At 39.4% G+C, this 115,343-nt stretch carries 107 protein-coding genes, 2 tRNA genes, 1 other RNA gene and 2 pseudogenes (1 of these 112 running past the window's edge); 47 read left to right on the top strand and 65 right to left on the bottom strand.

Annotated features, from left to right (window positions below; translation table 11 throughout):
• Positions 1–1,872: the 3' portion of a M23 family metallopeptidase gene (locus Bho11B_RS00100; protein ID WP_078673964.1), read on the top strand. It extends 117 nt beyond the left edge of the window; only the last 1,872 of its 1,989 coding nucleotides appear in the window; its start codon lies off the left edge, out of view; it ends in the stop codon at positions 1,870–1,872.
• 585 nt (positions 1,873–2,457) lie between these two features.
• On the opposite strand, the gene Bho11B_RS00105 is transcribed toward Bho11B_RS00100, so the two are convergent.
• From Bho11B_RS00105 to Bho11B_RS00115, 3 genes are all read right to left on the bottom strand, one after another.
• On the bottom strand, positions 2,458–3,876 hold the full coding sequence (locus Bho11B_RS00105; RefSeq protein WP_035006622.1) for a sensor histidine kinase: 1,419 nt from the start codon (positions 3,874–3,876) through the stop codon (positions 2,458–2,460).
• Between the two features lie 216 nt (positions 3,877–4,092).
• Entirely contained in the window at positions 4,093–4,647 is a 555-nt protein-coding gene (locus Bho11B_RS00110) for an RNA polymerase sigma factor (protein WP_078673965.1), read from the bottom strand.
• Complete coding sequence (locus Bho11B_RS00115; protein ID WP_035006619.1) at positions 4,644–4,859, bottom strand: NepR family anti-sigma factor; 216 nt, start codon at positions 4,857–4,859, stop codon at positions 4,644–4,646. Before Bho11B_RS00115 ends, Bho11B_RS00110 begins: the two co-directional genes overlap by 4 nt.
• A 162-nt stretch (positions 4,860–5,021) precedes the next feature.
• Here Bho11B_RS00115 and Bho11B_RS00120 point away from each other — a divergent pair, with 162 nt between their 5' ends.
• The 4 genes from Bho11B_RS00120 to Bho11B_RS00135 all read left to right on the top strand — a co-directional run bounded on the left by Bho11B_RS00120 (position 5,022) and on the right by Bho11B_RS00135 (position 8,085).
• Entirely contained in the window at positions 5,022–5,816 is a 795-nt protein-coding gene (locus tag Bho11B_RS00120) for a response regulator (RefSeq protein ID WP_078673966.1), read from the top strand.
• A 15-nt stretch (positions 5,817–5,831) separates the two neighbouring features.
• Positions 5,832–6,845 (top strand): PAS domain-containing sensor histidine kinase, encoded by a 1,014-nt coding sequence (locus Bho11B_RS00125; RefSeq protein WP_078673967.1) that lies wholly within the window; start codon positions 5,832–5,834, stop codon positions 6,843–6,845.
• A gap of 400 nt (positions 6,846–7,245) precedes the next feature.
• Positions 7,246–7,539, top strand: a complete 294-nt coding sequence (locus tag Bho11B_RS00130) for a hypothetical protein (RefSeq protein WP_078673968.1) — start codon at positions 7,246–7,248, stop codon at positions 7,537–7,539.
• A gap of 126 nt (positions 7,540–7,665) precedes the next feature.
• Positions 7,666–8,085 carry a hypothetical protein gene (locus Bho11B_RS00135; RefSeq protein WP_078673969.1) on the top strand — a complete coding sequence of 140 codons (420 nt, stop codon included), beginning with the start codon at positions 7,666–7,668 and terminating at the stop codon, positions 8,083–8,085.
• Positions 8,086–8,147: 62 nt separating this feature from the next.
• On the opposite strand, the gene Bho11B_RS00140 is transcribed toward Bho11B_RS00135, so the two are convergent.
• Complete coding sequence (locus Bho11B_RS00140; RefSeq protein WP_078673970.1) at positions 8,148–8,864, bottom strand: DUF4167 domain-containing protein; 717 nt, start codon at positions 8,862–8,864, stop codon at positions 8,148–8,150.
• A 763-nt stretch (positions 8,865–9,627) separates the two neighbouring features.
• Between Bho11B_RS00140 and Bho11B_RS00150 the strand changes: the two genes are divergently transcribed.
• Complete coding sequence (locus Bho11B_RS00150; protein WP_078673972.1) at positions 9,628–10,545, top strand: formate dehydrogenase accessory protein FdhE; 918 nt, start codon at positions 9,628–9,630, stop codon at positions 10,543–10,545.
• Positions 10,546–10,788: 243 nt separating this feature from the next.
• On the opposite strand, the gene Bho11B_RS00155 is transcribed toward Bho11B_RS00150, so the two are convergent.
• The 18 genes and pseudogenes from Bho11B_RS00155 to infA all read right to left on the bottom strand — a co-directional run bounded on the left by Bho11B_RS00155 (position 10,789) and on the right by infA (position 30,363).
• Positions 10,789–11,238: a hypothetical protein gene (locus Bho11B_RS00155; RefSeq protein WP_078673973.1), complete on the bottom strand. Its 450-nt coding sequence runs from the start codon at positions 11,236–11,238 to the stop codon at positions 10,789–10,791.
• A gap of 469 nt (positions 11,239–11,707) precedes the next feature.
• The gene (locus Bho11B_RS00160; protein ID WP_035006609.1) at positions 11,708–11,959 is read right to left on the bottom strand and encodes a hypothetical protein; all 252 of its coding nucleotides are present in this window, start codon (positions 11,957–11,959) and stop codon (positions 11,708–11,710) included.
• Positions 11,956–12,618, bottom strand: a complete 663-nt coding sequence (locus Bho11B_RS00165) for a lysozyme (RefSeq protein WP_078673974.1) — start codon at positions 12,616–12,618, stop codon at positions 11,956–11,958. Before Bho11B_RS00165 ends, Bho11B_RS00160 begins: the two co-directional genes overlap by 4 nt.
• 101 nt (positions 12,619–12,719) lie before the next feature.
• Positions 12,720–12,983, bottom strand: a complete 264-nt coding sequence (locus Bho11B_RS00170) for a hypothetical protein (RefSeq protein WP_035006607.1) — start codon at positions 12,981–12,983, stop codon at positions 12,720–12,722.
• A gap of 533 nt (positions 12,984–13,516) precedes the next feature.
• The gene (locus tag Bho11B_RS00175; RefSeq protein ID WP_078673975.1) at positions 13,517–14,506 is read right to left on the bottom strand and encodes a phage tail protein; all 990 of its coding nucleotides are present in this window, start codon (positions 14,504–14,506) and stop codon (positions 13,517–13,519) included.
• A gap of 5 nt (positions 14,507–14,511) precedes the next feature.
• The gene (locus Bho11B_RS00180; RefSeq protein ID WP_078673976.1) at positions 14,512–15,627 is read right to left on the bottom strand and encodes a tail fiber domain-containing protein; all 1,116 of its coding nucleotides are present in this window, start codon (positions 15,625–15,627) and stop codon (positions 14,512–14,514) included.
• Between the two features lie 4 nt (positions 15,628–15,631).
• Positions 15,632–16,108, bottom strand: a pseudogene (locus Bho11B_RS00185) (hypothetical protein); the annotation flags it as partial.
• Positions 16,109–16,504: 396 nt separating this feature from the next.
• Positions 16,505–17,968, bottom strand: a complete 1,464-nt coding sequence (locus Bho11B_RS00190) for a hypothetical protein (protein ID WP_035006604.1) — start codon at positions 17,966–17,968, stop codon at positions 16,505–16,507.
• Complete coding sequence (locus Bho11B_RS00195) at positions 17,969–18,685, bottom strand: hypothetical protein (protein ID WP_236829043.1); 717 nt, start codon at positions 18,683–18,685, stop codon at positions 17,969–17,971. It abuts the gene before it with no gap.
• 68 nt (positions 18,686–18,753) lie between these two features.
• The gene (locus Bho11B_RS00200; RefSeq protein WP_035006602.1) at positions 18,754–19,884 is read right to left on the bottom strand and encodes a N4-gp56 family major capsid protein; all 1,131 of its coding nucleotides are present in this window, start codon (positions 19,882–19,884) and stop codon (positions 18,754–18,756) included.
• A gap of 126 nt (positions 19,885–20,010) precedes the next feature.
• A complete protein-coding gene (locus Bho11B_RS00205) occupies positions 20,011–20,880 on the bottom strand; it encodes a hypothetical protein (protein WP_035006601.1) in 870 nt (289 codons plus the stop codon).
• A gap of 205 nt (positions 20,881–21,085) precedes the next feature.
• Positions 21,086–22,906, bottom strand: a complete 1,821-nt coding sequence (locus tag Bho11B_RS00210; RefSeq protein ID WP_078673977.1) for a portal protein — start codon at positions 22,904–22,906, stop codon at positions 21,086–21,088.
• Positions 22,906–24,234 carry a PBSX family phage terminase large subunit gene (locus tag Bho11B_RS00215; protein ID WP_078673978.1) on the bottom strand — a complete coding sequence of 443 codons (1,329 nt, stop codon included), beginning with the start codon at positions 24,232–24,234 and terminating at the stop codon, positions 22,906–22,908. Before Bho11B_RS00215 ends, Bho11B_RS00210 begins: the two co-directional genes overlap by 1 nt.
• Before the next feature lie 692 nt (positions 24,235–24,926).
• Entirely contained in the window at positions 24,927–25,244 is a 318-nt protein-coding gene (locus Bho11B_RS00220) for a hypothetical protein (protein ID WP_035006598.1), read from the bottom strand.
• A gap of 542 nt (positions 25,245–25,786) precedes the next feature.
• Positions 25,787–28,387, bottom strand: coding sequence for an ATP-dependent chaperone ClpB (gene clpB, locus Bho11B_RS00225; protein ID WP_078673979.1), 2,601 nt, complete (start codon positions 28,385–28,387; stop codon positions 25,787–25,789).
• Between the two features lie 606 nt (positions 28,388–28,993).
• Positions 28,994–29,215 (bottom strand): DNA gyrase inhibitor YacG, encoded by a 222-nt coding sequence (yacG, locus tag Bho11B_RS00235; RefSeq protein ID WP_035006595.1) that lies wholly within the window; start codon positions 29,213–29,215, stop codon positions 28,994–28,996.
• 73 nt (positions 29,216–29,288) lie between these two features.
• The gene (locus Bho11B_RS00240) at positions 29,289–29,939 is read right to left on the bottom strand and encodes a Maf family nucleotide pyrophosphatase (RefSeq protein ID WP_051668864.1); all 651 of its coding nucleotides are present in this window, start codon (positions 29,937–29,939) and stop codon (positions 29,289–29,291) included.
• A 205-nt stretch (positions 29,940–30,144) separates the two neighbouring features.
• On the bottom strand, positions 30,145–30,363 hold the full coding sequence (gene infA / locus Bho11B_RS00245; protein ID WP_013545481.1) for a translation initiation factor IF-1: 219 nt from the start codon (positions 30,361–30,363) through the stop codon (positions 30,145–30,147).
• Positions 30,364–30,845: 482 nt separating this feature from the next.
• Between infA and purE the strand changes: the two genes are divergently transcribed.
• The 7 genes from purE to Bho11B_RS00280 all read left to right on the top strand — a co-directional run bounded on the left by purE (position 30,846) and on the right by Bho11B_RS00280 (position 35,730).
• Positions 30,846–31,355 carry a 5-(carboxyamino)imidazole ribonucleotide mutase gene (gene purE, locus Bho11B_RS00250; RefSeq protein ID WP_078673981.1) on the top strand — a complete coding sequence of 170 codons (510 nt, stop codon included), beginning with the start codon at positions 30,846–30,848 and terminating at the stop codon, positions 31,353–31,355.
• 92 nt (positions 31,356–31,447) lie between these two features.
• Entirely contained in the window at positions 31,448–32,563 is a 1,116-nt protein-coding gene (locus Bho11B_RS00255; RefSeq protein ID WP_035006592.1) for a 5-(carboxyamino)imidazole ribonucleotide synthase, read from the top strand.
• A gap of 399 nt (positions 32,564–32,962) precedes the next feature.
• Positions 32,963–33,088: a type B 50S ribosomal protein L36 gene (gene ykgO, locus Bho11B_RS00260; RefSeq protein WP_004863016.1), complete on the top strand. Its 126-nt coding sequence runs from the start codon at positions 32,963–32,965 to the stop codon at positions 33,086–33,088.
• Between the two features lie 290 nt (positions 33,089–33,378).
• Positions 33,379–33,945 carry a hypothetical protein gene (locus Bho11B_RS00265; RefSeq protein WP_245289102.1) on the top strand — a complete coding sequence of 189 codons (567 nt, stop codon included), beginning with the start codon at positions 33,379–33,381 and terminating at the stop codon, positions 33,943–33,945.
• Between the two features lie 62 nt (positions 33,946–34,007).
• Positions 34,008–34,168: non-coding RNA, 6S RNA (ssrS, locus tag Bho11B_RS00270), on the top strand.
• A 71-nt stretch (positions 34,169–34,239) separates the two neighbouring features.
• Positions 34,240–34,848 carry a 5-formyltetrahydrofolate cyclo-ligase gene (locus tag Bho11B_RS00275; protein ID WP_035006591.1) on the top strand — a complete coding sequence of 203 codons (609 nt, stop codon included), beginning with the start codon at positions 34,240–34,242 and terminating at the stop codon, positions 34,846–34,848.
• 18 nt (positions 34,849–34,866) lie between these two features.
• Entirely contained in the window at positions 34,867–35,730 is an 864-nt protein-coding gene (locus Bho11B_RS00280) for a TIGR00282 family metallophosphoesterase (RefSeq protein WP_078674118.1), read from the top strand.
• Positions 35,731–36,592: 862 nt separating this feature from the next.
• Here Bho11B_RS00280 and murA read toward each other — a convergent pair.
• Both murA and Bho11B_RS06925 read right to left on the bottom strand, forming a co-directional pair.
• A complete protein-coding gene (murA, locus tag Bho11B_RS00285; RefSeq protein WP_078673982.1) occupies positions 36,593–37,885 on the bottom strand; it encodes a UDP-N-acetylglucosamine 1-carboxyvinyltransferase in 1,293 nt (430 codons plus the stop codon).
• Positions 37,886–38,056: 171 nt separating this feature from the next.
• Positions 38,057–38,200: a hypothetical protein gene (locus Bho11B_RS06925; protein WP_194284744.1), complete on the bottom strand. Its 144-nt coding sequence runs from the start codon at positions 38,198–38,200 to the stop codon at positions 38,057–38,059.
• A gap of 207 nt (positions 38,201–38,407) precedes the next feature.
• On the opposite strand from Bho11B_RS06925, the gene Bho11B_RS00290 reads away from it, so the two are divergent.
• Positions 38,408–38,482, top strand: a tRNA-Thr gene (locus Bho11B_RS00290).
• 208 nt (positions 38,483–38,690) lie between these two features.
• Here the strand turns inward: Bho11B_RS00290 and Bho11B_RS00295 are convergent.
• The 4 genes from Bho11B_RS00295 to Bho11B_RS00310 form a co-directional block, all read right to left on the bottom strand.
• Positions 38,691–39,308, bottom strand: a complete 618-nt coding sequence (locus tag Bho11B_RS00295) for a lambda exonuclease family protein (RefSeq protein WP_078673983.1) — start codon at positions 39,306–39,308, stop codon at positions 38,691–38,693.
• A 215-nt stretch (positions 39,309–39,523) separates the two neighbouring features.
• A complete protein-coding gene (locus Bho11B_RS00300; RefSeq protein ID WP_035006588.1) occupies positions 39,524–39,715 on the bottom strand; it encodes a hypothetical protein in 192 nt (63 codons plus the stop codon).
• A gap of 10 nt (positions 39,716–39,725) precedes the next feature.
• Positions 39,726–40,115, bottom strand: a complete 390-nt coding sequence (locus Bho11B_RS00305) for a hypothetical protein (RefSeq protein ID WP_078673984.1) — start codon at positions 40,113–40,115, stop codon at positions 39,726–39,728.
• A 305-nt stretch (positions 40,116–40,420) separates the two neighbouring features.
• Positions 40,421–40,741 carry a helix-turn-helix transcriptional regulator gene (locus Bho11B_RS00310; RefSeq protein WP_078673985.1) on the bottom strand — a complete coding sequence of 107 codons (321 nt, stop codon included), beginning with the start codon at positions 40,739–40,741 and terminating at the stop codon, positions 40,421–40,423.
• 458 nt (positions 40,742–41,199) lie between these two features.
• Between Bho11B_RS00310 and Bho11B_RS00315 the strand changes: the two genes are divergently transcribed.
• Together Bho11B_RS00315 and Bho11B_RS00320 are read left to right on the top strand one after the other, a co-directional pair.
• A complete protein-coding gene (locus Bho11B_RS00315) occupies positions 41,200–42,063 on the top strand; it encodes a DUF1376 domain-containing protein (protein WP_078674123.1) in 864 nt (287 codons plus the stop codon).
• 22 nt (positions 42,064–42,085) lie between these two features.
• Positions 42,086–44,125 (top strand): toprim domain-containing protein, encoded by a 2,040-nt coding sequence (locus tag Bho11B_RS00320; protein WP_078673987.1) that lies wholly within the window; start codon positions 42,086–42,088, stop codon positions 44,123–44,125.
• 82 nt (positions 44,126–44,207) lie between these two features.
• On the opposite strand, the gene Bho11B_RS07085 is transcribed toward Bho11B_RS00320, so the two are convergent.
• On the bottom strand, positions 44,208–44,348 hold the full coding sequence (locus Bho11B_RS07085; protein WP_245289121.1) for a hypothetical protein: 141 nt from the start codon (positions 44,346–44,348) through the stop codon (positions 44,208–44,210).
• On the opposite strand from Bho11B_RS07085, the gene Bho11B_RS00325 reads away from it, so the two are divergent.
• Positions 44,347–44,850 carry a hypothetical protein gene (locus Bho11B_RS00325; protein WP_236823979.1) on the top strand — a complete coding sequence of 168 codons (504 nt, stop codon included), beginning with the start codon at positions 44,347–44,349 and terminating at the stop codon, positions 44,848–44,850. The two genes, Bho11B_RS07085 and Bho11B_RS00325, sit on opposite strands and share 2 nt — an antisense overlap.
• Before the next feature lie 699 nt (positions 44,851–45,549).
• Here the strand turns inward: Bho11B_RS00325 and Bho11B_RS00330 are convergent.
• A tRNA-Leu gene (locus Bho11B_RS00330) sits at positions 45,550–45,634 on the bottom strand.
• A gap of 171 nt (positions 45,635–45,805) precedes the next feature.
• Here Bho11B_RS00330 and Bho11B_RS00335 point away from each other — a divergent pair.
• The 4 genes from Bho11B_RS00335 to dut all read left to right on the top strand — a co-directional run bounded on the left by Bho11B_RS00335 (position 45,806) and on the right by dut (position 49,292).
• On the top strand, positions 45,806–46,414 hold the full coding sequence (locus tag Bho11B_RS00335) for a YqaA family protein (protein ID WP_078673989.1): 609 nt from the start codon (positions 45,806–45,808) through the stop codon (positions 46,412–46,414).
• Positions 46,415–46,417: 3 nt separating this feature from the next.
• On the top strand, positions 46,418–46,981 hold the full coding sequence (locus tag Bho11B_RS00340) for a disulfide bond formation protein B (RefSeq protein WP_035006580.1): 564 nt from the start codon (positions 46,418–46,420) through the stop codon (positions 46,979–46,981).
• A gap of 726 nt (positions 46,982–47,707) precedes the next feature.
• Positions 47,708–48,505: a hypothetical protein gene (locus tag Bho11B_RS00345; protein WP_078673990.1), complete on the top strand. Its 798-nt coding sequence runs from the start codon at positions 47,708–47,710 to the stop codon at positions 48,503–48,505.
• 235 nt (positions 48,506–48,740) lie between these two features.
• On the top strand, positions 48,741–49,292 hold the full coding sequence (dut, locus tag Bho11B_RS00350; protein ID WP_078673991.1) for a dUTP diphosphatase: 552 nt from the start codon (positions 48,741–48,743) through the stop codon (positions 49,290–49,292).
• A gap of 315 nt (positions 49,293–49,607) precedes the next feature.
• Here dut and Bho11B_RS00355 read toward each other — a convergent pair whose 3' ends face one another.
• Together Bho11B_RS00355 and Bho11B_RS00360 are read right to left on the bottom strand one after the other, a co-directional pair.
• Positions 49,608–50,084 (bottom strand): biopolymer transporter ExbD, encoded by a 477-nt coding sequence (locus Bho11B_RS00355; protein ID WP_078673992.1) that lies wholly within the window; start codon positions 50,082–50,084, stop codon positions 49,608–49,610.
• On the bottom strand, positions 50,065–50,889 hold the full coding sequence (locus Bho11B_RS00360) for a MotA/TolQ/ExbB proton channel family protein (protein ID WP_078673993.1): 825 nt from the start codon (positions 50,887–50,889) through the stop codon (positions 50,065–50,067). The genes Bho11B_RS00355 and Bho11B_RS00360 overlap by 20 nt, the downstream gene beginning before the upstream one ends.
• 459 nt (positions 50,890–51,348) lie before the next feature.
• Here Bho11B_RS00360 and Bho11B_RS00365 point away from each other — a divergent pair, with 459 nt between their 5' ends.
• Both Bho11B_RS00365 and Bho11B_RS00370 read left to right on the top strand, forming a co-directional pair.
• The gene (locus tag Bho11B_RS00365) at positions 51,349–51,669 is read left to right on the top strand and encodes a YqjD family protein (protein ID WP_078673994.1); all 321 of its coding nucleotides are present in this window, start codon (positions 51,349–51,351) and stop codon (positions 51,667–51,669) included.
• Between the two features lie 3 nt (positions 51,670–51,672).
• The gene (locus tag Bho11B_RS00370; RefSeq protein ID WP_035006573.1) at positions 51,673–52,110 is read left to right on the top strand and encodes a phage holin family protein; all 438 of its coding nucleotides are present in this window, start codon (positions 51,673–51,675) and stop codon (positions 52,108–52,110) included.
• Between the two features lie 613 nt (positions 52,111–52,723).
• On the opposite strand, the gene glmM is transcribed toward Bho11B_RS00370, so the two are convergent.
• The 6 genes from glmM to Bho11B_RS00405 form a co-directional block, all read right to left on the bottom strand.
• The gene (glmM, locus tag Bho11B_RS00375) at positions 52,724–54,079 is read right to left on the bottom strand and encodes a phosphoglucosamine mutase (RefSeq protein ID WP_078673995.1); all 1,356 of its coding nucleotides are present in this window, start codon (positions 54,077–54,079) and stop codon (positions 52,724–52,726) included.
• Between the two features lie 523 nt (positions 54,080–54,602).
• On the bottom strand, positions 54,603–56,693 hold the full coding sequence (ftsH, locus tag Bho11B_RS00380) for an ATP-dependent zinc metalloprotease FtsH (protein ID WP_078673996.1): 2,091 nt from the start codon (positions 56,691–56,693) through the stop codon (positions 54,603–54,605).
• A 151-nt stretch (positions 56,694–56,844) separates the two neighbouring features.
• Positions 56,845–58,308, bottom strand: a complete 1,464-nt coding sequence (tilS, locus tag Bho11B_RS00385) for a tRNA lysidine(34) synthetase TilS (protein ID WP_078673997.1) — start codon at positions 58,306–58,308, stop codon at positions 56,845–56,847.
• Positions 58,309–59,664: 1,356 nt separating this feature from the next.
• Positions 59,665–60,171: a peptidoglycan-associated lipoprotein Pal gene (gene pal / locus Bho11B_RS00400; RefSeq protein ID WP_035006564.1), complete on the bottom strand. Its 507-nt coding sequence runs from the start codon at positions 60,169–60,171 to the stop codon at positions 59,665–59,667.
• A 187-nt stretch (positions 60,172–60,358) separates the two neighbouring features.
• Entirely contained in the window at positions 60,359–60,508 is a 150-nt protein-coding gene (locus tag Bho11B_RS06825) for a hypothetical protein (protein ID WP_153300836.1), read from the bottom strand.
• 208 nt (positions 60,509–60,716) lie between these two features.
• Positions 60,717–61,412 (bottom strand): DUF1013 domain-containing protein, encoded by a 696-nt coding sequence (locus Bho11B_RS00405; protein WP_035006563.1) that lies wholly within the window; start codon positions 61,410–61,412, stop codon positions 60,717–60,719.
• A 317-nt stretch (positions 61,413–61,729) separates the two neighbouring features.
• Between Bho11B_RS00405 and Bho11B_RS00410 the strand changes: the two genes are divergently transcribed.
• Positions 61,730–62,479, top strand: coding sequence for a YebC/PmpR family DNA-binding transcriptional regulator (locus Bho11B_RS00410; protein WP_078673999.1), 750 nt, complete (start codon positions 61,730–61,732; stop codon positions 62,477–62,479).
• A 415-nt stretch (positions 62,480–62,894) separates the two neighbouring features.
• Here the strand turns inward: Bho11B_RS00410 and rpmE are convergent, their stop codons facing one another.
• On the bottom strand, positions 62,895–63,116 hold the full coding sequence (gene rpmE / locus Bho11B_RS00415; RefSeq protein WP_035006561.1) for a 50S ribosomal protein L31: 222 nt from the start codon (positions 63,114–63,116) through the stop codon (positions 62,895–62,897).
• A gap of 188 nt (positions 63,117–63,304) precedes the next feature.
• Between rpmE and Bho11B_RS00420 the strand changes: the two genes are divergently transcribed.
• A complete protein-coding gene (locus Bho11B_RS00420) occupies positions 63,305–65,161 on the top strand; it encodes an ABC transporter transmembrane domain-containing protein (RefSeq protein ID WP_078674000.1) in 1,857 nt (618 codons plus the stop codon).
• Between the two features lie 186 nt (positions 65,162–65,347).
• Here Bho11B_RS00420 and Bho11B_RS00425 read toward each other — a convergent pair whose 3' ends face one another.
• The 4 genes from Bho11B_RS00425 to Bho11B_RS00440 all read right to left on the bottom strand — a co-directional run bounded on the left by Bho11B_RS00425 (position 65,348) and on the right by Bho11B_RS00440 (position 68,567).
• Positions 65,348–66,139: an inositol monophosphatase family protein gene (locus Bho11B_RS00425; RefSeq protein ID WP_078674001.1), complete on the bottom strand. Its 792-nt coding sequence runs from the start codon at positions 66,137–66,139 to the stop codon at positions 65,348–65,350.
• A gap of 3 nt (positions 66,140–66,142) precedes the next feature.
• Positions 66,143–66,715, bottom strand: a complete 573-nt coding sequence (efp, locus tag Bho11B_RS00430) for an elongation factor P (protein WP_035006559.1) — start codon at positions 66,713–66,715, stop codon at positions 66,143–66,145.
• A 137-nt stretch (positions 66,716–66,852) separates the two neighbouring features.
• Positions 66,853–67,926, bottom strand: a complete 1,074-nt coding sequence (locus Bho11B_RS00435; RefSeq protein ID WP_078674002.1) for a tetratricopeptide repeat protein — start codon at positions 67,924–67,926, stop codon at positions 66,853–66,855.
• Positions 67,884–68,567: a thiamine phosphate synthase gene (locus tag Bho11B_RS00440; RefSeq protein ID WP_035006557.1), complete on the bottom strand. Its 684-nt coding sequence runs from the start codon at positions 68,565–68,567 to the stop codon at positions 67,884–67,886. The genes Bho11B_RS00435 and Bho11B_RS00440 overlap by 43 nt, the downstream gene beginning before the upstream one ends.
• A 105-nt stretch (positions 68,568–68,672) precedes the next feature.
• Here Bho11B_RS00440 and Bho11B_RS00445 point away from each other — a divergent pair, with 105 nt between their 5' ends.
• The 11 genes from Bho11B_RS00445 to tolB all read left to right on the top strand — a co-directional run bounded on the left by Bho11B_RS00445 (position 68,673) and on the right by tolB (position 77,467).
• Positions 68,673–69,794, top strand: coding sequence for an OpgC family protein (locus Bho11B_RS00445; protein WP_078674003.1), 1,122 nt, complete (start codon positions 68,673–68,675; stop codon positions 69,792–69,794).
• Positions 69,795–69,973: 179 nt separating this feature from the next.
• A complete protein-coding gene (locus Bho11B_RS00450) occupies positions 69,974–70,492 on the top strand; it encodes a DUF1465 family protein (protein ID WP_035006785.1) in 519 nt (172 codons plus the stop codon).
• Positions 70,493–70,677: 185 nt separating this feature from the next.
• Complete coding sequence (gene ruvC / locus Bho11B_RS00455; RefSeq protein WP_078674124.1) at positions 70,678–71,187, top strand: crossover junction endodeoxyribonuclease RuvC; 510 nt, start codon at positions 70,678–70,680, stop codon at positions 71,185–71,187.
• Positions 71,184–71,366: a hypothetical protein gene (locus tag Bho11B_RS00460; RefSeq protein ID WP_078674004.1), complete on the top strand. Its 183-nt coding sequence runs from the start codon at positions 71,184–71,186 to the stop codon at positions 71,364–71,366. The genes ruvC and Bho11B_RS00460 overlap by 4 nt, the downstream gene beginning before the upstream one ends.
• Positions 71,363–72,010 carry a Holliday junction branch migration protein RuvA gene (gene ruvA, locus Bho11B_RS00465; protein ID WP_035006553.1) on the top strand — a complete coding sequence of 216 codons (648 nt, stop codon included), beginning with the start codon at positions 71,363–71,365 and terminating at the stop codon, positions 72,008–72,010. Before Bho11B_RS00460 ends, ruvA begins: the two co-directional genes overlap by 4 nt.
• Positions 72,010–73,092 (top strand): Holliday junction branch migration DNA helicase RuvB, encoded by a 1,083-nt coding sequence (gene ruvB / locus Bho11B_RS00470; protein WP_035006552.1) that lies wholly within the window; start codon positions 72,010–72,012, stop codon positions 73,090–73,092. Before ruvA ends, ruvB begins: the two co-directional genes overlap by 1 nt.
• The gene (gene ybgC, locus Bho11B_RS00475) at positions 73,085–73,555 is read left to right on the top strand and encodes a tol-pal system-associated acyl-CoA thioesterase (RefSeq protein ID WP_051668860.1); all 471 of its coding nucleotides are present in this window, start codon (positions 73,085–73,087) and stop codon (positions 73,553–73,555) included. Before ruvB ends, ybgC begins: the two co-directional genes overlap by 8 nt.
• Positions 73,556–73,701: 146 nt before the next feature.
• On the top strand, positions 73,702–74,415 hold the full coding sequence (gene tolQ / locus Bho11B_RS00480) for a protein TolQ (RefSeq protein WP_035006551.1): 714 nt from the start codon (positions 73,702–73,704) through the stop codon (positions 74,413–74,415).
• An 11-nt stretch (positions 74,416–74,426) separates the two neighbouring features.
• The gene (gene tolR, locus Bho11B_RS00485; RefSeq protein WP_078674005.1) at positions 74,427–74,879 is read left to right on the top strand and encodes a protein TolR; all 453 of its coding nucleotides are present in this window, start codon (positions 74,427–74,429) and stop codon (positions 74,877–74,879) included.
• A 76-nt stretch (positions 74,880–74,955) separates the two neighbouring features.
• Positions 74,956–76,107 (top strand): cell envelope biogenesis protein TolA, encoded by a 1,152-nt coding sequence (locus tag Bho11B_RS00490; protein ID WP_078674006.1) that lies wholly within the window; start codon positions 74,956–74,958, stop codon positions 76,105–76,107.
• A 37-nt stretch (positions 76,108–76,144) separates the two neighbouring features.
• Positions 76,145–77,467, top strand: coding sequence for a Tol-Pal system beta propeller repeat protein TolB (tolB, locus tag Bho11B_RS00495; RefSeq protein WP_035006548.1), 1,323 nt, complete (start codon positions 76,145–76,147; stop codon positions 77,465–77,467).
• Between the two features lie 291 nt (positions 77,468–77,758).
• Here the strand turns inward: tolB and Bho11B_RS00500 are convergent, their stop codons facing one another.
• From Bho11B_RS00500 to tkt, 4 genes are all read right to left on the bottom strand, one after another.
• Complete coding sequence (locus Bho11B_RS00500; RefSeq protein ID WP_035006547.1) at positions 77,759–78,790, bottom strand: class I fructose-bisphosphate aldolase; 1,032 nt, start codon at positions 78,788–78,790, stop codon at positions 77,759–77,761.
• 79 nt (positions 78,791–78,869) lie between these two features.
• Positions 78,870–80,063, bottom strand: coding sequence for a phosphoglycerate kinase (gene pgk / locus Bho11B_RS00505; RefSeq protein ID WP_035006782.1), 1,194 nt, complete (start codon positions 80,061–80,063; stop codon positions 78,870–78,872).
• 220 nt (positions 80,064–80,283) lie between these two features.
• Positions 80,284–81,291 carry a type I glyceraldehyde-3-phosphate dehydrogenase gene (gene gap / locus Bho11B_RS00510; protein WP_078674007.1) on the bottom strand — a complete coding sequence of 336 codons (1,008 nt, stop codon included), beginning with the start codon at positions 81,289–81,291 and terminating at the stop codon, positions 80,284–80,286.
• Positions 81,288–83,294 (bottom strand): transketolase, encoded by a 2,007-nt coding sequence (gene tkt, locus Bho11B_RS00515; RefSeq protein ID WP_035006544.1) that lies wholly within the window; start codon positions 83,292–83,294, stop codon positions 81,288–81,290. Before tkt ends, gap begins: the two co-directional genes overlap by 4 nt.
• Before the next feature lie 312 nt (positions 83,295–83,606).
• On the opposite strand from tkt, the gene Bho11B_RS00520 reads away from it, so the two are divergent.
• Positions 83,607–83,882 (top strand): DUF4164 domain-containing protein, encoded by a 276-nt coding sequence (locus tag Bho11B_RS00520; protein ID WP_035006542.1) that lies wholly within the window; start codon positions 83,607–83,609, stop codon positions 83,880–83,882.
• Between the two features lie 11 nt (positions 83,883–83,893).
• The gene (locus tag Bho11B_RS00525; RefSeq protein WP_078674008.1) at positions 83,894–84,259 is read left to right on the top strand and encodes a cell division protein ZapA; all 366 of its coding nucleotides are present in this window, start codon (positions 83,894–83,896) and stop codon (positions 84,257–84,259) included.
• Positions 84,260–84,599: 340 nt separating this feature from the next.
• Here Bho11B_RS00525 and Bho11B_RS00530 read toward each other — a convergent pair.
• Positions 84,600–85,064: pseudogene (locus Bho11B_RS00530) on the bottom strand (DUF1036 domain-containing protein); the annotation flags it as partial.
• 299 nt (positions 85,065–85,363) lie between these two features.
• Between Bho11B_RS00530 and Bho11B_RS00535 the strand changes: the two are divergent.
• Complete coding sequence (locus Bho11B_RS00535) at positions 85,364–85,621, top strand: DUF2312 domain-containing protein (RefSeq protein WP_035006538.1); 258 nt, start codon at positions 85,364–85,366, stop codon at positions 85,619–85,621.
• On the opposite strand, the gene Bho11B_RS00540 is transcribed toward Bho11B_RS00535, so the two are convergent.
• The gene (locus tag Bho11B_RS00540; RefSeq protein ID WP_078674010.1) at positions 85,618–87,441 is read right to left on the bottom strand and encodes an ABC-F family ATP-binding cassette domain-containing protein; all 1,824 of its coding nucleotides are present in this window, start codon (positions 87,439–87,441) and stop codon (positions 85,618–85,620) included. The genes Bho11B_RS00535 and Bho11B_RS00540 overlap by 4 nt on opposite strands.
• 4 nt (positions 87,442–87,445) lie before the next feature.
• On the opposite strand from Bho11B_RS00540, the gene Bho11B_RS07350 reads away from it, so the two are divergent.
• Positions 87,446–87,670: a GvpL/GvpF family gas vesicle protein gene (locus Bho11B_RS07350; RefSeq protein ID WP_153300835.1), complete on the top strand. Its 225-nt coding sequence runs from the start codon at positions 87,446–87,448 to the stop codon at positions 87,668–87,670.
• A gap of 334 nt (positions 87,671–88,004) precedes the next feature.
• Here the strand turns inward: Bho11B_RS07350 and Bho11B_RS00550 are convergent, their stop codons facing one another.
• Complete coding sequence (locus Bho11B_RS00550) at positions 88,005–88,640, bottom strand: thiamine diphosphokinase (protein ID WP_035006532.1); 636 nt, start codon at positions 88,638–88,640, stop codon at positions 88,005–88,007.
• A 156-nt stretch (positions 88,641–88,796) separates the two neighbouring features.
• Here Bho11B_RS00550 and Bho11B_RS00555 point away from each other — a divergent pair, with 156 nt between their 5' ends.
• Entirely contained in the window at positions 88,797–90,299 is a 1,503-nt protein-coding gene (locus Bho11B_RS00555; protein WP_078674125.1) for a M48 family metalloprotease, read from the top strand.
• A gap of 77 nt (positions 90,300–90,376) precedes the next feature.
• Here the strand turns inward: Bho11B_RS00555 and Bho11B_RS00560 are convergent, their stop codons facing one another.
• Positions 90,377–91,288 carry an RNA polymerase factor sigma-32 gene (locus Bho11B_RS00560; protein WP_078674011.1) on the bottom strand — a complete coding sequence of 304 codons (912 nt, stop codon included), beginning with the start codon at positions 91,286–91,288 and terminating at the stop codon, positions 90,377–90,379.
• 503 nt (positions 91,289–91,791) lie between these two features.
• On the opposite strand from Bho11B_RS00560, the gene Bho11B_RS00565 reads away from it, so the two are divergent.
• The 3 genes from Bho11B_RS00565 to Bho11B_RS00575 all read left to right on the top strand — a co-directional run bounded on the left by Bho11B_RS00565 (position 91,792) and on the right by Bho11B_RS00575 (position 94,534).
• Positions 91,792–93,327 carry a hypothetical protein gene (locus Bho11B_RS00565; protein ID WP_172802085.1) on the top strand — a complete coding sequence of 512 codons (1,536 nt, stop codon included), beginning with the start codon at positions 91,792–91,794 and terminating at the stop codon, positions 93,325–93,327.
• 42 nt (positions 93,328–93,369) lie between these two features.
• Positions 93,370–93,708, top strand: a complete 339-nt coding sequence (gene fdxA / locus Bho11B_RS00570) for a ferredoxin FdxA (protein WP_035006529.1) — start codon at positions 93,370–93,372, stop codon at positions 93,706–93,708.
• Positions 93,709–93,958: 250 nt separating this feature from the next.
• The gene (locus Bho11B_RS00575) at positions 93,959–94,534 is read left to right on the top strand and encodes a CarD family transcriptional regulator (RefSeq protein ID WP_035006527.1); all 576 of its coding nucleotides are present in this window, start codon (positions 93,959–93,961) and stop codon (positions 94,532–94,534) included.
• A gap of 551 nt (positions 94,535–95,085) precedes the next feature.
• On the opposite strand, the gene rpmF is transcribed toward Bho11B_RS00575, so the two are convergent.
• On the bottom strand, positions 95,086–95,265 hold the full coding sequence (gene rpmF, locus Bho11B_RS00580) for a 50S ribosomal protein L32 (protein WP_035006774.1): 180 nt from the start codon (positions 95,263–95,265) through the stop codon (positions 95,086–95,088).
• 165 nt (positions 95,266–95,430) lie between these two features.
• Positions 95,431–96,099 (bottom strand): monofunctional biosynthetic peptidoglycan transglycosylase, encoded by a 669-nt coding sequence (mtgA, locus tag Bho11B_RS00585; RefSeq protein WP_035006525.1) that lies wholly within the window; start codon positions 96,097–96,099, stop codon positions 95,431–95,433.
• A gap of 118 nt (positions 96,100–96,217) precedes the next feature.
• Between mtgA and Bho11B_RS00590 the strand changes: the two genes are divergently transcribed.
• Entirely contained in the window at positions 96,218–97,120 is a 903-nt protein-coding gene (locus tag Bho11B_RS00590) for a polyprenyl synthetase family protein (protein ID WP_035006523.1), read from the top strand.
• A 170-nt stretch (positions 97,121–97,290) separates the two neighbouring features.
• On the opposite strand, the gene ispG is transcribed toward Bho11B_RS00590, so the two are convergent.
• The 10 genes from ispG to Bho11B_RS00645 all read right to left on the bottom strand — a co-directional run bounded on the left by ispG (position 97,291) and on the right by Bho11B_RS00645 (position 110,084).
• Entirely contained in the window at positions 97,291–98,529 is a 1,239-nt protein-coding gene (gene ispG / locus Bho11B_RS00595) for a flavodoxin-dependent (E)-4-hydroxy-3-methylbut-2-enyl-diphosphate synthase (protein ID WP_078674012.1), read from the bottom strand.
• Positions 98,530–99,210: 681 nt separating this feature from the next.
• Complete coding sequence (locus Bho11B_RS00605; RefSeq protein WP_078674013.1) at positions 99,211–100,182, bottom strand: HlyD family secretion protein; 972 nt, start codon at positions 100,180–100,182, stop codon at positions 99,211–99,213.
• Between the two features lie 23 nt (positions 100,183–100,205).
• Positions 100,206–101,846: an MFS transporter gene (locus tag Bho11B_RS00610; protein WP_078674014.1), complete on the bottom strand. Its 1,641-nt coding sequence runs from the start codon at positions 101,844–101,846 to the stop codon at positions 100,206–100,208.
• A gap of 20 nt (positions 101,847–101,866) precedes the next feature.
• Positions 101,867–102,313, bottom strand: a complete 447-nt coding sequence (gene atpC / locus Bho11B_RS00615; RefSeq protein WP_371441543.1) for an ATP synthase F1 subunit epsilon — start codon at positions 102,311–102,313, stop codon at positions 101,867–101,869.
• 17 nt (positions 102,314–102,330) lie between these two features.
• Positions 102,331–103,923 (bottom strand): F0F1 ATP synthase subunit beta, encoded by a 1,593-nt coding sequence (gene atpD, locus Bho11B_RS00620; protein ID WP_078674016.1) that lies wholly within the window; start codon positions 103,921–103,923, stop codon positions 102,331–102,333.
• A gap of 18 nt (positions 103,924–103,941) precedes the next feature.
• On the bottom strand, positions 103,942–104,853 hold the full coding sequence (locus tag Bho11B_RS00625; protein WP_078674017.1) for a F0F1 ATP synthase subunit gamma: 912 nt from the start codon (positions 104,851–104,853) through the stop codon (positions 103,942–103,944).
• Positions 104,854–104,873: 20 nt separating this feature from the next.
• Positions 104,874–106,409: a F0F1 ATP synthase subunit alpha gene (atpA, locus tag Bho11B_RS00630; RefSeq protein WP_078674018.1), complete on the bottom strand. Its 1,536-nt coding sequence runs from the start codon at positions 106,407–106,409 to the stop codon at positions 104,874–104,876.
• Positions 106,409–106,993: an ATP synthase F1 subunit delta gene (atpH, locus tag Bho11B_RS00635; protein WP_078674019.1), complete on the bottom strand. Its 585-nt coding sequence runs from the start codon at positions 106,991–106,993 to the stop codon at positions 106,409–106,411. Before atpH ends, atpA begins: the two co-directional genes overlap by 1 nt.
• A 186-nt stretch (positions 106,994–107,179) precedes the next feature.
• A complete protein-coding gene (locus tag Bho11B_RS00640; protein ID WP_235692221.1) occupies positions 107,180–107,794 on the bottom strand; it encodes a hypothetical protein in 615 nt (204 codons plus the stop codon).
• Between the two features lie 61 nt (positions 107,795–107,855).
• On the bottom strand, positions 107,856–110,084 hold the full coding sequence (locus Bho11B_RS00645; RefSeq protein WP_078674020.1) for a primosomal protein N': 2,229 nt from the start codon (positions 110,082–110,084) through the stop codon (positions 107,856–107,858).
• 292 nt (positions 110,085–110,376) lie between these two features.
• On the opposite strand from Bho11B_RS00645, the gene fsa reads away from it, so the two are divergent.
• Positions 110,377–111,030 (top strand): fructose-6-phosphate aldolase, encoded by a 654-nt coding sequence (fsa, locus tag Bho11B_RS00650; RefSeq protein ID WP_078674021.1) that lies wholly within the window; start codon positions 110,377–110,379, stop codon positions 111,028–111,030.
• Between the two features lie 165 nt (positions 111,031–111,195).
• Here fsa and Bho11B_RS00655 read toward each other — a convergent pair whose 3' ends face one another.
• Entirely contained in the window at positions 111,196–111,792 is a 597-nt protein-coding gene (locus Bho11B_RS00655) for a hypothetical protein (protein ID WP_035006509.1), read from the bottom strand.
• A complete protein-coding gene (gene leuS / locus Bho11B_RS00660; RefSeq protein ID WP_078674022.1) occupies positions 111,779–114,403 on the bottom strand; it encodes a leucine--tRNA ligase in 2,625 nt (874 codons plus the stop codon). The genes Bho11B_RS00655 and leuS overlap by 14 nt, the downstream gene beginning before the upstream one ends.
• Positions 114,404–114,550: 147 nt before the next feature.
• On the opposite strand from leuS, the gene Bho11B_RS00665 reads away from it, so the two are divergent.
• Complete coding sequence (locus Bho11B_RS00665) at positions 114,551–115,231, top strand: YggS family pyridoxal phosphate-dependent enzyme (RefSeq protein ID WP_035006506.1); 681 nt, start codon at positions 114,551–114,553, stop codon at positions 115,229–115,231.
• Positions 115,232–115,343: the final 112 nt, after the last annotated feature.

Raw genomic sequence — 115,343 nt, forward strand, 5'->3', positions numbered from 1 at the left:
CTCACTGGAGTAACCTCTTGTATTCTTATGGGAATCGCGCTTTTTGCTGCTTTAGAAGGAAAACACACTTTAATTACTCCTGCACAATGGTTTTTATTAGAAGATCATTCTCTTGAAGACTATGACAAAAAGGGAGATCGTATTGCTCCCACACATGCCCGTCAAAGCTTTGATAGAAAAAGACAATTTGAATTATCTACGCTTCAAAAAAAGGGAAATGAAAAAGTCGTTGAGACTCAGAACTTTGAATGGATCCGGATGGCCTTAGCCGAAGAACGCCGTCATAAATACACCTACCCACCCTTTGATGCCTTAAGTATTTTTTCTAATGATTCGAACAATCAAATTTCTCAAACTCTTGAAGGAGGGCAAATTTATGGAGCAAAAGTTGAAACAAAAATGACTCTACGCAGCCATGATTTTATTATTGAACAGGCGCACTTTGATGAAACGGATATACTTACGGCTGAAGAAGCACAAAAAGAAATACAAAAATCCGGATTTGCTTTGGATAAAAATAATGAGAAACTTTCACTTCTTCCTTTTTTAGACCCCGCACAACTCGATATTTCAACACCTTCTCTTAAAGTACCAAAGATTCCTAATGTGCGTCTTACCCAAGAAAATGTCACTATTACAGCAAGCAATCATCGAATTGATCTCACCAAAAATTATGCTGAAGACATTATTCCCATTCGTAAAAAGAAGACAATTTTAGAAGCGCTTCAAAAATCCGACTATCCACAAGAACAGATGGAGAAAATTGCACAAACATTAGCGAAATTGAACCGTTCAGATACACTCAAAGCAGGAAATCTTTTACGCATTGGAATTGTCACACAACACGGTGAAGAAGATCATCTTGTTCGGGCAAGTATTTACCAAGGAATGAATCATATTCTGACAATTGCCCTCAATGATAACAACGAATTTGTTGCAAGTACAGAACCAGAAATGTCACATGCCCTTAAAACTGCATTTCAAAATGGTCAGCCTCATTCTTATGTTAGTGTGGCACAATTACCAACAGTTTATGATGCAATCTATCAAGCTGTTCTCAGCCATAATATGTCACAATCTCTTTCACAGCATCTTATTCGTTTACTTGCAATGAATATTGATATGAAAAGCCGCATCACACCAACTGATCAGCTCGAAATATTTTACGCTCTTCCTAAACAACAGGCTGAAAAAAACAGTAAAAATACAAAAAATGGTACACAACTGCAAACGGCCTCCTCTTCCGCCAATGGAGATCCTGAAATCCGTTATATAAGTGCAACCTTTGGGAGTGTTACGTACAAATATTACCATTACCAATCCACGAATGGGAGTGCCGATTATTATGATTCAGAGGGAAAAAGTTCAAAGCCTTTTTTGCTTAGAAAGCCGATCCCTAATGGCATTTTCGGCTCACCTTATGGTCCACGGAAGCACCCTATTTTAGGTTATGTGCGCATGCACACAGGTGTCGATTGGATAGCACCAAAGGGATCACCCATTATTGCTGTTGGAGATGGTGTGGTGACAAGAGTTGGAGTCGTAAGCGGTTATGGCAACCATACAGAAATTAAACATGCTAACGGCTATGTCAGTAGTTATTCACATCAAAATAATTATGCTCCTAATATTAGTCCAGGCGTCAAAATAAAACAAGGACAAATTATTGGATATGTTGGATCGACTGGTCTTGCAACTGGACCTCACTGTCATTTTGAAATCATTGTGAATGGTAAAAAAGTTGATCCTATGCGTATTCGTTTGCCTGATAGTAAATCTTTAAAAGACAAAGATCTACAAGCATTTCTGAAAGAAAAGAAAAATATTGATTCCTTAATATACAGCGTAACACAGCCAGAAAATGCATCTTAATTGATTCATATATCAGGAAAACTACTGTTTTTCTACGAGAGGACATCACTGATATTGTTGTATCGATTAATCGTTTAAGTCAAAGATAAAGTTTTAAAAGATTAAATAAAGAAAATAGTATAGAAATATTCCTTTAAAGAATCTCAGTTCATTTTTTACGATAGAGATCCAACAGTTCATCATACCCCTATAGATCATAGTGAATTCTCCTGTATCATTGCGATTCAGTAGAAACATTTTTCACTTGCTCTCATGAGAAAAAAGAGAAGAAAGTAAAAACTGTATTTTGAAAAACGCTTTTCAAGATTTCTTTTCTCTTTTCCCCTTCTCTTTGATCAAAGACAAATTCTGTAAAAGAGAGGACTAAAGAAATTTTTTGGGAGCAATTCAGTAAAACTCTTTTTGTACTCCTAACCTGTATATGAGAGCTTTGACGAATTGTTATGATTGCATACTGTCGATGGTTTGAGAACTTTTTTCGCCAAATTTTATCATGTTTTTTACAGAGAGTTTTATTGAGAAATTTCAATGCTTGTATCAATGAAAATTTTGATCAAAGAATATAATCTCTTTTAAAAGAGAGCATTAAAAACGCTCCGAACAGTTTCCTATGATCTTTGGCAAAGGAATGATCACCTTTGTTCCTCCTAAAGCAGATGTTTCAAACAGTGCTTTCTCACCAAATTGCATACAAAGCTGTTCTATAACCAAACGACCAAGTCCCGTTTTTAGCTCTGCATTTTGACTGCACATCCCCACGCCATCATCTTCAACGATCAGAGCCATTTTTCCATTCTTCTGAGGTCCACAAAAAATATAAATATTCCCATGGCGTTTATCAGGAAAAGCATGTTTTAAAGAATTTGTAAGCAATTCACCCAGAATAATTCCGAGCGTCGTAGCATCTCTTGAAGATAATCGGCAGTCTTTGAAATCCTTATGAAGAGTTATATTTTCACGTAATTCAAATGGTATAGCCAATTCAACATCATGCACAACCAAATTAAGAAAATCTGCCAATAATGTTGTCTCCATATCATCGCTCAAACGCAAACGACGATGCGCTGCTGATATTGTTTGGATGCGATCTCGTGCTGCTCCCAAAACAGAACGAACCTCTTCATTCTTGCTTCGATTTAATTGCAAACCAAGCAAAGAAGAAACCGTACCCAGGGAATTGCCAATGCGGTGGCTCGCGTCCTGTAACAACATTTCAACACGACAACGTTCTTTTTCCGCATAATTACGAGCCTTTTCCAACTCCTGTGTTCGTTCCTTGACACGAGCTTCAAGAGCTGCATTCTCACTATGAAGAAGTAACTGATAGGTTTTTAAAGACTGAATATCGGATCGAAAACGGTTAATCACAAAATAGGCAGAAATAAAAGTGCTCACAACAGACACAATAGCAGCCAGAGTCAAAGCAGCACGCATGAGCGCTATATCTTCACGTTTTTTTTGTCGTTCAATATCATCGCCATCGATAAAATTGGCCATTAATTGAACCAAACTTGTGACTTGAGTTGTCTTAACTTCAGGAAACGCCGAAGAATGAACGGATTGACCAGAAGATGCATCAAGAGCAATCATATGGTCCTTCATAATTGCTGTACGTGCTTTGATCTCTTTTTTAAAAGCTGTAAACCAGGTATACCATTGTGAATGAGAATGAACAAGAAGGGCAATATAATTGAGAATATCATCAAGATGAAGAACCGCTGTTTCAAAGCGCACTTTATCTTCCACCCGACGATTTTTTTCATAGCTTCGATTTGCTGCAGCCATATCGATTAAACTAATAAGGGCTAAATCTGCTTGTTCACGCAATTCTGAGCTTGTATCCAACTGTGAAATTTCCTGATCAACGGCATTGGATAATAGAATAATAAAGGTCGAAGCCAAAAAAGCCATGAAAAGAGAAACAATAATTGCTCCCCACCGCCAACGTGATGTTGTTGAACCAGAAATGGGTATTTTAGAAGACAAATTCGCCTTTGTTATCATATACTTTCCATCAATGAATCCAAAAATCAGCACTCTTCAGTTTAGAAAAAAATTATTTTATTTCTTTAAGAGTTGAAGAAAGAGAGTTATTTTCCATATCCTCGTTTTTGCTCTTGTTCCTAGAAGGCGAGATAAAAGGCTCTGCGCATTCTCACAATTTTGATTTCTCTGTAGCGATAACAATAATAAACCATGTTCTCACCCATCATTATTTTCCTAATCACTAAAAGAACATAAGATGCTTCCAGCCGAACAAAGATCGGGACCATAATCAGTATCACCATCAACTTCGAGAAGCTTTTGCAAACGATTGCGTGCACGACTTACACGGCTTTTAACTGTTCCAATAGCACAATTGCAAATAGCTGCAGCATCTTCATAAGAAAAACCAGAGGCCCCAATTAAAATGATTGCCTCTCTTTGTTCAGCTGATAATGTGTTTAAGGCTTTTTTAAAGTCATGCAAATCGAGCGTCCCATATTGGGAAGGATGAACAGCTATATTTTGAGTGAAAACGCCATCGCTATCTTGCACTTCTCTTCCTCTTTTCCGCATTTGACTATAAAATTCATTGCGCAAAATCGTAAAAAGCCATGCTTTTATATTAGTACCAATTTCAAAACTTTCTTGCTTAGCCCACGCCTTCATAAGGGTATCCTGTACCAAATCTTCAGCTCTATCATGCGTGCCACTTAAAGAAACAGCAAAAGCCCGTAAAGCTGGTAAAACAAAAAGCAATTCTTGTTTAAAATCTTTTGAGCTCTGCGTCATAAGGGATCAAACCTTTTTTCTTCAGAACGAAGACTATCTTGTTCTGCTTGTTCTAATTTGTCCAAAAGCTCCAGCAAACGTAGGGGAAGTGGCTCTTCTTGAATTTGCATATAAAATTGACGCAATTTTAGTGCTATTTCACTGTTTGCGCCGAGAAGATCATCTTCAAATGTAAAATAATCGGTGAGATTTTTTTCACCAAAGTTGTTCATTTTTTAGCCCCTTAACCCATATAGTAGTGAAAGAAGATTTTTCTCTTTAAAGTTGTAAATATAGTCCCTCCTAAAAAGTTCCAGACCGAAAGCAGGAACTTTTTTATCCATAAGGGATTGAAAAAATAAAAGTGCTTTCGCAAGCTGAAGGAGTTTTAAATCATGTCCCTATCACAACGCATCGCCCCTCATCTTCCTTATCTGAGACGATTTGCTCGATCCATCACAGGCAACCAAACTTCTGGTGATGCCTATGTCGCAGCCATGTTAGAAGCACTCATTGTTGATTTTTCTATTTTCCCCCAAACGTCCAGTGATCGCATTGGAACGTATCAACTCTTTTGTCACCTTTTTGATCAAACGACGCCCAATATTGCTGAGCCATTGCCGCAATTCGGTTTTGAACAAAAAGCCAGCGCTCAATTATCTTATCTCACTCCCCGTGCACGACAAGCTTTCTTGCTCATTGCTGTTGAAGGATTTAATGAAAGTGAAGCAGGAGAAATCATGAAAATTGATAAACAAAAGTTTCATGAACTCCTCAGCCAAGCCTCTTTTGATATTTCTCAACAAATTGCGACACAAGTCATGATTATTGAGGATGAACCTCTCATTGCCATGGATATTGAACAAATGGTGGAAAGCCTTGGACATCAAGTGATAGGAATCGCAAGAACCCATAATGAAGCTGTTGTCATGTATCATCAGAAAAAACCACGCCTCATTTTAGCTGATATTCAATTAGCCGATAACAGTTCTGGAATTGATGCAGTCAACGATATTTTAAAAAATGATTGTATCCCAGTGATCTTTATTACGGCTTTTCCTGAAAGATTGCTCACTGGAGAACGGCCAGAACCAACCTTTTTGGTCACCAAACCCTTTAATCCTGATATGGTAAAGGCCCTTATCTCACAAGCTTTATTTTTCCAAGAGAATGCGTCTAAAGCAGCCTAACAGAAGGGAATGATTATGTTCGTGCCCCCTGTTTCCACCACATCTATAGATAGATCACACCTCAGCGCTTTACTGCAAGCAATCCGTGGCGCTGATATTTGTGTTTTATATCAAACAACAAATCTGATCTATTTATGGGCAGAAAACCTGCCGCAACCTTTGAAAGAAAAATGGCGAGTTGGATGTCGTGACAGTGATTTTTTCTCAGTCGATCTTGCGGACAATATGGAGACCATCAAACTGCAAGTTTTATCAACAGGGAAAACACAGGCTATTGAAGCACGATTTGAAGATATGTCCAAACAAACCATTTGGTATAAATTTTCTATTGATTGCCACCGGAATGAAAATGGAAAAATCATTGGTATCATCACTACAGGCGTTGATATTTCAGGTCTACGCCGTCGCGAACAAGTGCTTAAAATATTACTACGGGAAGTCAGTCATCGTTCTAAAAATCTTTTAGCAATTATCCAAAGTATTGCAACCCAAACTGCCCGTTATACAGAATCGCTGCAAACCTTCTTACGAAAATTTCAGGGACGTCTTCATTCTCTTTCTCATTCTCAAGATCTGATTACCGACTCTGACTGGCGTGGTGCTCAATTTCATGAATTGGTAAAAACACAAATTTTAAACTATTTAGTAAAAGAAAAGGCGCGTTTTTCCATCAAGGGTATTGATCCTTATCTTTTTCCAAATGCAGTTTTGCATATTGGATTAGCTTTTCATGAATTAATTATTAATTCGCTCTCTTTTGGTGCTTTATCACAAGACGAAGGAACTGTTTCTATTACTTGCACAGTCAGCACAACAGCCCAAGGAAAAACGCAACTCTTTATCACATGGAGTGAAGAATTTAAAAAGAAAATCTTTCTTCCTGCACATAAGAAAGCCTGTTTTGGAAATACCGTTTTAGACAAAATCGTTCCCATTGCAGTAGATGGTTCAGCTTTTTTAAAATTAACGGACGAAGGATTGATCTATTGTTTATCTGTTTCTAACAATTATTTTGATATTTTGTCTTAGGTAAAGCAATCCGAGCATTGCAACTAAAAAATCAAGCAGTCGCGCATTGCGAATAAGAATAAAGTGATCCAAGCATCACGACTAAGAACAAAGCCATCCGAGCATTGCGACTGAAAAATCAAGCGATCGAGCATTGCGGATAAGAATAAAGTGATCCAAGCATCACGACTAAGAACAAAGCCATCCGAGCATTACGGATAAGAATAAAGCCATTCAAGCAACAGGGAATTTATACCCCGAATTATCAAAGCTTGGCGCTTTTTAGCTTTTCTTTTCCTCCTACAGCAGCAAGATAGAGTATTTCTTTGGAACGAAAACCCTTTGAAATTATTTAGAATCCAGAGGATCTACCTCTCACACAATTTCTCAATACTCTATATTTTATTCGGATAAGTACATTATGAATCCTGTTCTTGCTGTTCTTCTACTGGTTTCATGTACAGATGATTTTAACAGTTGTTATTCCAATAAAACTATGGTTAAAATTTATCTCACAGCACAAGCATGTGAGCAAAAAATTATACCCTCAATTAAAGAATTTACCTCTTATGGAGAACAAATCTTCGCTCAATGCACAAATATCTCTGCCAGCGTACCACAACAAGAAATAACCCTTATCTGGTCTGTAACAAACAAAGGCAATTTTTTCCTAAAAGAACAAAATACTGATGAGACCGTAAGCTCAGCATTGTAACGCAAATGGGCAAAACTATTCTCCTCCACCAGCATCTTCCCATTGAACGAAAACAATTAAAAGTATACATTTGGTTTAACGAGCAAAAATCAATATCAGCACTCAATAACAGTAAGGCATAAACCAATGTATGATTCCAAAGCTCAAAACAGTGAGCCCTGTGTTCTTTCACAAAACACACCATTAGATCCTGCCGTGGAACAGGTGAGAAAGAAACTGATGCGTTTGATGATCATCTCCATCTCTATCACACTTTTGTTAATTCTTGCTGTCTTTGCTGGAGTCATTTATAAAATTATAAAACCTGAGACAACGCTAAAATCGGCACAGCCTTTATTTTCTTCAGTGCCTCATCATACTTTATCTTTACCTGCAAAAACGCAAATTTTATCGCAAAGTCTTTCCCAACAAAATATGATCTTGAGACTCTTAACACCAGAAGGACAAACGAAACTTATGATTTATAATTACCACACCGGTGAGCTTCTTTCGGTTTTTTCGGTCAACATCACAGAAAAAACAATGGATTCTGACTCTTCTTTATAATGAATCGAAGAAGAATAAATAAAAATATCACCTTCTAAAATGAATAAAACATCTTAAAATGTTTAAGTATTTTCTTCCACTGAAGAAGAAGATGTTGCCCGGCGCCGACGTGGTTTTTTCTGCTCCTTTTCGCTTAATAAAGGAAGAGGAACAATTTTTTCTGCCGATGTGATAACTTTTTCAGCACTGTCTGAAACAACCGTTGATTGCTTAGAGGATAAAGTTTCTGAAACACGAACCCTACGAGAACGTGAAAGACGCCGTGATGATTTGGAAGCTTCAGCTCCTTCTTCAGCAGTTTGTTGCTCTTGCTGCTCAGCTTTATCAGCTCGAAAATTCTCATCTAATGTATCAGATGTATACTTCCCTTTTCTTTGATTTTTTCGCCCATCACCATTCCTTGATGAATGCTCTTGCAAGGACGGTCTTTCGTTATTATTATCCTCTCTTGTACTTTCTTCAACGCTTGTGTCTTCGCATTCCTGCTCGTTATTTTCATCACGCTTATGAGAGTGAGACATTTGGTCATTAGCTGCTAAAATAATACGCAAATAGTGTTCAGCATGCTGCAAATAATTCTCAGACATAACACTATCACCCGCTCCTTGCGCATCACGTGCAAGACTTATGTATTTATCAGCGATCTGCTGAGCATTTCCACGAATTTTAACATCTGGCCCGTTGCTTTCATAATTACGAGATAACGGATTAGGACCGCGACGATTATTATTGCCATTGTTATTGCGACCGCGTACGCGTCTATTCTGCTGTGGCCTCATATTTATCCCTTTTGGATTTTATTGCTCTTTAAATTTTCTCTTATTGCATTATTTTTTATAATGCTTATCACTTTCAAAATTTAGTTATTGAACCATCCCCGTTTCACTTAACCTAAACGATATTCCTTGGCTTCTTAATAAAGATATATATTTTGAAATATCACACAAAAACAGTACGGAATACTTAACCCAAAATTCCCTATCTCTCCGCTCTCTCCGCTGACAAGCAGAAACCTAGAGATGTTCACAGAAAATGCCAAGTGTTTTTTTCAAATAAATCACAATTTCATTAAAAAAAATCATTTTATTGTCGAAAAACAACACAAAAACGCAAATATACACACATCTGTTGTGGATTTAAAAGAATATGTCTCCTTTTAAAATCCATTTTTCCGAATATAGACACTCCTTTATTTTTTAACATCATAAAAAGGCTTCCCCCCTCTATGAATTTAATTATAAAGGAAATTCGCAATGCTATTGCCGAGTTCCTGCTCAAGATCTCGTTCGTTTGAATCCTAATGCCGTTTAATAGACGAATGTGAAGCAAAATATCCTTTTCACAAGACACTTCACTCTTCATATTTTCGCACTCATTAATTTTCGTTCAAAAAATTCATACTGACAATCCCTAAAAGCGGAAAAAAGTTCCATACTACGCAGATCCGCACAGCAAAATAAATTAAAGTAATCTTAAAAATGAAAATTGTAAGCTTTTTATAAGAAAAAAGGTTATAAGCAAAATACAAAAGAGGGATATCACATGCTACACCAAAAAGATTCAGAAGGATTAGACACTCCTTCTACAACACACACCCCATTTATGATAAAATTTCCTGAGAGTGAAGCTTTGTTTGCAAAACGAGCTCAGTGCTTTACATCTTTAGCCACCACTCACTCCGCTAAAGATACCCTTCTCTTTCTAGCTCATTTTTGCACAATCCAACAACAATCAGTCAAACGATTTAAAGATTTTTCTCGTGCACTTGCTCGTTTTAGCACCATGTCTACTCCTTTTATTGATCGATCAAAGATATTAGAATTGGGTTTTTATGAAAGCGTTGTGCATGATTTTTTAAACAATATGTCAATTTATGCACTCCCTGTAAAACAAAAAGAAGCTTTAAGCAGAATGCATCTTCGACAAGATCAATGGCGCCTTTGGGGAAGCAATATACTCAATTGTGAAATTCCACTACAACAAGAAGGAGAGCACCTTTTTATTACTGGCGTTTTACAAATTATTTACTCTCTGGCAGCTTCACAGCTTAATACTGAAATCATAAAGATACACCAACAGAATCTTTGCCCTTCCTGTAGGGGAACCCATTCAGCCAGCATTGTTGTTGAGACAGGATTAGAAGAAGGCACACGACTTTGCTCTTGTCTTTATTGCGGCACCTTATGGCATTATCCACTTCTTCAATGCACCTTTTGCGAATCAATCCAAAACGTTTCTTCTTCTAATCTAGACAAGAGTTCAGGTGCTATTGTTGTTGAAACATGCCAGACATGTCAGCGTTCCTGCAACCGACTTGATCTACACAAAGATCCATCTTTGGATGTGTTTGCAGATGATATTGCCTATATACTAGATCACCTCTCACAATCCTCTCTGCCTTTAAAACTAGGAGCTTTTAATCCTTTTCTAGCAGTATATATAAATACGCAGAACAAATAGCACATACTATAAACGAGGCAGAAAGATTATAGAGAAAAAAGAGTCTGAGAGAGAACATGAATATAAATTGAGAAGCAATAAAATTAAGCAATTTGAGTAAGAATCTTATTCTCGACAATTCTTTTTTCTCTGAAAAGAAGAGTCACATCATTGAAAGAAACCTTCTGGTATCGGGCAACACTCGACACTCTTAAGGGCAATTTTTGCTTTACATAAACGTCAAGAAATTTAAAAGTGGAAACCTTAAAAGTGATGATGCTCTTGGCTATTTCCTTCACCTTTTTCCTGCTCACCTAGAAGACAGTCACGCAGCAAAAAATAATTTCCATCTCCTGGACGAATAATTTTTATACATTTTTTCTTAGCATCATCGGAAACCTCTTCCCACATTTTGCGAATCGCAAAAAAAGCCTCACTTTCTAGATGAAAACAACGATGATAGACTTGTTGCACCATATCGGGCACAGCTAAAGCTGCAATTTCTTTACAATAAACACGAAAATCAAATGTTGGAATAGTTAATTTAACAGGTTCTTCTTGTACGACCTCTTGTTTGAAAAAAAAGTGACCGATAATTGTTTTCACCACAAAATAAAAAGTCAGTACACAAAAAAGAACGATACAAAAAAAAGTAATTTTTTTATACAATTTTTTGCGATAGGATTTTCGCCTGGCGCGGAGTCTTTTTTCCATGAACAGCGTATCCTTTACTCTACCAAGAACAGATCATACTTGAGAAGAAAGTTAAATAGAACAAAAAACTATTATCAATTGTCTTACATCAAAAAGCAATCTTTCGTTCATTTTAAGAAAAGAATCTTATTGTTTTTCCAAGGCTAAAATCTTTTTTTACAATACACTCATCTTGTTTCTTTTCTTTCTTTTTCTTCATTCAATTTGCACAATTTTTCATGGGTATAATCAATTAAAGAACACACACCATCATCCTTATGGTGTAATAAGATCAATAAAAGGAGCAAATGAGCGTGACTCAATATTTGTATCGTTATATTCTTCCCTCTTTTTCATTCTAGCCATTGGGCTTTTTTGAAAATCAAATTTATTTTATGTTCACCAGCATTTCTGCTTTTTTCCAAAGCGATCTGTTTCCACGATCCAGCGTGATAACAAAGGTTCTTGCTGAACTAAATGCGCTGGTTTGTTAATGATTGGAGGCTTTTTCCATCCTATGCAAGAGAACGGCACATTCTTTTGGCATCCCTCCAAGAGCACGACAGAGGCTAAAAGGGGAAAGAGTAAAAGTTTCAGCATTAATTTTCTCACGATTTTGAAGAGCCGATATCGCTTGTATCAAGGACCTTGTCCGTTCAAAAGAACGTCCATAAAAAAAGCTACTCAAAGCAATGACAATAACCAAAAGGATAGCAAAACCCCATCGAAACAAAAAAATCACTTTTGTTCTTTCCTCACTGTATCAATATACAAGATAATGCCCACAATCACAGTCACAATCATAATACCAGCCAAAGCCCACTGTACAGGACCATGTCCCGTAACAAATCCTGTAAGACCTGAAAAAGATGCAATCAATGGTGCAAAAACTTCTGCTTTGAAAAAAGGCATGCTCTTCGTTGTTTCCACCTTTTGATAATTAGAAGAAACATAAGCCCCTTTAGCCCATAAACCAGCCTCTGCTGCACGTCGATGCACCAATCCCTGCACACGTTTTCCTCCTGCTCTTATCCATTTTTGCAATTCGGCTGGTACGGCTTCATAATCTCCTTTGTTCAGCTTTTTTAAGAGCGTGGAATTACAAAATGCCTCTGTTCCTATATTATAACAAAAGGATACAAGAGCTGCAAACTGTTCATCAGTTAAAAACTGAGTGACTTCGCGTTCCACAGTTTGTTCAAATTGTTTCAAATCTTGTCGAAGTATAGTCTCTGCTTCAACCTGTGTGATTTCCATGCCATCTTGTACAACAGGTTTTCCTGCTTGTTCTGTATGTCCATATCCAATTGTCCACACGCCAATAACATCTTGATAAGCCTTTAAGCGTAATCCTTCCCATTGTTTAATGAGTGCAAGCCCCTCTTTTGATATTTGCCGCATTTTCCTGATTCCATAAACCGCCTATAGGATGATTAAAATCGATGGTTTTCCCCTAATTATGCACTTTCCAGCTGACAATTCTCCAGCTGACAATTAAGTGCTCATTTTGGAAATCTTCCCGCTTTTTCTGATGAAAAGCTATGATCTTTTATTCCTGTTGTCAATTGTTCTTCCAAAGCCGTAATACGCTGTAAAAGTTGTATATAGTTTTTTTGGTGTTTTTTATCTTCACGCTTTCCTTCTTGCAGGATTTGCTTCAACAATGCATTTAAAGGGGCATGTCCCATTCTTCCACTCGCATAGAGAACAACACGAATATGACTAGGATCATCAATATCAGCAATTGAAAATGGAAAGAGTGCCATTTTATTTTTTCCTTTATTCTTGGATTTATCAACAGTCCATGAGGAAACTTTTCTATTCTCACCGATCAATTATCCTGTTTTCTTTTCATTATTGAGCAGCTGTCAGAGCCTCTATTTTCAATAATTTGAGATGAAATTCTCGTTATTCTTCCAATAATGCGTTGGAAAGAATAGAAAATGTAAGATAAGGAATCATTTTTATTGATGGAAAATATTTTATCTTTGCAAAAGCATTCTCTTCATGAAAGAAGAAAACCAAGCTAGCTCCTCATTTAAAAAGGTAGGATTCCTTGATCCTTCGCACAATTTTATTCTACCTCCACAATAACGATTGTAGATACATCGATGCTTTCCCTTATCCTACGAAGAAAGAAGAATAGACAAGAAAGCCTTTATGAAAGGCATCTTTAGCAAGAAAGAAACCTTTAAAAAGCGCATTTTTTCCATCATGGTGTTTCTCAAGAGACTGCAAATATTTTGCCCTTTCCCCATAGGAAAGCAAAAATTCTCTCTGTTTTTAGCACAGAAAGATTTTATATCTTAATGGCATAAATAACGGCCATATTTCGGGGACGTGTTTCATTTCCCCCTGTTTTATCGATGATTAATTTGTGAGTATGCTCTCCAGAATCAGCTGTATATCTTTGTTGTGTCCATCTACGTCTGAGAAGTCCTCCCCCTCCTAATGCATCATCTGCCGCTTCGTATCCTGTATATATGTGATCATGCAATCCTGATTTGTCTGTTGTTCCTGTATGGTCATGAGATTTAAAAGAGTCTTTTTGCTCACTTCCTAAAACACGGTCCTTATCAATTCCTTTTCCACTATCCAATCCCCGTAAAAACATACCACGAAAATCGGGAACATTAAAAGTTGTTGTGCCATCTCCTTTCCCCCACACTTCTCCAATAGCCTCAAAAAGGCTTGCATATTCCCCTCGAGCATAGGCTTTACCATCACACAATAACCATTCATCCGGAATTTTTTCCGTTGCAAAAGAAGCAATAAAGCCTGAAGGAAAAACACTGACTTTAGGGAGAACAACAGCTGGATTGGTTAAATACCATCCTTCTTCTTTTTTTTCACCGATTTCCGAATAATAGATCAGTTCATAAAGCCCTTCTTTTTGCATCTCGCCACCGGTCAACGGTCGGAGTCCCTCCTGTGTTCCTTTATAAATTGGCTGAGAAGACAATTGATTTAAGACAACACTTGTGGCTCCGACATTCGTTTCTTGCGCTTTAAATCGAAGCACAATACCATTTTGATAAGCTGCATAAGGAGCCTTAGTTGTCAAATGAATAGAGGTTTTTTTCTTACTTTCTTCTTTCTCTTCAGCCGTTATAGTGAATTTAACCTCAACGGTTCCCCCGATATCGGATAAATATTCTTTGACGCGCTGCATCATTGCACGAGCACTATCATTCACTGAACTTGGAGGTTGTCCTTCAGCCCAGTTGATTATTTCGTCGGCGCGAGCATTCTCAGCCGCAATAAGTGACCAATCATAAATTGAGCTCATAGGATTTATCCTTTTTTTGCAGACCACAACCAAGAAAAGAAAGAAGAAAAAAAGGCAAAGAATTTTTTCTTTGGTTTTTTGATCTTTTCCAATCCAAAGCCGAGCTTGTTATAATTCACATGCAATAAATGTGTTTTTATATTCATATAAACGGCATCGGGATTCAAACGAACGAGATCTTGAGCAAGAACCCCGCGATAGCGTTGCGAATTTCCTTTATAATTAAATTCATAGAGGGGATAGCCGTTCTTCTCCCCTACAAGAACGATATTTTCTTTAACGTTTACATCAGAAAGACCAATAATGCCTTTCAACAAGCCAAGCACGCGCTGCGCATCACGTAAGGGATCCTTTGTGATTGCAGGCATAGTTGTGGATTCTCCTGTTTTTGTTCCATAATTACCGGCTGCTTTGGTTCCAATTTGCAGCAATCTTTCCAATTGATTCCAGGCTTGATTATCCTGTTCGCGCCATTTTTCTTGCTCTACATCCAAAGCATGCTGCTTATTTGCATCTTGTACCATTCCGCCCTTCAAAGCATTATTTTGAGCATTGCTTTGTCCTTGATAGAAATTATTGGCTGTATTCACTTGATTTTGCATCGAACGATCAATCATCTGATTTGCGTTGAGCATATGATTAATATCTTGATTATATTGTTGTGCGGTTGCCTGAGTTGCCAATGCTCCCAATTCATCGGTAAGCACACCGGTATGGGCACCAGAGCCATAACGTCCTGCTCCTGCCATAGATTGATTAACAACATCGGATGTTTTATTCAGTGCTCTGCTAAGAGCATCATTAAATTTGCTATTATTGCCTATCCAATTTCCGGCGGCCATCTCAGAGAGATTTTGAGCACTTTTTGTAGGTTCTTTGAGCCACTCATTAAAGACTGAATTGTTATATTGATTGGCTGCATTTTCTAAACCCTTAAGAGCATTTTGTGTTGTTTCACTTAAATCAGCATGCCGTTCTCCTTGATAGACATTTCCCCCTATGCCTTTATTATACAAATTGAGAGCTTCAGCGCTTGCCTGTTTTAAGATATCCTCCGCCCACGAGGGTGGAGCGTTCGTTTGTGTCGTTGTTTGAACCTGAGGGCTTGTCCGTCTTCTCATGCTTTAAAACCTTTCTATAATGAATAAAATTGATAGCATATCCGTGATGAACAAGCATTTTCGCCCACCCAGATCTTCCCAGTGTCAAAATTTCATCAGCCTTGATAGTTCGTGCCCATTGTTCGAGTTGATCAATCAATGAAACCAGTTTGATGCCTCCCTGGCCAGCAAGGTCTAAAATAACAACGCGTTTTTTTCCATCGTGCGTTTTTTCAATTTTGGTTATTACAAAAGCACTAAATTCAGTTCTATTTTTTAAAATCAACCACAGCTGCGCCTGCCCACCAATGATCTCTTCAGCCATATGTTTCAAACACACATCATGAGGAAATCGTTGAGCATATTTCCGCATAGCTGCATTCATAGCCTCTCGATAAAGAGCCATTTTTTCCCAAGACCACTGATGCGTACAATGAAGAGAATAAAAATCTTCATGATCTGAGCGTTGTGTTACAATTTTAGCTTTTTTCTTCCAGGGCATAGCATCCCAACTTCTTAACTTTGCTCTCGCCAGAAGTTTTTTTGTTGCTATACTCAATACATCCCTTATCCCCATAAAATCTCTCACCATTTATCTAGAGCATTCTCTTATCCACAAACATAATCCTGCCATTCAATCTGCCCTACCTATGGAAGAAACACGCGATACATCACCAAAAACAGCCGGAGAATCCTATTGTCACCCTCCATTGCGCTCATTTATACTGATACCTCCTGATTGAATAACCCACCGCATCAGCATCTTGCCCAAGCATACTCACCATATTAAGCTTTTACCCTAGCATCCTCACCATTCTAGTTTTGTGCCTTAGCAAACTCGACGCATGAGCCCTATTCTTTGGTATGCTTAACGCATAAGCCCTATTCTTTGGCATGCTTAACGCATGCCGGCAGGCCTCAACTCGACATCAAATCCAGTGACATGAGACCAATTGACTCCTTCTGGTATCCGAAGCTTAAAGCGATAAAACCGCGCCCTAGCACGAGAATGAATTTGTCCCGTATGCGTAGAAGGTTGTCTTTCTGGCAACCAAACAGTTTCTTCCTCAAAGGCTTGACGAAAGCGCATACCAACCGACAAATAAAATGTTTTACTATTCACCTGGGGCATAATATTTCTCACCCTGGTTATCATACCATTTGTCTGTCCCATTTCTTGTGAGGTTATGACACAAGCCATAGGGGATCCAGAAAATGATCCGAGTCTCCCTTCACGATCGAAAGCTCCCAGAATTGGTGTTTCATTTTGCCACACTTTACTATCGAGAGAAAAAGGTAAATCATCCAGACTTTCTGAAACTCTATCAAGCCCTTCTAAGGTATATCCGGTTAGAAAAATAGGCAAAATCATTTTGATATTTACAGTCGCTTTGGTCCACTTTTGCAATCCCCAATCATAGATCAGCAAGATCCGCTCTTCGATCGTTTCATCGGCATCGATAACCCAATAAACGCGGTTATACACGCCATCGATTGCAGCACTCAGAGTAGATAATTGATTTTCTGAGATTTTTGCCACCATAGTTCGATCGACTTTTTCGAATCCGATCGGAGAAATTCGCCCATCTGTAGTAATTTGATAGAATCCTCCCTCATCAGCAAAGAAAGCGAGATCCCCACGACAAACTATTGATTCAGGGTTTTTTGCACCACGTTTATCATGTATTTTCTGGAAACTGAAGATAATCTTAGATCCAGGAATAAAAGAGCCGGCATAAATTGCAGAACGCATAAAGATTAACGGATTTGTTGTTTCTGTTGCTCCTTGCACATATCCCCCATCGGGAAAATCTTGATAATCGCAGCTTTTTTTCCCTACAGTCCAGAACTCAGCATCATTCAACCCAGACCAATGAACGCGTCGTGGATGTTCGGGTAATTTCATGAGACAAACGAAATCGCCCCAAACGCGAACAATTCCTGCTTGTGGAGGATTTCCACCTAAATCTCTAAAATTTTCATCTTGATTAATATCGATAACTTGAGGCTTATCATTTGCATTAACAGCGATAACATAATCGCCAAATAACGCAAAAGACCAAGGTGCATCAACATTAGCAAAATAGGATTTATTTTTACGCGTAATATCTTTCCACTGCAAAGTTGTATTATTGAGCTGATAGATTTTTTTTTCTGTTCCAGCAATAATCGACACACCATTTTTTGTTTTGACAGCGATAGCGCCTAAAATAGTCCCCGGACAAGGCTCTGATAATGGACTAAAATTTGGCATTGGGATATAAGATCCATCTGCAGGAAGCACATTGACAAGTTCATCGGTAAAGAGACTATTGATATGAGCAACATCGGGACGATAATCCGCAAGAGGAAAAAAAGCCATTTAAAACCCCGTTGAAAGAATATGAGAGCATCCTTCGCGACGCGATGTTTCGTAACGCAAGAGTTGGAGCTGTTCTTGAAAATCGCTAAACGCGACAGCAGCACATTCAGCATCTTTGAGAATATTTTTATAGAGTTCGTACTTTGCCCGTGCTTTAATTAAATCGAAAGCATAAACAAACCAAGGGTTCTGATCTTGCAGAGCGAGACTATCAGAAAAATGCGCTGGTCTCCAGAAGAGGCGAACAGTTTCAACAGTATCAGGTGTTGGGAACAGTCCGATTTGTTGATCCAAAAAGGTGTAGAATACGGGTGTTCCTTGAACTGAATGACTTTTATATTCTTTTTGTGCTTTTTTCCCTGATTTATAAAGAAGGGGTATTCGCCTTGCTTCTTTTTTCTCAAGAACCAAAGATTCAATAACCATTTCTGTTTCAAGAAAAGCGGTATCTTCATATCCATACCATGTTTTTCCGCTTTGTGTTTTAAAGCGCATTTCCCGCATTTTATTGAAGAAAAAGGGCTCCTGTTCACACAAGCGAAGAGCAGTTACAATAGAATCTTGAATTTGAATAGAATATTCACCTGTTGTATCATCGACTTCATCCTGAATCAGCGCCACCATTTGCCCAAATGTTTTGGCATGATCGGAGATTTTTGAAACAAATGAATAAGATTGAGCAGAAGATTTTGTTAAAGAAGATCCAGGAATAGGCATGAGTGCTTCCTTTTTATTTTATTCCCTCCCAAAAGTTTAAAAATTGGCAGGGAATTTTATAATCTTTTTTAAGAAGAGAGAGCGTATGTTGAAATCACGATGGTTCCAAAATCCTGAGCTTTTTCACGCTCATTTTCCAAACTGAAGCGTGTTTTTTTCATACCAATAATTGTTTTTGCAGCAACACCAAACTCACGTTCATAGTCAAAGAGCTCTTCCACCAATTTATAGCGTGTTGCTCCCCGATCCTTACCGAAAGCAATAACAGTACTTTGTGCCCCTAGCAAAACGGCACGACGCACATGAGGAAGCATAGGGATCGTCTTACCATCCTCAGATGCCGGTCCTACACCTTCTGTGACATGCTCTGCTTCTCGTAAGATGACTCCATTATACATACCCAATGATCCATTATAGATGGGATTTTTCATACGGCTTCCACTGTAAATGGCCTTAGTGATATCAAGCCATTGCCCTGGCTCTGTATTGGATCGCAATTGTGTAACTTGTGTTGGATGGAGATAAAGGACATAAACATTTTCTCCATCGACACGCACAGGTCTAATTTTTGGGTTAGCAAGTTTAGCGCGTTCGACAGCTTTATCAATCAACTGAAGAGTAAAGATATCGCTTGATTTAAGATCTGCATCTTTTGTTTTTCCATTAGGACGCAGTATCCGTTTGTCGGTTGGTTCAGTTGGTGGATTAAATCCGTAATGCACAGGTTTTACCGCCATGGTTCGTCCTTCAAAATTGATTTTATTTGCTGTAAAACCACAGACATGAAGAAAGAACATCAGACTCAAACGATCTGCATACCAATCGACAAGAGCATTTTTGGCTTCTGTCCGTAAATTATGTAAAGTTCTCTGTTGATCGATTGTGCCTTCATTTCTAACACGAACAGCATGAGAAAGTTCATTAATGACCAAGCGATCCGTCAGGAATTGTAAATCTTCTTCTTTTCCTGTAAGAAGGTCTTTTTCAGTAACCCCCTCACCAAACAATTGGACACGTAAACCAAAGCTAATAGAATCTCCATGCGCTTTATTGGTTTCATCTTTCAATTGAATAATACTATTGGAATCTCTTCCAATAAGTGGTGCAATAGAAATTGCTTTTGAGACTTCTTGATTCAGTAATTTTGACCATGTACGTACAGCCATTGGATGATTAAGTCCGATGTGAGTTGCAGCCATTTTTCCCCCTCATAATTTTTGATATAAAAAAACCGGTATTGTACCGGGCGTTTATTGTTTCCTATCCTAATGCTCAGAACAGAAAGTTATTTTTAGTGTCTTAATTTTTTAGTATTTTTCCTCTCTTTACAGCCCTCCCCCACTCATTAAATGGTTAAAAGCAGCTTTGTTTTTTGGGTTATCGATCCAAACATTAAATTCTCCTTCGGACATCTTATCGAGAAGATCCAAAGAAATTGGCCCATTGGCGCTCAAACCATTAGAAGCGACAAGGGTACGGGCAGAATTTTGCCTCTCCTGAAGAGCTTTCTCCTCCCATACACTTTCTTGTAGGCTCTTTGTTTCCTTCATTCCTTGTAAACTTTGCCCTTGATAATTTTGTAGAATTTCACCTTTATGATTTTGTGGTGTTGTATAGCCAATAGTCTGTGCGATTGTATAAATCATCTCGGCCGGATTTTTATTCTTTTCACGACAATCTTGCACAATCTTTTTCAACTCATCGCCGATCATAGCATCAATAACGTTCGGATCTGCTAGTTCAGGATAAAGAGAAGCACAAGCAGCCAATTGCTTTGCACGCATCTCATAAACAAAATCAGCAGCTTGATTAAAATCGCTATGTACTTTTTTGACAGTCTCCACAGACTGATGAAAAAAAGACTGCAACCGCTCTGCTTCTGAAGCCCCCTGCCCCTGCGAAGCAGTTTGTTGCACTTCTGATGTCTGCTGTTTATTTTGAAGCATTTGTCCAAGCCATTGCAGATAGCCCATAAAGTCTTTTTGCGGATCTGGTGGAGCTTGCATTGGCTCTTCACTCTGATCGCCTTCATTCTCCTGCTCCAGTGAGACTATTTCATTTTCATCGTCCTCTTCTGCAAGGACATTACCTCCCTCTTCTCTCCCAGAATTTCCTTCCAAACTATCACTTGTTTCTTGCAAAGAATGCGTTTCCCATGCGTGCTGTTCTTCCAATGTTAAAGTTTCTTCATTCATTATGCTTTCCTCATTTGCCTAAAACAACAAAATGCCCCCATACCCACGCAGAGCACATATACAATAAATGCATCCCTCAAAATCCTGTAAAGCTTACGCAACACGGATACCTTCTGCTTCTTCTAGAAACAGAAGACGCATCCCTCAAAATCCTGTAGAGCTTGTGCAACACGAATACCTTCTGCTCCTTCTGGAAATAGTAAACTCATCCCACAAGGTTCTGTAGAGCTTGTGCAACACGGATACCTTCTGCTCCTTCTGGGAATTGTTGGGGCCCTTGTTGCTCAGTAAGCACTTGACTGTTTTGCTGTGCTTTGAGTGTAATTTTATGGATAAGCGATGCAGGTAAAGGTGAATAGTGCAGAAAGTCGAGCATCATCTCTGGCGTTGCAAATTGTTGCATAAGCGGCAACAATTGCATAATAACGGAAAATGTCCGTTCTTTTTCATTTGTGCTTGTTGGTGCATCATCTACCACAATATCATATTCCAAACTTGTAACCATTTCCCGTGTAAGGGGCACATATTTAGCATTATCTTCTCCAGCAATACGAATTAAACGGCCATCAGAGAGATAATTTTGGATAAGATAGAGAATTATTTTTCCCTGTCGTTGTCGATAGCGACGCAATCCATCAAAGAAAGCAGCCAAAAGATTGAGCGAAGATTGCCGGCGTTTTTCTTCGAGTATACCTGGTTGATTGACGGAGCGTGTTCCTACAAACTCGGGAGACAATCCTGTCACCTGAGAAATAGCACCCTTTGCTTCATTAAAGAGTTGAAAAAAGCCATTTGGAAACTGGGCGACAGGTTTTGGTTGGACTCTTCCAGCGGCTACAGCACCATTTTTCAGCCAAGTAATACTATCAGCTCTTGCCCAACTTTCTGTTGCTTGTCGATCATCATCGAAGGCATCCCGCTCTGCCATGATACCGCCTTTGGATTGGCTATTAAGCAAATGCATGACTTGACTAAAATATTTATTAGCCCAACGTTGAGGGTCTTTGGCTGGACGTACGATTCCATAGAATTGTCGACTTAATTTATCGAATGTCCCAGTAATACATTCCCACCCCAATTGATTAGAAGGGACCAATGGTTTATCGGGAGCCTCGAGCAATTTTTTTCCTAAGAAAGCGCGTTTGACAACTTTTTTTGTCATTTTTGTTGCGGGAAACAGAGGAAATTCTTTTTTAATCTGTTCAAAGTCCTGTTCAGAATACTCAGTAAACCGCCCAGTTTGAGGATTAAGCACCTTATAGATGACTTCACGTTCGAACCACCGGCATTCAGCCAGAGTAACCATTTTAGGGCTTTGCAGAATATTTTCACCTTCCCCGAAGCTTTCATTTTGGTAATCTCCATTCCCAACGCTATGCAAACTCATTCCCGTTTGCTGTTGCACCCAATCTGCATTGAGCTCACTCCAATGCACATTTGGGAACATTTCTTGTGCAATTTCCAGTGGTTTTTCATCGATATACCACACCCGCTGAGCATCAATAAGATTAGGTTTAACGGCACTTGTATCCCACACCATTTTCATAGGATCGAGCCGTGCAATGACGGGTTTTCCTCTAGGATCTTCTTCATAATCGAGCCGAGTATCGGTCCATCCCATCCCACAAATAACCGTATCTTGAAAAGCATCGGAATCTTCATATTCACCATGCGCCTCATCACGAAACCATTCTGCTGCTCCAGTGAGGATTTGATTAGCGATAGCAGCGCCTTCTTGTCGTGGAATAAATTGAACATGGCGTTTATTATTGCGTTCGGTTCCAACGACAGCATTAATCAAGGGCGCAACACGATTGAATGTCATAACGGGTCTGTTTTGTTCCCGTAAAACAGCAAGATCTTGTTCATTCCACTGTCGCCCATTATAAAAATCGTAATCTTCTTGAGCATTTTTTCGCCATTGCTCGACATGAACAATATCCTCTTGATACCAGTTAACGAGCTTTTGAAAGAGCGCCTGATGTTCGAGGGTTTCAATTGAATTAGAAGCAGTCTGCATATTCATTAAAAAGCCATCCATGATGTTGTAGAAGAAGAGGGACGCGACCGATAAGCCTCTCGTTTTTTGTGAGCACTGGGTTGTTCATAGGCCACGCATAACAGCCCGAAGCTATCGGCACCATGGCTTGCCCAATCGTGTTCGGCTCCCAAACCGATATTACGTTGTTCATCGCGTTTTTCGTGATACCAGGCAAGGGCTTTTCGCCCAGCGGTTGTTGTCTCACGATTAAACCATATAGCGGGGAATAATCGTCTTACAGCTTCGATCCGCATTTTGACAGCACCGACACCTTGATTAGGGATAATTTGGGTACGAAAACCAGCTTGTTGGAGTGCACTTTCGAAACTGACATTATAGACACGATCTTTTGTAGCTCCATCATGAGGCAAAACCATCAGTGCTTTTTCATAGCCCTTTTGACAGACCCATCCGATATGCTCTGATAAGGGCTGTCCTTGTGCTTCATAATAATCGAGAACACGAATTTCGCGTCCGACAAATTGCGCCACCCATAGAGCGGTTGCATCGGCTTTAGCGCCGGTTCCGCCGATATCCCAAAAGATTTTAACCTGGATCAGAGGATCACGCGGCACTGTAGTAATACGCCCTTCTTGTTCTGCTTCAAGCAGCAATTTTTGGTAATAAGCCCCTTGCATTGCCTGCAGATATTCCCCTTCCCAAATATGTTGATATTGTTCAGGCCTTTGTTCTAAATCAGCTTGTCGATCGCGATTAAGTTTCGCAGGAAATTTTGGATTGTCGCGCCAATTAATTTCAACGCCTTTGATATTAGGATCTTTGGTAAAACGGAACCGTTTTTCAACGGCAGCATTTTCTCGGCATGGGTTCCATGTCACCCATAATTCGGAATGCCACTCTTTTCCCTCTTCTCTGAGCGTTGGAATCAGGATTTGCCAAGCGGCATCGGTTACAGGCTCGGCCTCATCGACCCAACAGAGCAAAATACGCCCCATAGATTTAACGCTAGCGATATTGCGATCAAGACCAGCAAAAGCATAAACGATACAGCTGTCTTTTGATCTAATATATTTATCGCCAATTTCATAATAGTCGCTTAAAAAGGGATAGGCCTCGATAGCACGTTTAATTTCTTCGAGAGAACTTTCAGCCAATGAATTTTGGAATTGTCGCGCACAAAGGATAATGCCTCGTTCTCCGGCTTTTCCATGATGATAGCCAATCACAGCTGTCATCAAAGCAAAGGAGCGTGTTTTCCCTGATCCCCTCCCTCCCCAAGCAGCACGAACATCAGCTTTTCCAGTAAAAACAGGGATGAGCTTTGGAATCAAGGCAATCTGAACGGTTGTCATTGTGCGCTATAACCCTTGTTAACCGATAGAACTCTCTCTCATTGTGAAGCACTATATGACCCTATTCAAAGAATACACTTTTCAAAAATAGATATCTGCTCTCTGCGAGATCCTTGCCCTTAAGACTCTTGATCCAAAAATCATAAAACATCATCCATAACAAAAGTGATCCCGAAGAGTATAATTCCATTCCTCAACACAAAGAGTTAAGATCAAATAACGTCTTGACACATCGGTACTTGGTTTTGGCACACCCAACCGCCACTTACAAAAATAATGATAAACGCAAGCCGAAGAAGCCGACAAAAAATACGGAACGTCTAAAAATGAAAAACAAGCAGCTGATAAATAACGATTTAAAGATTACCTAAGCCATACCCTAAAATATAAATCACTCACAATTTCTTAAAAAACTCTTCGCATTTATGGGTTTTTTGTAGATATTCAAACATAAACCTGGAACATACACCACCTTCCTCAAACCACCTTCCTCAATCACTGAAAAGAAGAATTTCTATATTCCTTTAAAATCAGGGAATAGAGTATGGCTTAGGTAATCTTTAAATCGTTATTTATCAGCTGCTTGTTTTTCATTTTTAGACGTTCCGTATTTTTTGTCGGCCTCTTCGGCTTGCGTTTATCATTATTTTTGTAAGTGGCGGTTGGGTGTGCCAAAATCAAGTACCGATGTGTCAAGACGTTATTTGATCGTTTAGATCACCGATATTAGAAACCATCGGTACAATCTCAACACGCGAAATAACCTTGGTCTTTTCTTCATTTTCTCCCATCACATGCAAAGGCAAAACTTTTGCTAACAGAGAAAAGAAAGGAACAGGATTATTGATCGCATGATAACAAAGATAAGAAACCAAACCATCACGACCATACTGATTTCCCGCCTGTTCAGCTGCAGTAAGAAGTGCTTTTTTGAAAATCTTTGTTGTTTTATTCACCGTCCCTTTTGGCCGTCCTTTCCCCTTCAAAGAAAGAGAATTATCCTGTATCATCAGAGAGTTCCTTTTTCATATGCAAAACTTTAAAATTTGTCGAAAAAACGTTTTCACCAGACACGATCAATGACTCAATATCCTCAAGGACAGTGTGGGAAGCTGTGTTGCTCTGCAGAGTCTGGGCAGTAAAAAAAGTAATTAAGCAAATTTTAGCCTTTCATAAAGTTCAATGCGACAAAAGAGCCAATGAAACAGAGCTCTTTCTTTAGAGAAGTAGGTCTGTTCTATAGGAAGAAGGTTCTTCTTAAGAGAAAGAAACTTAATCTTGTGCATGAAGAGATTGTATTTTTTTCTTAAGAAATGCTTTTGAATAACGGAGATTTTCTTCCTGTGCTTTTTTAGAAAATCTCCCCAACTACCATTTCTTAATCAGCTTCAATTGCCAAGATAAATTATAAACACAAACAAAAAACTTCTGCTGATTTCATACAACCAATGCAGAACACTTAAATAAAGACGAAATTGTGATTATGCCTTTATGATAGCTGTTTAGATTCACCTTGTCAAGTTTTATTGTATTTCTCTGTCATTTTACCCTTTCAAGCGTTTACTTTTTCGCTTTCTGTTTCAGGAGAAAAGATCAATTGCTCTCCTTCTTTTGTAATTGTCACGGTTGTATTATCATGGATTGTGCCCTTTAAAATACTTTCTGCGAGAGGGTCTTGAATTTCTCTTTGCATCATTCGCTTTAAGGGGCGCGCACCATAGAGAGGATCATAGCCTTTATGCGCGAGCAAAGTTCGTGCTTCTGGTTTGATCTGCAAGGTAATTTTGCGTTCACTGAGTAAATTTTGTAAGTGTTGGATTTGAAGATCAACGATTGCTTCGATATCTTTGCGCTGTAATCTTTGAAAGAGAATAATTTCATCGACGCGATTCAGAAATTCTGGACGGAAAGCAGCTTTTACCACTTGCATCACTTCATCTCTTGCTTGATGTGTTATTTGCCCTTCTGGCAATGCGGTCAAGATTTCGGCTCCGAGATTAGAAGTCATAATGAGGACAGTATTTCGAAAATCGACGGTTCGGCCCTGACTATCCGTCAAGCGTCCTTCATCAAGCACTTGAAGAAGCAAATTAAAAATATCGGGATGGGCTTTTTCAATTTCGTCAAAGAGAATAACCTGATAAGGTCTCCGTCTGACAGCTTCGGTGAGGATGCCTCCTTCTTCATATCCGATATATCCTGGAGGAGCACCGATCAGGCGTGCTCCGGCGTGTTTTTCCATATATTCGGACATATCAATCCGCAACATAGCCTGAGCATCTTGAAAAAGAAAAGCAGCGAGTGCTTTTGTGAGTTCGGTTTTTCCAACACCTGTTGGCCCTAGGAACATAAAGGACCCGATAGGACGATTAGGATCTTGCAATCCAGCGCGCGCGCGTCGTACAGCGCGTGCGATAGCATGTACAGCTTCAGCTTGTCCGACTACTCGTTTACCGATTTCGTCTTCCATGCGCAATAATCTTTCTCGTTCCCCTTCGAGCATTCGATCGACGGGAATTCCTGTCCACCGTGAAACGATTTGCGCAATATGTTCAGCTGTAACGATTTCTTCGACGAGATTATTTTGTTGATCATCATTTTCGGCAACATTGAGTTGTTTTTCGAGTTCAGGAATGACACTATAGGCCAATTCACCAGCGCGTTGGAACTGTCCATTTCGTTGTGCAATAGCCAAAGCATTTCGTGCTTCTTCGAGTTGTTTTTTCAGATCAGCAGCATACCCTAATTTTTGTTTTTCGGCCTGCCAAGCTTGTGTCATTTCTGCTGAATTTTTTTCCAGTGTTTCGAGTTCAGTCTGCACGATTTTCAAGCGTTCTTCTGCTGCGGGATCGACTTCTGTTTTTAAAGCTTCCTGTTCGATTTTCAACTGCATGATGCGCCGATCGATTGCATCGAGTTCTTCTGGTTTTGAATCGACCTGCATTCTCAAACGTGCGGCGGCTTCATCGATCAAATCGATTGCTTTATCGGGCAAGAAACGATCTGCAATATAGCGATGGGACAATCGTGCAGCGGCAATTAAAGCACTATCGGCCAAGCGTACTTTGTGGTGTTGTTCGTATTTTTCTTTGATTCCACGCAAGATAGAGATACTATCTTCCACGGTTGGCTCAGGAACAAAGACAGGTTGAAAACGTCGTGCTAGAGCAGCATCTTTTTCGACATATTTTCGATACTCATCGAGCGTTGTTGCGCCTACACAATGGAGCTCACCGCGAGCAAGAGCAGGTTTAAGCAAATTGGAAGCATCCATAGGCCCATCGGATTTTCCGGCTCCTACGAGATTATGCAATTCATCGATGAAGAGAATAATTTGTCCATTTTCGGCTTGAACATCTGAGAGCACAGCCTTTAAACGTTCTTCAAACTCGCCTCGATATTTTGCCCCAGCGATCAGGGCTCCCATATCGAGAGCATAGAGTTGTTTATCCCGCAATGTTTCGGGGACATCACCATTGACAATACGGAGAGCTAGTCCTTCAACAATAGCGGTTTTTCCGACTCCTGGTTCTCCTATTAACACGGGATTATTTTTGGTCCGTCTCGATAAGACTTGAACAGTTCTTCTGATTTCTTCTTCTCGTCCAATTACGGGATCGAGTTTTCCCTCTCGTGCTTCTTTTGTCAAATCACGTGCATATTTTTCCAACGCTTCATATTGGCTTTCAGCATGACGACTTGTTGCTGTTTTTCCTTTTCGCATTGTCTTGATGGCTTCATCAAGAGCCTGCGCTGTGACTCCTCCTGTTGTCAAAATATCGGCTGTTTTTGCATTTTTTTCGAGAAGCAAAGCTTGTAGAGCACGTTCTACTGTTACAAATTGATCCCCTTCTTTTTGAGCAATTTCTTCTGCTTTTGCGAAAACTTTTGCCATAGTCTGAGACATATAGAGCTGCCCATTTCCACCTTGTACTTTTGGCATAGCATCGAGCGCTTCTTTGAGCTCTTTTTGAATAGCTGGCAAATTGCCTCCTGCCTTCTGGATCAAAGAAACGGCCAACCCTTGGCTATCTTCTAAAAGCGCTTTCAAGAAATGTTCAGGCATAAACTGTTGATGATCAGAAGAAAGAGCACTGCTTTGCGCTGCTTGTAAAAAACCTTGAAGCCGTTCGCTATATTTTTCCAAATTCATTTTTTCTTTCTCTCTGCCTTCACAGGCTCTTTGTTTTCACGAGCTTGTACTTTACCGCTAAGCACTTTTTTCAAGCGTCTTCACGATCTTCCACACACCCATAAACAATAATTTACTTTAACAATAAAGAAATATGGGAACATCCTCTTCCTATAGCAAGAGGGAAATAAAACCTCTTTTGAAAAAGAAAACCTTTTTCCTCCACAGCCCTTCTCTTAAAACTTCTCTCAACATTCCCTGATATTCTGCTCCATAACCTCCCCCATGGCGCCTTCCCATACAGTAAGATTTGTCCATTCTTCCCCATCAGGCACGCTCTTACAACTCTTTTTCAAGAGTATCATTATGTCATGCTCTAAACATTTTACCAGAACCTCTTAAACCTGATATCAAGCGAGTTTGTGCTCTTTTTGTTTTGGTACAGATAAAGGAAGAAGATAAAAGAACAAACACCGACATATATTTTGAAAAAACCAACGCAAATAGCACGGATAAAAGCATTCACGTTAAACATAAATCATATGTTAAAAAAATTCTAACAGCATTTCATTTTAACCACAAAGACAAAGATGGCACTTTTTCCTTTTGAAGCATTTTATTTTTCGTTCACTCTTCCTCATCGGTTTTTTGAGGAGGTGGAGGCAAAACATATGCCCCAGACAGCCAACGGTTCAGATCGATTGCACGACACCGTGATGAACAAAAAGGGTAAGAATCCTGCTGAGACATTTTTCCACATTCTGGACAGGGGCGCGATGGACGCAAATTATTTTGTAAGGGCGGCTGATATATTTCTGCTTTTTTTCCGTCTTTTTTGCGCTGTTTCATTGTTTTTCAAGGTACCTTTTTCTGTAAAGTTTTGTTTTTTTCCTTTACCCATTAAATTTTCGCCCACTTTGTCTTATTCACCTTCACTGAAATTTTCGCACCAATGATTAAGCAATGGATACTGATAAGTCATTAAGAGATCCATTGTTTCAGCCAAAGGGAGTCCCACAACATTGGAATAAGACCCTATTATATTTGTCACGAAAGCCCCGGCTTTTCCTTGAATTGCGTACCCTCCGGCTTTTCCTTGCCATTCTCCAGAAGCCACATAAGCCTCTATCATTGTTTTGGTTAACCGTTTAAACCGCACAGAACTTTCAACTAACTTGATCTTTTTTTTTCCACACTCATTCAAGAGACAGATAGCACTATATACCTTATGGGCTCTCCCTGAAAGAAAACGCAAACATTCGTATGCTTCATCTTCTCCCTCTGCTTTAGGGAAAATGACACGCCCCACTGCCACTACTGTATCTGCAGCTAAAATTAAATATTTTTTTGATGACGGTTCTTTTGCATTATTTTTCTGATCTCTTAACCAATTTTCCTGTGCTGCGAGGGCTTTTGTTTTTGCGAGACGCTTTGCTAAATTTGCTGGATGCTCTCTTGATTTTGGTGTTTCATCAATATTGGTTGCATAAACAAATTCTGGTTCAACACCTATTTGTGCGAGAAGCATTAAACGCCGCGGAGAAGCAGAAGCAAGAACCAAATTGATATCCATAATAGAACCCCTTTCGCCAATTTTGAGTGCATGCACTTTTGTCCCAACGTCCCCGTTTTATTTAAATTATTTTTTCACACCTCTATATTTTGTAGTGCACTTGAAGCGTTTTTTCTTTGACCTTATTTTTCACAAGCATTCACTTCTGCAATAACGCTTCCCAATTTTGGGTTAATTTTTGATACAGAATTTTTCCTTTTGATGGTTATTTATAGCGATATGTAATTCGTCCTTTTGATAAATCATAAGGGGTCATTTCCACCATAATTTTATCGCCGACTAAGACACGAATACGATTTTTTCGCATTCTTCCAGCGGTATGGGCAATAATTTCATGATCATTTTCTAATTTCACCCGAAACATTGCATTTGGTAAAAGTTCTGTAACAATTCCAGAAAATTCCAGTACTTCTTCTTTAGACATAAAGAGCGATTTCCTTTTATAGTATATGTCGTTGATTTTATATGATAAGTTAACGTTCTTTTTCCATATCTTATTTTTTTGATTTTGTGAACAAGGATTTAAGAGAGAAAGAGAGATTTTCTTTATATACTGTTTGTGAGTGTATTTTCACTCTTTATTTTTTCTTCTCTTGATTTTTCCTTCATTTCATATGATCACCCGTTCATAAAAAACAAAAACCGGTTCTGAGATAATCACTGTACTTTTTTGTGATTTTTCTTCTCAACGAAGCCAGTATTTTATGCTTTATTTTATGTTTTTTTCTTTAAAGATTGAACTTAAAAATTTGTTTTCTCATCTTAAGGAGAGTAAAATTGACTCATTAACTTTGCAAAAAAACAACAAAACTTTTAAAAGCAATTGAATCGCCCTTTGATAATATCAAAAGACAAAGCGCCCAGTGAGAGAGAATGAAGCCTCTTGCAGAATGAAAAGGACATTAAATGGCTGAAAAATTGTATGACGTAGCACTTTTAATGGGCAGCCAATCAGATTGGCATACCATGCGCCATAGCTCAGATATTTTAACTCACCTTGGCATTTCTCATCTGACGCAGATCATTTCGGCGCATCGCACTCCTGAGCGACTTTATCAATTTGCGAGAGGAGCAAAAGCTTCTGGCTTTAAAGTTCTGATTGCTGGCGCTGGGGGAGCAGCGCATCTTCCTGGTATGTTAGCGTCTCTTACTCCTTTACCTGTTTTTGGTGTTCCGATTCACTCTCAAGCTTTATCGGGTCAAGATTCTTTGCTTTCGATTGTACAAATGCCAGCGGGTGTACCGGTTGGTACTTTAGCAATTGGCAAAGCAGGAGCGATTAATGCCGCTCTTTTATCCGCAGCAGTCCTTGCGGTTCATAATGATGCTTTATCCGAACGTTTACAGCACTGGCGCAAAGAACAAACAACCAGCGTAGCAATAACGCCAGCGATGGAAAGTGAGGATATCTCATGATAATACTCTTTTATCCGAACATTTACAGCAACAACACTGACGCAAAGAACAAACAGCCAGCGAAGCAATAACTTTAACGATGGAAAGTAAAGATGTCTCATTATTCTGAAGACTTATGTTCTGACAAAACTATTGGCCTTCTTGGAGGCGGTCAATTAGCACGAATGTTAGCAATTGCAGCAGCAGAATTTGGCTTTAAAACACTTGTTCTGAGTCCTGAGATTGATTGTCCAGCATCTCATATTAGCACAGAGCATATTCTTGCTTCGTGTGACGATCAAACGGCATTAACGCATCTTCTTTCTGTTTGCAATGTGATAACCTATGAGTTTGAAAATCTTCCTTTGCAAACAGCACAATATATTGAACAAAAAAGTTATCTTTATCCCTCTTCTCAAATTTTGGCGATTTCGCAAGATCGCGTTCTTGAGAAACAATTTCTGAACACCCATGGAATTCAAACGGCTAAATGGTATGCGGTTCATGACCGAAATTCTCTTATTGAGGGTTTATCAGCCTTGGGAGGAAGTGGTCTTTTGAAGACACGCTGTTTTGGTTATGATGGCAAGCATCAAATTGGTCTTCATCATCCGAGTGAAGAAATCATCGATAAGGCGTTAATTGCACTTAATCATCAACCTCTCATTTTAGAAGAGATTGTCCCCTTTTTATTTGAAATATCTGTTGTATCAGCATCAAATCCTCAAAAAGAATATGCTTTTTATGATTGCTGTGAAAATCAGCATAAGAGTGGCATTCTTTATAAAACCTTAGTACCTTCACAAGCTTCACCACTGCTTCAAAAAACAGCACAAGAGATTAACGCTAAGATTATGGACATTCTTGATTATGTTGGTGTTCTTTGTGTTGAATTTTTTGTTTTAGCCGATGGAAGTCTTTTGGTTAACGAATTAGCGCCTCGTGTACATAATTCGGGTCACTGGACACAAAAAGCATGCATCACTTCACAATTTGAACAGCATATCCGTGCTATTTGTTCTCTTCCTCTAGGGGATACCTCACGCCATAGCAATTGTGAAATGACAAATCTTCTTGGTACGAATTTGAAAGATTATCAAAATTTTTTACAGCAAAAATCAACGTCAGTCCATTTATATGGCAAAACTCTTGTCAAACCAGAACGCAAAATGGGCCATGTCATTCAATTAACGGGACCAGCAACAAAAACTTCCCACGCAAAAGAATAAAGAACTCAACAGGTTCCCTTCAGAAAAGAAAGAGTGTACTTTTAAAACCTCTCTCTTCCCCTACCACAACACTCTCCTGCTCCTAAGAACTCTCCGCACGCAACACCTCACTTTCCCGCTTTCTCCATTTTAGGCCCTTCTTCCTTTATCAAAGGGCATCAATCCTGAAGAAGCATTCTCTCCCCCTATCAAACATATCGCTAAAGGAAAGTGTACTTGACAAAAAGAGGACTTCCTGCTATGAATCCGCCGTTTTCATTTACCCATTATGGTGGAAAATTTCAGTATTTTTCACGACAGAAGTGGAAATGTTTTTATAATATCTTATGTCTCAAGAGCAGAGTTTTTTTATCTTAAGAAAGCGATTTTTGCTTGAACTATATATAAACGGTGATGATGATGAAAATTAAAAATTCGCTCAAAGCACTCAAAGAACGTCACCGTAACAATCGGTTGGTTCGCCGTAAAGGTCGTGTTTATATTTTGAATAAAACAAATCCGCGTTTTAGAGCCCGTCAGGGATAATGGGTTTAAAAGACAGGTTTCTGATTTCTGCTGTTTTTGTGTGGGCATTTATTTGTTATGTTCATTTAAGGTTTTTTGTTTTTTTAAAAGGTTTTATTTTTTTCTGTTCAAATTTTTTAAGACAGCAGAGTATATTTCTTTTATTTTTCAGCGTTTTTTTTTCTCTCTCTCCCAGTTATGGACAAAACTCTCCTTCTTCCCCGTTTGAAGAAGCACCTTCTCCACAATCTCTTTTGCCTTTAGAGGATATAATTCCTGATTTTCCTTCGGAACGGTCTGACAGTTCTCCCTTGTCAAATCCTCACTCGGGGACAATTCTTCTTGAAGATTATGCATTGCCGCCTCATGCACATCAATCTCTTGCGAGTGATCGTAAAGAACAAGAGATTGTACGCCTTCTCAAAGAATTGAAACATTGTTCTAATGTTAAGGAAGCGAAGAATCTTAGTCGTCAACTTCAGCGTTTATGGTCACGCTCGGGCAGTGAAACTATTGACCTTTTAATGATCTGGGCCGAACAAAGCATTGTAGCATCAGATTATAACGCTGCTCTTGATAGGATTGATTCTGTGATTGCTCTTGCTCCGACCTATGCTGAACCTTGGGTAAAACGTGCTTGGCTTCATATTCAATTGAGTGATTTTAAGCTTGCGATGTTTGATTTATTCCAGGCTCTCACGCTTGAACCTCGGCATTACATAGCCTTTATTGAGCTTGGCATCATTATGGAAGAGACGAATCGTCCTCATCTTGCGATCAAGGCTTATGAAACAGCTCTTTCTTTTTATCCACAAATGGAGTTTCTTCATCAGCGCCTTGATTTTCTTGTATCCCAACACGCAGATCAAGAAGTTTAGAGATTTATGAGAAATCATTTTTTCTCTAGCCGAAAAGCTAAAACTCTTTTATAATGGTTGAAGGTGTTCTGCACTTCGCGACAGGAAATAACATATTCCTGAGGCCTTATTGATTTCCAAGGGAGCTGTTCCTGAAAGAGCTCGTGGGCTTTTTCACACGGTGCCCACCTAGTATACTAGGCACTCGGAATCAACTTTTTCCATCGGTTGTTGCGGTTCACCTTTTTGTATTTGTTTGCGCTTCGGCTATTGTTTAACCTGATTGACACAATTCTCTAACCCCATTGATGAGCAATGCCCCATTTTCCTGAAAGCACCTCTTCTTCTTTATCGGTTCGCAATTCTTTGCGCCACTGGGGTTTATCACAACGGGAGCATTTATCCTTACAGGACCGTTCTATTTTTTCGCATCGCGCCTGTTCTCATGCAGCAGAGTATCTTGACAAAAAAGTGAATAATCTTTCAGGGATTATTTTTGCTGGTTATTGGCCTATTCGTTCGGAGATTGATCCTCGTCCCTTGTTTGATTTTATCACATCACGAGGGGGTCATTTGGCTTTACCGTCAATTATTGATCATACGACGATGGTTTTTCGCCGTTTTTCGCATGAAAGTGAATTAGAGCGGATGCATTTTGGCATTCTTTGCCCGAGTTCTAAACAGGCTGTTGTTTTGCCACATTTTATTTTTGTTCCTCTTTCTGCTTTTGACCATCAAGGTCATCGACTTGGGTATGGAGCAGGCTACTATGACCGGATCGTTGAAAATTTCTGCACCCAAGATCACCCTGTCCATTTATTTGGTTTTGGTTTTTCGTGCCAAGAAGCTGCTTTTATTCCTCCGAGAACAGAGGATCTTCTTTTGCAGGGTATTTTTACAGAAAAGGGTTTTCTTGCATTTTAAAGTGTGATTAAAACGCGTATGCGTTTTTTATTTTTAGGTGATATTGTTGGAGAAACGGGATGCAGAGTTGTTTCCCAGATTCTTCCCTGTTTGATTGAACACTGGCACCTTGATTTTGTTGTTGTTAATGGTGAAAATGCCTCCAATGGTTTTGGCATTACCGAGACAATTTACCAAGATTTTTTAGCTTTGAACGTTGATGTTGTCACAACGGGCAATCATGCATTTAGATGTAAAGAGACTTTGAGCTATGCCTCTTATAGCGATCGTTTTTTACGTCCAGCGAATTTTGTTGAAGGCACTCCTGGAAAAGGTTCTGGTTTATGGACAGCGAAGAATGGTGCTCGTGTTCTTGTTGCGAATGTGATGGGCACTGTTTTTATGCCCTGCACAGTAGATGACCCTTTTCACACTGCAGATAAGATTCTCGCAGCCTGTCCTCTGCGTGAACAAGCGGACGCGATTATTTTTGACTTTCATGCGGAAGCAACGAGTGAGAAACAGTGTTTTGGTCACTTTCTTGATGGACGTGTCAGTGTTATTGTCGGCACGCATACACATATTCCGACAGCTGATGCACAAATTTTAGAGGGCGGAAGCGCTTACTTATCGGATGCAGGCATGTGTGGTGATTATAATTCCTCTTTAGGAATGGATAAAGAAGAACCTCTTTACCGTTTTCTTTATAAAAAAAAATTTAAATTTTATGAGCCTGCGAAAGGACCAGCAACGCTTTGTGGTTTAGCGGTTGAGCTTTCTGACCGTACTGGCCTTGCTGAAAAAGTTTCCGCTGTCCGCATTGGGCCCCATTTAAAGCCTGAAATTCCAGATTTTTGGGATTCCTTCTCCCTTTCAGAGCTCACCACTTCAGCCTCCTCTTAAGGAAACACGCACCCACACACGCCATCGTTCTTTGCGCACACAGCAATGCCTGTGAACCTGATGATCCTTTGCAGAGCATATAGGCTCTTACCCTTTTACAGTCCTCTCTCTGTCCTGTCCATGCACTTGTTTGCTGAAAAGGTGAAAAAATCTTAAGTCCAGAAAGAAGACACTACTCTCTTTCTCTACAGCTTGTCCTCAGCTTTTCCAGAGATTTGTCCACACAAAATTCTCCCTGAGGACCCCACGCACCCACACACGCCATCGTTCTTTGCGCACACAGCAATGCCTGTGAACCTGATGATCCTTTGCAGAGCATATAGCTCTTACCCTTTTACAGTCCTCTCTCTGTCCTGTCCATGCACTGTTTGCTGAAAAGGTGAAAAAATCTTAAGTCCAGAAAGAAGACACTACTCTCTTTCTCTACAGCTTGTCCTCAGCTTTTCCAGAGATTTGTCCACACAAAATTCTCCCTGAGGACCCCACGCACCCACACACGCCATCGTTCTTTGCGCATACAGCAATGCCTGTGAAATGCCTGTGAACCTGATGATCCTTTGAAAGCATATAGGCTCTTACCCTTTTACAGTCCTCTCTCTGTCCTGTCCATGCACTGTTTGCTGAAAAGGTGAAAAAATCTTAAGTCCAGAAAGAAGACACTACTCTCTTTCTCTACAGCTTGTCCTCAGCTTTTCCAGAGCTTTGTCCACACAAAATTCTCCCTGAGGACCCCACGCACCCACACACGCCATCATTCTTTGCGCATAAGCTATCATTGTTTTCGTCTCTGGAGCTTTTTCTTAAGGAGATCTCAGACTTCCTCTCTTCAGGAACGACTTTCCACAAACATAGATATATTTTCTCAACCTGTGACGCGTTGAATATTTGCACCACATTGCGCCAACTTTTCCTCCAGCCGTTCAAAGCCTCGATCAAGGTGATAAACGCGACTAACGATTGTCTTTCCCTGTGCAGCAAGTGCGGCAATAACAAGAGAGACGGAAGCGCGTAAATCTGTTGCCATCACTTGTGCACCTTGCAGATTCTCTGTTCCACAGACAAGAGCTGTCTGTCCATTGAGTGTAATTTGTGCTCCCAAACGTATTAATTCCTGTACATGCATAAAACGATTTTCGAAGACTGTTTCGGTGATATGAGCATTTCCCTGCGCCCGTGTCATAAGAGCCATGAACTGTGCTTGTAGATCTGTCGGAAAAGCTGGAAAAGGACCTGTTTTGATATCCACTGGCATAATTTTCTGCTCTGGATTTCGTCTTACATTGATCCCTTCTGGTTTTATTTCGATTTCGAGGCCTGTTTTTTTGAGGCATTCGAGAACTTCGGTGAGATGATGAGGGTTTGCATTTTTCAGAAAGACGTCTCCACCGATCATTGCCACGGCCATAGCATAAGTTCCTGCTTCGATTCGATCCGGAATCACTTGGACTTTGGCACTATGCAGTTTTTCCACTCCATGAATGGTCAGGGTTTGTGTTCCTTCTCCAGAGATGCGCGCACCCATAGCTTTTAGGGCTTGAATAAGATTTGTCACTTCTGGTTCACAAGCAGCATTATCAAGAACGGTTGTTCCTTTTGCCATGACGGCTGCCATCAAGAGCACATGTGTTCCCCCAACGGTTACTTTAGGGAATCGATACCACCCTCCTTGAAGACCTTCTGGTGCTTTTGCATGAACATAGCCCTGTTCGATAACGATGTGTGCGCCTAGACTTTTGAGACCTTCCAGAATAAAATCAACGGGTCTTGTTCCGATAGCACACCCTCCAGGTAAGGAAACGTAAGCTTCTCTACATCGTGCGAGAAGCGGACCGATCACCCAAAAGCTTGCACGCATTTTTGTGACCAATTCGTAAGGAGCATGTACTGTTGTTATTTTTTTTGCTGTAAAGTGAATTGTCCTTGAATACCCGCTTTCCTGATGTGCTGTTCGCCCCTCTACAGCATAACCGATCCCATGGTGATTGAGAATTCTCAATAAGAGTTCGACATCAACGAGATGCGGAATATACTTCAAAGTAAGTGTCTCCTCAGTGAGCAAGGCAGCAACCATAAGAGGAAGTGCAGCATTTTTAGCTCCTGAAATAGGAATAACACCATTAAGAGGATTTCCACCAATAATGTGAATAGAATCCATAATGTTTGACCCTTTTTACCCACGCCAAAGTGCCCCTTAGAAAGGATCCTTTGAAGAGTTTCCTTTCAAACAAGTGAATACCTTGAAGCGTCTTTTTTCTGACTTTGAAACGAATCATTAAGAGGTTTGGTTGCAAAAATGCCGTAAAAATACCTTAATCGGAAGTCTTTTTTAGGAATTATCCTGAAATCGTTTTCGATTTTGCTCTTTTCGACGTCTTAAATTAGCGCGCAATTGCTGGGCTAGCCTTTCTTGGCGTTGCTTTTTTTTCTCATCTTTGTATTTTTTATTATCGTCTTGTTTTTGTTGATCCATTTGTGTCATGACACATTTTTTTGAACAATTTCACTTTTTTGATAACCGGGAGCCCATTCAATACACACTCTATCTCCCCTTTATCTTTTTGCTTCTTATATCACCTTTTTTGTCATGACATAAGATAGACTGACTTGCAAGAATGGATCAATGTTCTCTTGCCTATTTTGTAACAATATGGCACAAGGCGGCACGAAGATTCAAAGTGCTGCGGTAGCTCAGTGGCAGAGCACTCCCTTGGTAAGGGAGAGGTCGAGAGTTCAATCCTCTCTCGCAGCACCATATGTGTAGAACCCCCTTTTTTGACGATGCTTTCTTGATTCACGCAGAAACCTCTCTTTTTATTTTCTGCATGTGGACTCGTTTTTTTTATTTTTTCTGCCTTTTCTCCTCAAATTTGCACTCTCTATCTCCCTAAAATTTTTCGTAGAATTCATGGCTTTTTCTTTCCCAACTGCTGTAATTTTACAACATCCTTTTCCACCATTGTTTATAAAGAAATCGTTTGCAGACGATGGACCATCACTGCCAAAGCCTCATTAAATCGGTTAATTTCTATTTCAAGCCTTCGAATATAAGCCTCATCGCGATAAGCACGTTTAATCAAAGGCGGCATATCCGGCCAATAGATCATTAAATCAATCCATTCACGTTGTGCAATCCATAACCCTCCTTGACATTGCGCTTTATGTTCAAGAGGAAAATTCCTTTGCGTATAATAAGGGATTAAAATTTCAGGTTTTTTTGTTTTGATTTCCAACATCCCATTTGTCCCGATCAAAGCATCTGGAGAAGCTCCTTTCAAACGATCATCGGCCAAAATAAAACCAACGCATTCAGGTTCTGTCTGTGTAAGAGTTCCATAAAGCTGACGTGCCTGTGGTTCTAATTCTATGCCGCGCCGCATAGGCAACGTTGTTCCCTCTTCGATAGGCTTTCCTGTTATTCTTTCTCCAGCAAGCCTCATCATTAAAGAAGTATATTTTTGCGTTTTTTTTCCATCTTGTTTTTGTGCAAGGACCATCTCGAACAAAGAAGCAGTAATTAAACCATTCCGTGCTTGGCGCCATTCGTCTGTTCCTTGAACACAATCAATAATCGTTGGCATTTTCAATATTCTCCCTTTTTCCCGCTCTTGTCTCTCTTTGAAAACCTTTCAAATCCAGCATTGCGCAACACACAGCTCCAACAAAACAACACCACAGAACTGCACACACCCAGCATCGCGCAACTGGACTCACTTTTTCTTGTTGCTTACGGTTTTTTATTTTCTGGAATTAATTTTGTACGATCATGGGCATAAAGAAATGAGGAAATGCATTCCTATTTTTGCGCTATATAAAAATCATCACGCTGATACTGAAGCGCTAATTTCCGTGCTACTGCCTCTGCTTCATAGTGTGAAATAAAAGAACAGGCATTTTTTTGTTGTGGTTCCAATTTGATGATATTGTGTGCATATCCGGCATAATAGAGTGGTAATCCATAAGAGAATGTTTTGAGGTAAGTTTTCATTATTTTCCCCTCAATATTCATTCAACACATCAGACCAACGCAAACGATGCTGTTTTTCATAAGATCCATAGAGATTGTCTTCATATTCTTGGGCAATTTTTTGATCTAAATAAGCATGATAAGCATCACTATTAAAAATGAAAGGAGCTACTTGTTCATCTTGGTCATAGCCATCACGAATTTTCATATTCATATATAATTCGGCGATTTGTTCGCTTACATCATCGGCATGTAATGACCTTAAATCGAGCCGTAAAAGTCGAACCACATCATCATATTTATTCTCGACCAGTTCGATCACTTCTTCTCGTTCAAGAGGACCATCATACGTATCGTTGATTTCATCTTCACAGAGAATGATAAGAATTTCATCCTCTTTAACGAATGGAATATTTTTCATGAATATTTCTCCCTTAGACAGTTGATAAAGCTAAGCTCTGTCTTGACATGATCAAATATAGCGTTAGTCTTATATCCTCTATGGAAGATATGTCAATTATTTTATCCTTAATAAAAGATATATTATGACTTTTACCAATGCTCAAATGAAAACAAGAACGAAAATGACTGCTCTCTTGTTCCCATCTTGCTCTGCATTGTTTCCGATTATTCTAAATCTATATATTTTCAACAGACGGGGGGCTGAAATGCGTGATTTCGAACTATTACAATCTTGGACAAAACTTGACAGAAAAACACAACAGATTATTTTGTTCCGTCTCCGTCAAGCGATCGACGCAAAAGAGTTAAAATGGCCTTCCGCTCCTCAGGAGAAACCTGCAAAACGAGATCAATAAACTCTTGATCTTCAGGCATTGTCTCTTGTCCGTAGAGAATATAACTCATACTCACATTAATTGCGTGACAGACACGATAGAGGGATTCAATCGTCGGCTCTTTTCCTTCAGAGAGAATGGAGTGCAAATATCCAGCTCCTTTCCCTGCAGAGAGTGAGATAGACCTTTTTGACCGTCCACTTTTTTGAAGTGCTTCCTGCAATCTTTGACGCCAACCATCAATATTCATAGTCTCACCCTATAGCCTATCTTAAAAAAATCTGTTTGTAATAAAATTGACTTGCTTTATCTTCTAAAGAGGATAAAATTAACGGAAATTTTCACTTATTGGAGGATTCATCATTTTTTTATTAAAAAACAACACCCCAAGTCAAAGTTTAAGAATTAGACAGTCATTTTTCAAAAACCCGTATATTGTTATTTTGCCCTCTTCAATTTCCATCTTTTATACAACCTCAAATTGTAAAATTGCAACTCTCTAAATTCTGCATAATTGATGAGTCAATTTTAAGGAAATACACAAAAAAATGATTGTCTACCAGAACAAAGCGAAACAACACAAAAATGAAACAGCAATATTTTTCAAAATAATAAATGTAACCAATATAGTTTTTGGGAGACATAAAAATATATTTTTTGCTTTTTACCCCTTCATATCAGACGAAAAAGAAGAAAGTTTATTTCCCTATGAAACAAGTTCTACACTCAGAAGCTCCGCATTATGAATCCTCGATACTTCCTTATGTCTGTTGGTACCAGAATGATTTCCTTGGTGGAGTCCGTGGAATGCGGGCACATGAAATTGGCATTTATACAATTTTACTGAATGAAATGTACGCGCGAGGGCGCCCTTTAAATTTATCAATAGAACGTTTAGCGCGTCTTTGTGGTTGTGACAAGCGAACTTTTGAAAGCGTTTTAGAGATGTTAATAACGGAAGGGAAAATATTACAGCTCGCCAGTGGTCTTTGGAACACACGGTGTGAAATTGTCTTTCATGAACGCGCAAAATTACTTGAGCAAAAATCCTCTGCGGGACGCTCTTCAGCAAAAAAACGCAAGAAAATCAACGAACAATTTCAGCATCTGCTCAACGCCTCTCCTTTAGATGTTGAACGTAACTCAGAAGCTCAGAAGACAGAAGAAAAAGAAACACCTACTGGTGTTTCACAAAAGAAACCGTCTGCGGTTGTTTCTTCTGCCTCTTTTTGTGACAGTCCTTCTCCCAAAGAAGACGTCAAAGGGTGTCGACTTCCCCCTGAGTGGCGTGCTGACATTGCAGCAGCAATTTCAGAAGGGCTCAATGAAGAACAAGCCCTTTGGCAAGAAAAAAAGTTTCGTGATTATTGGCAAGCGAAAAGTGGCAAAGATGCAAAAAAAGTTGATTGGACAGCCACCTGGCGTAATTGGTACCGCCGTGAAATTGAGCGTTTACAAGAAAATGATAAACGACTTGCTGCTTTGTCCTCTATCGCTCTTTCGGCCCACTCTGCGTCTGCCCTAAGCAACGACCACGAAGAAAGGCTTTATAGCGGCCTTATCAATTATTAAGTTTCTTAACACATCGATAACAATGAGCACACTTTTTGAAATTAAACAAAGACTTACCGCCCAAGCGGGCTCCATAGCAGAAATGCTGCTTCCACAAGGGAAAAAGCGCGGCAATTCTTGGGTTGTGGGCAATATCCACGGCGAAGCAGGACAAAGCCTATCGATCAGCTTAAGCGGCAAAAAAGCAGGGCTTTGGTATGATTTTGCTGAAGGCAATGGCGGAGATCTTCTTGACCTGTGGTGTAGTGTTAAAGGGATCAGTCTTCCTGAGGCGCTTGATGAAGCACGCGCTTATCTCAATCTTTCTCGTCCAAAACCTTTCATGGCTCCTCGCCATCATTATCGTGCTCCTCCTCTTCCGAAAGCAAATATTCCGCAACAGCGGGTTAAAATATATTTGCACAAAGAGCGTTGCATTCCCCTTGAAATTTTACAGCAATACCGGATTGGCGAAGAGGGCAATAAGATTATTTTTCCTTTTTATAAACCAGATGGTACCCTCGCCTTAGTGAAAGAGCGCTTAGCCGAAAACGGTGCAACAGCAAAACCAACAGCCTCTCAATGTGAACCGATTTTATTTGGCTGGCAAGCTTTGTCATTCAAAGACTGTGCTTCAACGGACCGAACTCTTGTGATCACTGAAGGAGAAATTGATGCGCTTTCTTTAGCAGCCTATGGATATCCAGCTGTTTCTGTTCCCTTTGGCGGCGGGAAAGGAGGCAAACAAAATTGGATTGAGAATGAATTTGATCGTTTAGAGTCTTTTGAAACTATTTTTCTTGCTACGGATATGGATACACCGGGGGAAGAAGCAGCATTTGAGATTGCCCATCGCCTTGGTCGCCATCGATGTTATCGCGTCCGCCTTCCTGGCAAAGATGCGAATGCGTGTTTACAAGCAGGTGTTGACGCTTCCATCATCCACGAAGCTTTTTTGCAAGCTCAAAGTTTTACCCCCAAGGGGTTACGCCATGTTTTGGATTATAAGGAGCAAGTTATAAACTTATTTTATCCTTCTGCAAAACAGCATCTTGGCTATACAGTTCCCTATTCAAAACTGAATGGTAAACTTTATTTTCGCCCTGCGGAATTGACCCTTTGGAGTGGAGCCAGTGGTGCTGGCAAAAGCCAACTTTTATCGGATTGCATTCCCCATTGGATTGCGCAAAAAAGCCGTCTTTGCTTAGCTTCTCTTGAAATGAAAGGAGAACAATCTTTACGTCGTTTAACGAAACAAACTGGCGGAACGGACCAACCAACGAAAGAAATGATTGAACGCGTTCTTCATTTTTTAGATGCAGGTCTTATTTTGTACGAGCATGTGGGCAAATCAAGCGTTGATGCCCTCTTAGATATTTTTGACTATTGCCGTGCCAAATATGGCTGTGACCAGTTTATTATAGACAGTTTGATGCGCCTTGGGATCGCCTCCGATGACTATGCAAGACAAGAACAAGCTGTTTATAAAATAGTTGATTGGGCAGTTTTAAACGCTGTTCACATTCATCTTGTAACACATACACGCAAAAGTGGTTTAGAAAAGGATGTCCCAGGCACAGAAGATATTAAAGGCGCCTCAGAAATTGGTGCCAATGCTTTTAACATCATCACCATTTGGCGGAACCGTTCTTTAGAAGACAAAATTTTGTCTACCCATAAACCAGAAGAAAAAGCGCACTTAGCACAACGCCCAGGTGTTATTATCAATATTGCCAAACAACGCTCTGGGGATTTTGAAGGAAAAATTGGGCTCTGGTTTGATCCTAAAACTTACCGTTATCGTTGTTCTTCTTCTGCTCCATTAACGCCCCGATGCTATATTGAACAGAACCAAAATAGCTCTTTGGACTCAAAGCAAAGCCCCATCATCTCTCCCACAGTCAACTGTTTTTCTACACCTCCTCTTCCACAAGAATCTCCTTCTTTTTCTCCTTTATCTTCCCTCGCTACACAAATTCCACCATTCCCTCCAGCAAAAAACAACAATCCTCCCATCCCTGTCTCTCCCCCTACTCTCGCCGCACAGAAAAACCCTGCAATACAAAAGAATAATTCTCTTTAAGAACAATCCATCAACCAACCCAAATTCCTTCAATCATCCAACATTCATACCCCTTAAAGCTTTTACTTCAGTGCTTTTCCTCTCAAATAACACCACCACTCTCTTCAAAAGGAAACATCATGACCCATTCACAAAAAACAGATTCCACCATTCCCTCCAGCAAAAAACAACAATCCTCCCATCCCTGTCTCTCCTCCTGCTCTCGCTGTAAAAAGAAATCCATTGGTCACCTAAAAACTCGAGAAGTGATCATCGAAACGAGTAATCCTGCCTTTCAACCTACATCTCCAATCAGCACAAAAAACCCACGCACCACTCTTGCTTTTATTGATGCCCACAACCGTCCCATTGCCCTTTTATATAAGAAAGGACATATCAACCAAGCGCAATACAAAGCAGCGGAACGCTTTTATGTTTATTGGCGTCAATGCCAAGGTGATGCACAAATGAGTCTTGATTTGACCATTCAAAAAGTGGATAGCGATCAGCGATATACCCACCCAATAGAAGCCCAAACAAATGCCCTCAAACAATTACAAACAGTCAAAATCGAATTAGGGACTCTTGGGTATCGACTGGTTGAACAAGTGGTTGGTTATGATCAAGCATTTAAAGAATTAAGTCCCTCCAAACGCAAACAAAATTCTCTTGCTGATCATTTACGCGACTGTTTAGACTTGCTTGCTGTTCATTGGGGCTACGCAAATCGCACAAAGATATCTTAAACATGTCTTAACTTCTTGAAAAGAGACTGGCTTGCTGCTCACTGCCGCACTGCAAATCGCACAAAGACATCTAAACTTTTTGAAAAAAGCACGAATCACCTCTTTCATCACCATGTTCTAACACACACCTTTGGAGTCCCCACCCATTGCTTCTACCCTTATACTTCTTCTTGTCTCTTCATTTTCTCTGTATGTGCCTCTTTATATGCTCTCTTTTTTACAAAAAACTCTTTTAGCACATCTTTTTGACTTCCCTCCGAAGAGAATCCGGCAAAGAGAAGCCGTTCAACAAATCTTTCAAAGAAGCTCTGCATAAGCACCAGAAAGATCGGAGAGACGCTGTCTCTCCACGAGCTGTATTGGAAACAAACGGCGCCTTATTAGCTTGGTTTTTTGCTTTTATTGAAAGTTTTATTTTTTATCCCAAGGGACGTTTTGTATATTCTCATCACACTTGTTTGCCCTCAAAAGACGCTCTATGCCTTTATTGGCGGCACGGGAGGTTTTGGCTCAACAAGACAAGAATAACACTCTCACCACTCTTCTTCAGAGCAACAATATTTCCCTCGCACACCTCTCCATACAGACAAGTACAGAGACTGCCTCTGCCCCAGATACCACAGTATCCTCTGATAAGATTTTGATCTATTTTTGGAGGGAAAGATCTTATACTTTAAATTAAGGGAATATGAAATAAAGTGGTGCGGGTGGTCGGACTCGAACCGACACTCCTCTCGGAACCAGATTTTGAGTCTGGCGCGTCTACCAGTTCCACCACACCCGCACGACATCTGATAAGGAACACACTTGTCCCCTCTTTTTTTGCACTATATAAAGAACAGAAGATTCGTCAACACTAGATTTTTTTTTTGCAAAAATTGGCTATTTTTGTCTCATTCAGGCTTCCTAAGATTTTTTTGATCTTCTTTGCCTCTTTGAATTGTCGGAAGAAATAATGATCTTGAACTCAGTAAAGCTTTGGACAATTTCACTGGCGAAGCGCCGTACAGCGCCTTATTGGCTTGGTTTTATTGCTTTTATTGAAAGTTTTATTTTTTTTATTCCAGCGGATGTTTTGTATATTCCCATCGCGCTTGTCCGCCCTAAGAAGGCGTATTTTTATGCCTTTATTGCAACATTTTTTTCTGTTTTTGGGGGTATTGTTGGATGGTGTCTTGGCTATTTTGCCTTTGACGCGATTGTTAAGCCTCTGTTAGAATTGACCGATCAATATGAAAATTTTCAAATATTATACAATGATACAACGCAAGAATTTTTAGCAGTTTTACTGACTGTTTCAGGTCTCACCCATCTTCCTCCCATCAAAATAACCACCCTTCTTGCAGGCGTTACCCATTTTAATCTTTGGCTTTTTATTCTTCTCTGTATCCTTTCCCGTGGGACACGTTTTTATCTTTTTGCTTGGCTGATTCAACGTTTTGGCTCTCAAGCGACTGACTGGCTTTCCGATCACTTTAAATGGTTTATGCCCCTTTGTTTTCTTTTGCTTTTATTCATTTATGGATTATACATTCTTTTTCTCAAATCATATTTTTCTCTTTAAGGTGTGCATACAGTGATCTTTTCTGACTATTCTTTTAGCCAACATCTTCACTGTACACTGAAGAGCAAAGAGCAAAAATTATGGATTTTTATTCTTGCTATCCTTTTATTGATTCCGATTGGCATTGCCCTTGTGTTCGAATATATTGGTGGCATTCTTCCCTGCAAGTTGTGCATCATTGAACGCTTTCCTTATTATGGCTCTCTGATATTTTTGAGTATTGCTGCCTTATCAACACGATTTTTCCCCTCCTCTGCTTGGATACGCTCTTTATTCTGGGGTATTTTTATCCTCATGGTTATCAGCCTTATCTTAGCAATCTACCACGCAGGCGCTGAATATCGCTTTTGGGACGCACCGAATAATTGCACATCACACTCTACCATGATCATAACGGATGCCTCTCACCTTTTAAATCAATTAAACGCTATTCAATCTCCCTCTTGTAATCAAGCAGCGGGATATTTTTTGTTTCTTTCCTTTGCTGGCTGGAATGCTGTTGCTAGTTTAGTTCTGATGCTTATCAGCCTCTTTGTTGCTTCAAAAGGACTCTTGAAAAAACAGTAAAAACCATTAAAAATACAAACAGCAGCCCATAATACGAACAAAATCCTCCTCTTTTCAATTGTTCTCTTCACCTTTCAAAAGCATTTTTCCTCAAGACGATGTTTTCTATTTTTTCTTTCTTCAGGAAGTAACGAGAAGCACTGCCCGCTTCGTTTTTTTTCTTGCACCTTATCCATTATTTTCAATGATTTCTTGCCAGAAAGAAGAACGGTACACTTTTCAAAAATGTTTCAGATGAAATCCCTTTCTCAAAGAGTTCGCTTTCTTTTTTCCAAAGACAAGAGAACATACCTTCCTTTCGTGCCATCACTTAAGTAGCATACCTCTCACTGTACAAAATCGATTTTCCATTCACCTCCACCAATTCCTCATCATCCTCCCCACCATACTCCAGAAGAAAGCAAAGAGCTCTTTTCGTTCTTTTTTATCCAAAATCTATAGATTCCTCTATCAAAGAGACGATACTCTTCTTTTGACGTTTTAAGAGTCCCCTTATTTCCTCGAACAGCAAACATCTCCGAACGTTTTCATTCTCTATAAAGTGCATCTAAGGATTGTCATCCTACAGGATATTTTATTGGTATTCTTTACCGACTTAGCGGAATTTTTTCGACAAAGGAAATTTCCTCTTCCACAATTTTACTTTGATCAGAAAGTTTTCGAATTGACTTTCATTATTTTCGTTTTATATTTTAGAATAATTCTAAAACTAATCATATGAGTCCAATGCCTAAGCATTTCTTTTCATCAACACCCCAGAAGGTTTGTTCTTCCTGCACAGCGCAAGAAATTGTCGCTCATGCCACCCAATTAAAAAAAGACCATGCTGCATTGTATTTAAAATACGCACGGGCACTCAAATCATCTTGTCCCACTCAAGCTTTGATTCTTGCAACCATGAGTCATAATGAGCTCCAACACCACAAACAATTACTGAACCTTTCTTGCCATATAAATGAAGGAACCTTAGATTCATCGCCTGAAATCTCTGATTTTTCATCCTTTTCTGCTGCTGAGTCCTCCTCTGTAGAGACAGAACAATCGACCCTTACTCCTCATCAAAAGAAAACTCTTCTAACGTGGATTCAACCTGGCCTTGCGGGATTAATGGATGGTTCCATTTCCACCCTTGCTCCTATTTTTGCAGCAGCTTTTGCTACGGGTGATACATACAAAACTTTTTTAGTGGGCCTTTCTGCTTCTGTTGGTGCTGGTCTTTCAATGGGATTTACAGAAGCTCTCCATGATGATGGTAAATTATCTGGCCGTGGCTCACCCATAAAAAGAGGGATTGCTTGCGGTCTGATGACAATGCTTGGTGGTCTAGGACATACGATTCCTTATTTGATTGACTCTTTTTTCTTAGCAACGCTTATTGCTTTCATTATTGTCATTTTTGAGTTAGGAGCTATTGTTTGGATCCAAAATAAATTCATGTCTACCCCCTTACGACGCGCTTCTCTTCAGATTATCCTCGGTGGCGCTTTAGTTTTTGCGACAGGGATTTTGATTGGCACAAGCTGAACCCAAAAAGGGGAGTGCTTGTTAATGAAATCATATAAATTCACATCCACCCCCTTATGACGCGCTTCTCTTCAGATTATCCTCGGTGGCGCTTTAGTTTTTGCAACAGCGATTTTGATTGGCACAAGCTGAGCCCAAAAAGGGGAGTACTTGTTAATGAAATCATATCTGCTTGTTTTGTAGGAAGGCTTTTGTTAGGGTATAAACTTGATTTATCTTTTGGAAATTCCTTGCCATGCCTCATTCTTCAAATACTCCCCCTTCGACACCTCAAAAAGACACTTTTTCTCACCTGGTACAAAAACTTCCTCTGCGGATTCAGCGTCTTGATCACGGACAGGGGCTTGAGCTTCCCCATTATGCAACGGCGGGATCTGCAGGTCTTGATCTGCAGGCTGCTCTTGCCCCAGAAGAAACTGTGAATCTCGTCCCAGGACAGCGTATTCTCATACCCACTGGTTTTATCTTTCATCTTCTTCCAGGGTACGAAGCACAAATACGTCCACGATCTGGCCTTGCTTTAAAACATGGCATCACTTGCCTAAACACTCCTGGAACAATTGATAGCGATTACCGTGGTGAAGTTAAAGTCCTTCTCATTAATTTAGGGCAAGAAGATTTCTCCATCCACCGTGGAATGCGCATTGCACAAACGGTTATTGCCCCAGTTACCCAAGTTGATGTTTGCGAATTTGATCCTCATCAAGCAGATCCCCTTTCTGCTTCTTTCCAAGCCATTCCAAACGAACGCGGCACGGGAGGCTTTGGCTCAACAGGACAAGAATAACACTCTCACCTCTCTTCTTCAGGGCCGCAATATTTCCCTCACACACCTCTCCATATAGACAAAGCACAGAGACTGCCTCTACCCCAGATGCTACAGTCTCCTCTGAACAGAAGTTCCACACTCCTAAATGGCCTACAACACAGAGAGGACAACACAGATTCTAGAACAGAAAATGCCCTCGCACACCTCTCCATATAAACAAAGCACAGAGACTGCCTCTGCCCCAGATGCCACAGTGTCCTCTGAACAAAAGTTCCATACTCCCAAATAGCCCACAACACAGATTCTAGAAGGAGCAAATACTCTAGAATATATTCAGTCATCATCTTCAATAGGATCATTTACCGCAAAATTAGGAGCAGTTATTGCAGCTTTATGGAGCCCTACAAGACCAATTTTAGTATATCCAGCACTTCGGACTTGATTAAGGAGATCCACAACAGCTCCATAATCGATTTCGCTATCTGCTCGAATAAAAATCTTTGTTTCGAAATTACGTTGCGTTTTCTGTAACAAAAGATCAATCAACTCTGTTTTGCTGGTGTGATTTTTTCCAATATAAAGAGCATGATCCTTTTTCAAGGTAATATAAATGGGCTCATCGGTCTGAGCAACAATAGGGGTTTGCGTAAGAGTAGGCAACTGAACAGGAAGAACAGACGTTGCTAAAGGCGCAGCGACCATAAAAACAATCAACAGCACTAAGATAACGTCAATGAAAGGCGTTATATTAATCTCACTATGGAGGCCTTCTTCATTGTTTTCCCAATTATCATATTGATCTATTTTCATGGCTGAGCTGATAATTTTTATTCTGTTGTTGTCTATCGAATTCACGACTTATAAGTCTTTCGATTGCCGCTGCGATATCGGCTAAATCATTTCGATATCCATTCAAAAAACGTATAAAACCATTATAGAGAATAACAGCAGGAATTGCGACAAAGAGCCCTATAGCTGTTGCCAGCAAAGCTTCAGCAATTCCAGGTGCGACGACATCCAACCGTGTTGTTTGGGATTTTGCGATTCCAATAAAGGCATTCATGATCCCCCACACGGTTGCAAAAAGACCAACAAAGGGCGCCACAGATCCAATCGTCGCGAGAACGGCACTTCCGCAAGCGATACGCCGCATTGCAGCAAACAAGGAGCGTGATAAAAGCGAATGAACACGTTCTTTCACTCCATCGATATTTCCACAAGAAAGGATATCATAAGGAAAAACTTCGCTTTGGTTTTGGTGCAAATCTTTGGATTTCATAAGACAAAGCTGTTGAGACGACAGACGTATTTCTTTGAGAACTTCTTCCAAAAAGAAGACAGAAGTTCCTTTAATCTTTTGAAAGTTTTCTATGAGTTCTGCAAATGTTTGAGCATCATTCGTTAATTGAAAGACGCACCGTGCTTTATATTTTGCAACAGTGAATTCAACAATTTTAAAAAAAGCAATGGTCCAGGAAAGAAGAGAAGCCAACAATAAAGCGATAATAACAGCTTGCACAACCCAATCAGCAGCCATAAACATTGAAAAAGGAGAGAAATCATGCATGGGTAATGCATTTGTATTGTTTTCTAAAGGAACTGTATGAGATGTCATATTCTATTCAAAATCCTTATATTTAAATTTTTATTCCCCCTTTATACTTCCCGACTCTTCTTTATATTCGCTTTTTAAAGGTATAAATTTGCAAAAAACAAGTCAATCATTCTTTATTACTTACGATTAATCTTTTTTATCATCAAGAAGATTTTTTAAGATGTTATTTATATTTCTTTTTTTCTAACTTATAAAGAAAATCTCACATTATTAGGACCGATTACATCAGTCTATTTATCGAAGATGTCCCTTGTTTTTGTAGAGCACTCTTCTTTACAATGTTGTAAGAAGCAAATCCCCCCATTTTTATTAGAATTGTCATCTAAAAAGACTGTTCCTTAATAGATCAGGGAACCAAGAAGATTTTATGACGTTACAAAGCATGACGAGGAAATTTTTATTTCAGTCAAATGATATCAATACTATGTGCAACATCAGTCAATAGAAAGAACAATGACTATGGCAAATAATAAAACAAACAACGAAACAGAGACAGAAAAAAAACTAAAGAAACAATTGGATCAATTACGCAATGAAATTGCAAGCATCACCTCGACCGTCAGTGACTTTAGTTCCAACAAAATGAACGAAGCAAAAAACAAAGCCGAACAACTTTACAGTTCAGCGAAAGAAAATAGTGAGGAACTCTTATCACAAGCGAAAAGCAAGTACAGTGATTTAGAAAAAACAGTCAATCAACAAGTTCGAGAGCATCCTGGCAAAGCGCTTCTCATTGCAACAGGCATTGGTTTTATTCTTTCTCACTTATTGCGCCGTTAACCAATGTATAAAATGATTACTCCCCTTTTGAACCACCTTGTTGGTGGAGGAATCCAAAGCACTGTGAAGAAGATTCAAATCCAAACATTTTGCTATGGAATTATTGGACTTGCATTATTTATAGCTCTTATCTTTTTATGCATCATAGGTTTTCTCGCATTCTGTTTGGTGATGTCTCCTCTTGCGGCAGCAAGTACATTATTTTTGATTTGGCTTTTTATCGCAGGACTTAGCGCTGTTCTTTGCAAGCTTTTAAAATCGTATCATCGTCGCGATCACCAGAAGCAGTGGGAAAAACAGCGTCATGAGCTTATAACAGCTTCAGCCCTTTCCAGTCTTACGCTCCTGAACAAACATTTACCTCTTGTTAAATTAGGAGGACCTCTTCTTGGGTTTATCACTTATTTTCTTTTGAAAAAAAATAAAAAAGACCACCCCTAGAAATAGGGGGAGCGTCTCATGCATCTAAAAGAGGTTTGCTCTTCACGCAAAACTCTCTTCGAGAGGCTTTCTTTTCAAGGTAAAGCTTTTAAAAAGGCCTCTTATTTTCAGAAGAACGCACCCTGTAATGACTTTCATATTGTTTATAACGAGAGTTAAACGCATCCAACAAATATAATATTTTCCTCATTCCCATGACACATTCTCTTCTGCTTGATCTCACAAAGCAAATTTGCCCACAAGCGCATCACTGCTTTTGATCTATCAATTTCTTCAAAGACAGCAAGAGAATAATCTTCACCTCAAAATATCTGTTTTTCTTATGGAGTCTTCTCAACGATTTCTCATATCCAATGCCTATAAAAGAAAGCATTTATATTGAGTGATTATTGTCATCTCTTCCCTTTGCTGATCATAAGAACCGAATTGATAGAACAACTATAGCCGCTCTTCATCCTGTAAAAAGAGTGAGAGATTTCTTTCCACAAAAGAAAAAAAAGAAGAAGTTTTCCCTTCCTCTTATATAAATTTAGGGAATCAAACAGAGAAATTCACAGCAACAAACACTGGGAAGCCGATCATTTTCTCAAAAGTTGTCCGCTATTTTATACACTTATGCCTGAATGCTATCATACTGGACAAGAACAGTGCTAATCTCTGCAACACCATCTTCAATGACTTTTTGATCATCTCCTTCAGCCATAACGCGAATGAAGGGTTCAGTTCCAGAGGGCCGAATTACCAACCGGACTTCTTTTCCTAAACGTTTCTGGACTTGATCAATTGCAGTTTTGACTTTAGAGTTCTGTAAGATCTTTTTATTTTTAATGGATATATTTTTTAAAATCTGTGGAACAGTTTCAAAACGCTGACATAACTGGCTCATAGGAATCTGACTTTCCTGCATACAAGCGAGAATTTGCAAGGCAGCGACCAATCCATCACCAGTCGTTCCAAAATCACTTAAGACAATATGCCCAGAAGACTCCCCACCCACATTGTATCCTTTTTGACGCATAGCATCTACAACGTAGCGATCTCCGACATTTGTACGAATGAGTTCCAATCCTTTGTTGTTTAAGAAACGCTCAAGCCCCAAATTTGACATAATCGATGCAACAACTCCATTTCTCTGCAACCGTTCGGTTTTATACCAATGCTCAGCAATAACAGCAATGATTTGATCCCCATCGATAGTTTGCGCTTTTTCATCAACCATGATCACCCGATCACCATCGCCATCAAGAGCAATTCCGACATCGGCACGCACTTCATGTACTTTCCTTTTTAAAGAGGTGAGATCGGTTGATCCGCATTTCTGGTTAATATTAAGACCTGTTGGCTCATTATTAATCGCAAAGACTTCTGCTCCTAATTCCCATAATGCCCGTGGCGCTGCTTTATAAGTAGCACCATTGGCACAATCGACAACAATACGCAAAGAATCCAGTCGTACATCACGTGGCAAAGTTCGTTTAGCATATTCTATATAGCGATAAATATCCCCTTCCACACGTTTAGCACGACCGATTTCTGAAGCTTCTGCTAAAGAATGTACAAGATCTTTCTCAACCAATTGTTCAATTTTGATTTCTATTTCATCGGAAAGTTTAAAACCATCGGGACCAAAAAGTTTAATACCATTGTCATAAAAAGGATTATGGGAAGCGGAAATCATCACGCCTAAATCAGCCCGTAAGGAACGGCATAACATAGCAACAGCAGGGGTTGGCACCGGTCCTAATAAGAAAGCATCCATTCCAGCAGCGGTCAATCCTGAAACCAAAGCATTTTCTAACATATACCCAGATAAACGTGTGTCTTTTCCAATAACCACACGATGTGACTGTTCTTTTGTGCGAAATAAAACACCCACGGCCATTCCTATTTTCATGGCAAAATCTGGTGTCATAGGAAAAAGATTGGCTTTCCCTCGAATTCCATCTGTACCGAAATATTTTCGTGCCATTTTTTTTCCTTTTACATATCCGTTTCTCTGACAGCCCCCACATACTGCATTTATTATGTTTTGATTATTTTTCTCAATTTTGCACAAACCCCGAGTCTCTTGATGCATAGATCAGTTGAAATCACCCTCTGATCTATCATTTTCTCACCTCACTTTTGCACTTGAAGAGTTATAGTTTTAAGCCCACCATTCTCAACTTTTTGAACAAACTCAGAAGAAGAAGGAAATCTCTTATTAAGACAATATTTTCCCATCCTCCTCAGAAGAGGATATAGAACACACTGCTCAGAGTTCTATACTCTCCGTCAATAATTTTATCTTTCAAGAATCTTAATTTTTGTCCAGCTTTTACTGCACCCTCCTTTGCAAGACCTCTCTTTTTTCTGAATTGATTTTTTAAATCCCACCTTCGCACCTTTCACCCTCCTAGACACTATCCTTTCTGCCCTTAAAATCCTCTAAAGAATTTTAATAGATTTTTGTGTTGATAACGCACAGAGCTATTAAGGATAATAGGTTTTAGTTAAGCATCATTAGCAGGAGTTTGTTTTTTCTTTCGTTCAGAAGTCTGAGACTTTTCTGACGTTTTTTCTTTACTTCTGGAAACATCTCCTGTTTCAGCTTTATCAGATTTATTGGTCTCGGTTTTATTTTTTGTGCTTCGTGATTTTGTTTCAGCATCACTAGCCTCACCCTCGTGATTGGAACTGTCTTTTTCAAGATGAGACGTATCGTGTTTTCCTTTTTTCCCCGTTTTAGGCACAACAGAGGTTCGCGGATTCTGATCTTCACTTGCTTGTGCACGAACAGGAGGTTTGCCCTGAATGATATTATTAATTTCTTGACCTGTTAAGGTTTCATATTCCAACAAACCTTGAGCAATAGCCCACCACTGTTTCTTTTTTTCTTTCAAAATTTTTGTTGCACTTTTGTAAGCATCATCAATCAGCTTACGGACCTCAGCATCGATCATACGGGCTGTCTCTTCAGAGATATTTTGTGTTCTTGCTACGGAATGACCTAAAAAAACCTCATCTTGATTATCACCATAAGCAACATTTCCGAGAATATCGGAAAATCCCCATCGTGTGATCATTGCTCTGGCCAACTTTGTTGCTTGTTCAATATCAGAAGCTGCTCCAGAGGTGATATTTTCTTTTCCAAATTTCAATTCTTCGGCAACCCTTCCCCCCATCATGATAGCCAAACGTGAAATCATCCACCGATAGCTCATAGAATAACGGTCCCCTTCTGGCAATTGCATGACCATACCCAGAGCCCTTCCTCTTGGTACAATTGTTGCTTTATGAACAGGGTCAGCAACGGGAACACTCAAAGCGACAATCGCATGTCCTGCTTCGTGGTAAGCTGTCAGTTCTTTTTCCTCTTGTGTCATAGCAGTTGAACGCCGTTCAGCCCCCATCATCACTTTATCTTTGGCATCTTCGAACTCTTGCATTGTGACCACTCTTTTATTCCGGCTTGCAGCCATTAAAGCAGCTTCATTGACAAGATTCATTAAATCAGCTCCGGAAAATCCCGGCGTTCCTCTTGCTAATATTTTCAGATCAACATTAGGAGCCAGAGGCACATTCCGCACATGAACTTTTAAGATTTGTTCCCGTCCAGATACATCGGGATTGGGCACAACAACTTGTCGATCGAAACGTCCAGGTCTTAATAAAGCAGGATCGAGAACATCAGGACGATTTGTTGCAGCAATTAAAATAATACTTTCATTGGGTTCAAATCCATCCATTTCAACCAACAGCTGATTTAATGTTTGTTCGCGTTCATCATTTCCTCCGCCCAATCCTGCACCACGATGACGGCCTACAGCATCAATTTCATCGATAAAGATAATACAAGGAGCATTTTTTTTGGCTTGTTCAAACATATCACGAACACGGCTTGCTCCAACTCCGACGAACATTTCTACAAAATCGGATCCAGAAATGGTAAAAAAGGGCACATTCGCTTCCCCTGCAACAGAACGAGCAAGCAAAGTTTTCCCCGTTCCTGGAGGTCCTACGAGCAAAACGCCCCGTGGAATACGTCCACCTAAGCGTTGAAATTTTTGTGGTTCCCGCAAAAAATCAACAATTTCTTGTAAATCCTGCTTAGCCTCTTCAACACCAGCAACATCTTGAAAAGTGACTCTTCCATGAGCTTCTGTCAGCAATTTTGCTTTTGATTTCCCAAAACCCATCGCACCGCGTGATCCATTTTGCATTTGTCGCATAAAGAAAACCCACGCGCCCACGATAATAATAACAGGAAGCAACGAAAATAATAAATTAAGAAAGATATTATTCCCAGAATTTTCTGGAATTGCTTTAACATTGACTTTTTTGTTTTCCAATTTTTGCACCAACCCTGGATCTCTCGGTGCATAGGTTGAAACCACCCTCTGATCTGTCGTTTTTCCTACTAATTTTTGCCCTTGAATAGTGACAGTTTTAAGCTCGCCATTCTCAACTTTTTGTAAAAACTCAGAATAGGATACTTCGCCATTTCCAGAACGCTGACTGTCTCCATTAAAAAGAGAAAACAACACGATTAAAACAACGGCGATGATCCCCCAAATCAAGAGGGAACGATAATTGGAATTCATATTAAGCCCATTTATTTAAATAGAGTTTCTTAAGAGTCGTGTTCAACATATAATCTTGTTTCTTCCTTGCCAAGATATAAGAGCTATTTATTCTGTTTTAAAATGATTTTTCTTCATCCTTTTTCCCCTTTTTTCTGTAAATTTTCATTTTTTATTCATGATTAAAATTAAAAAAAGGTCCTACAACACTGACAATCGCTGCATCCTCCTGTGATAATAACCAATGAAATGGTGCCATAATTCGTTTTATTATAATATTGTGTTGACAATAAAAATGAGGTGTTAATTCTGGAATATCAACCCCCTTTTCATGAGAAATCATCACCAACGATTGCAAAGAGGGGAAATGAGGGGATTCGAGATCACTTTTTCCTTGATCGAGAGAAGCTTTCAGATGAAGCAAATCCGCAGGCCCCACACGTATGGCTGACGTATCATGATTGATAATTTGATAGCGCTGATCCCATATAAAGATTTCTCCCGGAGCAATCATTGCTTCTTGAATATGACGTGCTTCGCGCCATATAGCAATTCCTTTTCGGCTATATTCAATAACCGCCCCAGCTAGAGTAAACCGTTTTTTTTCTGGGTCATGCAAAGATAATTTTTGGTCCAGAACGGCTAATTTTTGAGAAGACAGCAAATACGAACTTCCCCCCATGAGAACAATAAAAAGCCCGACAACAAAGGGAAAAGCATGATGTTTCTGTAAAAAGGAAGGAGGTTGTCCGATAAAACAGCGCCCATACTCCACAGTAATATCCAAGGCTAAGATCAAATCTGCAACTTTTTGCGCTTGAACCCGACGTTGCAATGCAGCTTTATGAACCTTTTGAGCAATTTCCGTCAGCTTTTTTTGATGAAGAACATGACGCACACGCACACGTTCAAATTTTAAATCCTCATTTGTTGGATCATCAATCCATTTTGATCCCTGCAAAGATAAATAAGCACGCAGCGTTTTACGCCTTACCCCAAGTAACGGCCGAATCAAACGTACTTTGCCATACAACAAAGCTTCCCTTGGCATACAAGATAAACCGCGCTCATATCTTTCTTCATTATTTTCAGCAGATCTTTTTTGACTCTTTTCCTTTAAGATCTGCATTTCTTCATTTGCAGATTCCCTCTCTTTTCCCCTCTCTTCCCAAAGTATTTCTGGAATTTCTTGTTGTGCACCATCTGTTTTCTTTTGACTTCGTTGAACACGCATTTGGTAAGTTTCAGCCTGATCATTGAGCGTATGCCCTGTCATAATCAGTGTTGCACCTTGTTTTTGTGCTTCTTTGAACAGTAAATCATACCGTGCAATCCGCGCTTTTTCGCTTATTTGTGTCCTCGGCTTTTTACCTTCCCACCGTACAACGATATGCTTTATCTGCAAGGCATGGCAAATCTTTGCAACACTTTCTGCTTCATACGCGGATTCCTCACGTAATTGATGATCAATGGTTACAACAATCACCTCTGGAGCAAGAGGCACTGTTTTTAAATGCTCTTTGACCAAAAACAATAAAGCTAACGAATCGCCTCCTCCAGAAACCCCTAAAATCAATTTCTGACAATGAGCAAAGTCTGTTTTTTTAAAAAGATTTTTTGCTAATTTAATAGACACTGAGAACGACTGCACTCCTCATTTAAAGCACGGACAAAAACACCTCTAATATTTTAGTCTCTTTTGATTTATCTTTAAGTTATCACAAACTTTACTCTTTTGATCAATCCATTATACACTGGATTAAAATCGGCAAAATCGCAAAACTATAAAGTATTTTTATCTTTCCAACTCTTCATAAAAGAGGATAGCGCTTCATAAAACTCTTTTTATCACTCTATAGCTTCAGCTGCATGTCTTCAAGAATTGATGATCAAAACACTTAATAAATGGCGTAAAAATTCTTGCATCCACACAATAAAGAAAACCTTCGATCACAGCAAATATGATACAGTATATGTCCCTCACAGCATTGTAGAAAAAATGCACCTCTTTGCTTGAGCGCTCCTTCCTATGATTGCTCTGCGTCATATCCTCTAGACAATCATTACAGGGATTATAATTGGCTGCCGCATCATCTTTCATCCCCTCCCGCATCAACCTTCTTTACAGTTTTCACCCATCCATCTCTTGAGAAGCGCAATACACAAAGGAATTATGGATCAAATAAAGCACTCTTGCTTCTTGATCAAAAACCGCATTATCTTTCATCCCCTCCTGCATCAACCTTCTTTACAGTTTCCCTCATCCATCTCTTGAGAAACTCAATACACAAAGGAATTATGGATCAAATAAAGCACTCTTGCTTCTTGATCAAAAACCGCATTATCTTTCATCCCCTCCTGCATCAACCTTCTTTACAGTTTCCCTCATCCATCTCTTGAGAAACTCAATACACAAAGGAATTATGGATCAAATAAAGCGCTCTTGCTTCTTGATCAAAAACCGCATTATCTTTCATCCCCTTCCGCATCAACCTTCTTTACAGTTTCCCTCATCCATCTCTTGAGAAACTCAATACACAAAGGAATTATGGATCAAATAAAGCACTCTTGCTTCTTGATCAAAAACCGCATTATCTTTCATCCCCTTCCGCATCAACCTTCTTTACAGTTTCCCTCATCCATCTCTTGAGAAACTCAATACACAAAGGAATTATGGATCAAATAAAGCGCTCTTGCTTCTTAATCAAAAATCGCTTTTCTCTCTGTATTACACTGTTATATGTAACACAGTTTGACACTTTTCGATTTTAAAAAGCATAGAATATTTTTCTCTCTGACGGAAAAAGGAAGAAAAGAATTTTTTAAATATTCTACAGAAAAGCCCACAAACGAAGCCAAAATGAGAAGAAAATTCTCCACTCTGTTGTTCCCTTTCTGTTTTTTGCCTCTATCTTCTTTTCTTTTTATCCCTTCTCGGCATTTCATTCCTTTACCCAAAACTACTGACGGGTCTCTTTCAACCCTTTATTTGTTAATAACTTCCCGTATTATTAATGACCAAAACGGCACGCCGATTTTGGTTCCAACAAGAGATGTTATCACAAACTGCTACAGGTCTTTCTTTTCCGTAAGAGATCGTATTCATTCGTTGGGAAGAGACACCCAAAGAAATGAGGTGATCACGCACCGCAACAGCACGGCGTTGTCCAAGAGCTAAATTGTACTCACGTGTTCCGCGTTCATCGGCATGCCCCTCAATCGTAATAGAATAGTGCGGATAACGGAGCAACCATTCTGCTTGACGGGCTAAAATATATTCAGCATCCGATTCAATAGAAGAGGAATCCAAACTAAAAAAAACACGATCCCCAACATTAACAGTGAAGTCTTGTGACAAACCCGCCTGTGCATTATTATACCCAGACTGACCGAGAGAATTTGTTGCATCAATACTTTTTTTGCCACAACCGATCAAAGTTAATAACAAACAAAGAACTACCGCAAGTGGGTAGCGAACAATATTTCGAAGAGAGTTCATAAACCAGTTCTCCTTAATTTTTAGCATCATCATGAACAGAAAGAAATGAGATGACCACGCACCGCAATAGCACAGTATTATCTAAGAGCTAAATTGTATGCACATATTTCGCATTCATCAGCATGACCTTCAATCATAACAGAAGAGTACGGATAGCAACACGATCCCCAACATTAACAGTGAAGTCTTATGACAAATCCGCCTGGACACTCTTGTAACCAGAATGACCGGAAGAGTTTTCTGCACCCATATCTTGTCTCGTACAACCGATCAAAGTTAATAACAAACAAAAAACTATCACAAGTGGATAGCGAACAACATTTCGAAGAGAGTTCATAAACAGTGCTCCTTAATTTTTAGCATCATCATAAACAGATGCTTTTCTTTTCACAATCTTTCCGAAAATAAAAGTTTATCCTCTTTTATTTTCTCTTTTTTCTCCCCTCTTCCCACGTTTTCAGTGAATGTTTCGCCTCCTTTTCTTTCTAAAATGCTTTTTTTCAGTTTATCTAAGATTTTCTGCCTCATTTATACAGCTTTGCTTATTATTCTTGCTCTTCCTCTTGAGATTTTGTTTGCAGAGCGTTGAGTTTAGCAAACACAGTATCAGCATCGAGATTTTTGTCAAAAGTTTTTTCAAGTTCACTCTCATCAAGAGTAACATTTTCTGTCACCGATGTAGGGAGTAAAGTTTTGTCTCCCTCTATAGGGAGAGGAAGATTTTTTGCTGCTCGTTGCAATTCAAAATCCAAGTCAATTTGCGAACATAACCCTAATCCTACCGGATCAAGAGGAACTAAATTATTACTGTTCCAATGGGTTCTATTACGAATTTGCTCGATCGTTCCTTTGGTTGTGCCAATCAATCGAGCGATTTGCACATCTTTTAATTCAGGATGATTGAGAATCAACCATAAGACACCATTCGGACGATCTTGACGTCGAGACAAAGGAATATAGCGTGCCCCTTTGCGTTTAACTTGAGGAACGCGCACTTTTGATTCAGAAATTTTCAATCGCGCTGTTGCATCTGCTTCAACACGTGCAATTTCACTCCGTGTTAACTGACCAGAACTAATAGGATCCAAACCTCTAATTCCGTGTGCAGCTTCACCATCAGCGATTGCTTTGACCTCCAACACATGCAATTGACAAAACTCCGCAATCTGATCAAAAGAAAGTGCTGTATTATCGACTAACCAAACAGCTGTTGCTTTAGGCATCAAAAGTTGCGTTGACATATTTATTATATCCTTTTATCGACCTCTTTTTGAGGCAAGTTATTGCCCACTCTGAAACTTTGGAGCGCTATGACCTTTCATCATAGAAGACTTTCACCCCTTCTAATAAGTCACTTAATGACTATGAAATCACGATCTTTATACCCTGATTTTTGCCCCACGACAAGAGATCTCTCTTATAACAATCATAATCAGAATGTCTTTACCTTTGAGGAGAATTTTTTTATAAAGGTTTTCTTTATTCTCTTTCATTCTTTTTATGATACATTTATTCTTCAAAGAGGAAATGTTTGATCATCCAAACAAAAAGGTAAGCCATGGCAGGCCATTCACAATTTAAAAATATTATGCACCGTAAAGGACGTCAAGATGCAATGCGTTCAAAAATATTTTCCAAACTTGCACGTGAAATTACGGTTGCAGCCAAACAAGGCTCTCCTGACCCAACAATGAATCCACGTTTAAGACTCGCGGTTCAAAATGCAAAAGCACAATCAATGCCGAAAGATAATATTGAACGCGCGATTAAAAAAGCTTCAGGGAGTGATGTCGAAAATTATGATGAAGTCCGCTATGAAGGATATGGTCCCGGCGGTGTGGCTGTTATTGTTGAAGCCTTAACCGATAACCGAAATCGTACGGCTTCAAATATCCGTGCTGCTTTTACAAAATCAGGAGGCGCCTTAGGAGAAACAGGTTCCGTTAGCTTTATGTTTAATCGCATTGGTGAAATTATTTATAAATTTGAATCTGGCACCGCAGACACTATTATGGAAGCAGCCATTGAAGCAGGAGCTGAAGACGTACAATCGGAAGAAGAAGGAGGCCACCATATTTTCTGTGCCTTTGAGGATATCGGTGAAGTTTCGAAAATTCTTGAAACCACACTTGGCGAAGCAGAATCTATCAAAACCATTTGGAAAGCAACCACCCTAGCACCCATTGATGAAGAAAAAGCGCTTTCTGTTTTACGTTTAATTGCAACCTTAGAAGAAGATGACGATGTGCAGAATGTTTATGCCAATTTTGACGTTAGTGATGAAATTTTAGCAAAATTGTCGGCATAATCTTTTATTCCGTTCCTTCTGTTTGAAAAAGAATCTTCACTCGTTAAGGAAGGATTTTTATTTGACCTCTTTAAATGCAGAGAGGCTTTTTTCTTTTATTTTCTAAAAACAGCATTGCCTTTGTTTTTCACACGCAGAATTTTCAGCACTTTTTCTTTATTCTAGAGTTTTTTATTTCTTTGTTCTATAACTTTTTTGATCGAGGATTAGGACTCTTGAGTTTTTCACTTATTTTTGGGATTCTTCAAAGATCTTTTACGCTTCTCTATCAAAATAAGGCTTTCTCCATCTAAAGCCTTCCCTTTTGACTTAAGCAATTAAATGCGTCCTATTTTTTCTTTGCAAAAAAAAACAGAGCTCTCTTTAAGAGCTCTTGCGAAACGCATACAATTTATACCGCATATTCCTGAAAATTTTAGAAGCCAAGGCCCCCAAAGCGATTTTTAAACTTAGAAACACGCCCATCACGATCGACAAATGTTTGCGACCCTCCAGTCCAAGCTGGATGGCTTATTGGATCAATATCCAAATTCAGGGTATCCCCTTCTTTGCCCCATGTTGAACGCGTCACATATTTGGTTCCATCAGTCATCACAACATTAATCATGTGGTAATCAGGGTGAATATTGGGTTTCATACGACAAACTTTCTATTTCCACACAACGAAATAGCACTTTATGTATTTTTTAAGTGCGCTCTCCTTGTCTTTTTGATACACTTATTCAATTAAAATTTCAATAGCTGAGCACACATGAAAAAACAAGTATTCAAAATGTTTGAATTCCTTAAAATTTTATTGTCAACCCAATTAAGATACAAAATCCCATGCAATTCCTGAATCTCTCAGAAAAATCTAAGAAGCCTTTTAAAGCGAAATATTCTTTTTCTTTATTGTCCAGTTTTAGCCCTTATATAAAACGCTACAATTGGCTTATATTTTGCGCTTTTCTGTCTTTATTGGTTGCGGCTTTTGTCACTCTTGCGTTACCCGTTGCCATTCGTCAAATGCTTGATCATGGTTTTTCGGCTCCAAGCAATGGCAAAATTCATTTCTATTTTGGTATTTTATTTATCTTAGCTTTCCTGCTTGCTCTGGCTTCCGCCATCCGTTACTATTGTGTCGTTACATTGGGTGAGCGATTTATTGCTGATTTACGGCGTGATGTTTTTCAGCATATTCTGCACCTTTCTCCTGATTTTTTTGATGATTCCCATTCAGGAGAAATTGTTTCACGCCTCTTAACGGATACAACCCAAATAAAATTAGCAGTAGGATCGACAACCTCGACAGCATTGCGTCATCTTATTGTTGTGATTGGAGCCATTGTCATGATGGTCATCACAAACGCTAAACTCTCCTTTTTAGTTTTGATTTCCATTCCCCTGATTGCAATTCCCCTGATTATTTTTGGACGCAAAGTACGCACACGCACACGCACAACGCAAGACCGCTTGGCGGAAGCCAATGCTTTAGCCTCTGAACAGGTGAGCGCCATTCGCACGGTCCAAGCTTTTACAGCCGAAAAAGATATCTCTGAACGTTTTTCAATGTTAATTGAACGTGTTTTTCAAACTGCTCGTACTTCTGTGATTCTTCGTTCTTGCTTCACAGGCTTTATGATTTTTCTAGTCTTTAGTAGTATTGTCGCTATTTTATGGATTGGATCACAGGATATGTTGCATGGCACCATGACAAGCGGAACTCTCGGCCAATTTGTTCTCTATGCGGTTTTTGCAGCAACAACCTTTACACAATTATCCGAGATTGGTGCAGAATTAGTGCAAGCAGCAGGAGCAGCAGAACGTCTTGCTGAATTATTACAAAAGAAACCCACTATTACAACACCTGCATCTCCTTTATCGCGTGCCCTTCCCATTCAAGGATCTCTTATTTTTGATCGTGTTCATTTCAGCTACCCTTCCAGACCAGAAAAAAAGATTTTTCGTGATTTATCTTTTTCTATCAAAGCAGGAGAAACTGTTGCTTTTGTTGGCCATTCAGGTGCAGGGAAAAGTACTCTTTTTTCCCTTATTCTGCGTTTTTATGATCCTATTAGTGGTCAAATCAAGTTTGATGGCATTGACATTAACCGCCTTTCCCTTCACGATTTACGTTCTTCGATTTCCTATGTTCCTCAAGAAATCGATATTTTTGAAGGAACAATTCGCGAAAATATAGCCTTTGGTGCTCACAATCCTAATCAAGAACAAATTATTGCTGCAGCCCAAGCAGCCAATGCATCTGAATTTATCGACTCCTTACCAAAGGGTTTTGACACTCAAGTAGGTGAAAGAGGCATCACGCTTTCAGGAGGACAAAAACAACGCATTGGTCTTGCACGAGCGATCTTGAGAAATGCTCCTCTCCTATTATTGGATGAAGCAACATCAGCCTTAGATGCAACGAACGAAAAGCTGGTACAAAAAGCCTTAGATGAACTCATGAAAAATCGCACAACTTTGGTCATTGCTCACCGTTTAGCAACAGTCTTAAAAGCAGATCGTATTCTTGTAATGGATCAAGGCTCTATTGTTGAAGAAGGAACGCACACACAATTGATTGAGAAAAATGGAATTTATGCCCGTTTAGCTAAACTGCAATTTTCGCCTGAACAAACTTCACAAAAAATGAAACCAAACAAATCTCAAGAAAATAAAAAAAGAAAATCCTCAAAAAAATAAAGTCCAAAACCTCAAATCTAAAGAATATATGCCAACTGATTTGTGCTTCCCTTCAAACAACGCTGATCAATACTCAAACGAAAAAGAAAACCATCCCCATTTTTCTCGCCAGACATTTACTTTTCGTAAAGCCTCGCTTTTCTCTTCTGTAAAAGCTGCTTTCCTCTGTAAAAAGTTTGTATTTTATCACGTTCCTTTTTTGAGGATTTTTCGTAATTGGGTGTGAATAATCTCATTACCAGCAACAATATTTTTTTTATCAAAAATATCTTGCCCGCCGTCTTTATCGCTTACAAATCCACCTGCTTCACGAATCATCAAAAGTCCAGCGGCCATATCCCAAATCTGAAGATGATTTTCCCAAAAGCCATCGACCCTTCCAGCAGCCACATAAGCCAAATCAAGAGAAGCAGCGCCGAAACGACGAATTCCAGAAACTTCAGCCATTACATTGCGTAATTCCACCAAGTAATTTCCGTGATTTGGATATCCCAAATGAGGTACCCCTGTAGCGATGATACAATGTTCCAATTGGCGTCGTGCTGCGACACGACAACGGCGATCATTGAGAAAAGCCCCACAGCCACGTTCAGCAGTAAAGAGCTCATCAAGAATAGGATTATAAATAACACCAGCGACGATCTGCCCTTGACGTTCTAAAGCAATTGAAACAGCAAAAAAAGGAAGACCATGCAAAAAATTTGTTGTCCCATCCAAAGGATCAACAATGAAACGATGCTGAGAATCTTCTCCGATAATTTCCTGAGACTCTTCCATCAGAAAGCCAAATTTTGGTCTTGCTTTGCTCAATTCAGTAAAAATAATTTTCTCAGCTTTATAATCTGCTCGGCTTACATAATCTCCTGGGCCTTTCAAAGATACTTGCAGATTTTGAATTTCACCATAATCACGCACCAAAGAACGGCCCGCTTTTATAGCGGCCTGCACCATAATATGCATGATTGCAGAATGAGCCATCTCTTATCCTTTTTCATTTGCACGACGTACATAACTCAACTCATTGGTATCCACAACGATACGCTCTCCTGAATTAATGAAAGGAGGAACAAGAATACGAATTCCATTTTCAAGCACAGCTGGTTTGTAAGAAGAGGTAACGGTTTGTCCTTTGATTGCGGGATCGGCTTCAGCAATGGTTACAGTTACTTGATCGGGCAGAGATACCCCAATGGGTTTTTCTTGGTAGAGCTCTACAGTCACGGTCATTCCATCGTTTAAGAAAGCAGCACGCTCGCCGACGAAATCTTTTTGCAATTCGAGCTGTTCATAGGAAAGTGAATCCATGAAGACCAAAACATCCCCTTGCTGATAAAGGAAAGTAAAATCTTTTTGTTCGAGTCGCACTCTTTCAACGGTTTCAGCGGCACGAAATCGCTCATTCAGCTTTGTACCATCGATCACATTTTTCATTTCAACCTGATTAAATGCGCCTCCTTTTCCTGGTTTAACGGCATTACATTTCACAACTGCCCATAAACCTCCTTGATGTTCAATCACATTTCCAGGTCGAATTTCATTTCCATTAATTTTCATTGTTCATCTCCAATTTGATAAGAACAGAGGAGAGCTCTTATTTTACTTTTTACAAAAACCGTTGTGTTATTGAATATATGAATATTTTACACCACCATAAAACTTTAAACTTTCGTTTAAATGCCTTCTAAAAATTATTAGATCAATTTTTTTGCTTGTTGCACTGCTCTTTGTAATTGATCTCTATCCATCCTCTCAATCATGGTTTCAAGATCGGGAATTTTTGCTTTTTGAACTTTTGCAATCAAATACCACGCAGCAGCCATAATGAGATTCTCGGTTGTCCCAATCCCATCGCGATAAAGCCTTGCCAAATTGACCTGTGCGACCACAATATTTTTATGTGCACTGTCCAAAAATAAATTAAAAGCACGTTGAAAATCGTTTTCTCCTCCACGTCCCTGCAACAACCATTGTGCCAAAATAACTTGAGCCATTAAATGTTTATTTTGTGCTGCAACTTCCAAAAGTCTGCGCGCATTATCATCATTTTTGGGGATTGTAAAAGTGCCTACAGAAAGAATTTTCGCAGCAGCAAAAGCTGCTTCAGGATCTCCAAGAGAAGCACCTTTTAAGAACCATATTAACGCTTGTTCTATGCTCTCATTTTCTCGACTTTTTACATCACTCTCTTTTACATCTTCCTCCTCGGATGCTTTGTTTTCGTGCAAGGCTCTATAAAGGTGAATTTGCCCAGCATAAAAATAAGCTTCTCTAACACCAGCATGCATTGCTTTTTGAATGAATTCTTCGGCAAGATTTATATTTTTTTCGATGAATTTTCCATCAAACAACATCAAACCATAACGGAGCTGTGCTTGTGGTTCTCCTTGATTTGCAGCGCGTTCAAACCACAAAGCGGACTGTTTCCCATCAACAGGTCCGATACATCCTTCCATATACATTCGCCCTAACAAAGTCTGAGCAATTGGATCATTGTGTTCGGCACGCATGAGCGCGGCACGAAAAGCTTTTACATAATACCCTTTGGTGTAATAATCATAGGCTTCATCATATTGACCGGCTTCTAAAGGCATCACAATTTTTTGAGCCTCTTGAATATTTTGAGAGATATCTACAATTTGCCCTCCCTGTTGAGCCTGTGAAGAACTTCCAAAAGCCATCACAAATGCGATTGTTCCCAGAATAAATACCCTGTAAAATTTATTCATGACTTTTCCCTCTCCGTCCGTAGAAGAACGTTTTGACATTTTTCTTTTATCATATCAAGCACCCTCAAAGGATCATCCTGCATAAAAATCATTTCTTCCACGGCAATAAATTCACAAGCGGTTTCCAAAGTTTCATCAAAAAATGCATATTCACTCCCCGCTTGAATAATGGCGGGCGTGTTCATAATCTCTGCCCACCATTGTGCCAGCTGAATATTTCGAGGATGGGCACGAGGTTTTTTGTCGGCACCTAATTTTCCAAAGAAAAGATAATCAACGCCTGTTTCAGCGATAACCATTGCAGAGTGGCGATTCTGAAAATTTCCACAACCAATTATTTTTTTTTCTTTTTTCAAGTTTTCGATAACTTGGGAAAGATTAAAATGGCTTTCTAAATGCAAACCATCCGCCTTGATCCGGCCGACAACACGACTTTGCTCAGCAATAATCAAAGCTGCGCCATTCTGCTGAATATCATGAGCATAGAGGTGTCCACTCTTTTGCAAATGCTCTTCCCCCATTTTTTCCCCTTGCGAATCATACAAAATAACGCAAACAAAAGATTGCGTTTGCAAAATCTGACGAAATAAAACAGGATTGAGTGTACGACGGACATCGACTGTCAAAATCAACTGAGGAGAAAGACATTGCACAATTGGTTCACTTTTTTGTTTTGTCATCCTGCATCTTTCAACATTGCATTGCACGACTCACACTTAAAAACCATTTTATGGTCATGCGCTTTTAAAAACAGACTCTTTATTTGATACCTTAAGGGCCCCTTCATGACATATTCTAGAACGTCTTCTCATCATAATTTACAGATTCCCCGTGATACACGGATTGATGTTTGTCGTTCTTTAGCGCTGTTGACAATTTTCATCAACCATATTCCTGGTACATTTTATGAACATCTCACCCATAAAAACTTTGGTTTTTCTGATTCAGCAGAAATATTTGTCCTTCTTTCAGGCGTTTCACTTGGACTTAGCTTTCATGCGCGTTGGTATAAGTTACCTTTTTCTTCTCTGATGAGCAAACTTTGGAGAAGAGCTTTTCGCCTTTATAAAGCATATCTCTTTACTACTTTTGTCACCTTAGGCCTTTTTTGGGGAGCTTTTTCCCTGTGGCATTTAGAGAAATTCACCTCTATGAATAACGTAGGATTATTTTTTACAGACCCTTTTCTGGCATTTTTGAGTATTTTAAGCTTTGGTCATCAACTTGGCTATAACAATATTCTTTCGCTTTACGTTGTTTTCATGATTTTCGGGCCTTTTATGCTTTATTTGAGCTGTCGGCACAAGGGGCTTCTTCTTTTCACCTCCTTCACACTTTATGTTCTCTGTGGCCTTTATAGGATTGCGCCTCCTTCTTATCCTCTTCAAGGGCAATGGTTTTTAAATCCTCTTTCATGGCAATTTCTCTTTGTTATTGGCCTCACAACGACTCTCTTTCTCAAAGAGAAGAAATCGATTCCCTTTCGCCCTTTTTTGTTGACATTCTCTATCATCTATCTTGTTTTTTCTCTGTTATGGGTACGCTTAAATTGGTGGGGAAGCTTTAGTTGGCTTAGTTGGTCTTCCCCTTTGATTAATTTCAATAAAACTTTTTTAAGCCTCCCACGTCTGTTGCATATTCTTTCTTTATCTTCTTTGCTTATTTGTCTTCCTTGGATACATCAAAAGCTTCATGTCTCAACGCGACATCCCTTAGCGATTTTAGGAAAACAGAGCTTACCGGTTTTTGTAACTGGAACTCTTTTTGCTATGTGCGGACAGATTTTAAAAACGGCAATGAACAGTACATTTATATGGGATAGTTTTTTGATCATGAGTGGCCTCTGTCTTCAATTTATGATCGCTTATTATTATGAAAACAAAAATGCGTATTCCACTTCACTGTAAAAAAAAACGGAGAAATCCTTCTCCTTCAAGTTCATTAACCTTAGCCTAAAAAGGACATTGCACAATAATGCTAAAAAAGGTATTTATTACCCTTCAGGAGGCATTTGAAAAAAGAAATTTCTGTAGTGTTATTTTTTAAATGTTCCCAAAATTGTTCTAGTTTTGGAGTATAGTAGGTGGTGAACGTACATGAGCGTCCACACAATCAAGCCATTGTCATGATTGAACACAATGCCTTTGAGAACGTGTTTAATCGTCTTTATGAAGAAACAATGGCCCTGATTGAAGAGACAGCAACTTATATTGATACAGAAGGTCGCTTAATTGCCCGCGATCTTTCGGTAGAGCTCTCTGAAATTTATGGGAAAGAAGCAATGTATTTGAGTACACGTTTAATGCAAATTGCTTCTCAGCTTTTATTAATTCGAGCCGAGCGTGAAGGGGAAATGTCGCCGGAACAAATTCAAAAAGAGATCGCAAAAGTCTCTCTTTCCACCCCATCCCTTGAATCAAAATCTGCACACTGGAAAGAATTGCCAGAAGTTTTTCGTCACTTTGTCAAACGCTCGCTTCGATTAGAAAAAAGAATGCAGCATATGAACTATGATAAAAAACACACTTCTTTACAGACTGTATCTCAAAACAATCCAGTCAATAAACAACTTCAATTGCTTAAAACAGCTTTTCAGCGCCTTTAAGCACTTTCACCCTTAATGCCCTCTTAAACTTTCTTCTTCTATTTTTCTCTATAAAGGCCTTTAAAAAGAAAAAACAATTTTTTAAGATTATATTTTTGAACTTTCTTTACTTTATATTTTCTTCTTTTGTTCTATTCGTTAACTCCATCTATTAAAATACTAAGAAATCAAATAAACTGGATTTTATGGTAGACACGATTCGCATCATAGGAATTGATCCTGGACTTCGACGTACAGGATGGGGGGTGATTGACCTATGCGGCAATCATCTCCATTTTGTAGCATCGGGAACACTTCACTCTAATGCGCAGAATGATCTTGCTTCTAGACTATGTGAACTTTATGAAGGGCTTTCAAAAGTTGTCCATCAATTTATGCCCCATGAAGCAGCTGTTGAACATGTTTTTGTCAATAAAAATGCTGCGGCCACTTTAAAACTTGGTCAAGCCCGTGCCATTGCACTCCTTGTTCCTGCTCAAGAAGGTCTTCCTATTTCCGAATATGCTCCGAATAAAGTCAAAAAATCAGTTATTGGTGTGGGACATGGAGAGAAAGAGCAAATTCACATGATGGTGAAAATTCTTCTCCCTCGAGCTGAATTTGATAGCAGTGATGCAGCCGATGCCCTAGCCCTTGCTATTTGCCATAGTGCTCACCACACAAATCCTTCTTACCGCCTAAAGGCAAGCGCATGATTGGGAAACGCAACACACCCCTAGCCCTTGCCATTTGCCACAGCGCTCAACACACACATTCTTCTGACCCCTCTACAGGCAAGCGCAGGATTGGAAAACGCAATACGCCCCTAGCCCTTGCCATTTGCCATAGTCCTCAACACACAAGTCCCTCTAACCGTTTAAAGGCAAGCGCATGATTGGGAAACTCAAAGGCATTCTTGAACATATTTTTAGCGATCACATTATTCTCGATGTGCAGGGTGTTGGATATATTATTTTTATCCCTAACCGCCTTCACTCTTCTTTACCAGCCATAGGTGAAAGTCTCAGTTTATTCATCGAAACCCATGTCCGTGAAGAAGCGATTCGGCTTTTTGGCTTTGCAACAAAATCTGAACAAGAATGGTTTTGCCTTTTACAAAATGTCCCGGGTGTTGGCGCAAAAGTTGCATTGGCAATTTTAGGATCCTTATCCGTTAATGAGCTCACCCAAGCAATTACCCTCAACGATATTGCGACGATCAGTCGTACTCCAGGCGTTGGCAAAAAAGTCAGCGAAAGAATTGTAAGCGAACTCAAAAACAAAACGCTTCAATTTTCTAAAGAAGACAATAAGAATCTTGCTTTCTCGTCTTCTTTGACTTTTTCTTCAGAAGAGGAGTATCAGCCAACCAACGATGCTTTATTAGCGTTAATCAAGCTTGGTTTTGATCATGAAAAAGCGGCCACAGCTTTAGCTTCGGCCGTTTCTGCTCTTAAAGGAGAAACGATTTCCTCAGCACTTCTTGTGCGCCATAGTCTCAAACTTCTTTCCTCACAAAATCAAGGGAACAATGCATAATGCATAAAGATGATTCTCACCGCCTTCTCGGATCTATCCCTCTTCCTAACGATCCGGATCGCTCCTTAAGGCCTCAAACCCTAGATGATTTTATTGGTCAAGAAGCTGCCCGTGCGAATTTAAAAATTTTTATTGAAGCAGCGCGGACACGACATGAAGCCTTAGATCATGTCTTATTTGTTGGACCTCCTGGTTTAGGAAAAACAACACTTTCACAAATTATGGCAAAGGAATTAGGTGTTAATTTTCGTTCGACTTCAGGACCTGTCATTGCCAAAGCAGGTGATTTGGCAGCTCTTTTAACCAATCTAGAAGAGCGAGATGTTCTTTTTATTGATGAAATTCATCGTTTAAACCCGGCTATCGAAGAGATTTTATATCCGGCCATGGAAGATTATCAACTTGATCTTATCATTGGTGAAGGTCCTGCGGCTCGTTCAGTCAAAATTGACTTAGCTAAATTTACCTTAGTTGCAGCAACAACACGTTTAGGATTACTGACCACCCCTTTACGGGATCGTTTTGGCATTCCCATCCGATTAAATTTTTATACCATAGAGGAATTAGAATACATTGTTCAACGCAATGCGCGTCTTTTTTCAGTTCAGATCAGTGATGATGGCGCTCATGAGATTGCGCGCCGTTCCCGTGGGACCCCCAGAATTGCAGGGCGTCTTTTACGACGTGTCTGTGATTTTGCTTTAGTCAAAAAGGCTGAAAAAATTGATCATACAATTGCTGATGCAGCTCTTTCACGTCTTGAAGTTGATCATCTTGGCCTTGATCCTTTAGACCGCCGTTATCTCATCCTCATTGCGCAAACTTTTTTAGGAGGGCCGGTTGGGATTGAAACAATTGCTGCGGCTCTTTCAGAACCGCGTGATGCAATTGAAGATATTATCGAACCTTACTTGCTTCAACAAGGCTTTATTCAACGAACAGCACGTGGGAGGATTTTAACAGAAAAAGCCTGGACACATTTAAGACTTTGTCCTCCCACAACAGCAGAATCAATCAAAAAGGTTTCTTCATCAACGAAGACGTCTTCTCAATCTTCTCTGTGGGAGCAAGACAATGAATAAAACCACACCTTTAACACAATCACCTTCTTCCTCTTCTCATACTCTTCAAGCACGAATTTATGTGGCTGATACGGATTTTTCCGGTGTTGTTTATCATGCACGTTACCTTGAGTTTTTAGAAAGAGGACGTTCAGAATTTCTGCGTGATATGGGATTTAACAACAATGAATTACTCTCGGATAGCCAAGGGGAGAAATTATTTTTCGTCGTCCGTCATATGGACATCACCTTTTCCAAACCAGCCACGCTTGATGATCTTTTGACTATCAAAACATCCCTGCAAAGCATTCAAGGGGCGCGCTTTTTTATGAATCAGATCATTTTGCGCAATGAAATGACCTTAATTAAAGCAAAAGTTGAAATTGCCCTCATTAATCAAGAAGCAAAACCGCGCCGTTTACCTAAGAATCTCTCCTCTGCTCTTTTAAAAAGCAATCTTGGATCAGAAGTCCTTAAAGGGTAAACTGCTCTTGGAAGAAAATAAAGAAACTTTTTAGACATTTTTGTTAAAAAAACGCAACTTTGTTTTGTCAAATTTAGAAACTATAAAACAATATGCTGTAATGGACTGTAAAGAAATGAATCTTTCATTAAAGAGGTTAAAAGATCATGGCACAAGTAGAATTTGCAAGTCCAGAAACAATAGGAATATTAAGCCTATTTATGCAAGCCAATTGGATTGTAAAAGCTGTTATGCTTGGGTTAATCTTTGCCTCTATATGGAGCTGGGCTATTATTTTTGATAAGATCGTTTCTTATCGACGAATACGGCGTGATATCCACCATTTTGAGCGAAATTTTTGGTCAGGACAATCTTTAGACGACCTTTACAGCACCTATAAAAGTCAACGAAATAATAGTATGTCAATTGTTTTTCTTGCCGCAATGACGGAATGGAAAAAGTCACTCTCAAAAGGATTGCCCACACCCTTAAGCCTCCAATCTAGAATTGATAAAGCAATGGATCTAACCTTAGGCCGTGAAAGTGTAAAAATAGAATCACGATTAGGCTTTTTAGCAACTCTCGGATCTGCAGGTCCTTTCATTGGTTTATTTGGAACCGTTGTTGGAATTATGAATTCGTTTCTTTCTATTTCTGCCTCTCAAAATACATCGCTAGCAATTGTAGCTCCAGGCATTGCAGAAGCACTTTTAGCCACTGCCATTGGTTTGTTTGCGGCCATTCCCGCTGTTATTGCTTACAATAAATTGACAAGTGAAAGTGGGCAGATTATAGCAAAAATAGAAAATTTTGCTGATGAATTTTCGACAATTTTGTCACGGCGAATTGATGAAACAACATCCAACAATTCATCCTTATAAAGAGGTGTGCTATGGGACTCTCTGTTGCTTCTTCCGCTCACAAAACGACACGTAGACGGCGCCGTTCACGCACTTCTTTAATGAGCGAAATTAACGTTACACCTTTTGTCGATGTTATTCTCGTTTTACTGATTATTTTTATGGTATCCGCTCCTCTTTTGGTAAACGGTGTTCCTCTTGATCTCCCCCACAGCCAAGCAGGACCCGTGCAAATGGAAAGCACCCCCTTAACGGTTTCGCTTGATGCCCAAGGGCGTTTAGCTATCAATCAAAACTACTACGATACAAAAGAAGCTTTGATTGATCACCTCAAAGCCCTCTTAGCCGAGGATCCTAAGCAAAAGAACAAACGTATTTTTGTCCGTGCCGCCAAAACTGTTGAATATCAACAAGTTTTGCAACTTTTAGCACATATTCAAAAAGCAGGTTTTTCGCAGGTTGCTTTGGCCAGTTTAGGACAATAAAATTCTCTATAAACTGTTGCATTATCTATCTCAAAACTCCTTGCAAGAGTAAAAAACAAAACAGCAAGGCATACAAATGGAAAAAGGCTCTCATCACGGCATGAAGAAAAGTTTAACTTTATCATTTGCACTGCATTTCATTCTTTTCAGCTGGGGAATAATACACTTCACTCCCTCTTCTCCTTTCATGCAACACCCCTTAGAAATGGCTCCGATTACTTTATCTTCTCTTGACCAAGAGCTTGCTGTTCAAGAAGGCTCATCGAACGCTCCTCCTCTTGAAGACTCTGCTCCCAAACCAACGACGCAACCACAAGAAAAAAAAGATGCGCGTCATTTTGGTGAAGGAACGATGGATCTTCAAGCGCCCTTTCAGCCAAAAGAAAAAGTGCAATCTATAGATGCAACACCTTCTTCTTTTGGACAACAAGATGCATCGGATATCCCTGAAACATCCCTAAAAACGCAAAATTTGACAACAACAGAAACAGAAGCCTTATTCCACCCAGTACCAGAACTGACAAAAAATGAAGTGAAAACACCGCCACAAGAACCGGAATCAACAGACCAAACAGTTCCTCCTACAGCTTTAGAACAAACAAAGCCCGAAGATCCTCTTGAGAAAATACTAGAAGAACTTACTGAGGAAAGCCCTCATGAATCAACACCAACAATGACGCTTCCAGACACTATTCCTGTCCCATCGTTTAAACCAAAGGAAAAGCCGGTTGACCCTTCTCATCTTCAAAAGGCACAAAAATCTCCTCCCAAAGGAGAACAAACGATTGAAGACATTTTAGCAATGGAAAAAACACAGCTTATTAATCGTGCAAAAACCCAAGGGGGAGGTGCAAAACGTTCCAACAAACCAGAAGCTTTAGGTGCGCAAAAAAATATTGGTGATTCCGAAAAAAAAGCACAAACACTCGTTAATATTGTAGGCACCTGTATTCAACAAAAGCTCAAACTTGTTGCTATCGGAGGGAAGTTGAACAATCGCCCTGTTGTGCGTTTACAATTTTATTTAAATAATAATGGAAATGTGATAGGCGAACCAAAGATCGATCCTCTCAAAGGTGAAGAAAGTCAGCTTGCTATCATGACACAACAAGTTTATGCTGCTGTTTTTTCGTGCCAACCCTATGAAAATCTTCCCCGTGATCAATATAATTTATGGGGACAAGGCTTTGATTTTAATGTTGATCCTTTTCAAGAAACAGCACCATAAAACAACAGTTTTTATATAAAGAAAGGATGAAGACCACATGACTGTGATAAAACGTATAATTTCTTCCTTGTTTTTTTTCAGTGTATATTTATGGTTTTCCGGTTTTTCATCTTCATATGCACAGCTGAAAGGCACGATTGCAAAGGCTGATTTTAACCCCATTCCCATTGCCGTCGCGGATTTTGTTTCTCACGATTCATTAGGCATTAAAATTGCAGCTGTCGTTGCAGCAGATCTCGAAAGATCAGGCCTTTTTTTTCCCCTGCAGAAATCTTCTTTTCCTGAAATAACACCTAATCCCGATCAACAACCAAACTTTCCTGATTGGAAAAAAATAAACGCTCAAGGATTAGTCACAGGAAAAATTTATAGAGAAACAGATGGACGGCTTAAAGTTGATTTCCGTTTATGGGACGTTGCAGGCAAGCGACAAATCAAAGGACAACGCTTTTATACAGCAACGGAACGCTGGCGCCGTGTTGCCCATATGATTGCAGATGAAATTTATAGCCAAATGACAGGTGAAAAGGGCTATTTTGATACCCGCATTGTCTTTATTGATGAAACAGGACCACAGAATGCGCGTATCAAACGTTTAGCAATTATGGATCAAGATGGAGCAAATTTAATCTATCTTTCCGATGGCAGTGAACTTATCCTTACGCCACGTTTTTCTCCTAAGCGACAAGAAATCACTTATATGGCTTATGGGAAAAACAAAACACCTCATGTTTATCTCCAGCAAATGGAAGTAGGACAAAGAGAATTGATTGGAAGTTTTGATAACATGACCATTGCTCCCCGCTTTTCTCCGAATGGACAAAAGGTGATTATGAGTTTGTTACAAAACAATGGAAGTGCTAATTTATATACGATGGATTTACGCACACGGAAAATGACCCGTTTAACAGCAACCCAAGCGATTGATACATCAGCCTCTTATTCACCAGATGGCACTAAAATTGTTTTTTCCTCTGATCGGAATGGAAAACCACAAATTTATACGATGAACGTAGACGGCAGTGATCTCCAACGTATTTCTTCTAATGAAGGAAGCTATTCCACACCTATTTGGTCTCCGCGCGGGGATTATATTGCGTTCACAAAACAATTTCAGGGTCAATTTTCCATTGGCGTGATGCATCCTGATGGAAAAGGCGAGCGCATTTTAACAACAGGTTTCCATAATGAAGGTCCTACATGGGCACCCAATGGCCGAGTACTGATGTTCTTTCGTCAAAATCCAGGAGAAGGCTCAAAAATTTACACAATTGATATTACCGGACGCAATGAACGCCTCTTGCCCACTCCAAATGATGCCTCTGACCCAGCATGGTCTCCTCTCCTCAATATGCAATAAAAAGGATAAAGGACAAATAAAGAGACTATTCTCTTTTAAACTCTCAAAACTACTCTTACGGTCTTGCAGCCTTCTCTTTATACGCAACGGATTGTATCAGTGCTGTTTCGGTCAGATAAATTCCCCCGATCAATACTGCTCAAACCACGAAGAAGGGTATTTACTAAAGAATACACCCCTTGAGAAGAAGGAAAAATTATACATCTAAAACCCCTGTCTATCATTTCCATCATAAAGGACAGGGATTGAAGACAATCTAAAATTTGTTTTTATCTTCTCCTTTATTTTTCATTATGCACAAGACTGTTCTTGTTCTTTTGTCCACTGTCCTAAAGCCGCCAAATGGTTCATGCGCGCACGATGATAAAAAGCCTTTTGTGCCGCAGCGCTTTGTTCGGCTTTTCCACCCCATGCTTTCAAAGCTGCAGCTTGTAGCGCACGTCCATAAGAAAAAGTCAATTTCCAAGGCAATAAACCAAAACTATTCATAGCAGACAAATGCGCTGTTGCTTCTTCATCGGATTGCCCTCCAGAAAGGAAAGCAATTCCTGGAACAGCAGCAGGAACAGTTTGTTTTAGAACACGAACTGTCTTTTCAGCGACTTCATCAACGGAAGCCTTGCGTGCATCCTTGCCATCAATAACCATATTAGGTTTTAAAATCATGCCTTCCAAAAGAACACGTGCTTGAAATAATTCTTCAAAGACTCTTTTTAAAACTGTTTGTGTTACTTCAAAACAGCGAGCAATTGAATGCTGACGCGACGGACCATCCATCAAAACTTCAGGCTCCACAATTGGCACGAGTCCAACTTCCTGACACAAAGCAGCATAGCGTGCCAAAGCTTGAGCATTTTGATTGATTGCACCCCTTGTTGGCAAAGAATGTTCATCAATTGCAATCACCGCACGCCACTTAGCAAAACGCGCACCCAACGCATAATAATCCTTCAATCGCTCACGCAGACCATCCAATCCTTCTGTAATTGTTTCCTGAGGAAAAGCAGACAAAGGCTTAGCCCCTGTATCAACTTTAATGCCTGGCACAGCACCAGTATGACGAATGAGATCTGTTAACATTTGCCCTGTTGATGCTTTTTGACGAATTGTTTCATCAAATAAAATCACACCAGAAATAGCCATTTCCATTGCTTCTTTTGCTGAAAACAACATTTCACGATAAGCCCGACGATTTTCTTCGGTAGATTCGACACCAATGGTTTGGAATCGTTTTCCAATCGTTGCTGTACTTTCATCGGCTGCTAAAATGCCTTTTCCCGGACGAACCAGAGAAACTGCAATATCTTCAAGACGCTCACTCATAATCAAGCTCCTCTTTTTCCACGCTATAAAATCAATAACCGATCAGCCCATTTGCTGAAGTCATCGGATGCTTTTCCCTTCATACATGCTGAAGAGCGAGAATTCCAGGAAGACCTTTCCCTTCCATCCATTCTAAAAACGCCCCACCTGCTGTTGAAAGATAGGTAAAATCATTGGCAACACCTGCGTGATTTAACGCAAAAACTGTATCTCCTCCTCCAGCAATGGATACCAATTGTCCCTGCTGACTGCGTTCTGCAACATACCGTGCAACTGTCACCGTTCCCTGATCGAAGGGAGACATTTCAAAAACACCAAGTGGACCATTCCAGACAAGCGTTTTTGCCTTATCAATTGCTGCTTGAATATGTGCAATAGAACGAGGACCAATATCCAAGATCATTCCTTCTTCAGGAATATCCTCAAGAGCATAACACTGATGCGGTGTTTCTTTTGCGAAATGAAATCCAACAATGACATCCAAAGGTAAAAGGAGTGTACAGTGATTTTTCTGTGCTTTCTCAATGATTTCTTTTATTGTTGTCATCAGCGTTTTTTCACACAATGATTGACCAACAGAAACACCTTGTGCTGCTAGAAAACTATTGGCCATACCACCGCCAATAACCAAATAATCAACCTTTTCAACCAAATGATTAAGAACAAAAAGCTTACTAGAAACCTTAGCCCCTCCAACAACCGCTACCACTGGGTGCATCGGACGATCCAAACCCTTTTCTAATGCCCGCAATTCTTTCTGCAACGCCCTCCCTGCGTAAGAAGGTAAGAGATGTGTAATCCCTTCTACTGAAGCATGAGCACGATGAGAAACAGAAAAAGCGTCATTCACATAAAGGTCCCCATTGTGCGCTAAAGCTTGAGCAAAAGAAGGATCATTCTTTTCTTCTCCCGGATAAAACCGCACATTTTCAAGCAAAAGAATTTGCCCCTCTTGTACTGTATTGACTGCTTTTTGAGCGACCTCCCCTATACAATCACTTGCAAATAAAACCGACTGATTTATGATTTTTTCGAGCACCTCAACGACAGAACGCACGGTAAATTCTGGAACAACTTGTCCTTTGGGACGACCACAATGAGACAGGATAATAACCTTAGCCCCACGCTTTTGAAGTTCAACAAGTGTGTCTTTATGGCCTTCAATCCGGGTTGCATCACACACTTTCCCGTTCAATATAGGGACATTAAAATCCACCCGCACCAGCACGCGTTTTCCTGTTACATCAACATCATCGAGTGTCTGAAATTCCATAACTGTTTTCTCTTCTTCTTTATCCTTGAAAACACTCTTCTTTCCTTTGGCGTGCACTTTTAGCTCACTGTTCATCAGTTCTTTATATATTCAAAGCCTTCATAGCACTCCTTCACCATTTTTCTTGCGCTAAAATATTTTTTGATGCTCCTCAAAAACATCAGATTTTTTTCAAAACACCCTCTTTTTTATGCGACAACAAGGATCAAAAATCCTTCTTTCACAATGTTTTGGCAAAAGCAACAGCCGTATCACTCATCCGATTTGAAAAACCCCACTCATTGTCGTACCAAACCAAAACGCGACACAATGTTCCATCAATCACTTTGGTTTGATCATTCTGAAAAATTGCTGAATGTGGATCATGATTAAAGTCACTACTCACAAGTTTTTCCTCTGTATAATCCAAAATTCCTTTTAGAGATCCTTCAGCAGCCATCCGAATAGCCGCATTAATTTCTTCAACAGTCGTAGAACGCTTAGCAGTAAACGTTAAATCCACAACAGAAACATTGGGTGTTGGAACCCGCAGTGACACACCATCTAACAAACCATTTAGTTCTGGTAAAACTAATCCCACTGCTTTAGCAGCTCCTGTTGATGTGGGAATCATAGAAAGAGCTGCAGCACGCGAACGATAAAGATCTTTATGCATTGTATCTAAAACAGGCTGATCACCGGTATAGGAATGAATCGTTGTCATAAACCCCTTTTCGATTCCAATTGCTTGATGGAGCACTTGTGCAACGGGAGCCAAGCAATTCGTTGTACAAGAAGCATTCGAAACAACACGATGCTCTTTGCTCAATGCCTGATGATTGACTCCATACACTACGGTTAAATCAGCCCCTTCAGAAGGTGCAGAAACCAAAACACGCTTTGCCCCTGCATCTAAATGAAGACACGCCTTATCACGCGCTGTAAAACGCCCCGTACATTCGAGAACAATATCAATATCTAAAGACTTCCACGGCAATTGTGCCGGATCACGTTCAGCGATCACTTTAATCGCACCACATCCAACATCCAAACTATCCCCCACCACCTTCACAGGAGCAGGAAAACGCCCATGAACGGAATCGTAGCGCAATAAGTGCGCATTTGCTTCCACCGATCCTAAATCATTAAGCGCCACAATCTGAATATCTTGGCGTTTTTTTTCAACGACAGCCCGTAAAATATTACGTCCAATCCGTCCAAATCCATTAATTGCAACGCGAACACTCATATCATCACTTCCTTATTAATCTCTTCAAGTTTTTCTTTAACAATTGCCACTACAGCCTCACAGGTAATGCCAAAATGCCCATAGAGGGCATCACCTGGCCCACTGACTCCAAATCCCTCCATTCCAACAAAGACTCCATCACAGCCAATAAAGCGCTCCCACCCTTGTTGAATAGCTGCTTCAACAGCAATTTTAATTGGAGCATCACCAATGAGTGCCTTTTGATACGCAGCAGATTGTTGTGCAAATAATTCAAAGCAAGGGACAGAAACCACCCGTGTTGGAATCCCACTTTCTTCTAAAACAGAGTGCGCTTTGACAACAATATGCACCTCTGAACCAGAAGCAAAGAGTGTAACTTGAGCATCATCACTGGCTGTTAATAATTCATATGCCCCAAACATACAGAGATTTTCTTTTATATATTCTTGACGGACAAGAGGTAAATTTTGCCGACTTAAAGCCAAAGTAGAAGGTGTTTTTCTTGATTTTAAAGCCAATTGCCAACATTCGAGTGTTTCAACAGCATCCGCTGGCCGGAAAACAAAATGATTCGGCAACGCACGTAATGTTGCTAAATGTTCTACTGGCTGATGGGTAGGACCATCCTCACCCAAACCAATTGAATCGTGGGTCATGACATAAATAACCCGCAATCCCATAAGAGACGACAGGCGCATTGCAGGACGCATATAGTCTGAAAAACATAAAAAGGTCCCACCATAAGGAATAAAACCACCATAAAGTGCAAGACCATTCATCATCGCACCCATAGCATGTTCACGAATTCCATAATGGAGGTAGCGTCCTGAAAAATCCTCTGCAGAGATAGCTTTCATCTGACTTGTTTTGGTATTATTAGATCCAGTAAGATCAGCAGAACCACCAATTGTTTCCTCAACAACCTCATTGATAACTTCGAGCGCCATTTCAGAGGCCTTACGGGTTGCAACAGCAGGGCATTCAACAGTCAATTTTTGTTTATAAGCATCAACAGCATTTTCAAAATTTCCGATTAGATCACCACGCATCAATCGCTCAAACTCAACCCGCTCTGCAACAGATAAAGCAAGAAATTTCTCTTCCCATTTTTTTCGTTTTTTTGCAGCATTCAAACCAGCCAAACGCCAACTATCAAGAATATCAGCCGGCACAACGAAGGGTTCTTCTTCCCACCCCAAAGCTTTACGGGTTGCATCAATTTCTTCTGCTCCTAAAGGAGAGCCATGAACCTTATTCGTTCCACCTTTATTAGGCGCTCCAAAACCAATCGTTGTTTTACAAGCAATTAACGTCGGTTTACAAGAAGCTTGTGCCGCTTCAATAGCCCGCGTTAAAGCAGCCTGGTTGTGCCCATTCACTTTGATAGTATTCCAGCCAGATGCTTTAAAACGCGCTATTTGATCTGTACTATCGGTTAATGAAATAGCCCCATCGATCGAAATATCGTTATCATCCCAAAACACAATCAGCTTATTGAGTTTTAAATGTCCTGCTAAGGTTATCGCTTCTTGAGAAATCCCTTCCATTAAACACCCATCTCCCACAAGAGCATAAGTATAATGGCAAATTAACTCCCCAAAACGGGCATTGAGCAAGCGTTCTCCCAATGCCATTCCGACAGCATTCGCAAGCCCCTGACCGAGAGGACCAGTTGTTGTTTCAACCCCAGCGACATGTCCATATTCTGGATGACCGGCGAGCTTAGATCCTATTTGGCGAAAATTGCGCAAATCCTCACAAGAGACATCCTCGTAACCAGAAAGATACAAGAGAGCATACAGTAACATTGACCCATGCCCTGCAGATAAAACAAAGCGATCACGGTTAGGCCAATGTGGATTTTTAGGATCATAGGCTAAAAATTTTGTGTAAAGAACAGTAACAATATCCGCAGCTCCCATTGGTAAACCGGGATGACCAGAATGAGCAGCTTCAATTGCATCAATAGCAAGAAAACGAATGGCATGGGCCATTTGATTTTGTTGTTCGTTATTTGTCATAAATAATAGACCACTTTTTTGTAAAATTTACTTTTATCTTAATCATTCTTTATGCCGTTCTTATGCCGGTTAATTCTTAAAATACGCGCACACTTTGCACCTATACCTCATATCAACTAAAAGAACATCCTTCCTTATCATCCTTATGCACACCACACTTCTGCCTATAATGTCAAATAATCCAGTTTTTAATTCACATCAATCTTCTGCTTTGCTTGCTAAAATAGCCTATATCTTTAAAAATGAAAAAGATGCAAAAAGAATATAAGTGATTCGTTTTTGCATAAATGACTGTTAAGGAATGCACTCATTATGAATCAAGAGACTGTTATTTTACCACAAGCTCTAGAACAATTGGAAAAAGCACTCAGAAATTTAGAAGTTGCTGTTATCAATCACAATACTATTATTGATAAAAGCAACGAATGGGAAGAAGAAATTCAACGAATGAATGCGGATCGTAGTCGTCTTGCTCAAGAACTTGATAAATCCGAAGCGCAGACGGAACGATTGACCATAATCAATAAGGACGTTTCTAAACGTCTGATTAAAGTTATGGAAACAATTCGTGTTGTAGTTGATCGATAAAGGTTTAAAAAATGGAAACCGTTTCTGTCACGATTGATGGCAAAACTTACCGTATGGCCTGCGATGCAGGGCAAGAAGAATATCTCATTCAGCTCGCTGCTAAATTGGATCAATATATTGCACATCTTAAAAAAAACTTTGGGGAAATTGGTGATCAGCGTCTCTCCCTTATGGCCGGTATTATGATCATAGATGAAATGGAAGAAATAAAACGAGAAAATAAAAAATTACAAGAAAGTTATAAAGCTCTTCTCGAAGAAAATAAGAAAAAAGACTGTATGATGGATAAAATTATAACAGAAACAACGAAAAGAATTGAAAAGATCACCTATCAATTACTCAAAAACAATAAAGAGGAATCTTCTCTACAGGAATAAAACAAAATATATGCTTATCTGGATCCTTAAACGACCGTACTAACACATAAACAAAGGACCCAGTGAGCCTCCTCTCAACCAAGAGAAAAGACTTTATTTCCTTTAACACTCTTTCATATTTAAGAATTAAGCTTTTTATCGTAGCTTTAAAAAGTTTGTCATTCATGAAAACAGATCCAAATATCAGCAAGAAAAAAGCGACTGACACTTTATGCAACGATATATTTTATGATGAAGATGACGGTTTTGAAGGTGCAAGTGTAGGAACAGGAATAGATACAGGTGAAGAAAGAGGCTCAGCAGAAGGGACAAACAGGGGCACAGATGTAGCCGCCTTAGATGGTGAAGCGTTAGATATAGGGGTGGGTTTGAGTACACTTGAATCGTGCGATACAGGCTTATCGGTCAGCTGCACCATCCAATTGGTTTGATCACCGGTATCAATTTCTTCAAACTCAGCTCTTTGAAACCCTCTTACAAAACAATTATGAATACCTTCAATCGTAAATTGGCTATCTTGGACACACATCATAACTTTCCCTACCCCACTCCCTTTTTTTCGCGTGTTTTCGAAATATAAATAATAAAATCGTGATGCAAGGGGGCCATCGATCAAAGTTTTACACTCTGTTGTTGGAACAATCCACCAACCTTCAGTAACCCAATTTGAAACTGTACGATAGCCAATAGCAATACCGACAGACTCTTGCGTTGTATTACAAACGCGAAAATCAGCTTTCGCACACTCAAAAGCAGAGAAGAAAAAAAGAATATTGAAGAACAAAACTCTAAACTCTTTTAGCACAGTCCTTGCTCCTTATCTTCGTTTTAAAATTCATAAGTTCACTTTCACAAGGCAAATATTGAAAATAAAATATCCATTTTTCTCTTTTTTCAAAATTATAGCACTCTATATATTTCTTTCTATCTCTTTTTTACTCCTTGATCTCTTTATCTCAATGTAGACAACTCGTTTATACAAAAAATTAAAATCAATAGATTAAAAAAAACGTAGAGCTTGACTCTCTACCCCTTCTTAAGGCATCCCCAATAAGGGTTTATTATCAACAGTCCAATAAACAATATATATTCGGAGAGAATACGATGAGCGATGTGATTGATACCACACAAGCTATATCCGTTAATCAACTGCGTAGTTTTATCGAACGGATTGAACGGTTAGAAGAAGAAAAAAAAACAATTTCTGATGACATCAAAGATGTGTATACGGAGCTTAAAGGATCTGGTTTTGACAGTAAAGCAGTCCGCAGCATCATAAGACTCCGCAAAAAAGAAGATCACCAACGAATTGAAGAAGAAGCAGTAATCCAACTTTATAAAGACGCCCTGGGGATGACTTAATCAGTGAGACATTTTTGTTCTATTTCTTCACGTAAAAGCTCAAGTTCTAACCATTCTTCTTCTTTTTGCGCACAGAGCTTTTTCTTCTCTTCCAGTGCTATGGATAAATCTTCAAAACGATTTTTGTCACAACAATAAAGCGCTGGATCAGAAAGAGAATCTTCAATTTTCTTGATTTCATTCTGCAAAACAGTAATCTGTTCCGGTAATTTTTCCAAAGCGTATGTTTGCTTATAGGATAATTTACGGGGTGCTGTTTTTGTACGTAATGATGTTTGTTTTTTCTGCTCCAGAGTTGTTAATTTTTGCGACTCTTTACGCAAAGGAAGCGCAGCTTTTTTTATTTGCACCTCCATATCACTATAGCCCCCAGCATATAAGATCCAATGACCATCCCCTTGAGGCGCTAAAATATGAGATACAGTTCGATCTAAAAAATCTCTATCATGACTTACCAGCAAAACTGTTCCAGGAAAATCAGCAATAAATTCTTGTAAAAGATCAAGTGTTTCCATATCAAGATCATTGGTGGGCTCATCTAAAATCAAAAAATTTGCAGGTTGGGACAAAAGACGTGCCAACATTAAACACGCTCTTTCACCGCCTGACAACTCCTTCAGCGGCGTGCGTGCTTGTTCTGGTAAAAATAAAAAATCTTTCATATAAGAAACAACGTGTTTCTCTTGCCCATTAATTAAAAGAGTATCGCCTCTGCCTCCCGTTAAATACTGCGCTAATGTTTCTTCTTCATTGACAGTACGCTGTTGATCAAGCAAGGCCATCGATAAATTATATCCCCGCTTTATGATTCCATGATCCGCAGGCTCCTGCCCTATTAAAACAGAAAGCAATGTCGTTTTTCCAATACCATTTCGGCCAACCAAGCCTACCCTGTCCCCCCGTTGAAGACGCCATGAAAAATCCTTAACGAGAATACGATCCCCATAAGATTTTGAAATCTTCCTCGCTTCCAACACAAGTTGCCCAGATTCTTGACTTTTAGACGCCTCAAATGAGGCATTTCCGAGAGGTCCTTTATAGGTCTGAGAACGCTGACGCAATTCCTTTAACGCTCCTAATCGCCGTACATTGCGCTTACGTCGTGCAGTAACTCCATAACGCAACCATTGTTCTTCTCGTTCAATCTGACGGTTCAATTTATGCTGATCACGCGCTTCTTCCTCGAGCACTTTATCACGCCATTTTTCAAATTCAGAAAAAGGCTTTTCAACCCTTTTAGCTGTGCCCCTATCAATCCAAACTGTTGAACGCGTCACCGTTTCCAAAAACCTCCGATCGTGCGAAATAACCACAATCGCTGATCGTAAAGAACATAACATACCCTCTAACCATTCGATCGTTGGTAAATCAAGATGATTGGTTGGTTCATCCAACAACAAAATATCGGGTTGCACTGCAATTGCTTGTAATAATGAGAGACGACGTTTTTCTCCTCCAGAAAGGGTTTTTCCTTTTTCTGTACCCGAAAAACCAAAATTCCCCAAAAGAGTGTTGACCCACTGCCTATCGTGAGTCTCATTTAAACCAGCTTGTATATAAGCATTAACATCATCAAATCCTGAAAAATCAGGGTTTTGCGACACATAATGGACCGTCGCCAGAGGGTGGCGAAAAACCTCGCCTCCACTCGGCTCTAATAATCCAGCAGCAATTTTTAAAAGCGTCGATTTTCCACACCCATTACGGCCCACAAGAGCTATACGCTCACCTTGACCAATTGATAAACTCACCTGATCGAGTAAAGGATGCCCTCCAAAGGTTAAGAAAATACGATCAAGCCGCAGAAGTGGAATAGCCATTCACATGATTAATGGCAAGGAGCCTGATAACGTTGTCCTCTTTGATCAGTATAAGTGCACAATTGTGGTATCTGATGTGGTGTCTGATGAGTACAAGGTGCTTTATACACATACCCTTTTCCATCACGATAGGTGCATAAGCCAGACTGTTGAATCACTTGCTGTTGTACCATTTTCTTTTGATTTTTTCTTTGAACTGCAGCAACACCTGTTACGGTTCCTGCAATAGCACCAACAGCCGCACCTGTCGTTACTGCGCCAAGTTTTCCACCATCAAGCGCTGCACCAGCTAAAGCACCCAATGCAGCACCTCCAACACCATATTCTGTAATTTTTCGTTCAGACATTGTACATGCTGTTGAACTCAACCCAACAGCTGCAATAACTGCCATTGTAAAAACTGGTTTTAACATATTAAACCCTTTCTTTTTCTACTTTTCTTTTTCTACTTTAAAGTCTAAAATCACGTTATACTATTATATCAGTCCCCCTGATTTTCCTGCTCCTGCTTTTTTACTTATCTCATACATATAAACGACTTGCCTTACACAGACAAAAAGACTCTATGAAACAGGTATAGACGCTAATAATATAGCTTTACCAGAATACAAATAACAATAAAAAGTTCCACAAATACGGTTAGAGAGTGTTAAAGAAGATCCAAAAGGTACATTTTTGTCTAACAATGGCCATTTAACCCCTGACATTGTTAAACCTTGTAAATCAGAAAATCCAATAATACTAAACAAGCATCCATTCGGCAAATCACAAGAAAAAGAGTTTGATATGATTGGCCATCCTTCTTCACAACCACTGGTCAATAACACTGAAATGCCTTTCTCTGCCATTGCTATTGCTTGAGTCATATGAGATAAAGTATGATCACTTCTTTCTCCTCCAAAAGCACCACATAAAATAAGTCGTTGAGCACCTTCCTGTAAAGCGCGCTCACAAGCTAATGCGCTATCGGTTGCGTCTTTATCAGAAGGAAAAAATTCCTGTGCAATATGGCTATATTTCTGCAATAAATCCTGCTCAGAAGAATCAAAATCCCCTAACCACAATTCGGGGACAACGCATAATACTTCAGCATGACGTATCCCCCCATCAGCAGCAATGACGCGACTGTTACGAATTTGATCACGTAAACGTTGCGTAACGCAAATGTCGCCATTTAATAATATTGTAAATGTTTTCATGCCATATTATGCCTTGTATAAAACGTCCTTTAATATATTACTGCTATAGATTATAATCATGAAAACATCTCAAGAATCCTTATAAAAATTCTTTAATATAAAATGCAAACAAAATCTTAAAGCTGAAAGTTGAAATAATAAAAAATGAAAAAAGCAATGATTCAAGGATTCAGATTTTTTCCAAAAAAATTCTTTTCTTACCACACAATTTATAGAATATTTTTCGTAAGCTTCTCTCTTTTCCTTGTCGCATGCCAAATAAAATTTAAAGGGAATAATCACTTACATCCTTTAGATTTCCCTATAAAAACGACTCATTCCAACAACAATGATGTTTATGCCACATTGGGTGCTACACAACATCCCCGCATTTTAAAAACTTATGGTCAGGAATATAATAATCCAAAACTTGAGCGTATGTTAGCAAAAATTATAGGAAAACTCGTTGCCGTTTCACACAACCCCAATCAAACCTATCATGTTACAATTTTAAACTCAGCCCATGTAAATGCATTTGCGTTACCTGGTGGCTATATTTATGTAACCCGTGGAATGCTAGCACTTGCTAATGACTCTTCAGAAGTCGCTGCTGTCTTAGCACATGAAATAGCGCATATTACGGCTAATCATGGTATCTTACGCCTACAAAAAAAAGTAGAATTGAAATACACGAACAACACGTCCTCACATGTTGAATTATCCTCTGACATGAAATTGCACAACACTGTAAAAACAGAACAAACTCTGGCTCAATTTTCAAAGAATCAGGAACTTGAAGCTGATGCCATTGGAATTGAAATGCTCCATCATGCTGGATATGATGCATTTGCTTTTCCACGCTTTTTGCAATCCATGGAAGCTTATAAAGCTTTTCGCAACATCTCCGGAACAACGAATGATTCATTAGACTTTTTATCCCACCATCCTACAACCCCACAACGAATTCGCCTAGCTATTAATAAAGCATATAAAATAAGCGCATCTGATCCTAAGACTAAAAACACTGATCGTGATACCTTTCTTAAGAGCCTTGATAACATGATTTTTGGAGATAACCCTGAAAAAGGATATATACGAGAGAATAAATTTGTCCATCCAAAATGGGGCGTCACTTTCTCAGTTCCAACCAATTTTACCATAAACAATTCTTCTCCAGCTGTCATTGCAAGTGGTCCAGATAAAATTGCTATTCGTTTTGATGCCATCCCTTTTCCAACAAACATATCTGCAAGCGATTACTTGAAAAGCGGTTGGGTTTCTGGACTTGATGAAACCTCTGTTCAACCGATAATAATTCAAGGCTTACCTGCAGCCCATGCCCATGCGACTAATAAACAATGGCAATTTGATATAGTTGTTATTCCCATCAAAAATCGTGTTTTCCGCTTTCTAACAGCTGCCCCTCATCATTCCAAAAATTTTGAAGCTATCGCAAAAAATACAACCGAAAGTTTTCACACCCTTTCTCCTCAAGAGCTGAGGAAATTACCCCCTTTAAAGATTCATATCGTCCGCGTTGAACAGAAAGATACAATTTTAAGCCTTTCGGATAAAATGCAAGATACACCACACAAAGAAAAACTCTTTCGGGTGATTAATGGACTGTCACCAACACAAACTCTTCTTGAAAGCTCATATGTTAAAATCATTTCTGAATGAATGCAGAAAAATATTTTTGCTTCCTCATTCAACAATGATAATTTTAATTTTTTTCAAAGAAGCACCGAATACTTATCCTATACTTGATAAACTTCTGCAGAATTCACTGTTAACAAAGCACACCGAAGTTTTTGCAAAGCCCGCGCTTCAATTTGGCGTACACGTTCTTTTGAAATCCCCAATTTTTTACCAAGCACTTCTAAGGTTGTGCCCTCTTCATTTAAGCGGCGAAAACGAATAATTTCGAGTTCTCGTTCATTGAGAATTTGTAAAGCCTCATGAAGCCATTGTGCCCGCCGTTGCCCATCAATTGCTTGCTCAATCACAGAATCAGGGAGAGGATGATCATCTATTAAAGAATCCATTTTAGCAATTGGAGTTTCACCGTTCTCAGAAATAGAAAGACTTAATGAATTATCCGTCCCAGAAAAACGGAAATCCATTTTTTCAACATCATTCACTGAAACCCCAAGCTTTTCAGAAATCGCACGAAAAATTTCTTGTTTGGTCAAAGTATTATCATCTTGCGCTAATTTAGCACGCAAACGTCGAAGATTAAAGAAGAGTGCTTTTTGCGAAGAACTCGTTCCTCCCCGAACAATTGACCAGTTCCGTAAAATATAATCTTGAATAGAAGCCCTTATCCACCATGTCGCATAGGTGGAAAAACGTACTCCACGATCAGGATCAAAACGCGCAGCTGCTTCTAAGAGTCCCACATATCCTTCTTGAACTAAATCACCTAAGGGCATTTTAAAACGTTTAAAACGGCTAGCAATTGAAATAACTAAACGCATATGAGCCGCTGCAATTTGATGCATAGCATTATCATCACGTTTATTTTTCCATCGCAGTGCTAAATCATGCTCCTTTTTTCGTTCAAGATAGGGCGCCTGCTTCGCAGAACGCATCATATTGCGACCCAAACTTGTGTCAGTATTATTATAATTTTTACTGCTTTTATACACAACATGTGAATGACTACTCATAATAATCCCTTGCGATTAAAATTATTTTCTAAGTTGTTTTGACAACAACATCATTATTTGCTCTAATAAACTTTAAAGTTGTTTATTATTACGAATACTACTTTAACGTGTATTTTTACAATCGCAATTGTTTTTTTATTTTGACGACACAACTTATTTCTTCACGCATAGGTTTTTACACAGCAAATGCCTGCAAATGCTTGCTTTCACCACATAATTAAATGAAGAAAAAAAATTAAAAAGGATAAATAAAAGAGAAATTAGTGTCTTTTATCACTCACTTTAATTGTGAAATAAGAGAGAAATTTTAACATTATTGCCTATATTTACAATTAAAAGTTGTATAGTTGTCTTGATAAGACAATATCGAAAATTAAAATACCTACAAAAAGACAATAAGAACACATTGAAGCAAGCATAATAAACATGCTAAAATGCTAAAGAGAATGCAAAATGGTCTTATTAAGAATAACCTTTTACCCCATAAAACTTTGAGAAAGAAAATGATCATGGAGAGCGAAATTATTCAAAAGGATGATGTTCTTATTGAAAAAAGTGGAAGTGGTAGATTTGAGGGGTTTCGTTTTTATATCAATAAAGGCAACACAGATACAGATAAAGAAACTGATGAACAAAACAATATCAATAACGAAAGTTTAATTGCTGCCTTTACGAAACGTGCAACACGTTTTTGTGCTGCCGCTAATGGGGATTTTACACTCAGTTCCGATGGGATTATTCGCTGGATTGGTCAACCTGTCGGACAACTCATTGCAACAACAGATATTTTAAAGCCCAAAGTTCTTCTCTTAGCAGATGCACAACTAACAGGCGAACCTCGTGATCAAGTAATAGCGCGATTAGAGCGTTTTGTAATCTTTCATTTTGAAACAATTTTAAAACCGCTCTTAGATTTACGCAATGCTGATCATTTGACAGATTCAACAGCTAAACTTGCTTCACAACTTTTCGATTCTTTAGGCATTTTACCCCGTCGTAGTGTTGCCAAAATGGTTAAAAATCTTGACCAAGAAGCACGGGGAAATCTTCGACAGCTCGGCATTCGCTTCGGTGCTTTTAATATCTATGTTATGGGAATGCTCAAACCAGCACCGATCCAAGCACTCACACTGCTTTGGTGTCTCCAAAATAAAGACAGTGATCAAACAGGATTAAATGAAATATTAGCTGCTTTGAACAACGGACGAACTTCATTTGTTGCGGACCCAACATATAACCCCACATTTTATCGTTTAGCGGGTTATCAAGTTCTAGGCAAACGTGCCGTACGTATTGATATTCTAGAACGTCTTGCCAATCTTATTCGCCCTGCACTCCATTGGAAACCAGGATTAGAGCCAAAACCAGACGGCGCCTATGATGGTAAAAGTTTTTTTGTGACTCCAGCGATGATGTCTACTCTTGGAGCCAATGAGACTGATATGGAGGAAATTCTTAAAGGACTTGGTTATCGATCGAATCGTTACGATAATTCTGTGCTTACACAAAATCTCGCCCACCAAGATTTGGCGCATAATGGCTCAAAAACAAGGACACTGTTTCCTGAAGCAGAATGTGTAGGTGATCTTTGGAAAACAATACAACACTCCAACACACCCCAAGCCGAAATAAAAACGGTTTCTTCTCTTGAACAGCACTCTTGTGCTACAGATTGTCTACCAAAAGCTGAACCCGTTGGTGATTTTGCCAAACACATACAAAATAAAGCAGAAAATAAAACTATTTTATTATGGCATTATCATTTTCAACAAACACAACATAATCGGAAGCGTAATAGCTCTCAACAAAAATGGCAAGAGAAGAGCCAAAAAACTTCCACCCCAGGAAGCAATACACCCTATAAAATTTCTCAAGAAAAACCTTTAAAAACTCAACATTCTTATAAATATAATAAAAAGAAAACGGCTTCCTTACACAATAAATCATCGCGAACACAAAATCATGATTCCAATTCACCTTTTGCAAAATTGGCTGTGCTGCGTGATCAACTTAAACGTGATAAAGACGCACGCTTATAAACCCTTTTTAAAGATCACTAAGACAGAAAATGGAGTTTGATCTTGACCTACGTTGTAACTGACAATTGTATTCAGTGCAAATATACTGATTGCGTTGAAGTTTGTCCTGTTGACTGTTTTTATGAAGGTGAAAACATGCTTGTTATTCACCCTGATGAATGCATCGATTGTGGTGTCTGCGAGCCAGAATGCCCAGCTGAAGCGATTAAACCAGATACTGAACCAGGACTCGAAAAATGGCTAGAACTCAATCTCCGTTATGCAAAGAAATGGCCTAATTTAATGACAAAAAAAGATCCACTTCCCCAAGCAAAAGAAATGGATGGTATTCCCAATAAACTAGAAAAATGTTTTTCAGAAAATCCAGGAAATGGCGAATAATACCTCATCTTCTCAACAAAAGATCTTTCCAAAAGTTTAAACCATTGTATGGGTATACAAAATTCTTAAGAGAAATGATTGATTCTTTTGAATTTTTATGTTAACAAAGTCTTAACATAACTATTTTGCTAAGCATTTTTTTGGCCTTAAAGTACTTAGCTTCAACGCTCAACTCTAAAGATATTTAGCTTTAAAGCATTTAATCCGTTTGCCAATATTATTATTGGCCATAAAGGGAGTAAACTAAAATATGGCACCCCCGCGAAATACCTCTTTCAGTGCTGAAGATTTTTCAACTTCTGAGTATATCGTTTACCCTACCCATGGAGTAGGTCAAATTATGGCGATTGAAGAACAAGAAGTTGCAGGACATAAATTAAAACTTTTTGTAATCCACTTTGCTAAAGATAAAATGGATGTAAAAGTGCCCGTTGCAAAAGCTCTTTCTACTGGAATGCGCAAATTATCTACAGTTGATTCTGTGAATCGTGCTTTTAAAATTCTTCAAGGAAAAGCACGCATTAAACGCACTATGTGGTCACGACGTGCTCAAGAATATGATACTAAAATTAATTCAGGAAATATTATTTCTATTGCTGAAGTTGTTCGCGATCTATTTCGTTCAGCTCTACAACCTGAGCAATCTTATTCAGAACGTCAACTCTACGCTATTGCTCTCGATCGTATGGCCCGTGAAATTGCTATTATCAATAATCTCACCGAAACAGAAGCAATAAACTTAATAGAAAAACACCTCGATAAAAAGTCGAAATGCGATTTTAAAAATGAGATTGATGAAGGAAATAATGCTGTTTACGCTGCGTAATCTCCTGAAAAATTTTGCCTTATAACAAGATAAATTGGTAAAAAGTCAATTTTTAATTATTCCTTGATCTGCTTCTTAAGCTTTCATCCTTTGCAATTGCAAGCAGAAGGATTTCTTTTAATATATCAACGTCGCAGTCGCATACACACTATAGTCTCTCTTTTTCTGAGAGACTATAGCTTTATAAAGTAGATTGTAAACACAATAAAAGCTTTTATGATAAAAACAATGAACTGTATAAACTATGAAAAAGCTTCCGGTTCATTTAATCCGGATTACAGAATTTGCGATCAACTTGATTATTGACATCTGATAGACAATTGATCTTGAGTAAACAAAACCGAACGCCTACAATCTTCTGTTTTCAAATCAATATGATGAGGACGGCGCAACTCGCCAGAACTTTTATTATATATAATCGCTACAAAAACAAAAAACTTCCCTTATCAAAAGAACAAGCAGTTAACTGCAAGGAATGCGGAAAAGCCCTTTGTTGACTAAACTCAGGAGACAACAGGAACAATAAACTTATGTGGTAACTGAGAGAAAGCTTATTCTTTAGCAGGCAAAACCGAACGCCCACGATACATACCTGTTTTCAAATCAATATGATGAGGACGACGCAACTCGCCAGAACTTTTATCCTCGATATAAGTTGGTGCTTTAAGGGCATCAGCCGAACGGCGCATACCGCGTTTAGACGGAGAAGTTTTTCGTTTAGGTACAGCCATAACAGGACACTCCACACTCATCAACACAGAAGCGCTAATGCTCAAAATGACAACTTCTGTCAACAATAAAATAAAATTCCATTTCTTTATACATTGATTATAATCTTTTGACCAGACTTTTATATAATTTTTTTATTTTTCTTTTCTAACAATTCTCACTCTTCTTTAATGAAGACAGTGTGTATAAGCACGTGAAAAACGAATTCGTTTTTCAATAAGATGAGTTAAAGCTATAAAATTATCGATTGGTTGATATGGATTGCGCCAATAAGGATTAGGTAAGCTTGCCACAAGAGCAGCAGCCTGTTGCACAGTTAAATTTCGTGCAGACTTTTGAAAATAATAAAAAGCGGCAGCTTCTATTCCATAAATTCCTGGCCCCCATTCTGCAACATTCAAATAAATTTCTATAATTCGTTTTTTTGATAAAATAACATCAGCCATAACAGAATAAGGAATTTCTATAATCTTGCGGATATAAGATCTATTAGACCATAAGAAAAGATTTTTAATCACTTGCATATTGATTGTTGATCCTCCTCTCAAAGGTTTTGAATCTGTTTTTAAGATATCGATCAACATAGCCCAATCAACGCCAGAATGATGACAAAATCGCCCATCTTCGGACATAATAACTCCAGATGGAACTGAAAATGCAATATCAGACAGTGCAACCCATTCACGCTTGTATTTTTTATCACTCACCCAATCACGAATCATTAAAGTAGAAATAGGGTGAACACAATCCAAACGATAAATGAACAACAAAATAATTGGACATAAAAATAAAAACACAAGAAAACTGATCAAATAACGCATTCGCCCCATCGCCATCTTTTTCTTTCTTTTTATTTTTTTACAAAATTTAAGAGTGTGAAAATAACCGTTTTATTCTTTATTTTTTTATCATAAAAAGAACCTTATCATTTTGCAAAGAAGAAAGGAAGAAATGATGCATGAATTCACGACTCTTCTTGCAAAACATGCGCAGAATGTTGAAAAGCGACTTGATATACTTCTTAGTCATAAAGCCCAAAATGATGAAATTACCCGGCCTGAAATTCTCATCAATGCCATGCGCCATGGTGTTTTGAACGGCGGCAAACGCTTACGTCCTTTCTTGGTAATTCAAAGTGCTGCTCTTTTTGATATCTCTCCTGAAGACTCTCTTGATATTGGTGTCGCATTGGAATGTATTCACTGTTATTCACTCATTCATGATGATCTTCCTGCTTTAGATAACGACACACTCCGACGTGGACAACCAACTGTTCACATAGCTTTTGATGAAGGCACTGCAATTTTAGCAGGGAATGCGCTTCTCACTTTTGCCTTTGAAATCATTGCCCATAAAGCCTGTTCCTTTTCTTCAAAAACGAGAATTGAACTGATTACAGCTCTTACACAGGCTGCAGGTCTCGGCGGTATGATCGGTGGACAAATGCTCGATTTAGAAGCTGAAAAAAAACCACAAAATGAAAGTGCAACGATCACTTTACAACAAATGAAAACAGCTGCTCTTATCCGTTTTGCTTGTCAAGCAGGTGCTATTATGGGTCGAGCCTCCAAAACATTAACGCATAAACTAGCCTCCTTTGGGACACATATTGGCTTAGCTTTTCAATTGACCGATGACCTTCTTGACCTTACTTCTCATACAAAAATTCTTGGAAAAACTGCAGGGAAAGATCAAATAGCCAACAAAGCAACACTCATCAATCTTTATAGCCTTGACGAAGTTAAAAAAAAACGAGATGAACTTATCACAAAAGCAGAAGAGTTTCTTCTTCCTTTTGGAGCAAAAGCAATCCCATTGAAACAAGCAGCACACTTTATTGCAACACGTAAAAATTAACACTTCCCATTTTTTGGGGATCATCAATAAAATAAAAGCAAGTAGAACGAAATAATTGTTTTGTATCACCCATACCAAAAATACACGTCAATATATTCTTCTAAAATTTCTTCAAATATCTCAGCAATTGAGAACAAAGCAGAGGGAACAATATACTCCTCTTCTATCCATTATGTCCCAAAACGGGTATGAATATACTCTTTTAAAATCGCTTCAAATTCTTCGGCAATATGAGGACCGCGCAAAGTCTTTACTTTTTTGCCATCAATAAAAACAGGAGCCGCTGGATTTTCTCCCACCCCAGGTAAGGAGATTCCAATATCGGCATGTTTTGATTCCCCTGGTCCATTAACAATACACCCCATAACAGCAACTTTTAAACCTTCAACACCAGGGTATTTATTCCGCCAAATTGGCATATTTTTGCATAAATCTGCTTCGATTTTTTGTGCTAACTGTTGAAAAACCGTCGACGTTGTCCGACCACATCCTGGACACGCAGCAACCACAGGAACAAACTGCCGAAATCCCATAACTTGCAAAAGTTCTTGACAGACCTTTACTTCTCGCGTTCGATCACCGCCTGGCTCAGGTGTTAATGAAATACGAATTGTATCACCAATTCCTTGTTGCAATAAAATTCCCAAAGCCACAGATGAAGCAACAATTCCTTTTGTCCCCATGCCCGCCTCTGTCAACCCGAGATGAAGAGCATAATTACACCGTTGTGCCAACATAGTATAAACAGCAATGAGATCTTGTACATCACTCATTTTAACAGAGAGAATAATATATTCCCGTCCTAAACCAGCTTCTTCCGCTAAAAGAGCTGAATGAAGTGCCGATTGAACGACAGCTTCCCGAATAACTTCAGTAACAGACAAAGGCTTTTCCTGCCGAGCATTTTCATCCATAAGCCGTGTTAATAACACATGATCCAGTGACCCCCAATTCACCCCAATCCGTATAGGTTTACGATAATGGCATGCCATCTGGATAATTTGAAGAAATTGCTTATCCTTTTTTGCACCAAAACCAACATTGCCAGGATTAATGCGATATTTTGAAAGCGCTTCTGCACACGCAGGATAATCAGCCAAAAGCGTATGGCCAATATAATGAAAATCCCCTACCAATGGTACAAAAATACCCAACCGTTCCAACCGCTCTCGTATTTTAGGAACAGCCGCTGCTGCTTCATTCCGATCAACAGTTATTCGAACCAATTGAGATCCTGCACGCCAAAGGGCAGCAACTTGAGCAACCGTCGCATCAATATCAGCCGTATCCGTATTGGTCATAGACTGAATAACAATTGGATTCCCGCCCCCAATCATAATATCACCAACCGCAACCGCAACAGACCGATGACGCTCTAAAGGTTTAGATAAATAATGTGCTATATTCATCAGCTCTTCAAAACTTTCAAAACTTGAACTTATCTAGCCTTATGGTAATACGCACCATAGCACAATTCAAAAGAATGGATTCATGAGAAAATTCTTTCAAGAGTCTCTCTTTTTAAACATCAAAAACCAACGCTCAACAGAGATTCAGAAAGAAAATGCAACCTTTCAATGTTCAATCCGTTATATCAAATTCCACGGAAAATTCCCATCTTATATATTTGCTATAAGACATTAAAAATAAGAAGGAGTAAACCCATGTATATCTTTCAAAGCCCTTGCAGTAAAAATGATAAAATCAAAAAACGCATTGCGCAATTAAAAGAGGAGCTCACAACCATCAACCGTCAGTCCATACGCTCTTTACCACATAAACAACCATGCCGAAGAGCTCAAAAAGAAGGCAAAAGACAATCCTAAAACCACTCTCTTATTAACTGCTGGACTCGTTTTAACCAGCTATTGTTTAATGCGCAAAAACTAACCAACGCACTAAGTGCTCCTTTTTTAAGGATTCATTGAACAGTTTTTTCACCATTCATCCAAAATGGGCACTCTGTTCTCTTATCTTGCAAAGATAAGAATTTCGCACCATTCTTTAAAACCAAAATAACAATAAAAAAATAAACCCAACGCAATCCTCTAAACTGAAAATACACTTGAGGATAAAATAAAGAGAATATTTCAATCCTTAGAATGGTGGGATGCTGTATCAACATAGGTAATCACCGACATTCCAGGAATAAGTTTTTCTATTCCCTCTTGCCCTTGATCTATGGCAATACGAATAGAGATGCGTTGCGCAATTTTGATAAAATTACCATGTGCAGTCTCTGTTCCTAATAATGAAAATTCTGATCCTGTCGCAGGAGCAAAGCGTACCACACGGCCTGTTAATTTTTGATTCTTTAAAGCATCAGCATAAAAAACAACAGGCTGTCCAATACGCATATTAGAAATCTGTGTTTCCTTATAATGGGCAATAATCCAAATGTCATCAGAAACAACAGCCACCAACCGCATACCAGACTCTACATATTGCCCTACTTGTATGCCAACCGATCCAATATGTCCTACAGCAGGAGAAATAATTTTAGTGTGCGCTAAATTTAGCTCAGCGACTTCAACACCCGCTTTTGCTTCCACAATATCCGATTGTAAACCTTGTCGTTCAAATTCTAATTTCTTGTGCAACTGGCTCTTTGTTTCAAATGTCGCAGCTAAATGTGAAGCAGCAGAAGATAATGGCAAAGTTCCTTGAGAACTTAAACCCTTAGAATGAGACAACTCGGTTATTAGCCTATCAATTTCCTTTTGCAACAATTGAATCTGTGACAAAACACTCGCAAGTTTTGCTTTTTTTGCCTCAAGAATTGCTTGCGACTGTGCAAGCTGATATCGGAAAAGGGTATCATCCAGTTCAAATAAAACCATTCCCTTTTCAACTTTTTGATAATCTTGAACATAAACCCGTTTCACGATACCAGAAACTTGCGGACTTATCAGAGTAATATTCCCCTTAATCAAAGCATTATCGGTTTTTTGAAGGGTACTCACAAATGGCGGCAATTGCCAAGCCCATAAAATCAATACAATTCCCATTATACCGGACAGAAAGGCAACAATGGTTGATTTTGATCGCAAGATTTTGATCATTGCTTTTTACACATCCTTACTGATCACACTTTACTTTTTAACAACATCATAAAATTCTCATAAAAATATGATTTACAAAATATTTTGAGGAGAAAAATAATTAAAACAATCATTGTCATATAAAAATAAAGTCGAAAAACATCATCATAAGCCAAAACATTTGCTGTCAATTGCAACTGATCCGTTAGACTTGATATCGTTTTTTCACTCTTTAAGCTATGAGAAACTAAAGCACTGTAAGGAGAAGATAAGTGATTTATCTTCTCAAAAATAAGTGTGCCCGTCGTTGTAATTTCTTGTGTTAAATATTCAAAATGATGACGTGCGAAAAAAAATTGCAAACTACTAAAAAGAGCTGCACTCATAAGCCCTCCTGTAACTTGTGCCAATAAAAAAATTGCAATAAAACTTAAAACATAATTGGGTCCTCGGGCACTCGCTTTAACAAAACCATTACATAAAGCAGGAGGCAAAAAAAGAGCATAACCAAAACCAATCAAGCCCTGACTTATAATCATATCCACTGGACGGGTTAACTGGCTCACATGACTATCTAAATAAGAGCCCAGTGCTAAACAGCTCAAAGATAAAAGATAAAAATAATCCTCCCGACCCATTCGTAAAAAAAAGACACACACACCGCCCCCTAAAAGGGTACCAAAAGTAACCGCAAAATACATAGGGGCCATATCACGATTTAACAAACCAAAAAGATTAAAGAAATCCGCAGCTAAAGTTGATTGCTCTAATAAAAGAATTCGAAACACCAACAAAACCAAAACAACTTGGATCATTTCTTTGCTAAAAAGCCACCGTAAATCAATCAACGGAGTTTCTCTATTCAGTTCAATTATAATAGCAATCGTCAAAGAGAAAACGGCAAGTGCAAGCCCACAGCCAATCCATAGCGTTTCAGTCCACCAATACCATTTGCCAATAGACATTACGATAGCATTTAAACCAAGTCCAAGGGCAATCAAACTATAACTTACCCAGTCTAATTTCTTAATGACCTTGTTGCAAACAACTGGTGTAAGTGGGAGAGAAAAAATACATCCTAAACCGATCAAAACAAGTCCCATCTCCATTGCTGAAAGACTAGAAAATCCGCCATTTTCAAGAAGACTTGGTGAAATCAAACGAGCTAAAGGAACTGCTAAAGCCGCATTCATATAATTTAAACTGATACCGATAGTGTATTTTTTTTCCGATGCAAAAGCCTCCATCATATAGAGAAAGGCTAACGAGGCCATTGGTGCAGCAGCAATACCAGCGAAAAAACGAATAATCAAAGCTGAACGTAAATCCGTAATAAACAAATGCAAAATACACACCACAACAAATCCAAGAATCGATAATTCAGCAAAATTCCTTAAGCCGAATTGATAACGAATCTTAATCAACATGATTGCAATACTGACATGCGGTGCCATATAAGCACTGACCAACCATGTCGTTTCAATAAGTGTTGTGTTGAAATCTCCTGTGAGCTCGATAATATTGGATTGAACCATATTGGCCCCTAAGCCATAAGCCCATTGTAAAATAAAAGAAGCAAAAATATAAGTGAAGCATTTTGGCAAAGGTCCTGCAAAAATAACACCTGGATGAGTGAAAGACCCAAGTTCTGCGGCAGATCCCCCACTGTTCCCCTCGTTACTCATCTTTCTATTCTCACATTTCATTATGCCAGTACTGAAGCACCATCCATAGAAATTAATTTCTGAAAAACCTCTACCACTTTATGATGAGTTCCACCACTCGTGTTTTCTTCCACCATGACTCGAACTTCTGCCATGCGTTGTTCAAGATCCTGAAGAGATAAATGATTAACGGCAACAGCGGTTTCAGCTAAGAGAGAGCACCCCGAAGATGTAATATCTGCAACCCCTCCTAAAAGAGCAAATATTTTTTCTTCTGAGGAAGACATAACCCTAATAACACCTGGAACGAGACTCACCACTAAAGGAGCGTGATTAGCCATAATCGTTAAATATCCCGATACTGAAGGCAGAACAACAGACATCACTTTTTCTGAAAAGATAAGTTTTTCAGGTGATACAAGCTCAAACAAGAAAGATTCTGTTCTTTTATTTTCCACGGGAACCCCTTGTTTTTCTAGGACAAACATTCATCACAGAGCACCTTTTATGAAGAAGCTTCTTCAATCAAACGTTTTCCTTTTTCAATTGCTTCATCAATCGAACCAACCATGTAAAAAGCTGCTTCTGGTAAATCATCATAATCACCAGCACACAATCCTTTAAATCCTTCGATAGTCTCTTCTAAAGAAACCAACTTTCCAGGAGCCCCAGTAAAAGCTTCCGCTACATGGAAAGGCTGCGAAAGGAAACGCTCAATTTTACGCGCCCGCGCAACCAACAATTTATCTTCTTCAGACAATTCATCCATACCAAGGATAGCGATAATATCTTGCAAAGATTTATAACGCTGCAAAATAGTCTGAACCTGACAAGCAACAGTATAATGCTCTTCACCCACGATCAATGGATCCAGCATTCGCGAAAAAGAATCGAGTGGATCAACTGCTGGATAAATCCCCTTCTCTGCAATTGAACGGGAAAGAACCGTTGTGGCATCTAAATGCGCAAAAGACGTAGCAGGCGCTGGATCAGTTAAATCATCAGCGGGAACGTAGATAGCTTGAACAGACGTGATAGACCCCGTTTTGGTACTTGTAATACGCTCTTGCAAAGCTCCCATATCCGTTGCCAAGGTTGGTTGATACCCCACAGCAGAAGGAATACGTCCCAACAGAGCTGAAACTTCAGCGCCAGCTTGTGTAAAACGGAAAATATTATCCACAAAGAAAAGCACATCTTGCCCTTCATCACGAAAATTCTCTGCAATTGTCAAGCCTGAAAGTGCTACACGTGCACGTGCCCCTGGTGGCTCATTCATCTGTCCATAAACAAGAGCACATTTTGAACCCACAGTGGACCCATTTTCTCTCGGGTCAACGTTCACACGACTCTCAATCATTTCATAATAGAGATCATTCCCTTCACGTGTACGCTCTCCTACACCGGCGAACACTGAATAACCCCCGTGTGCTTTTGCGATATTGTTGATGAGTTCCATAATTAAAACAGTCTTACCAACACCAGCTCCCCCAAACAAACCAACCTTTCCCCCCTTCGAATAAGGAGCAAGCAAATCAATCACTTTAATTCCAGTAACAAGAATTTCTGATTCGGTTGATTGTTCCACATATTGAGGCGCTTCTTGGTGAATTGAGCGTTTTTTAGTCGCCATAATAAGTCCAGCGTCATCAACAGGTTCCCCAATCACATTCATAATACGACCAAGAGTTGCCTCTCCAACAGGCACACAAATTTGCGCTCCCGTATCATAAACCTTTTGACCACGAACAAGGCCCTCTGTTGTATCCATCGCAATGGTGCGAACTGTATTTTCACCCAAATGTTGAGCAACTTCTAGAACAAGCTTATTGCCCAAATTCTCTGTTTCTAACGCATTAAGAATATGAGGTAATTCTCCTTCAAAATGCACATCAACAACAGCGCCTATCACTTGCCTAATTTCACCAATAGATCCCTTGTGATAAACAGTCCTAGAATCAACATGCGCAAGACTAGAAGAGTCCTTGGTCTTTTTTGCCGATTTTGCTGAGGAAGTCTTTTTTACGCCTGAACGAGCAACTGATTTTTTTTCTTCACCCTTTGCTGTTCTTTTTTTTGACGTTGTTGCTTTCATCATTAATCTTACCTTCTCACTTTAAAGCGCTTCAGCGCCCGCAATAATTTCAATCAATTCGGTCGTAATCTGCGCCTGACGCTGACGATTATACGTTACCGTCAATTTATTAATCATTTCACCGGCATTCCGTGATGCATTATCCATAGCGCTCATTTTTGCGCCCATTTCACCCGCGACATTTTCAAGCAAAGCACGGAAGATTTGTACAGAGAGATTACGCGCGACAAGCGCATCCACCAGAGAAACTGCATCCGGTTCATAATCATAAACAGCTGCTTGAACGCTCCCACCTTTTTTTTCTTTTTTAACACCACCACCCTCATCAGAAAATTCCTTTTGAGCAACGACTGGAATCAAATTGACGGCCTTTGGAGACTGGTTAATAACCGACACAAATTCAGAATAAAAAAGTGTACAAACATCAAACACCTCTTCATTGAAAAGGTCAATGATACGTTGACTTACTTTAACCGCCTCTGCAAAACTGATCTGTTTCACAGAGCGCAAATCAATATGATCAATCATCAGAGCTTTAAAATCACGAAGTAAAATATCCGCTCCCTTTTTTCCAACAGTTAAAATTTTAACTGTCTTACCGAGAGAAAGAAGGCTATTAATGTGTTCACGCGCACGACGAACAATTTGCGTATTGAAAGCCCCACACAAACCACGCTCAGCCGTACATACAACCAAGAGATGCTTATCGTCTCGACCCGTACCACGCATCAAAGCTGGGGAATCCACTGGATCAAGATCAGCAGACACATGCGCTAAAAGAGCAGCCATATGCTGAGCATAAGGCCGTGCAGATTCAGCCGCTTCTTGCGTACGGTGCAACTTTGCTGCTGCAACCATTTGCATAGCTTTGGTAATTTTCTGCGTTGCCTTAACCGAGGCAATACGGTCTCTAAGATCCTTTAGCGACGCCATTCAAGCATTCCACCAATCAATTAAGAAAAATTCTTCGCATAATAATCAAGAACAATAACCATCTGTCTTTTAATTTCATCCGTTATTTGTTTCTGTTCAGCAATCGCCTCTAAGAGCTCCACATGATTATTGCGGAGTAGTGTTAAAAGCCCTTGTTCAAATCGCCCAACATCAGAAACAGCTAATGAATCAAGATAACCATTCACACCAGCAAAAATAACAACAACTTGTTCTTCTACTTTAAGTGGCGAAAATTGTAATTGTTTTAAAAGCTCGGTCAAACGTGCACCACGATTTAAAAGATGCTGCGTTGACGCATCTAAATCTGAACCAAATTGCGCAAAAGCGGCCATTTCCCGATATTGCGCTAATTCACCCTTGATAGAACCAGCAACCTGCTTCATTGCCTTAATTTGAGCAGCAGAACCAACACGTGAAACAGAAAGACCAACATTCACTGCAGGACGAATCCCTTGATAGAATAAATTTGTCTCCAGAAAAATCTGACCATCAGTGATCGAAATCACGTTGGTTGGAATATAAGCAGAAACATCATTGGCTTGTGTTTCAATTACTGGCAGTGCCGTTAAAGATCCAGAACCATAATCAGCATTAAGCTTTGCAGCTCGCTCCAAAAGACGAGAATGCAGATAAAAAACATCTCCTGGATAAGCTTCACGACCAGGAGGACGGCGTAGCAAAAGAGACATTTGACGATAAGCAACAGCCTGTTTAGAAAGATCGTCATAACCGATCAACGCATGTTGACCATTATCACGAAAATATTCTCCCATAGCACAACCAGCGAGAGGAGCAATAAATTGCATCGGAGCAGGATCAGAAGCTGTCGCTGCAACAATAATTGAATAGTCAAGAGCTCCGCGTTCTTCTAAAACTTTAACAAACTGTGCAACCGTTGAACGTTTTTGACCGATTGCCACATAAATACAATATACTCTGTCTTGATCTTCCTCAGTATCATTGTCATGAAAATGCTTCTGATTTAAAAATGTATCGAGCAAAATCGCTGTTTTTCCTGTTTGACGATCACCAATCACCAATTCACGCTGCCCACGTCCAATGGGAATTAAGGCATCAATAACCTTTAATCCAGTTGACATTGGCTCATGCACAGACTGACGTGGGATAATACCAGGAGCCTTAACATCAACACGACGACGCTCCTTCGCTTTAATAGGACCCTTTCCATCAACGGGATTACCGAGTGCATCGACAACACGACCAAGCAAAGCAGGCCCTACAGGAACATCCACAATAGCCCCGAGCCGCTTAACGGTATCGCCCTCATGAATGTCACGATCTGATCCAAAAATCACAATCCCAACATTATCCGTTTCCAAATTCAGCGCCATCCCCTGCACACCATTGGAAAAAGCAACCATTTCACCTGCCTGGACATTATCCAAACCATAAACGCGAGCAATTCCATCACCCACAGATAAAACCCAACCAACTTCTGAAACTTCAGCTTTTTGGTCAAAGCTTTTGATTTGTTTTTTTAGGATTTTTGAAATTTCAGACGGTCTAATATCCATCAGCTGACCTCTTTTTTCAATGCAAGCTTAAGTGAAGATAATTTTGTTATAAGGGACGCATCAATCTGACATGACCCTAAACGAATGATAAACCCACCAAGAATTGTTGGATCACTGGAAAATTGTAATACAATTTTTCCTTTCACAACATTCTCCAATGCCGTGCGCAACATTTCTTTCTGATCAGCATTTAATGGATATGCAGAAACAACTTGCGCAAAAAACTCTCTCCGGAAAAGAACAATATGACGCTGAAAAGCACGTAAAATACTAGAGAGTGCAAAAAGCCTACGATTAGCTGCGATAACCCCTAAAAAATTGCGAAAAATACGACCTGCCTCTTCATGCGCAAATTCTATAGTTTCACAAAGGACATTTAACGTTTCCTTTTGTTCTTTTTCTGAAAAAAACGGACTGTGCACAAAGTATTTTAAATCCTCATTTTGCTCTAAAATGTTCAATAAAGACGCCACTTCCTTTTCCACATGTTCGACACATCCTGCTTCTTGAACCAAATCAAAAAAAGCTTTTGCATAACGCTGGCTCACGAGCGGCAATGGGACAAGAGAAACTGAATCTGACACGAAATACCGCCTCTTTTCCTTAAGGGATTCTCTGATATTGATCAGAAAAAATGGACCACATATTTCAAATTCTAAAAATCTTTTTTCTTGAAACTCAGAACAAAAAATTTTCCAATCTCTAGCATAGACATAATTGACTCGCAACACCACAAAGTAGTGCTTTTTAAAAATTTTTCGTTAAAATAATTAAAATAGCTTTTCAGTTGATGGATGAGGAACACAATTTTTTTTGAGTCCATTTTTAATCTTGGCTGAGACCTGATTTAAGTTTCTCATATCTCCTTCATGAAAGGTGTCGAACACTGAAGAGGAAATTTCTTGTCCAACTTTGGATAATAAAATATCGATTTTAAAACTTTCATCCATCAAAAGAGCTTTCACAACATCTCCTGAAAGATCCAATATACGTGCCTTTTCCATCAATTTGCGATGATTTTTTAAATGCTGCAAAATTTGTGCTGTCAAAGGTCCGACAACAGCCTTATGATCAATATTCAATAATTTATTAAAGGCCATAATATCTTGCAAAATTATATCATCATAAAAAACCGCGTAGGCGTAAACCAACTGGCGAGCATTTACAACTGGAAAACCACAAAGGGACTGCATTGTTTTTTGTGGAGAAGCAATGATTGGCTGAAAAACTTTTTCCACTTCTCTTATTAAGCGATAAGTAAAAACAAAAACAGTCGCATCGGCACTTTTCATTTCCTTTTTTTCATTATTTTTAATGACATCAGAAACCGATGCGTGCGCTCCTGTCCCAATAAACCAACTCAAAATAAAAAGGATAAATCCCATCTTTTTCAAAACAACTCCCCCTTTAAAACAGTCTTTTAACAAACAAATATCCCTAAACTTTTCAGAGAAAACTTTGCGGATCAATATCAATCTGAACCCGAACCGAACTAGGCTTTTTTGGTGCACGAGATAGAACAACACGAATAAACCCTTGTAAATCAAAAGAGCGCTGCCCATGAAATAATAGGCGAAAACGATAACGCCCCCGCACAAGTGCCAACTGTGCTTCTGCAGGCCCCATTACCGATACACCTTTCATCAATGGTGCAACCTGGCGCAATGCACGGGCATAATTTTCCGCCACTTGGCGTTTTTCCGAAGAAATAATCAAAGCTGCAAGTCGTCCATAAGGAGGCAAAACATCATGTTGGCGTATTGCAATCTCACGCTTATAAAAATCCTCACGCTGTTGTGAAAGCAAAGCTTTTATAACCGGATGATCTGGTTGATATGTTTGCAACAATCCTAGACTTTCTAATCCCATACGCCCTGCACGCCCTGTAACCTGAGACAAAAGTTGAAAGGTACGTTCACTTGCACGTAAATCACCATTGGCAAGCCCTAAATCAGCATCAATCACCCCAACCAAAGACAATCCGGGAAAATGATGCCCCTTAGCAACTAACTGTGTTCCAATAATAATATCCACATCCCCCTTTGCAATTGCTTCTAATTCTCGCCGCAATTGACTGATTCTTCCTTTTAAGTCAGTAGATAAAATAAGCAACCGTGCCTGTGGAAAAAGTCTCTGTGTTTCCTCGGCAATTCTTTCCACCCCTGGCCCACAAGCCACTAAATGATCCAATGTCCCACATTCTGGACACGCTTCTGGAAGAGGTTCATAATAACCACAATGATGACATTTAAGCTGTCCTCGCAAACGATGCTCAACCAACCAACTTGAACAATCCGTACAATGGAAACGATGTCCACACATTCGACAAAGTGTTAAAGGCGCATATCCACGCCGATTGAGAAACAAAAGCGCCTGCTCACCCTTTTCCAAAGTTTTTCTTAAAGCTCGTTCAAGAACAGAAGAAATAAAGCGTCCTTTTTCTACACCCCCTTTACGCATATCAATGACTTGCAAATCCGGCAGTGCTGCTGCTTGAAACCGTGAAGGCAAATGCACCCGCTGATAACGCCCCCATAAAACATTCACTTGACTTTCAATGGAAGGAGTCGCTGATGATAAAATAACAGGACAACGCTCAAAAGATCCGCGCGCCACAGCCATATCCCGCGCATGATAAAAAATACGCTCTTCTTGTTTATAAGCACCATCATGCTCTTCATCAACAACGATTAATCCAAGATCCAGAAAGGGTAAAAAAAGCGCTGAACGCGCTCCTGCAACAACCCGCACCTTTCCTTCTAAAACTTGCCGCCACACACGTTCACGACGACGTGGGGTTAAATCAGAATGCCATTCAGCTGCTGAAGCTCCAAAACGCGCACGAAAACGGTCTAAAAATTGTTGTGTTAAAGCAATTTCTGGCAGTAAAATCAAAACCTGTTTGTTGTCCCTTAGCGCTTGAGCTACCGCTTCAAAATAGACTTCTGTTTTTCCAGATCCCGTAACTCCATCAAGCAAAAAAACCTGAAATTGAGAAGACAAAACACCTTCTCGCAACACATTCGCTGCCGCTTTCTGTGCTCCTTCTAAAACAGGTGGACAAAAATCAGGATCAGGGAGAGCAACCACTGCTTGTGCTGGCACCATAACTTCTTCAAAAACCCCAAGTGATTTTAAAAGATCTACCACGGAAAGCGCAGTTTTGGCCGCATGAGCAAGATCAGAACGATTCCAAATCATTCCATCACGCGCCAAGTCTAAAACGCGCGATCGTGCTGGTGTTAATAGTGCCACGTTCCCTCCACAATAACGCAGTCCCACCATCTTTTCTTCTGGATCTAAAGCTGTCGGTACACGTAAAACTAACCCCGCGATAAGACCGAAAGGCGTCATGGTATACTGACTAACAAAACGCAAAAACGCGATCATCTCAGCTTTTAATGGCGGACAATCAAAAACGTGCGTCACAAAGCGCAATTTATCACGCGCTACAGAAACAGCGGTTATGTTCTTTAAATGATCCTTTTGTTCTTCTTCAAAGATCGACTCACCAACAGCAACCACAAAACCACAAATCTCGCGTCCTGCAACAGGAACACGCACAAAAGAACCAACTTTGACCTCTATATGCGGTTCTACCCCATAGCTATAAGCCTGAAAAACTGGGATCGGCACCACAACCGAAACAATTTTCATTTCTGTCACAATGGACATCACCTTTTCATCAATAGTACTTTGGTTTTATTGTTGCATTTTTCTATTCTTGTACTACCCTATTTTTTCTCTGGTCTGTGCTTTATATAACCAATCCAATAACTATCCCAGAATTAAACAATAAGATAAGAGACTTTTTTCATCGATTTTCTTTCGTCTCAAGACGTTTTGTACCACTTCTCTATCCATCAACCAAATCCTTGCTTTTTCTATAAAGAATGACGCATAACATAGACAAAAAGAACCAATGGAAGTGTTAAAAACAAACTTTTAAAAACCAAGGAGATGTGAAATGAAATTTTTTGTGGATAGTGCTCACAGAGAAGATATCCAAGAATTACAAAATTTAGGATTAGTCGATGGTGTCACAACCAACCCTTCTCTCATTCTCAAATCTGGACGGAATATTCTGGAAACCATCAAAGAGATTTGCGCTCTTGTCAGCGGACCAGTCTCTGCTGAAGTTGTTGCAACTGACTTCGATAATATGATGAAAGAGGCGGCTGTTTTAGCAAAGATTGCCAACAATATTTGCATCAAACTTCCCTTAACACTTGATGGATTAAAAGCTTGTAAAGCCCTCACTGAACAAGGATTAAAAACAAACCTTACCCTTTGTTTTTCGGCCAATCAAGCTTTGTTAGCTGCAAAAGCAGGTGCAACATTTATTTCACCCTTTATCGGAAGAATCGATGACTGTGGATATAATGGTATTGAACTGCTCCATGAAATTCGTACTCTTTATGACCAATATAATTTCAACACTCAAATTTTGGCTGCTTCTATTCGCTCTGTCAATCACGTTAAAGAAGCAGCATTAAGTGGTGCAGATGTTGCAACTGTTCCACCAGCAATCCTAAAAAATCTGATTAAACATCCTCTAACCGACCAGGGCTTACAAACATTTGCGGCGGACTGGGCAAAAACGGGACAAAGCATCGCTTAAAAAGCATTTAAAACCCTACAAATATTATGATTCTTCTTCAAACATCTCAACTGGGATGTTGAAACAAACAAAAATATAAATTGAAGGGATGAGAATAAGATTTTTTTGGCTATACCGTGTCCAAAACTTCCTCATATCCTTTTAATTGTGAAAGAATTTGAGCTTTTACAAAGAAGAATTTTTTGCGAGATCTTTTGCAAGCAACATAAAAATGCGTTCAGCTAATTCTTCAGCAACGCGTTTTTGCGCATTTTTTTCAGCTTGCACCGTTGCATATTCTTGACGAAGTCGATCAAAAGAAGCCCTTATTGTTCCTGCCCCTTTCGCAATAAGTTCATTGTTCATAGTCTTTAAAAGATAAGAAGCTCTACTCACAATTGTCCCAACAGAAGGGTGTCCCCTTCCATCCCCTTCCTGGTCATTATCTATATCTATCTCGAAAGATGTTCGTGTAAAAACCGATGTTTGCAATGACAATTGATAAAGAGGTACAGAAGGCTTTCCTCCATGCCCATAGAGAAGAAACAATAAATGATTACGAACCATTTGACTGAAATGATCAGAGGGTTCTTCAATCACAATGGCTGCAAATTTCTCAGAAAGTCCTGTAGAAATCTTTTCTGATGTCCCACCATGCAAAAGAGAAATTGCGGATGTCGATCCCTGTGAAACCTGACGATAAAGTGGTTCAACGGTACATCCACTAAGAAAAGCAAACAAACAAGAAAAAATAGCAACACTCAATCCATTAAATAATGACATTAACAATCCTTTTTGGAACAATAATCATTTTCTTAATAGATTTGCCAGCTAAGTGTGCTTGGACAAAGTCAAGAGCACAAACCGCTTCTTCAATTGCCGCATTATCAGCCACTGCAGCAAGAGTGACAGTCCCTCGTTTTTTGCCATTAATTTGCACTGGTAAAGTAATATATTCCTCAACCGTTAATGCAGAATCATAAGCAGGCCAAGCGCACTGCGACATCAGTGTATTCCCACCCAAAGCAGCATGACATTCTTCTGCTAAATGAGGCATCATAGGAGCGATCATTGCAATGAAAAAATCCATTGCTTGACGCAGTGCAGACTTCATCTCATCTTCAGCATTTTCTATATTATTTAAAGAGGAAGCAATCACATTCAATAATTCATAAAGGCGTGCGACAGCTCGATTAAAAGCGAGTTTTTCTAAATCATCTTCTACAGCACAAAGTGTGCGATGGGCTGCTTTGGAAAGCTCCAAAGCAGCTCCTTGCTGTCCTGCACATGACTTTGCTTCCTTTAAAACCGGAGCACTTAAAGCCACTAAACGCCAAACACGCTGCACAAAACGGTGCGCCCCTTCAATTCCAGATTCCGACCAAATGACATCACGCTCAGGAGGAGAATCCGATAACATAAACCAGCGTACAGTATCCGCCCCATAGGAAGCGATAATGTCATCAGGATCAACGACATTCTTTTTTGATTTGGACATTTTTTCAATTGAACCAATCCTTACTTCACTTTGATCGGTCAACTTATAGGCATGACGTTTTCCATCCTTTTCAACAATTGCGACATCCGCTGGCGAAACCCATCCTTTCTCATCTTGATAGGTTTCATGAACAACCATACCCTGCGTAAACAAGCCTTTGAAAGGCTCATCTACCGAAACATAGCCTATCATCTTCATTGCACGTGTGAAAAAACGTGCATATAAAAGATGCAAAATCGCATGTTCAATCCCACCAATATATTGCTGAACAGGTAACCATTGCGCTGCTATTTTCTGGTCTATTGGTTCTTGGGCATGGGGTGTTGTAAAGCGTGCATAATACCAAGAAGAATCAACAAAAGTATCCATTGTATCGGTTTCACGTTTTGCCAACTGACCACAAGAAGGACAAACCACCCTTTGCCATTCATCATGGCGTGCAAGTGGATTACCGGGCTGATCAAAAGTGACATCATCGGGTAACACAACGGGCAAATCATCACGTGGGACAGGCACGACACCACAATCCGTACAATGGATTATAGGAATCGGACAACCCCAATAACGCTGACGCGAAATTCCCCAATCCCGTAATCGAAATTGCACTGTTTTTTGTGCTTGAGGCTGATCCTTGAGCAACTGTTTCTCAAGCCGTTCAGCAACCATTTGAAAAGCTTCTTGCGGTGTCAAACTATCTAAAAAACCTGAATTCATCATCACGCCGTCGCCCATATAAGCTGTTTCAGCAATGACAAACTGCTTAGCGTCACTTTCTTTTGGTACAATTACTGGACGCACAGCAAGATTATATTTTCGAGCAAAATCCAAATCTCTCTGATCATGAGCAGGGCAGCCAAAAATAGCTCCGGTTCCATAATTCATGAGAACAAAATTAGCGATATAAACAGGAAGACGCACCGTCTGATCAAAAGGATGAAGAGCAAAAAGTGGCGTACGAAATCCTTGTTTTTCCACTGTCTCAAATGCCGCTTCTGTAGTACCATGACACTGACAATCTTTAATAAAAGTATCAAGTGTCTTATCTTTTTGCGCTAAAGCTTTTGCAATTGGATGATCAACAGAAAGTGCTAAAAAAGAAGCACCAAAAAGAGTCTCAGGACGTGTTGAATAACAAACAATCTCATCAAATGCATCACAGACATCATCCACTATATTGGTTTTATGCAAAGCCCAACGAATCAGAAGCCCCTGTGATTTGCCAATCCAATTTTTTTGCATAATGCGTACTTTTTCTGGCCACTGATCAAGCGTTTCAAGTCCCGCCAATAAATCATCACTAAAATCACTGATTTTGAAAAACCACTGGGTTAATTCGCGTTGTTCAACCAATGCACCAGAACGCCAACCACGACCATCAACAACCTGTTCATTCGCTAAAACTGTTTGATCAACGGGATCCCAATTAACTTTAGCCACCTGCCGTGCAATAAGCCCCTTCTGATAGAAATCCAGAAATAACATTTGTTGACGATGATAATAGTCGACATCACATGTAGCAAATTCACGGGACCAATCCAAAGAAAAACCCAGTTGCTGCAACTGCTTTCGCATGACCTTGATATTGTCATAGGTCCATACTTTAGGATGGACTTTATTTTGCATGGCAGCATTTTCAGCAGGCATTCCAAAAGCATCCCATCCCATTGGATGTAGCACATGAAATCCCTTTGCCCGCTTATATCGGGCAACAACATCGCCCATAGTATAATTGCGCACATGCCCCATATGAATACGTCCAGAAGGATAAGGGAACATCTCTAAAACATAATATTTTTCATGCTCACCATTATCAGCGACTTGAAAAATTTTCTTTTCATCCCAAATCGCTTGCCATTTTTTTTCCTGTGCACGTGGATTATAGCGTTCGCTTATCATTCCCGTTATACTCTTTATAAAATTAACTTCAAAATTCTTGCAAGATTCACCACGGATTAACTTTATCGTCAACCTTTTCATGAATTATTTTAAAGCTTTTATAAAAAAATTATCTCATTCTTGCATAAAAACAGAAAGCACACCCCTATGAATATACCTCATATTTCCTCTATTGACGCGTGGAAAAACCTTCAACAAGACATTGCCAAAACATGTCATGACTATCATCGCCCCGTGGAGAATATTCAACTCATTGCTGTTTCAAAAACTGTTGCCGCAAACAATATTGTTCCTCTTCTACAAGCAGGCCACTCCCTTTTTGCTGAAAATCGCGTGCAAGAAGCAGCCGAAAAATGGCCTTCCTTACGACAAAAATTCAACACAATCGAACTTCATCTTATTGGTCCCTTACAATCCAACAAAACAGCAGAAGCTGTCAGAATCTTCGATGTGATTCAAACTGTTGATCGAGAAAAAATAGCTAAAAGCCTAGCAGAAGAAATGCACAAGCAAAAAAAGCATCTCCCCTGCTATATCCAAGTCAATATAGGATTAGAACCACAAAAAAGTGGCATTTTTCCACACGAAGTGAAAGCCTTTGTTGCTCAATGCAAAAATAATTATGGGCTTGATATCGTTGGACTGATGGGCATCCCTCCTATTCAAGAAAATCCCGGCCCTTATTTTGCTCTTTTAGCAAAACTTGCAAAAGAAATTGGTCTTTCAAAACTCTCTATGGGCATGTCCAATGACTTTAAAATCGCTCTCCAATTTGGTGCAAATGTTCTTCGTATTGGATCAGCTTTATTTGGTCCCCGCTCCTTTTAATGATTGTCTTTTTTAAGACTTTCCACCTTTTACAAACACACATAAAAAAGCTTTTTTGATCTTCATTGCATAAAATTAACTATTCAAGCCTATGACTTAAACTAAGTTAAAT

It is taken from the genome of Bartonella sp. 11B (genome assembly GCF_002022625.1).
In the GTDB taxonomy this organism is placed as follows: Bacteria; Pseudomonadota; Alphaproteobacteria; order Rhizobiales; family Rhizobiaceae; genus Bartonella; species Bartonella rochalimae.

Excerpts from the sequence above, each read along its gene's own strand:
- Bho11B_RS00105 (WP_035006622.1), bottom strand. The coding sequence starts at position 3,876 with ATGATAACAAAGGCGAATTTGTCTTCTAAAATACCCATTTCTGGTTCA.
- Bho11B_RS00110 (WP_078673965.1), bottom strand. The coding sequence starts at position 4,647 with ATGACGCAGAGCTCAAAAGATTTTAAACAAGAATTGCTTTTTGTTTTA.
- Bho11B_RS00115 (WP_035006619.1), bottom strand. The coding sequence starts at position 4,859 with ATGAACAACTTTGGTGAAAAAAATCTCACCGATTATTTTACATTTGAA.
- Bho11B_RS00120 (WP_078673966.1), top strand. The coding sequence starts at position 5,022 with ATGTCCCTATCACAACGCATCGCCCCTCATCTTCCTTATCTGAGACGA.
- Bho11B_RS00125 (WP_078673967.1), top strand. The coding sequence starts at position 5,832 with ATGTTCGTGCCCCCTGTTTCCACCACATCTATAGATAGATCACACCTC.
- Bho11B_RS00130 (WP_078673968.1), top strand. The coding sequence starts at position 7,246 with ATGAATCCTGTTCTTGCTGTTCTTCTACTGGTTTCATGTACAGATGAT.
- Bho11B_RS00135 (WP_078673969.1), top strand. The coding sequence starts at position 7,666 with ATGTATGATTCCAAAGCTCAAAACAGTGAGCCCTGTGTTCTTTCACAA.
- Bho11B_RS00140 (WP_078673970.1), bottom strand. The coding sequence starts at position 8,864 with ATGAGGCCACAGCAGAATAGACGCGTACGCGGTCGCAATAACAATGGC.
- Bho11B_RS00150 (WP_078673972.1), top strand. The coding sequence starts at position 9,628 with ATGCTACACCAAAAAGATTCAGAAGGATTAGACACTCCTTCTACAACA.
- Bho11B_RS00155 (WP_078673973.1), bottom strand. The coding sequence starts at position 11,238 with ATGGAAAAAAGACTCCGCGCCAGGCGAAAATCCTATCGCAAAAAATTG.
- Bho11B_RS00165 (WP_078673974.1), bottom strand. The coding sequence starts at position 12,618 with ATGCGGCAAATATCAAAAGAGGGGCTTGCACTCATTAAACAATGGGAA.
- Bho11B_RS00170 (WP_035006607.1), bottom strand. The coding sequence starts at position 12,983 with ATGGCACTCTTTCCATTTTCAATTGCTGATATTGATGATCCTAGTCAT.
- Bho11B_RS00175 (WP_078673975.1), bottom strand. The coding sequence starts at position 14,506 with ATGAGCTCAATTTATGATTGGTCACTTATTGCGGCTGAGAATGCTCGC.
- Bho11B_RS00180 (WP_078673976.1), bottom strand. The coding sequence starts at position 15,627 with ATGAGAAGACGGACAAGCCCTCAGGTTCAAACAACGACACAAACGAAC.
- Bho11B_RS00190 (WP_035006604.1), bottom strand. The coding sequence starts at position 17,968 with ATGGCTTTTTTTCCTCTTGCGGATTATCGTCCCGATGTTGCTCATATC.
- Bho11B_RS00195 (WP_236829043.1), bottom strand. The coding sequence starts at position 18,685 with ATGCCTATTCCTGGATCTTCTTTAACAAAATCTTCTGCTCAATCTTAT.
- Bho11B_RS00200 (WP_035006602.1), bottom strand. The coding sequence starts at position 19,884 with ATGGCTGCAACTCACATCGGACTTAATCATCCAATGGCTGTACGTACA.
- Bho11B_RS00205 (WP_035006601.1), bottom strand. The coding sequence starts at position 20,880 with ATGAATGAAGAAACTTTAACATTGGAAGAACAGCACGCATGGGAAACG.
- Bho11B_RS00210 (WP_078673977.1), bottom strand. The coding sequence starts at position 22,906 with ATGAATATGCAGACTGCTTCTAATTCAATTGAAACCCTCGAACATCAG.
- Bho11B_RS00215 (WP_078673978.1), bottom strand. The coding sequence starts at position 24,234 with ATGACAACCGTTCAGATTGCCTTGATTCCAAAGCTCATCCCTGTTTTT.
- Bho11B_RS00220 (WP_035006598.1), bottom strand. The coding sequence starts at position 25,244 with ATGATACAGGATAATTCTCTTTCTTTGAAGGGGAAAGGACGGCCAAAA.
- clpB (WP_078673979.1), bottom strand. The coding sequence starts at position 28,387 with ATGAATTTGGAAAAATATAGCGAACGGCTTCAAGGTTTTTTACAAGCA.
- yacG (WP_035006595.1), bottom strand. The coding sequence starts at position 29,215 with ATGAAACAGCGCAAAAAAGACGGAAAAAAAGCAGAAATATATCAGCCG.
- Bho11B_RS00240 (WP_051668864.1), bottom strand. The coding sequence starts at position 29,939 with ATGGATATCAATTTGGTTCTTGCTTCTGCTTCTCCGCGGCGTTTAATG.
- infA (WP_013545481.1), bottom strand. The coding sequence starts at position 30,363 with ATGTCTAAAGAAGAAGTACTGGAATTTTCTGGAATTGTTACAGAACTT.
- purE (WP_078673981.1), top strand. The coding sequence starts at position 30,846 with ATGGCTGAAAAATTGTATGACGTAGCACTTTTAATGGGCAGCCAATCA.
- Bho11B_RS00255 (WP_035006592.1), top strand. The coding sequence starts at position 31,448 with ATGTCTCATTATTCTGAAGACTTATGTTCTGACAAAACTATTGGCCTT.
- ykgO (WP_004863016.1), top strand. The coding sequence starts at position 32,963 with ATGAAAATTAAAAATTCGCTCAAAGCACTCAAAGAACGTCACCGTAAC.
- Bho11B_RS00275 (WP_035006591.1), top strand. The coding sequence starts at position 34,240 with ATGCCCCATTTTCCTGAAAGCACCTCTTCTTCTTTATCGGTTCGCAAT.
- Bho11B_RS00280 (WP_078674118.1), top strand. The coding sequence starts at position 34,867 with ATGCGTTTTTTATTTTTAGGTGATATTGTTGGAGAAACGGGATGCAGA.
- murA (WP_078673982.1), bottom strand. The coding sequence starts at position 37,885 with ATGGATTCTATTCACATTATTGGTGGAAATCCTCTTAATGGTGTTATT.
- Bho11B_RS06925 (WP_194284744.1), bottom strand. The coding sequence starts at position 38,200 with ATGGATCAACAAAAACAAGACGATAATAAAAAATACAAAGATGAGAAA.
- Bho11B_RS00295 (WP_078673983.1), bottom strand. The coding sequence starts at position 39,308 with ATGCCAACGATTATTGATTGTGTTCAAGGAACAGACGAATGGCGCCAA.
- Bho11B_RS00300 (WP_035006588.1), bottom strand. The coding sequence starts at position 39,715 with ATGAAAACTTACCTCAAAACATTCTCTTATGGATTACCACTCTATTAT.
- Bho11B_RS00305 (WP_078673984.1), bottom strand. The coding sequence starts at position 40,115 with ATGAAAAATATTCCATTCGTTAAAGAGGATGAAATTCTTATCATTCTC.
- Bho11B_RS00310 (WP_078673985.1), bottom strand. The coding sequence starts at position 40,741 with ATGAATATTGATGGTTGGCGTCAAAGATTGCAGGAAGCACTTCAAAAA.
- Bho11B_RS00315 (WP_078674123.1), top strand. The coding sequence starts at position 41,200 with ATGAAACAAGTTCTACACTCAGAAGCTCCGCATTATGAATCCTCGATA.
- Bho11B_RS00320 (WP_078673987.1), top strand. The coding sequence starts at position 42,086 with ATGAGCACACTTTTTGAAATTAAACAAAGACTTACCGCCCAAGCGGGC.
- Bho11B_RS07085 (WP_245289121.1), bottom strand. The coding sequence starts at position 44,348 with ATGGATTTCTTTTTACAGCGAGAGCAGGAGGAGAGACAGGGATGGGAG.
- Bho11B_RS00335 (WP_078673989.1), top strand. The coding sequence starts at position 45,806 with ATGATCTTGAACTCAGTAAAGCTTTGGACAATTTCACTGGCGAAGCGC.
- Bho11B_RS00345 (WP_078673990.1), top strand. The coding sequence starts at position 47,708 with ATGCCTAAGCATTTCTTTTCATCAACACCCCAGAAGGTTTGTTCTTCC.
- dut (WP_078673991.1), top strand. The coding sequence starts at position 48,741 with ATGCCTCATTCTTCAAATACTCCCCCTTCGACACCTCAAAAAGACACT.
- Bho11B_RS00355 (WP_078673992.1), bottom strand. The coding sequence starts at position 50,084 with ATGAAAATAGATCAATATGATAATTGGGAAAACAATGAAGAAGGCCTC.
- Bho11B_RS00360 (WP_078673993.1), bottom strand. The coding sequence starts at position 50,889 with ATGACATCTCATACAGTTCCTTTAGAAAACAATACAAATGCATTACCC.
- Bho11B_RS00365 (WP_078673994.1), top strand. The coding sequence starts at position 51,349 with ATGGCAAATAATAAAACAAACAACGAAACAGAGACAGAAAAAAAACTA.
- Bho11B_RS00370 (WP_035006573.1), top strand. The coding sequence starts at position 51,673 with ATGTATAAAATGATTACTCCCCTTTTGAACCACCTTGTTGGTGGAGGA.
- glmM (WP_078673995.1), bottom strand. The coding sequence starts at position 54,079 with ATGGCACGAAAATATTTCGGTACAGATGGAATTCGAGGGAAAGCCAAT.
- ftsH (WP_078673996.1), bottom strand. The coding sequence starts at position 56,693 with ATGAATTCCAATTATCGTTCCCTCTTGATTTGGGGGATCATCGCCGTT.
- pal (WP_035006564.1), bottom strand. The coding sequence starts at position 60,171 with ATGAACTCTCTTCGAAATATTGTTCGCTACCCACTTGCGGTAGTTCTT.
- Bho11B_RS06825 (WP_153300836.1), bottom strand. The coding sequence starts at position 60,508 with ATGAACTCTCTTCGAAATGTTGTTCGCTATCCACTTGTGATAGTTTTT.
- Bho11B_RS00405 (WP_035006563.1), bottom strand. The coding sequence starts at position 61,412 with ATGTCAACGCAACTTTTGATGCCTAAAGCAACAGCTGTTTGGTTAGTC.
- Bho11B_RS00410 (WP_078673999.1), top strand. The coding sequence starts at position 61,730 with ATGGCAGGCCATTCACAATTTAAAAATATTATGCACCGTAAAGGACGT.
- rpmE (WP_035006561.1), bottom strand. The coding sequence starts at position 63,116 with ATGAAACCCAATATTCACCCTGATTACCACATGATTAATGTTGTGATG.
- Bho11B_RS00420 (WP_078674000.1), top strand. The coding sequence starts at position 63,305 with ATGCAATTCCTGAATCTCTCAGAAAAATCTAAGAAGCCTTTTAAAGCG.
- Bho11B_RS00425 (WP_078674001.1), bottom strand. The coding sequence starts at position 66,139 with ATGGCTCATTCTGCAATCATGCATATTATGGTGCAGGCCGCTATAAAA.
- efp (WP_035006559.1), bottom strand. The coding sequence starts at position 66,715 with ATGAAAATTAATGGAAATGAAATTCGACCTGGAAATGTGATTGAACAT.
- Bho11B_RS00435 (WP_078674002.1), bottom strand. The coding sequence starts at position 67,926 with ATGTCAAAACGTTCTTCTACGGACGGAGAGGGAAAAGTCATGAATAAA.
- Bho11B_RS00440 (WP_035006557.1), bottom strand. The coding sequence starts at position 68,567 with ATGACAAAACAAAAAAGTGAACCAATTGTGCAATGTCTTTCTCCTCAG.
- Bho11B_RS00445 (WP_078674003.1), top strand. The coding sequence starts at position 68,673 with ATGACATATTCTAGAACGTCTTCTCATCATAATTTACAGATTCCCCGT.
- ruvC (WP_078674124.1), top strand. The coding sequence starts at position 70,678 with ATGGTAGACACGATTCGCATCATAGGAATTGATCCTGGACTTCGACGT.
- Bho11B_RS00460 (WP_078674004.1), top strand. The coding sequence starts at position 71,184 with ATGATTGGGAAACGCAACACACCCCTAGCCCTTGCCATTTGCCACAGC.
- ruvA (WP_035006553.1), top strand. The coding sequence starts at position 71,363 with ATGATTGGGAAACTCAAAGGCATTCTTGAACATATTTTTAGCGATCAC.
- ruvB (WP_035006552.1), top strand. The coding sequence starts at position 72,010 with ATGCATAAAGATGATTCTCACCGCCTTCTCGGATCTATCCCTCTTCCT.
- ybgC (WP_051668860.1), top strand. The coding sequence starts at position 73,085 with ATGAATAAAACCACACCTTTAACACAATCACCTTCTTCCTCTTCTCAT.
- tolQ (WP_035006551.1), top strand. The coding sequence starts at position 73,702 with ATGGCACAAGTAGAATTTGCAAGTCCAGAAACAATAGGAATATTAAGC.
- tolR (WP_078674005.1), top strand. The coding sequence starts at position 74,427 with ATGGGACTCTCTGTTGCTTCTTCCGCTCACAAAACGACACGTAGACGG.
- Bho11B_RS00490 (WP_078674006.1), top strand. The coding sequence starts at position 74,956 with ATGGAAAAAGGCTCTCATCACGGCATGAAGAAAAGTTTAACTTTATCA.
- tolB (WP_035006548.1), top strand. The coding sequence starts at position 76,145 with ATGACTGTGATAAAACGTATAATTTCTTCCTTGTTTTTTTTCAGTGTA.
- Bho11B_RS00500 (WP_035006547.1), bottom strand. The coding sequence starts at position 78,790 with ATGAGTGAGCGTCTTGAAGATATTGCAGTTTCTCTGGTTCGTCCGGGA.
- pgk (WP_035006782.1), bottom strand. The coding sequence starts at position 80,063 with ATGGAATTTCAGACACTCGATGATGTTGATGTAACAGGAAAACGCGTG.
- gap (WP_078674007.1), bottom strand. The coding sequence starts at position 81,291 with ATGAGTGTTCGCGTTGCAATTAATGGATTTGGACGGATTGGACGTAAT.
- tkt (WP_035006544.1), bottom strand. The coding sequence starts at position 83,294 with ATGACAAATAACGAACAACAAAATCAAATGGCCCATGCCATTCGTTTT.
- Bho11B_RS00520 (WP_035006542.1), top strand. The coding sequence starts at position 83,607 with ATGAATCAAGAGACTGTTATTTTACCACAAGCTCTAGAACAATTGGAA.
- Bho11B_RS00525 (WP_078674008.1), top strand. The coding sequence starts at position 83,894 with ATGGAAACCGTTTCTGTCACGATTGATGGCAAAACTTACCGTATGGCC.
- Bho11B_RS00535 (WP_035006538.1), top strand. The coding sequence starts at position 85,364 with ATGAGCGATGTGATTGATACCACACAAGCTATATCCGTTAATCAACTG.
- Bho11B_RS00540 (WP_078674010.1), bottom strand. The coding sequence starts at position 87,441 with ATGGCTATTCCACTTCTGCGGCTTGATCGTATTTTCTTAACCTTTGGA.
- Bho11B_RS07350 (WP_153300835.1), top strand. The coding sequence starts at position 87,446 with ATGATTAATGGCAAGGAGCCTGATAACGTTGTCCTCTTTGATCAGTAT.
- Bho11B_RS00550 (WP_035006532.1), bottom strand. The coding sequence starts at position 88,640 with ATGAAAACATTTACAATATTATTAAATGGCGACATTTGCGTTACGCAA.
- Bho11B_RS00555 (WP_078674125.1), top strand. The coding sequence starts at position 88,797 with ATGATTCAAGGATTCAGATTTTTTCCAAAAAAATTCTTTTCTTACCAC.
- Bho11B_RS00560 (WP_078674011.1), bottom strand. The coding sequence starts at position 91,288 with ATGAGTAGTCATTCACATGTTGTGTATAAAAGCAGTAAAAATTATAAT.
- Bho11B_RS00565 (WP_172802085.1), top strand. The coding sequence starts at position 91,792 with ATGATCATGGAGAGCGAAATTATTCAAAAGGATGATGTTCTTATTGAA.
- Bho11B_RS00575 (WP_035006527.1), top strand. The coding sequence starts at position 93,959 with ATGGCACCCCCGCGAAATACCTCTTTCAGTGCTGAAGATTTTTCAACT.
- rpmF (WP_035006774.1), bottom strand. The coding sequence starts at position 95,265 with ATGGCTGTACCTAAACGAAAAACTTCTCCGTCTAAACGCGGTATGCGC.
- mtgA (WP_035006525.1), bottom strand. The coding sequence starts at position 96,099 with ATGGCGATGGGGCGAATGCGTTATTTGATCAGTTTTCTTGTGTTTTTA.
- Bho11B_RS00590 (WP_035006523.1), top strand. The coding sequence starts at position 96,218 with ATGCATGAATTCACGACTCTTCTTGCAAAACATGCGCAGAATGTTGAA.
- ispG (WP_078674012.1), bottom strand. The coding sequence starts at position 98,529 with ATGAATATAGCACATTATTTATCTAAACCTTTAGAGCGTCATCGGTCT.
- Bho11B_RS00605 (WP_078674013.1), bottom strand. The coding sequence starts at position 100,182 with ATGATCAAAATCTTGCGATCAAAATCAACCATTGTTGCCTTTCTGTCC.
- Bho11B_RS00610 (WP_078674014.1), bottom strand. The coding sequence starts at position 101,846 with ATGAGTAACGAGGGGAACAGTGGGGGATCTGCCGCAGAACTTGGGTCT.
- atpC (WP_371441543.1), bottom strand. The coding sequence starts at position 102,313 with ATGTTTGTCCTAGAAAAACAAGGGGTTCCCGTGGAAAATAAAAGAACA.
- atpD (WP_078674016.1), bottom strand. The coding sequence starts at position 103,923 with ATGATGAAAGCAACAACGTCAAAAAAAAGAACAGCAAAGGGTGAAGAA.
- Bho11B_RS00625 (WP_078674017.1), bottom strand. The coding sequence starts at position 104,853 with ATGGCGTCGCTAAAGGATCTTAGAGACCGTATTGCCTCGGTTAAGGCA.
- atpA (WP_078674018.1), bottom strand. The coding sequence starts at position 106,409 with ATGGATATTAGACCGTCTGAAATTTCAAAAATCCTAAAAAAACAAATC.
- Bho11B_RS00640 (WP_235692221.1), bottom strand. The coding sequence starts at position 107,794 with ATGGGATTTATCCTTTTTATTTTGAGTTGGTTTATTGGGACAGGAGCG.
- Bho11B_RS00645 (WP_078674020.1), bottom strand. The coding sequence starts at position 110,084 with ATGTCCATTGTGACAGAAATGAAAATTGTTTCGGTTGTGGTGCCGATC.
- fsa (WP_078674021.1), top strand. The coding sequence starts at position 110,377 with ATGAAATTTTTTGTGGATAGTGCTCACAGAGAAGATATCCAAGAATTA.
- Bho11B_RS00655 (WP_035006509.1), bottom strand. The coding sequence starts at position 111,792 with ATGTCATTATTTAATGGATTGAGTGTTGCTATTTTTTCTTGTTTGTTT.
- leuS (WP_078674022.1), bottom strand. The coding sequence starts at position 114,403 with ATGATAAGCGAACGCTATAATCCACGTGCACAGGAAAAAAAATGGCAA.
- Bho11B_RS00665 (WP_035006506.1), top strand. The coding sequence starts at position 114,551 with ATGAATATACCTCATATTTCCTCTATTGACGCGTGGAAAAACCTTCAA.